This is a genomic window from Mucilaginibacter oryzae, assembly GCF_003148845.1.
Lineage (GTDB): Bacteria > Bacteroidota > Bacteroidia > Sphingobacteriales > Sphingobacteriaceae > Mucilaginibacter > Mucilaginibacter oryzae.
Genome location: NZ_QGHA01000011.1, coordinates 1 through 115,343, shown reverse-complemented (window position 1 = coordinate 115,343; position 115,343 = coordinate 1). Strand labels below are relative to the sequence as shown.

General features: G+C 48.0%; 85 protein-coding genes and 1 tRNA gene (1 of these 86 running past the window's edge). 34 read left to right on the top strand and 52 right to left on the bottom strand.

Annotated features, from left to right (window positions below):
* The 4 genes from LX99_RS21265 to LX99_RS21250 form a co-directional block, all read right to left on the bottom strand.
* Positions 1-2,205 carry the 5' portion of an ABC transporter permease gene (locus LX99_RS21265; RefSeq protein WP_109609657.1) on the bottom strand. The gene continues 156 nt to the left of window position 1, outside the view, so 2,205 of the gene's 2,361 nt are visible here — the first part of the coding sequence; the start codon lies at positions 2,203-2,205; the stop codon falls past the left edge of the window.
* A 139-nt stretch (positions 2,206-2,344) separates the two neighbouring features.
* A complete protein-coding gene (locus LX99_RS21260) occupies positions 2,345-2,617 on the bottom strand; it encodes a hypothetical protein (protein ID WP_109609656.1) in 273 nt (90 codons plus the stop codon).
* 3 nt (positions 2,618-2,620) lie between these two features.
* Positions 2,621-3,412, bottom strand: a complete 792-nt coding sequence (locus LX99_RS21255) for an SDR family NAD(P)-dependent oxidoreductase (RefSeq protein ID WP_146203188.1) — start codon at positions 3,410-3,412, stop codon at positions 2,621-2,623.
* A 4-nt stretch (positions 3,413-3,416) separates the two neighbouring features.
* On the bottom strand, positions 3,417-4,397 hold the full coding sequence (locus LX99_RS21250; RefSeq protein ID WP_109609654.1) for an NAD-dependent epimerase/dehydratase family protein: 981 nt from the start codon (positions 4,395-4,397) through the stop codon (positions 3,417-3,419).
* Between the two features lie 130 nt (positions 4,398-4,527).
* On the opposite strand from LX99_RS21250, the gene LX99_RS21245 reads away from it, so the two are divergent.
* Positions 4,528-4,890 carry a TM2 domain-containing protein gene (locus LX99_RS21245; RefSeq protein ID WP_109609653.1) on the top strand — a complete coding sequence of 121 codons (363 nt, stop codon included), beginning with the start codon at positions 4,528-4,530 and terminating at the stop codon, positions 4,888-4,890.
* An 11-nt stretch (positions 4,891-4,901) separates the two neighbouring features.
* Here LX99_RS21245 and LX99_RS21240 read toward each other — a convergent pair whose 3' ends face one another.
* Positions 4,902-5,165 carry a Txe/YoeB family addiction module toxin gene (locus tag LX99_RS21240; RefSeq protein ID WP_109609652.1) on the bottom strand — a complete coding sequence of 88 codons (264 nt, stop codon included), beginning with the start codon at positions 5,163-5,165 and terminating at the stop codon, positions 4,902-4,904.
* Entirely contained in the window at positions 5,156-5,353 is a 198-nt protein-coding gene (locus LX99_RS21235; RefSeq protein ID WP_109609651.1) for a DUF2683 family protein, read from the bottom strand. Before LX99_RS21235 ends, LX99_RS21240 begins: the two co-directional genes overlap by 10 nt.
* Positions 5,354-5,416: 63 nt before the next feature.
* On the opposite strand from LX99_RS21235, the gene LX99_RS21230 reads away from it, so the two are divergent.
* The 3 genes from LX99_RS21230 to LX99_RS21220 all read left to right on the top strand — a co-directional run bounded on the left by LX99_RS21230 (position 5,417) and on the right by LX99_RS21220 (position 9,312).
* Complete coding sequence (locus tag LX99_RS21230) at positions 5,417-6,514, top strand: Nif3-like dinuclear metal center hexameric protein (protein WP_109609650.1); 1,098 nt, start codon at positions 5,417-5,419, stop codon at positions 6,512-6,514.
* Positions 6,514-7,260, top strand: a complete 747-nt coding sequence (locus tag LX99_RS21225; protein WP_022829677.1) for a zinc ribbon domain-containing protein — start codon at positions 6,514-6,516, stop codon at positions 7,258-7,260. The genes LX99_RS21230 and LX99_RS21225 overlap by 1 nt, the downstream gene beginning before the upstream one ends.
* A 375-nt stretch (positions 7,261-7,635) precedes the next feature.
* A complete protein-coding gene (locus tag LX99_RS21220) occupies positions 7,636-9,312 on the top strand; it encodes an FKBP-type peptidyl-prolyl cis-trans isomerase N-terminal domain-containing protein (protein ID WP_022831354.1) in 1,677 nt (558 codons plus the stop codon).
* Between the two features lie 60 nt (positions 9,313-9,372).
* On the opposite strand, the gene LX99_RS21215 is transcribed toward LX99_RS21220, so the two are convergent.
* The 4 genes from LX99_RS21215 to LX99_RS21200 form a co-directional block, all read right to left on the bottom strand.
* Positions 9,373-10,122: a LytR/AlgR family response regulator transcription factor gene (locus LX99_RS21215; RefSeq protein ID WP_109609649.1), complete on the bottom strand. Its 750-nt coding sequence runs from the start codon at positions 10,120-10,122 to the stop codon at positions 9,373-9,375.
* A gap of 2 nt (positions 10,123-10,124) precedes the next feature.
* Positions 10,125-11,918, bottom strand: a complete 1,794-nt coding sequence (locus tag LX99_RS21210) for a sensor histidine kinase (RefSeq protein ID WP_109609648.1) — start codon at positions 11,916-11,918, stop codon at positions 10,125-10,127.
* 191 nt (positions 11,919-12,109) lie between these two features.
* The gene (locus LX99_RS21205) at positions 12,110-13,636 is read right to left on the bottom strand and encodes an FAD-dependent monooxygenase (protein WP_109609647.1); all 1,527 of its coding nucleotides are present in this window, start codon (positions 13,634-13,636) and stop codon (positions 12,110-12,112) included.
* A gap of 42 nt (positions 13,637-13,678) precedes the next feature.
* The gene (locus tag LX99_RS21200) at positions 13,679-14,497 is read right to left on the bottom strand and encodes a helix-turn-helix domain-containing protein (RefSeq protein WP_109609646.1); all 819 of its coding nucleotides are present in this window, start codon (positions 14,495-14,497) and stop codon (positions 13,679-13,681) included.
* A 514-nt stretch (positions 14,498-15,011) separates the two neighbouring features.
* Here LX99_RS21200 and LX99_RS21195 point away from each other — a divergent pair.
* A complete protein-coding gene (locus tag LX99_RS21195) occupies positions 15,012-15,302 on the top strand; it encodes an RNA recognition motif domain-containing protein (protein WP_109609645.1) in 291 nt (96 codons plus the stop codon).
* 12 nt (positions 15,303-15,314) lie between these two features.
* Here LX99_RS21195 and treY read toward each other — a convergent pair whose 3' ends face one another.
* The 4 genes from treY to LX99_RS21175 all read right to left on the bottom strand — a co-directional run bounded on the left by treY (position 15,315) and on the right by LX99_RS21175 (position 26,315).
* Positions 15,315-19,295: a malto-oligosyltrehalose synthase gene (gene treY / locus LX99_RS21190; RefSeq protein WP_245927979.1), complete on the bottom strand. Its 3,981-nt coding sequence runs from the start codon at positions 19,293-19,295 to the stop codon at positions 15,315-15,317.
* Positions 19,276-21,081, bottom strand: coding sequence for a malto-oligosyltrehalose trehalohydrolase (gene treZ / locus LX99_RS21185; protein ID WP_109609644.1), 1,806 nt, complete (start codon positions 21,079-21,081; stop codon positions 19,276-19,278). The genes treY and treZ overlap by 20 nt, the downstream gene beginning before the upstream one ends.
* Positions 21,074-23,206 carry a glycogen debranching protein GlgX gene (gene glgX, locus LX99_RS21180; RefSeq protein ID WP_109609643.1) on the bottom strand — a complete coding sequence of 711 codons (2,133 nt, stop codon included), beginning with the start codon at positions 23,204-23,206 and terminating at the stop codon, positions 21,074-21,076. The genes treZ and glgX overlap by 8 nt, the downstream gene beginning before the upstream one ends.
* Before the next feature lie 214 nt (positions 23,207-23,420).
* Positions 23,421-26,315, bottom strand: coding sequence for a DEAD/DEAH box helicase (locus tag LX99_RS21175; protein ID WP_109609642.1), 2,895 nt, complete (start codon positions 26,313-26,315; stop codon positions 23,421-23,423).
* A 426-nt stretch (positions 26,316-26,741) separates the two neighbouring features.
* On the opposite strand from LX99_RS21175, the gene LX99_RS21170 reads away from it, so the two are divergent.
* The 11 genes from LX99_RS21170 to LX99_RS21120 all read left to right on the top strand — a co-directional run bounded on the left by LX99_RS21170 (position 26,742) and on the right by LX99_RS21120 (position 37,210).
* Entirely contained in the window at positions 26,742-27,671 is a 930-nt protein-coding gene (locus LX99_RS21170) for an FAD:protein FMN transferase (RefSeq protein ID WP_109609641.1), read from the top strand.
* 184 nt (positions 27,672-27,855) lie between these two features.
* Entirely contained in the window at positions 27,856-28,200 is a 345-nt protein-coding gene (locus tag LX99_RS21165) for a hypothetical protein (RefSeq protein ID WP_109609640.1), read from the top strand.
* Positions 28,190-29,089, top strand: a complete 900-nt coding sequence (locus LX99_RS21160) for a hypothetical protein (RefSeq protein ID WP_170122760.1) — start codon at positions 28,190-28,192, stop codon at positions 29,087-29,089. Before LX99_RS21165 ends, LX99_RS21160 begins: the two co-directional genes overlap by 11 nt.
* A gap of 2 nt (positions 29,090-29,091) precedes the next feature.
* Entirely contained in the window at positions 29,092-29,775 is a 684-nt protein-coding gene (locus tag LX99_RS21155) for a response regulator transcription factor (protein ID WP_109609638.1), read from the top strand.
* 4 nt (positions 29,776-29,779) lie between these two features.
* Positions 29,780-31,114 (top strand): sensor histidine kinase, encoded by a 1,335-nt coding sequence (locus LX99_RS21150; RefSeq protein WP_109609637.1) that lies wholly within the window; start codon positions 29,780-29,782, stop codon positions 31,112-31,114.
* A gap of 254 nt (positions 31,115-31,368) precedes the next feature.
* Positions 31,369-32,049 carry an OmpA family protein gene (locus LX99_RS21145; protein ID WP_109609636.1) on the top strand — a complete coding sequence of 227 codons (681 nt, stop codon included), beginning with the start codon at positions 31,369-31,371 and terminating at the stop codon, positions 32,047-32,049.
* Positions 32,050-32,207: 158 nt separating this feature from the next.
* Positions 32,208-32,597 (top strand): HYC_CC_PP family protein, encoded by a 390-nt coding sequence (locus LX99_RS21140; RefSeq protein ID WP_109609635.1) that lies wholly within the window; start codon positions 32,208-32,210, stop codon positions 32,595-32,597.
* A gap of 72 nt (positions 32,598-32,669) precedes the next feature.
* Entirely contained in the window at positions 32,670-33,170 is a 501-nt protein-coding gene (locus LX99_RS21135; RefSeq protein WP_022830706.1) for a heavy-metal-associated domain-containing protein, read from the top strand.
* 28 nt (positions 33,171-33,198) lie between these two features.
* Positions 33,199-33,999, top strand: a complete 801-nt coding sequence (locus LX99_RS21130; RefSeq protein ID WP_109609634.1) for a hypothetical protein — start codon at positions 33,199-33,201, stop codon at positions 33,997-33,999.
* Between the two features lie 15 nt (positions 34,000-34,014).
* Positions 34,015-35,409 carry a hypothetical protein gene (locus tag LX99_RS21125; protein ID WP_109609633.1) on the top strand — a complete coding sequence of 465 codons (1,395 nt, stop codon included), beginning with the start codon at positions 34,015-34,017 and terminating at the stop codon, positions 35,407-35,409.
* 190 nt (positions 35,410-35,599) lie between these two features.
* A complete protein-coding gene (locus LX99_RS21120) occupies positions 35,600-37,210 on the top strand; it encodes a DUF5597 domain-containing protein (protein ID WP_109609669.1) in 1,611 nt (536 codons plus the stop codon).
* A 101-nt stretch (positions 37,211-37,311) separates the two neighbouring features.
* Here the strand turns inward: LX99_RS21120 and der are convergent, their stop codons facing one another.
* Both der and era read right to left on the bottom strand, forming a co-directional pair.
* On the bottom strand, positions 37,312-38,613 hold the full coding sequence (gene der / locus LX99_RS21115; RefSeq protein WP_109609632.1) for a ribosome biogenesis GTPase Der: 1,302 nt from the start codon (positions 38,611-38,613) through the stop codon (positions 37,312-37,314).
* Positions 38,614-38,754: 141 nt separating this feature from the next.
* Positions 38,755-39,630 carry a GTPase Era gene (era, locus tag LX99_RS21110; RefSeq protein WP_022830702.1) on the bottom strand — a complete coding sequence of 292 codons (876 nt, stop codon included), beginning with the start codon at positions 39,628-39,630 and terminating at the stop codon, positions 38,755-38,757.
* 149 nt (positions 39,631-39,779) lie between these two features.
* Between era and LX99_RS21105 the strand changes: the two genes are divergently transcribed.
* Positions 39,780-39,855 (top strand) — tRNA-Met (locus LX99_RS21105).
* Here the strand turns inward: LX99_RS21105 and LX99_RS26495 are convergent.
* The 30 genes from LX99_RS26495 to LX99_RS20960 form a co-directional block, all read right to left on the bottom strand.
* The gene (locus tag LX99_RS26495; RefSeq protein ID WP_407937411.1) at positions 39,812-41,428 is read right to left on the bottom strand and encodes a recombinase family protein; all 1,617 of its coding nucleotides are present in this window, start codon (positions 41,426-41,428) and stop codon (positions 39,812-39,814) included. The genes LX99_RS21105 and LX99_RS26495 overlap by 44 nt on opposite strands.
* Positions 41,429-41,481: 53 nt before the next feature.
* Positions 41,482-41,673: a hypothetical protein gene (locus tag LX99_RS21095; RefSeq protein WP_109609631.1), complete on the bottom strand. Its 192-nt coding sequence runs from the start codon at positions 41,671-41,673 to the stop codon at positions 41,482-41,484.
* Positions 41,674-41,678: 5 nt separating this feature from the next.
* The gene (locus tag LX99_RS21090; RefSeq protein ID WP_109609630.1) at positions 41,679-41,972 is read right to left on the bottom strand and encodes a hypothetical protein; all 294 of its coding nucleotides are present in this window, start codon (positions 41,970-41,972) and stop codon (positions 41,679-41,681) included.
* 3 nt (positions 41,973-41,975) lie between these two features.
* Positions 41,976-43,706 (bottom strand): hypothetical protein, encoded by a 1,731-nt coding sequence (locus LX99_RS21085; RefSeq protein ID WP_146203187.1) that lies wholly within the window; start codon positions 43,704-43,706, stop codon positions 41,976-41,978.
* Positions 43,707-43,716: 10 nt separating this feature from the next.
* A complete protein-coding gene (locus tag LX99_RS21080; RefSeq protein WP_109609628.1) occupies positions 43,717-44,844 on the bottom strand; it encodes a conjugative transposon protein TraM in 1,128 nt (375 codons plus the stop codon).
* A gap of 12 nt (positions 44,845-44,856) precedes the next feature.
* Positions 44,857-45,462, bottom strand: a complete 606-nt coding sequence (gene traK, locus LX99_RS21075; RefSeq protein WP_245927977.1) for a conjugative transposon protein TraK — start codon at positions 45,460-45,462, stop codon at positions 44,857-44,859.
* Between the two features lie 18 nt (positions 45,463-45,480).
* The gene (traJ, locus tag LX99_RS21070) at positions 45,481-46,602 is read right to left on the bottom strand and encodes a conjugative transposon protein TraJ (RefSeq protein ID WP_109609626.1); all 1,122 of its coding nucleotides are present in this window, start codon (positions 46,600-46,602) and stop codon (positions 45,481-45,483) included.
* A gap of 3 nt (positions 46,603-46,605) precedes the next feature.
* Positions 46,606-47,253, bottom strand: a complete 648-nt coding sequence (locus LX99_RS21065; RefSeq protein ID WP_109609625.1) for a hypothetical protein — start codon at positions 47,251-47,253, stop codon at positions 46,606-46,608.
* A gap of 29 nt (positions 47,254-47,282) precedes the next feature.
* A complete protein-coding gene (locus LX99_RS21060; RefSeq protein WP_109609624.1) occupies positions 47,283-47,936 on the bottom strand; it encodes a hypothetical protein in 654 nt (217 codons plus the stop codon).
* Positions 47,937-47,960: 24 nt separating this feature from the next.
* A complete protein-coding gene (locus tag LX99_RS21055; protein ID WP_245927976.1) occupies positions 47,961-48,644 on the bottom strand; it encodes a conjugal transfer protein TraI in 684 nt (227 codons plus the stop codon).
* A 2-nt stretch (positions 48,645-48,646) separates the two neighbouring features.
* Positions 48,647-51,097, bottom strand: coding sequence for a TraG family conjugative transposon ATPase (locus LX99_RS21050; RefSeq protein WP_109609623.1), 2,451 nt, complete (start codon positions 51,095-51,097; stop codon positions 48,647-48,649).
* Between the two features lie 76 nt (positions 51,098-51,173).
* Positions 51,174-51,968, bottom strand: coding sequence for a hypothetical protein (locus tag LX99_RS21045; RefSeq protein ID WP_109609622.1), 795 nt, complete (start codon positions 51,966-51,968; stop codon positions 51,174-51,176).
* Positions 51,958-52,299, bottom strand: coding sequence for a DUF4133 domain-containing protein (locus LX99_RS21040; RefSeq protein WP_109609621.1), 342 nt, complete (start codon positions 52,297-52,299; stop codon positions 51,958-51,960). Before LX99_RS21040 ends, LX99_RS21045 begins: the two co-directional genes overlap by 11 nt.
* A gap of 48 nt (positions 52,300-52,347) precedes the next feature.
* The gene (locus tag LX99_RS21035) at positions 52,348-52,842 is read right to left on the bottom strand and encodes a hypothetical protein (protein WP_109609620.1); all 495 of its coding nucleotides are present in this window, start codon (positions 52,840-52,842) and stop codon (positions 52,348-52,350) included.
* Complete coding sequence (locus LX99_RS21030) at positions 52,839-58,448, bottom strand: helicase-related protein (protein ID WP_109609619.1); 5,610 nt, start codon at positions 58,446-58,448, stop codon at positions 52,839-52,841. Before LX99_RS21030 ends, LX99_RS21035 begins: the two co-directional genes overlap by 4 nt.
* 44 nt (positions 58,449-58,492) lie before the next feature.
* Positions 58,493-58,924 (bottom strand): hypothetical protein, encoded by a 432-nt coding sequence (locus tag LX99_RS21025; protein WP_109609618.1) that lies wholly within the window; start codon positions 58,922-58,924, stop codon positions 58,493-58,495.
* Between the two features lie 11 nt (positions 58,925-58,935).
* A complete protein-coding gene (locus LX99_RS21020; RefSeq protein WP_109609617.1) occupies positions 58,936-59,253 on the bottom strand; it encodes a DUF4134 domain-containing protein in 318 nt (105 codons plus the stop codon).
* Between the two features lie 272 nt (positions 59,254-59,525).
* A complete protein-coding gene (locus tag LX99_RS21015; RefSeq protein WP_146203186.1) occupies positions 59,526-60,044 on the bottom strand; it encodes a hypothetical protein in 519 nt (172 codons plus the stop codon).
* An 849-nt stretch (positions 60,045-60,893) separates the two neighbouring features.
* The gene (locus LX99_RS21010) at positions 60,894-62,660 is read right to left on the bottom strand and encodes a hypothetical protein (RefSeq protein WP_146203185.1); all 1,767 of its coding nucleotides are present in this window, start codon (positions 62,658-62,660) and stop codon (positions 60,894-60,896) included.
* A gap of 95 nt (positions 62,661-62,755) precedes the next feature.
* Complete coding sequence (locus LX99_RS21005; protein ID WP_109609614.1) at positions 62,756-63,181, bottom strand: hypothetical protein; 426 nt, start codon at positions 63,179-63,181, stop codon at positions 62,756-62,758.
* Complete coding sequence (locus LX99_RS26315) at positions 63,181-63,528, bottom strand: collagen-like protein (RefSeq protein ID WP_211319069.1); 348 nt, start codon at positions 63,526-63,528, stop codon at positions 63,181-63,183. The genes LX99_RS21005 and LX99_RS26315 overlap by 1 nt, the downstream gene beginning before the upstream one ends.
* 75 nt (positions 63,529-63,603) lie before the next feature.
* Positions 63,604-68,532 carry a hypothetical protein gene (locus LX99_RS20995; RefSeq protein WP_146203184.1) on the bottom strand — a complete coding sequence of 1,643 codons (4,929 nt, stop codon included), beginning with the start codon at positions 68,530-68,532 and terminating at the stop codon, positions 63,604-63,606.
* A gap of 31 nt (positions 68,533-68,563) precedes the next feature.
* Entirely contained in the window at positions 68,564-75,085 is a 6,522-nt protein-coding gene (locus LX99_RS20990) for a hypothetical protein (RefSeq protein ID WP_109609612.1), read from the bottom strand.
* A 177-nt stretch (positions 75,086-75,262) separates the two neighbouring features.
* The gene (locus LX99_RS20985) at positions 75,263-77,533 is read right to left on the bottom strand and encodes a hypothetical protein (RefSeq protein ID WP_109609611.1); all 2,271 of its coding nucleotides are present in this window, start codon (positions 77,531-77,533) and stop codon (positions 75,263-75,265) included.
* Between the two features lie 32 nt (positions 77,534-77,565).
* A complete protein-coding gene (locus tag LX99_RS20980; protein ID WP_109609610.1) occupies positions 77,566-78,891 on the bottom strand; it encodes a hypothetical protein in 1,326 nt (441 codons plus the stop codon).
* A gap of 51 nt (positions 78,892-78,942) precedes the next feature.
* Positions 78,943-80,550 carry a hypothetical protein gene (locus LX99_RS20975; RefSeq protein WP_109609609.1) on the bottom strand — a complete coding sequence of 536 codons (1,608 nt, stop codon included), beginning with the start codon at positions 80,548-80,550 and terminating at the stop codon, positions 78,943-78,945.
* Between the two features lie 897 nt (positions 80,551-81,447).
* The gene (locus tag LX99_RS20970; RefSeq protein WP_342769434.1) at positions 81,448-81,717 is read right to left on the bottom strand and encodes a class I SAM-dependent methyltransferase; all 270 of its coding nucleotides are present in this window, start codon (positions 81,715-81,717) and stop codon (positions 81,448-81,450) included.
* Positions 81,718-81,747: 30 nt separating this feature from the next.
* Entirely contained in the window at positions 81,748-81,966 is a 219-nt protein-coding gene (locus LX99_RS26145; protein WP_245927981.1) for a class I SAM-dependent methyltransferase, read from the bottom strand.
* Positions 81,948-82,397: a hypothetical protein gene (locus LX99_RS26140; RefSeq protein ID WP_245927975.1), complete on the bottom strand. Its 450-nt coding sequence runs from the start codon at positions 82,395-82,397 to the stop codon at positions 81,948-81,950. The genes LX99_RS26145 and LX99_RS26140 overlap by 19 nt, the downstream gene beginning before the upstream one ends.
* 167 nt (positions 82,398-82,564) lie before the next feature.
* Entirely contained in the window at positions 82,565-82,798 is a 234-nt protein-coding gene (locus LX99_RS20960) for a helix-turn-helix domain-containing protein (protein WP_170122759.1), read from the bottom strand.
* A 122-nt stretch (positions 82,799-82,920) separates the two neighbouring features.
* On the opposite strand from LX99_RS20960, the gene LX99_RS20955 reads away from it, so the two are divergent.
* Positions 82,921-83,169, top strand: a complete 249-nt coding sequence (locus LX99_RS20955) for a hypothetical protein (protein ID WP_109609605.1) — start codon at positions 82,921-82,923, stop codon at positions 83,167-83,169.
* Here LX99_RS20955 and LX99_RS20950 read toward each other — a convergent pair.
* Positions 83,111-84,295 (bottom strand): hypothetical protein, encoded by a 1,185-nt coding sequence (locus LX99_RS20950; protein ID WP_109609604.1) that lies wholly within the window; start codon positions 84,293-84,295, stop codon positions 83,111-83,113. The genes LX99_RS20955 and LX99_RS20950 overlap by 59 nt on opposite strands.
* A 235-nt stretch (positions 84,296-84,530) precedes the next feature.
* Between LX99_RS20950 and LX99_RS20945 the strand changes: the two genes are divergently transcribed.
* On the top strand, positions 84,531-85,637 hold the full coding sequence (locus tag LX99_RS20945) for a sensor histidine kinase (RefSeq protein ID WP_170122758.1): 1,107 nt from the start codon (positions 84,531-84,533) through the stop codon (positions 85,635-85,637).
* A complete protein-coding gene (locus tag LX99_RS20940; protein ID WP_109609602.1) occupies positions 85,634-86,362 on the top strand; it encodes a LytR/AlgR family response regulator transcription factor in 729 nt (242 codons plus the stop codon). Before LX99_RS20945 ends, LX99_RS20940 begins: the two co-directional genes overlap by 4 nt.
* Here LX99_RS20940 and LX99_RS20935 read toward each other — a convergent pair.
* Positions 86,352-89,396 carry a lantibiotic dehydratase gene (locus LX99_RS20935; protein WP_109609601.1) on the bottom strand — a complete coding sequence of 1,015 codons (3,045 nt, stop codon included), beginning with the start codon at positions 89,394-89,396 and terminating at the stop codon, positions 86,352-86,354. The genes LX99_RS20940 and LX99_RS20935 overlap by 11 nt on opposite strands.
* A gap of 93 nt (positions 89,397-89,489) precedes the next feature.
* On the opposite strand from LX99_RS20935, the gene LX99_RS20930 reads away from it, so the two are divergent.
* Together LX99_RS20930 and LX99_RS20925 are read left to right on the top strand one after the other, a co-directional pair.
* A complete protein-coding gene (locus LX99_RS20930; protein WP_109609600.1) occupies positions 89,490-89,915 on the top strand; it encodes a MauE/DoxX family redox-associated membrane protein in 426 nt (141 codons plus the stop codon).
* 105 nt (positions 89,916-90,020) lie between these two features.
* Positions 90,021-90,314 (top strand): hypothetical protein, encoded by a 294-nt coding sequence (locus LX99_RS20925; RefSeq protein ID WP_109609599.1) that lies wholly within the window; start codon positions 90,021-90,023, stop codon positions 90,312-90,314.
* A 53-nt stretch (positions 90,315-90,367) separates the two neighbouring features.
* Here LX99_RS20925 and LX99_RS20920 read toward each other — a convergent pair whose 3' ends face one another.
* Genes LX99_RS20920 through LX99_RS20905 form a run of 4 tightly spaced genes read right to left on the bottom strand, consistent with a single transcriptional unit; the run spans position 90,368 to position 96,430 of the window.
* Positions 90,368-91,726: a RagB/SusD family nutrient uptake outer membrane protein gene (locus LX99_RS20920; protein WP_245927980.1), complete on the bottom strand. Its 1,359-nt coding sequence runs from the start codon at positions 91,724-91,726 to the stop codon at positions 90,368-90,370.
* Between the two features lie 22 nt (positions 91,727-91,748).
* The gene (locus LX99_RS20915) at positions 91,749-94,976 is read right to left on the bottom strand and encodes a SusC/RagA family TonB-linked outer membrane protein (RefSeq protein ID WP_109609597.1); all 3,228 of its coding nucleotides are present in this window, start codon (positions 94,974-94,976) and stop codon (positions 91,749-91,751) included.
* A gap of 24 nt (positions 94,977-95,000) precedes the next feature.
* Entirely contained in the window at positions 95,001-95,990 is a 990-nt protein-coding gene (locus tag LX99_RS20910) for a TlpA family protein disulfide reductase (RefSeq protein ID WP_109609596.1), read from the bottom strand.
* Between the two features lie 59 nt (positions 95,991-96,049).
* Positions 96,050-96,430, bottom strand: a complete 381-nt coding sequence (locus LX99_RS20905; protein ID WP_146203183.1) for a hypothetical protein — start codon at positions 96,428-96,430, stop codon at positions 96,050-96,052.
* A gap of 643 nt (positions 96,431-97,073) precedes the next feature.
* Between LX99_RS20905 and LX99_RS20900 the strand changes: the two genes are divergently transcribed.
* From LX99_RS20900 to LX99_RS20845, 12 genes are all read left to right on the top strand, one after another.
* Entirely contained in the window at positions 97,074-97,370 is a 297-nt protein-coding gene (locus tag LX99_RS20900) for a helix-turn-helix domain-containing protein (protein ID WP_109609594.1), read from the top strand.
* 422 nt (positions 97,371-97,792) lie between these two features.
* Positions 97,793-98,374, top strand: coding sequence for a hypothetical protein (locus LX99_RS20895; protein WP_109609593.1), 582 nt, complete (start codon positions 97,793-97,795; stop codon positions 98,372-98,374).
* Positions 98,371-99,057: a hypothetical protein gene (locus tag LX99_RS20890; protein WP_109609592.1), complete on the top strand. Its 687-nt coding sequence runs from the start codon at positions 98,371-98,373 to the stop codon at positions 99,055-99,057. Before LX99_RS20895 ends, LX99_RS20890 begins: the two co-directional genes overlap by 4 nt.
* 16 nt (positions 99,058-99,073) lie before the next feature.
* Positions 99,074-99,463, top strand: a complete 390-nt coding sequence (locus LX99_RS20885) for a hypothetical protein (protein WP_109609591.1) — start codon at positions 99,074-99,076, stop codon at positions 99,461-99,463.
* A 4-nt stretch (positions 99,464-99,467) separates the two neighbouring features.
* The gene (locus LX99_RS20880) at positions 99,468-100,151 is read left to right on the top strand and encodes a hypothetical protein (protein ID WP_109609590.1); all 684 of its coding nucleotides are present in this window, start codon (positions 99,468-99,470) and stop codon (positions 100,149-100,151) included.
* Positions 100,152-100,271: 120 nt separating this feature from the next.
* Complete coding sequence (locus LX99_RS20875; protein WP_109609589.1) at positions 100,272-104,078, top strand: hypothetical protein; 3,807 nt, start codon at positions 100,272-100,274, stop codon at positions 104,076-104,078.
* 477 nt (positions 104,079-104,555) lie between these two features.
* Positions 104,556-108,476, top strand: coding sequence for an ATP-binding protein (locus tag LX99_RS20870; protein ID WP_109609588.1), 3,921 nt, complete (start codon positions 104,556-104,558; stop codon positions 108,474-108,476).
* A 628-nt stretch (positions 108,477-109,104) separates the two neighbouring features.
* Positions 109,105-110,166, top strand: a complete 1,062-nt coding sequence (locus LX99_RS20865) for a ComEC/Rec2 family competence protein (protein ID WP_109609587.1) — start codon at positions 109,105-109,107, stop codon at positions 110,164-110,166.
* The gene (locus LX99_RS20860; RefSeq protein WP_109609586.1) at positions 110,166-111,464 is read left to right on the top strand and encodes an ABC-three component system protein; all 1,299 of its coding nucleotides are present in this window, start codon (positions 110,166-110,168) and stop codon (positions 111,462-111,464) included. Before LX99_RS20865 ends, LX99_RS20860 begins: the two co-directional genes overlap by 1 nt.
* Complete coding sequence (locus tag LX99_RS26395; RefSeq protein ID WP_109609585.1) at positions 111,448-112,014, top strand: ABC-three component system middle component 1; 567 nt, start codon at positions 111,448-111,450, stop codon at positions 112,012-112,014. The genes LX99_RS20860 and LX99_RS26395 overlap by 17 nt, the downstream gene beginning before the upstream one ends.
* Entirely contained in the window at positions 111,995-115,114 is a 3,120-nt protein-coding gene (locus LX99_RS25955; protein WP_211319068.1) for a hypothetical protein, read from the top strand. The genes LX99_RS26395 and LX99_RS25955 overlap by 20 nt, the downstream gene beginning before the upstream one ends.
* Before the next feature lie 65 nt (positions 115,115-115,179).
* Positions 115,180-115,343 (top strand): helix-turn-helix domain-containing protein (locus tag LX99_RS20845; protein WP_146203086.1); only part of this gene is annotated, 164 nt, incomplete at its 3' end.

The window sequence follows — 115,343 nt, the reverse complement described above, 5'->3', positions numbered from 1 at the left end:
GTTCATCATCAGCCAGGCTATCGGGAAGGCCACCACAATAGCTACCAACACCAGCTTCATAAAATCTTTTGCCAACAGGGCCACAACATTTGTAACCGTTGCCCCTAAAACCTTACGTACGCCAATTTCGCGGGTACGCACCTGGGCAGTAAATGCGGCGAGGCCAAATAAACCGAGGCAGGATATAAAAATGGCTATCCCGGCAAAATAGTTAAACAAAGTTCCCTGGCGTTGTTCGCCCTGGTACAGGTTATTGAATGCCTCGTCTAAAAAGTTGTACGAAAAAGGGAACTCGCCGTTGTACTGTTTAAATTGTTGGGCAGCCGCTGCTATAGCAGCCCCGGCATTACTGGTGCTGGTTTTTACATACAGTGTTTGATAAACGGCGGGGCGGTAAAAGAAAATGGCGGGCGCGATCTTTTCACGCAAACTGGCGAAATGAAAATCCTTAATTATGCCGATAATGGTTCCTTCTGTTTTTTGGAAGCGGAAACGTTTGCCAACAGGGTTTTTCATCCCTATTTCTTTTATAGCGGCTTCATTGAGTATAAAATGGGTAGAGTCGGCTGCTGTGCCGCTAAAGCCGGTGCCCTGCTGCAGCTTGAGTTTAAAAAAACGGATAAAGTCCTGATCTATTCCCATGGGGTGCAGGATAAAAGTTTGCCCGGGTGCCTTACCCTCCCATGAATTATCGCCCGAAATCATACTGCTGCTGATGATGTTGCCGGTTGCATGCGTTACAGCCTCTATGCCGGGCTGCTTTAAAAGTTCGGCCCGCAAGGCATCGTAATGCTTTGAAGCATCGCGCATCCAGACACCAAAGACGCGGCTTTTATCGTACCCTAAATTTTTTGATTGAATGTATTTGAGTTGCCGGGTAATAACCAAGGTACTTACAATAAGTACCACCGAAAAAGTAAACTGTACTACCACCAGTATTTTACGGAAAAGTACATCGCCAATACCGTTGGATATTTTGCCCCTGAGCGCCTTGAGCGGATCGAAAGACGAAAGCAACAATGCCGGATAAATACTGGATAACAACAGGGTGGCAATTATAGTGGCCCCGATAACCAGCCAAATACGGAAGTCGGCAAGATTAAATACCAGTTGCTTACCTGAAATTTCATTAAAAACAGGCATCACGTTATAAATTAACGCTATTGCCAAAACCGACGAAACCACAAATAACAAAGCTGTTTCTACCACAAATTGCATAAACAACTGCGTTTTTGCCGCACCTATAATTTTACGCATACTGATCTCCTTGGCGCGCAGCATAGCCCTGGCGGTTGAAAGGTTGACGTAGTTGATGCAGGCGATCACCAGTATCACGAAGGCGATCACCATAAATATCCGCACGGTACTGATACCCCTGTCGGTGCCATCAGCATTGTAAAGGTGCATTTTGGTTACCGGCAGCAACAGGTAATCGGCATCGGTATCTTCGGGTTTACGTTTCAGATGGATCCTGTTAAGATCGGCAGAAAGTTTCTTTAGATCTGTTCCCGGCTTAAGCTGCAGGTAGGTTTGGTAAGAATAATTACTAAAATCGTGGTTCAGGTCGTTTTTGAAGTTATTCAGCATGTATTTGAACTGATAACTTATAGGCATAATCAGATCATAATGAATGCTGGAGTTAAGCGGAAAATCAGCAATAACGCCCGACACGGTAAAATTCTCTTTATTATCGGCAACAAGAACCTTACCGATGGGATTATCATTCCCGAAATACTTTTTTGCTGTTTTTTTGGTGATCACTACCGAATTATCGCTTGTAAAAGGCTTCGCCGTATTACCGGCAATCAACGGAAAATCAAAAACAGTAAACAGCGCCGGATCAGCAAACCCCACCGCCTGCTCACTAAAAACCTTATCTTGGTATTTATACAGCGAAAAAAGCCAGTTATTGCTAACACGTACCTGGTTTTGAACAGTGGGCAGTTCCTGTTTGGCCAGCGGCCCCATTGGCGCTACAGTAACCTCCCAGATCTGCTTGCTGGCGCCGGTACCGCCAAACAACTCCATGCGGTAAATATTGGATGCGTTTTGATGAAAACTATCAAAGCTGAATTCATCCTGTACCCAAAACAGGATCAGGATCCCGATGGCAAGCCCTACGGTAAGGCCGACGATATTGATCACTGAATAAAACTTATTGCGCGCCAAATTGCGCCAGGCGGTTTTGATATAGTTTTTAAACATAATACCGTTTTTTGCTGACTAACGAGCTATCAAAACAATGCCAGTATTACAAAACACTAATAACCAGACAAATAAACATAAGCGCGAATAAAATAGCGTTCGGATACGGACAATGAGGTGTACGCTTATATCATGCATGCTATTCAAAAAACGGGCTTATGATATTGTGGCTGGCCAGCACCTGCATCAGCATATCTACCGAAAAGTTGCGCGTAATGTCAATACTAATAAAATCGTGGTTACCGTTTCTTACCTCGCAGGCGTCCCGGTTAAAATAAAGCACCAGGCCGCGCATATTACCCGTAAGTACAATAATACGCTCGTTGTTAACCAGCTTAAAACCGTTATGGGTACGCTTAAAAAAGCTGCACAGGTTTTTGATATGGCTGTAGGTTAGTAATGAAGCAATCATCTTTCAGCTTTCTATAACAGAGGCCAGGCGACGCCTGATCATGATATCCTTAACACCGGCCGGCAGCAAACTGTTTAGTACAACCAGCAGCCGGTTAATCCATCCAGGAATAATCTCTTTTTTACCTTTCAGCAAACCATCTATGGCTATCCTTGCTACGTCGCCGGGCTCCATAATGGTTGCTTTGGAGATGCCTTTTAGTTTATTATTCATCACCAGCAACTCGGGTTTGGTATTGATCCCTCCCGGGCTTAGCAAACTTATTTTTACGTTCAATTCGTGTAATTCCAGCTGCAAACATTTGGTAAAATACCTGATAAATGATTTTGTAGCGCCATAAACCTGCTTTTTAGGCACCACAAACAAACCGCCTAAACTGCCCACATTTAAAATGTAAGATGTAGCATCGGCATTGGCCTGAGCCAGAAATAACCGCGTAAGCAATACGGGCGTAATTACGTTGAGCTCGATCTGCTTTTTATAAAACCCGATGTTCATATCCTCAAACCACGACCAATTGCCTACCCCGGCGTTATTAACCAGCATACCGGCGGTTATTTGCTGCACCCTAAGATACTCAAATATAGACGGATAACTTTCCGCATCGGTTAAATCAATTTCCAGAAAATTTACCTTAACCTCAAAGTTTTTGCGGATAAAAGAAGCCAGTTCTGGAAGCCCCGACAAGGGCAGCGCAACCAGCACGAGGTTTATACCCCGCGAAGCGATTTCGATAGCTAATGATTTGCCCAGCCCCTCACTGGCGCCGGTTACGATAGCGGTTTGGTTCATCATCTGTTTAATACTGTATAATATATTTAACTGTTTTATCAATCCCTTCAGCGAAAGGGGTAATATGGTAGCCCAGCCGGGTGATCGCCTTATCGCTGCTGTACTTCTGATCGTATTTTAACCGCTCCGCAAACTCGGGCAAAAAGAAAGGTCGCAGCCCGGTAAGGTGTGCTTTTAGCTTCTCGATATGGCTGTAAACCTCGATGGTTTTTAAAGGCAGATGGAACATTCGCTGCTTTCTTCCCGAAACCTGGCTTACCGTATTAAAAAAGTCATTAAAACTGATATCCTCTCCACCCAATATGTAACGCTCGCCGCTTGCTCCTTTATCCATGGCGGCCAGGTGCCCGTTAACAACATCTGTTAAAAAAGCATAGTTGGCCACCTGCTCACCGCTGCCAGGTATAAAACGCCATTTGCCCTTTAAATAAGCGGAGACCATTTTGCCAACCGTATTACTGTCGGTAACAGGCCCTTCGCCGTAAACACGCGACGGGTTTACGGTAACGATGTGCATGCCCTGTTTGGCAAATTTCCCTGCTTCCAGTTCGGCCAGGTATTTGGTGCGTTCGTAAGCTATGGGGAATCCGGCTATCCGCGGATCGTCCTCGTTCATGGGGTATTTTATGGTTGGCCCCCATACGCCGCAGGTTGAGGTATAAACTATTTTTTTTACGCCGGTATCAGCGGCAATTTCAAGTACGTTGCGTGTGCCGGTAACGTTGGTTTCGTGATAATCATCCGGGTTGCGGCACCACATTTTGGCCATGGCAGCGGTATGGTAAACCTGTTGGCATCCCTGCATGGCCCTGCCCAGGCTTTGCCGGTACAGTATATTGCCGGTAACCGGTTCAATATTTTTATGCTTTACCAGGTACGGATGATCGGTATTGCGGCATAATGCTTTTACCTCATAGCCTTGCTGCGCCAAAGCAAATGTAAGTTGCCTGCCAATAAAACCTGTGGCGCCTGTTACTAATACTTTCATACCGGTATTACAACCGTCGGCGGGCTTACCCCTATTGCTTCCGGTTAAATTTTTAGGGATGCTTAACTGTTAGGTTTAATGGCAGAAATATTTAAATTTGGATTAACTATCAAAAACAGGCCTTACCAAAATGAACATGTACCAGGATCAATATAATGCATTTGCAGGCTTTTCGCCGGAGGAGTTAGGTTTTCTGCAGTACGCCACCCCTGATCTTACCGAAAGTCAAAAAAAATATTTTTATATGGTTTACGCCAATAAGCGCAAAAACTCGCAGGATATTTTGTTGTTTACCCTGCTTGGCTTTGTTTTGGTTGCCGGTGTCCAGCGTTTTGTTTTGGGGCAAACAGGCATGGGGATCCTTTACCTGTTAACGGGGGGCTTTTGCGGCATAGGCACTATTGTTGATCTGATCAACAATAAATCGCTCACACTCGAGTACAATAAAAACATGGCTTATGAAAGCTACCAGATGGCCAAAATGAGCAGTTGAGCGAAAGCGGCTTAATAATGCCCTTTTAACGAGTGTATTTTTATCCTGTTTTCTGCTTCAAGTATTTCGTAAACTATTCGATGTTCCTGATTTATTCTCCTTGACCATAAACCGGTCAGGTCATGTTTCAATTGTTCAGGTTTACCAATTCCGCTAAACGGATCTTCGCTAATAGCATTAATCAGTTGTTGAATTTTTTTCTGGATAATTTGATTTCCCGATTTTTTCCAGTAGAGTACATCTTTTTGTGATTCTTCGGAATAAACTATTTCCATAGATCATCCGTGTTGATAGCCTTAAATTTTCCGGCTTCAAAATCATCTTTACTTTGCTTTATCTTTTTCACAAATTTTGGATCGTATGTGGATTTTTCTTCCTCAAATTGGATTTTTAAGGCTTTCATAAACGCTTTCAAAGCGTCCGACTTTTCTTTATTTTCAGGATGTGCAATTAAAATTCCCATATACCAAATTTACGTTTTTTATTTTATCAACAATTTATTTGATACATTAGCTTAATTGCGATTATGAAACTATCTGCCTTAACTACTTTCCTCGAAAGCCTTGCCCCGCTCAGCTATCAGGAAGATTACGATAACTCCGGCCTTATTGTAGGTAACCCAGACCAGGAGGTGAACCAGGCCCTGATCTCGCTGGATTGTACCGAAGCAGTGGTTGACGAGGCCATAGCCACCAACTGCCAGGTGATCATCTCGCACCACCCCATAGTTTTTAAAGGATTAAAAAAGTTTAACGGCAAAACCTATGTAGAGCGCGTGGTTGAAAAGGCTATCCGTAAAGGTATTGCCATATATGCTATCCACACCAACCTCGACAGTGTCATGACCGGCGTTAACGCCCGCATTTGCGAAACCCTCGGTTTAAAAAACACCCGCATATTGGCGCCCAAACCCAACTTGCTTAAAAAACTGGTTACTTTTGTGCCATTAAGCCACGCCGATGCCGTGCGCGACACCCTGTTTGCCGCCGGAGCGGGCAATATTGGCAATTACAGCGAAGTAAGCTTTAATGCCGAAGGCACAGGCACATTTAAAGGTAACGAGGCTGCCAATCCGTATGTTGGCGAAGTTGGGCAACGTCATAAAGAAAGCGAGATCCGCATTGAAACCATATACCCGGCCAACCTTGAAAGCAAAATATTGATGGCACTGATACTGGCCCATCCGTATGAAGAGGTTGCCTACGATCTTTATAACCTCACCAACCAGCACCAGCAGGTAGGTGCCGGTATGGTAGGCGAACTGGAAATGCCGCTTAACGAAGAAAGTTTCCTGTTCCAGGTGAAGGATAAAATGCGTACCCACGTAATAAGGCATACCAGGTTATTGGGCAAACCGATAAAAAAAGTGGCCGTTTGCGGAGGCTCGGGTGGCTTTTTACTGAAGCATGCCATAGCCGCCGGGGCTGATATTTTCATTACGGCCGACTACAAGTACCACGAGTTTTTTGATGCCGAAGGAAAGATAGTGATAGCCGATATCGGACACTTTGAAAGTGAACAATTTACGCAGCAATTATTGTATGAAATAATTAGGAAAAAATTTCCTATCTTTGCGGTCCGTTTAACAGAAGTAAATACAAACCCCGTCAAATATTTTATTTAATGGAACAAACCGTAGAACAAAAGCTTAAAGCTTTATACGAGCTACAAACTATCCACACCAAAATTGACAGGATCCGCCAGGTAAGGGGCGAATTGCCAATGGAAGTTGCCGACCTTGAGGATGACGTTGCAGGGCTTGAAACCCGCATTCAAAAAATTAAAGGTGAACTTGACGATGTGGAAGATGACATTGTTACCCGTAAAAACCTGATTAAAGAAGCTCAGGCGAACATCAAAAAATACGAAGCCCAGCTTAACGAGGTTAAAAACAACCGCGAATATGACGCGATATCGAAAGAGATCGAGATCCAGGGCTTAGATATACAGGTGAGCGAAAAAAAGATCCGCGAGTACGGTTTCGAGATCACCAACAAAACCCAGGTTTACGAAAAAGCCCTTGCCGATTTAGAAGCCCGCCAGGCCGACCTGGACGCTAAAAAAGAAGAATTAGGCACCATCACCGCCGAAACTGAAAAAGAAGAGACTGAACTTAACGCCCAGGCAGCAAAAGCCAAAGAAAACATTGAAGAGCGTTTATTAACCGCCTATACCCGTTTACGCCAAAACGCTAAAAACGGCCTTGCAGTGGTAACCATTCAGCGCGATTCATGCTCCGGCTGCTTTAACCAGATCCCGCCTCAACGCCAGTCAGACATCCGTCAGCGTAAAAAGATCATCGTTTGCGAACACTGCGGACGCATTCTGGTTGACGAGTTAATGGCTTTGGAAGTTGAAGAAGCAAAATAAGCAACCATTATAAAGTTAAATATAGGAAAGGCACCCGGCGGGTGCCTTTTTTGTTGATGGTTAATATTCCAGATAGCCTCTATTTCTGGCTCGATCCTGATTACTCTGCTGATTCTTAATCGGATCATGCGTAAAAAGTTGGGGGGGGGCCAGGAAATTTGTAATGTTTTGATGTTCTTGAAGAAGTACCGGATATGCTTGCAGGCATTACAGATAAAAAAGAAAACATAATCCACAATCGATAGTAATTGAAAACCCGGTTTGAGGCTGCCCATCAATGCCTTTCGCCTATGGCTCAATTTTGTTGCCTGATTGGCTCAGCTGAAGAACAAGATTTTTTATAACTTTAGCTAATCACAATTAACCTTTCGCATCATGATCCGCATCAGTTTCCCCCTAAAACTGCAGTCCCTGGTTTTGGCAATCGGGTTTACGTTGTTTTCCCTGCCAATGGAAGCCCAGCAAAAACCGGTAAAAAAAGCCAATACCGCTTCAAATAACGGAGTAGATATTTACATGGCGGTGAATATCTATAACCAAAAAAGCGGAAATACAACCGTTGGCTACTGGAAAAACGGAGTACTAACACCAATTTCGGAAGAGAATAACAATACCGCCGCTGTTTCGCTAAGTGTAGATGGTGAGAACATTTATACTGCAGGATATTTTGACAACCAGGCTGCCTATTGGAAAAACGACCAGTTGATACAATTAACCAATAAACCCGATATCGGGGATGCGGTTTCTGTAGCATCTGTCGGAGGGCATTTGTATGTTGCAGGTAAAGAACGAAAAATAAGACGTTACAGCACTTATAACGGCGGATTTATTGATATGCCAACCGTTTGGAAGGATGGTACGCCAACCCGGCTCACCAATCTTACACTGGAAACTATAGGTGACCACGAAAACCGGATAGCGGGAGTTATTGCCATGACGGTTGATAACAACGGCGATATTTACATGGTGGGTAACGAGCCCGGCCCCGATGCAACTATTCATTACTGGAAAAACGGGCAAAAGGTGAAGGAATTGGTAGATATTCCTGTTTCTCCGGTTAACATGTACATTATTAACGGCGATTTTTATGTGGTAGGCGTTTTAGGAAGAAACGGAAAGGCTGCTTACTGGAAATGGTCGAAAGGGAAAACGGAATTGATAACGCTTACAACGGCCGACGATTCGAAAGCGGACGCCCTGGCTGTTTCCGGCAATGATGTATACGTGGCCGGACACGAAGGCGGGGTTGGTAAATACTGGAAAAACGGAAGGCCGGTTACACTGGCAGGCGGCCCGCTTAATTTTATGGGTACTTACGGCCTTGCCGTTTTAGGATCGGATGTATACGTTACCGGACCAGACGTTGACGGCAATACCAAATGCTGGAAAAACGGGAAGGAATTTATTGTTTTGCCCGGTATGAGCGTAGCCGGAATTGTAGTTAAGAAGGCGAAAGGAAGAGGTTATGTACCGGGTACGGCTACCGTACAACATGAAATGAAAACGCCTTCGCCCGCACCCGCTCCGCCGTCGGCGCCTACCCCTTCAGTTAAAACTGCTCCGCCACCGGCTCCTGCTCCATCATTTACAACCCCACCGCCGCCCACGCCCGCCCAGCTGGAAAAGGCTGCAAAGGCTGCCGCCATTAAAGTTGAACAGGCAAACCGCTATCTGGCCGAAAATAAGTTAAAGCCCGGTGTAATTACCACAGCAAGCGGCCTCCAATACGAAATTCTTCAACCCAAACCGGGCATCAAGCCTACATTATCAGACAGGGTGAGGTATAAGGTTACGAGAACAAATATTGTGGGCAACGAAGTAAAAGGTGATGTATTGGTGGTGGGGCCGGTAGACCTCTCCATGTCTTCTTTGGTCCCGGGCCTGGCCGAGGGGGTTAAATTAATGAGCCCGGGTGCCAGGTACAGGTTTACCATACCTCCACCCATAGGCTATGATCTAAATCTCCTCAACCAACCGGCCGATCCTGATCATCCGCTTGGTGCTGTTATATTGGTTATGGAAGTTGAATTGTTAGCAATACTGAAGAATTAGCTTTTAATGATATTACCGCGAAGGCGCATTTTAATAAAGTATCAGAACTGGTTATTACGGTTAAAACCCGGCCATTAACCTTTCCTTCACCTTATCGCGGTTAAGTTTTGATACCGGTATTTTGGTGTTATCGGTGAGTAACAGAGTTCCGCCGTCTTCTTTCAACAAACTTTTGATAAACGCCAGGTTTACCAGGTGCGATTGATGCGCCCGCAGAAAACCGTGACCGGTTAGCAGATCGGCGTATTCTTTCAACGTTTTGGATACCAGCACTTGCTCGCCTCCCCGTAATACAAAGCGGGTGTATGAGCTCTCGGCCATGCAGCGCACAATATCATCAATATCAATAAAACGGGTTTCGCCAAAAAGCGGCAGAGCGATCCGGCCCGGCTTTTTGCCGCCATCCTTTAAATAGCCAAGCATATGGGCAAGGCGTTCATTGTTTTGTTTGAGGTTTATCGCTTTAGCGGCCTTATCAACAGCCGCTTTCAACTCGTCCGGATCAATAGGTTTAAGCAGGTAATCGAGGGCCGAAAATTTGATGGCCTGTATAGCATATTGATTATAGGCCGTTACAAAAATGATCTCGAAGTTGATACTCTCTAACTGCTTCAACAAATCAAATCCTGATTGCCGGTGCAGCTGGATATCTAAAAATACCAGCTGCGGTTTATATTTATTGATAGCGGCTATACCATCACTCACCTTGCCGGCGCAGGCACAAACCTCTACAGCAGGGGTATATTGCTTTAACAGCAGTTGCAGGTTTTCTATGTTGGATGGTTCATCATCAATCAGCAGCGCTTTCATCCTTACAGCCAGTTTTTTAGTTCGATAGTAATCAAGGTACCGTTGTTTTCGCGGCCTTTATGCAGCAATATAGTGGTATTTTTATACATGCTATTCAGCAGTTTTATCCTTTTTTCGCATAGCTCAATACCTATACCGGCTTTAACCGGTTGTTCAAACCCTTTTCCGTTATCCCATACCGTTAGCAGCAGCGTACTATCTGCCCTGTTAACATCTATTTTGATCATACCGCTTTGTTGCAGGGCCGATACACCATGCTTAACCGCGTTTTCGGCAAAGGGCTGCAGCAGCATGGCAGGTATTTCTATTTGCTGATCAATCAACTCATCATTGGTATTGATGCTGAACGCGAAACCAAAGCGCATTTGCTCCATCTCCAGGTAATCATTCAGCAACGCCATTTCATGTTGTATGGAAGTAAGCTCGCGGTTGCCTTCATCAAGCACATTGCGGGTAATGCGGGCAAACCGTACCAGGTACTTGTTGGCATTTTCCATTTGGTTTTTGTTAACCAGGTTTTGGATGCCGGCCAGCGCGTTAAACACAAAATGGGGGTTTAGCTGCGCCCGCACCGAGGCTAACTGCAGGTTAATGATCTCTTTACTTTGTGCCTGCTGAAACAATATGCGTTTTTGCCTGCGGCGATAAAGAATGATGATGAGTACGGCCGTTAAAACAACACCCGCCACAATACTGATTACAGCTGCTGCCGACAGGGTAAACGGCACATTGATGGCAGGCAACACCGTAAAGTTGATATTAGTGGCCAGGTTGCGTAGTAAATAAACCGGTTGGCCGCCATGCCGGTATATTTTAGGGGTAAAGGTTACCTGGTATTTGCCGGGCGTTTTCCAAAACTCTTTGTACAGGTAAAATCTTGTATTGGTTTCGCCGAGATTGATACTGTCTTTTACACCATCTGCATCCCGCTTCAATGATACTTTGTAATTATAGATCCTTTCTCCATTTTTTAAAAGAAACTGCATGCGCTGCACCGAATCGGCAAGCCTGACCCTCAAATCCCGCGGTGATGTCGATTTGATAAAATCCAGGTCTGGCGGAAACAAGGGCACTTCTTTACCATTTCGCAATCGCACTGTGAGTTTATATTTAGAATAAAGCGGTCTGGAAAAAAGTCCGTTATCAATTGGGTGAAAAGACCGGCTCCAGTAATCAACATAGGCGTCTACCCGGGGTTTTACAACTTTGCGCCAATCTATCGTTACGGCATCCTGCTCTCCGAAATTTTTAACATTGTATATTTCAACCCGTAAAACCTGGTTAGGCCGGTAATTAAATTTCCCTAACCAGGCATACACGTATCTGCCATCTGTGGTAGTTTTAAACTGATTGGGCACCGTCCAGCCAACCAGTTCGCGCATGTCATTTTGTATTACACGGAAAAGATAATTTTTAGCATTCTGCGGGGTCACATCCTGTGCTACCAATTCCACACCCGCTTCGCCGTCAATCAGTATACTTGTGAAATCGTTATCGCCTACCCGGCTACCCAACCCTTCGTACAGTTCGCTTTTTTTGTCAAAACGAACGCCGATATTTTGAACGCCCATGTTATTCAATAAAAAGTGCTCGCGCCCTAATTGTTTAATGCGTTCGGCCCGGGTAATATACGCGCGCATTTCGGGTGTTAAAACGGCTTTTGTAGTGTCAACCGGTCTGCCTTTGTAATACACAACGTTGGGGTCATTTCTCCAGGATTGCGCCCGGCCGGGCTGAGCAGTAAAAACAAGCGTGCAAAACAAGGGAACCAGCAATGATTTGATGAAGGTTTTCATGATGTTTTAAAATTATACTTTGATTGTGTTATCCGGTATAAATTTGTGCTGCTTTACATCATTAAACAATCATTAAACAGTAAACTACACCAATGGCTTAGTATCCGGCCCCAAAAACGTTAAACCGGGAAACGGGTTGTCCCGGCTAACATTGTAGAATAACAAAAACACTAATCTCTACCCTCCGGTCATCACACCCTAACAAACCATCGATCTGCTGCTTTTTGCAATTCGACACAATCGGGTTTGCCGTTTGATGACCAGGCGATAATCCCATCCGGACGAATTAACAAGGCGCTTAATCCCAACTGAACTCTGGCACGGCCCGGAACATAGTTAAGCTGATAGTTATAGTCGGCAGCCAGGGCTTTAAGAGATTCGTCTCCTTCAAAATCAAGCAATATCCCCCGGCCGTCGTGCATCAGTTCACCAACCTTTGTACCATTGGTTAGTTCAAAGTTCGGTACACTGCAGCCCAATAAAGGCTGGTTACCGCCCAGGTTATAACGGGTATGAATGCCCCAAACCCTGGCGGCAAAGTAAGTGGCCCCGTCGCGGGTGTTGATCACGTCGCTTAAAATGGCGTGAAGCGCCCGGCTCCAGGCATCCGGCTTCATGATGGCCACCTGCGCGCGCGACCAATCCAGCACCTTCATGCCAACGGGGTAACGCTCGGTAAAATAAGTATCCAGCAAACCTTTCGGGGCTGTGCCCCTGATGGTGGCGGCCAGTTTCCAGCCAAGGTTCATGGCATCGCCCAGGCCCAGGTTTAAACCCTGTCCGCCCAGGGGCGAATGGATGTGTGCGGCATCGCCGACCAGCAATACGCGGCCCATCCGGTAATGGGTAGCCTGCCGGGCGCGGTCGGTCCAGGTGGTGGCCATGTGCAGCGCGGTAAGGCTAACATCGGTACCAGAAACCCGGCGCAGTACCTCCTGTACATGCTGCAGGGTTATAGGCTGCTCTACGGAATGAAAGGCGCCGCCGTCAAAATCCTGGATCACCACAAAACCGGGCTGCGATTGCAGGTACATGCCCTGGGGCGTTACGTTGCGGCCCGATTTTAATTTCTCAGGATCGGCGATATCAACGCTGGCGGAATAACCTGTAAATTCGGGTTCGGTACCGGCAAATTCAAAGCCGGCCAACTTGCGTACCACGCTGCGGGCGCCATCGCAGCCCACCAGCCATTTGCCGTTAAACGAGTCATTTGCCCAGGATACTGTTACACCGCTATCATCCTGCTCAAACCCTTCAAGGGCCACACCGCGCCTCATTTCAACGCCAAGGCTTTCGGCGCGGCGGCTTAGTACGGTTTCCATCTCGTGCATGGTGGTGAGCATACTTACCTCCGGCGATCCCGCCAGCCGGTGTCCCCATCGCGAGGTATCTATATTGCCTTCGGTAAAGGGGATGCCGGCAAAATGCCCCACCTGGCGCTCCGCGCCCTGCCTGGCGTTTTGATGTGGATTTTTAAGTTTTTGATGTACCTCAAGCCGGCTGAGCAGGCCGCGGCGGTAAAGCGATTCGATGGATGGCGCCGAGAGGCCGCGTACGCCGAAAGGCAACTGTTTAAGGGGAGACGCGGGATCTTCGGCCTTTTCCAATATTAAAACCGAGCATTTGGCTAATGCCAATTCGCAGGCCAGGAACAGGCCGACAGGACCCGCCCCGGCAATGATTACATCATACGTATGTTGCTTTTGTGTAGTTTGCATATGGCTATGTTTTGCTGCACAAAATTGAGGAAAGCCCCTCTTTCAGGATTGTACAAACGCGACAAAATAGCCCGGCAACATCCGCCTTTCCTTTTTGGCCGCCCGCGCAAAGGCAGCCGGTGGGGCACCGCTAAAGCGCTTAAACTCCCGGCTTAAATGCGATTGATCGGTATAGCCCAGCTCATGGGCCAAACCGGCCAGGTTTACTTCGGGGCTGTGCCACAGGCGGTTGCGCACCTGTTCAAAACGCATCAGCGCCGATACATTTTTTACCGTATGGCCCGAAGAAGTTTTAAAATTTCTTTCTAACGTGCGCACGGTTGCATGGGCCGCCGCGGCCACCTCGCTTACCGGCAGGGTTCCGTTTGCCCGGCGCATGGCCTGCCCCGCTTTAAAAAGCATGCTGCCCGCGGCGATATTTTGGTGAGCGCTGATAAAATATCGCCCAAGTTCGGCCATGGCGCCCTCAATATCGCCTGTTTCTATATAAGCGCCCAATATATCCTGGAGGCCGGCTATAGGGTGCCGAAAGGTTTGAACTTCGTTTTTGCCCGAAGGGAGCCCGAGCAAATCAAACACCGCCCAGGGGTAACACCGGATGCCGATAATATCCAAAGGGTTTTCGGTGTGAAAATTAACAGGCCGGTTAAGCAGCCCCATCATCAAGGGCGACGACAGCAATTGCAGTGCGCCGTTTTCGTGTACCTTGCTCAGCTCGCCGAAATAAAAAATAATTTCGGCGTAACCATCCGGCTGCACTTCAAAGCCGGGCTGCTGTGCGCGGGCCTCCCTCCTGTTGTGCCAGAAACATTTAATGGCATCCCGAAGTTGCGGCGGGGGCAGAAATTCGTGGTGGTGCATGGTTTAAAGATAGGCATACCGAAGCGTAAGATAAATCTATAATTGTCTCTTAGTAACGTAATCTCCAAAATTAAAACATACAATAATTATAAGTTTTATCCATCGATCCCATAAACCCCGCTAATACAGGTACAAATACGTATAACAACTTTTAAGTATTTATACGCTAAAAAGGAGTGCCTTGTAAATAGTAAGTTTGTATTGTCAGTTTGAAAGAACCGGTTTAAGCAGCTAAATTTCAGCAAGCCGACAGGAAACCTGAAATGTCCTTTTAAAGATGGGAAAACAAGCTTAAAATCCTATTAGCCCCCCCATTCCACCCTTTTTATACCGTCCCTGGTTGTTTATCCGTTATAGAGGATAGATGGCCGGGGATTTTTGGCTATACATTACCCAATGTCATCACAGTGCCTGTTTTTGAGTATTATTTTGATTTTTTTAAACAAACATTTTTTTTGCGCTGTTATAAAAATCACGATGCAGCCTGTAAAGGCGGCTTTAAATACTGATCCCCATGAAAATATTTATTGCAAACTTACCGTATCATATCACCAACGAGGGAATTCGCCAGTTATTTGCCTTATTTGGCGTGGTATTATCATCTAAAATTGTAATGGAGAACGGCAAAAGCAAAGGGTTTGGCTTTTTAGAAATGGCCGATGCGCAACGCGCCCAATTGGCCATTAAAGAGCTGGATGGCGCCGCTATTGATGACCGTAACATTGTGGTTAGGCCTGCAGATAACCAGGAAAGTGAAGCGCAGCCCGCGCGTAAAAGGCCCCGTATCTCTTTCAGAATTAAATAACCGAAGCTGAAATCAGCTCCGGTTATAAAGGATGGTCCACTTTTTAAGTTTTTTTACGGGCAGATTTTCCAGGTCGGCAGAGGTGAGGCGCCAGGCCCAGTTGCCATCTGTAGTGGCAGGCAGGTTCATGCGGGCGTTTCCGCCTAAGCCAAGCAGGTCCTGGATGGGTACTATGGCTATATTGGCTACCGAGGCGAAGGCCGCTTTAATCAACAACTCGTTAACGTTTTTAGCTTTTACCTTAACATCCGCATAGCGTTCCAGTTGGTCCCTAACCTTTTGATCGGTTTCATCTTCAAACCAACCGCGTGTGGTATTATTATCATGCGTGCCCGTGTAAACCACATGGTTTGGCGTGTAGTTGTGCGGCGTGTGGGTGGATCTGGCGGTTTCGCCAAAGGCAAACTGTAATACTTTCATGCCGGGTAGTTGCCATTTATCACGCAAGGCGTAAACTGCCCCGTCAATATCGCCCAGGTCTTCGGCAATAAAAGGGAGATGGCCAAGCTGTTTCTTCAGCGCCTTAAATAAATCATCGCCCGGGCCTGTTTTCCATTGGCCGTTAACCGCGGTACTTTCAGTTGCCGGTACCGACCAGTATGAGGAGAATGCCCTGAAGTGGTCGAGCCGAACGATGTCAAACAATTGGATATTTTTTCGGATGCGTTTAACCCACCAATCGTAACCCTGCTGCTTTAGTTTTTCCCAGTTAAAAACCGGCATCCCCCAAAGTTGCCCGTCGGCATTAAAATAATCAGGCGGAACACCGGCAACATACTGCATTTCGCCGCTTTTATCCAGTTCAAAAATTTCAGGGTTGGCCCAAACATCCACCGAATCGTAGGCTACATAAAACGGCAGGTCGCCAATGATGCTGATCTCAAACTCATTGCAATACTGCTTTAATTTTTTCCATTGCCGGGCGAAGATAAATTGCTGCCATTTAACCTGCTCTATTTTCAGGCTGTTTTTGAGGCCGAAATTGTGCAGCGCCCTGGTATTACGCGTTTTGTATTTGGCGGGCCACTGGTGCCACGGCAATCCTTTATGCGCAGATTTCAGCACCGGGTACAGCGCGAAATCATTGAGCCAGTAATCCTCGTTTTTACAAAAAACCGCGAATAAATCTGTTAGCCAAACGGCATTGCCGGCAACATAATTTTTCCAGGCCTTATCAAGCAGCAATTGTTTTACCCGCGCGGTGGTAGCCAGGCTGGCCCTATCGCTGCCATCTTCGGTATAAGGATCAAGATCGGACTGGTTCAACAAACCGTCGGCAACCAATAACTCCGGGCTGATCAGCGAAATATTGCCCCCCATGGCCGACCATGAACTGTAAGGCGAAAACTGTGCTTTATCATTTACCGGGCTCAGCGGCAGGATTTGCCAGTATTTTTGTGCCGACCGGTGAAGCAGATCAGCAAAGGCTTTGGCATTGGGGCCCAGGTCTCCGGCGCCAAAGGCCGAAGGCAGCGATGTGATATGAGCCAATACACCAGAACCACGCGCATTAGGCGCGTTTTCAAACTTTAACAGGGCAACCGGCAGTTTTTTAAATATAGATGAAATCAATATTTGGCCGGTAGCGTTATCTTTCGCTTTCAACAGCACATTTTCATATCCTGCAGGCAGCCCATCCGGTAAAATGATGGCCGTATCTTCCCATTCAACAGCCGATAGGTCATCGCTGATGGCGGCCATTCCCAACGGAACAGCTACCACATAACAGGTGCCCTTATATTTACGGGCGAAGGCCAGCACGTTGGTTTTAAATTTACCCGTAGTTTGCAGCGGGATGTAATCGCCCTCTGCAAACAATAGCGGGGCTGTTTTACGCTGCTGCAATACCTGCTGAAGCAGCCGTTGTTTAATTTGCCCTGTAAATTTATTTTCCCAAAGTTCGGTTAGATCAGCCGCCTCAGCTAACCACCCGCTCCTGAGTTCATAATCAACGGGGCGGCGGTTGTCCGGGTCAACCATGCTTAAATCCCACAGTTCGCATCCCTGGTAAATATCGGGAATGCCGGGGGTGGTTAATTTTAACAGCAGTTGCGCAAGCGAGTTAACTACGCCAAAACCCGCGACCTTTTGATGGAATGCCTTAAAGCTTTGCCAAAAATCGCCCCGCTTTTTAAGCAGCTCTTTTACAAACTGCATGGTTCCGGTTTCATATTCCTCGTTGGGTTCGGCCCAGCCCGAATGCAGCTTGGCTTCCCTTAGTGTTTTTTCGAGGTATTGTTGTATCCGTTCCGGGTAATTATCCTCATCCTGCCCCGGCATAGGGTAAGTACCAAGCAAGGTTTCGTATATAAAATATTCGTCGTTGGCATCGGGCACGTTATTTTGTTTCAGATGCTGGTTAAGCTCCCGCCATTCGGTAACCTTTACTATCCATTCGTCCGGGATATCAGTTATCACATTAAGCCGTGCCCGGGCATCTTCGCCGCGTTTGGTATCGTGCGTGGATGTGCCGTTCATTGATAAGGGCCAGTCTTTCAATCGCTTTTTCATGGTTTTGTGAAAAAACTTTACCGACAGGCCGAAGGTGTCGGGCGTATCGCCAACCTCGTTATGGGCAATAAAACGGTTGTAGGTATACATCAGCGTATCTTCCACCCCCTTGGCCATCAGCGGCCCGGTAAACTGCATGCATCGCCTGAAAAACCTGGTGGCATCGGGGTTCGCCTCTTTTTGCCAGGCCTTTTTTAACAGGGTAACCGCGGGTTTCAATTCGGGGTGGTTACTGATGATCTCTTTGAAGATTGTTTTTATCGGCGGATGATCTTCATAATACCTGTAAACGGGGCAGTACACCAATAACTGCGCGATCGCTTTTTTTAGCTCATCTTGGGATATATCCGTTTTTTTGGCAAAGCCGAGCGTTTTAAACAGGCGGCTGAGGTTTTCCAGTTCGCCCGCCATTTGATGATGCAATATGTAGGCTTTTTTCCGCCTGATCTGTTCCTGTACAGGCGTGGTAATTTGTGAAAGTTTTTGATAAAAGGCGGTAAAAACCGGCTCGCTTTTGCGGTTGGTAAGCAGGTTATTAACCACGGCTAAAAAATCATACCCCGTATTTCCCTCAACAGGCCATGCAGGCATTTCTTCTCCATGCTCCAATATCTTCTCTACGATGATATAAGCATCCGGGCCGGCCAGGCCGCGCAATTGCTGCAGGTACTTTTCAGGATCATACAGCCCATCCACATGGTCGATGCGTAAACCCTGTATCACATCTTCCTGTAATAGCGAGTGGATAAGCTGATGAAAATGGTTAAAAACCTCGTTGTGCTGAATATTGATACAAATCAACCCGTTCACCGTAAAAAAACGCCTGAAGTTGATTTGCCGGTCTGTTTCTTTCCAGCTGCAAAGCCGGTAATGCTGCTGCCCGGCAATCTGCTTTAACAGCGCTTTATCCTGGTTAACAACACTTAGCGGTTTGTTTTTAGGCGGATAGGATGCCGGTTGCAGCGGCCAGTAGCTACCGGCATAATTAAAGAACAGTCTGCCTTTTTGCCTTACGATGTTCAGTTCCCCGTTATCAATAACCGCATCGGCGTCATCACCCAGAAAGGGCACCATGATAGGCCCCTCAAAAAGCTGCGGATCATCAATACTTTGTTCAAAATAGTGTTTATACGCCGATTGTGGCCCGTTTTCAAGCAGGTCCATCAGCCAGGCGTTATCGGGGTGATAGGCCAGGTGGTTAGGCACAATATCCTGGATCCAGCTGATGCCTTTGGCTTTCAGTTTAGCCGTGATTTTTTTGAGCTGCTCAAGCGTACCTATTTCCGGGTTGATCTGCAGAGGATCTGTCCCGTCGTAACCGTGGTTACTCCCGGGTACGGCTTTAAATACCGGCGAGGCGTAAATGGTATTGATACCCAGTTTTACCAGGTAGGGTATTATTTTTTCAAAATGGCGAAAAGTAAAACCTTTATGAAACTGGATGCGATATGTACTTACAGGATTAAACATTGCTGCTTTCATATATAATGATAGATTGCGGCCTGATATATCCCGCTGCTGCCCGGCCGGGGCCATTCCATTCCGTATCGGCCGAGTTGAGTACGATGCTGCAGGCCGCGTTTTCAGGGAAACTCACCGGGCGTTCCCCGTCCGAAAAATTCATCAGGCAAAACACAGATTGCCCGCCATGCCAGCGTTGCAACAACAGTGTTTTTTCGGTTTCATTAACGATGGTTTTTAAATTTTTCCGGTTGAGGGTTGCCAGCGCGGGCAATTGTTTCCGGATGCGGATCAGGGCCTGGTAAAAACCCAGCATTTGCCGGTGCCCTTCTTTGTTCAGTAAATCCCATTGCAGTTTTGAACTATTAAAGGTTTCAACCGCCTGCGGGTCGGGCGCCTCCTCTTCCGTATGAAATGAAGCGAATTCGGCCTTACGGCCTTTGCGCACGGCATCGGCCAGTTCCGGGTCGGTATGGCTTACAAAATATTGAAAGGGATTAGGCTCGGCCCATTCCTCGCCCATAAACAACATCGGGATAAAGGGACTTACCATTACGGCACCGGCCATCAGCTTCTGCATTTCAAAGCTAAACAGCTTACTGCTGCGTTCGCCGAGCATGCGGTTGCCTACATGATCATGGTTTTGCGAAAACACAATGAACTGGCTGCCCGGATTATCATTAGCCTTAGCGCCAAATGTTTTTAACCTTCCCGGCGAATAAATGCCATCGTAAACATAGGCGCTGTTATAGGATTTGGCCAGATGCGCTATGCCTTCAAAATCCGAATAATAGCCGTCGCGTTTTTCGCCCGCGGTTACCCGTAAGGCATGATGAAATTCATCAATCCATTGGGCATCCATACCGTAGCCTCGTTTTTCTGCGGGGTCGATGAATATGGGGTCGTTCAGATCAAGCTCAACAATAAGATGATGTTTACGGCCTGTTTGGGCCATCAGCTCATCCACATTTTCCCTTATTTCCTTCAAGATATGTTTGGCGCCAAAATCTTTAATGGCGTGTACGGCATCCAGCCTCAGCGCGTCGATATGGAAATCCCTGAACCACATCAGTACATTCCGGATAAAATAATGCCGCACCTCATCGCACCAGGCATCGTCAAAATTAAGGGCATCGCCCCAGGGCGTATGATATTTACCGGTAAAGTACGGGCCATAACTGCCCATATAATTACCCTCGGGCCCAAAGTGGTTATAAACCACATCCAGTATTACGGCTATGCCATGTTGATGGCAGGCATCTACCAGCTTTGCCAAACCGCGGGCGCCGCCGTAGGTATTTTGAACAGCATAGGGAAATACGCCATCGTACCCCCAGTTGCGCCCTCCCGGAAATTGTGCAACCGGCATGATCTCGATAGCAGTAACACCCAGATCTTTCAGATAGCCAAGCTTTTCGGCAACGCCATCAAATGTTCCTGCCTGGCTAAAGGTACCGGTATGGAGCTCATAAATGAGGTATTGTTCCAGATCGGGGTTTTGCCAACCGGTATCTGTCCAGTTAAACTGATGCAGGTCAACAGCCCTGGAGGCCCCATGTACGCCGTCCGGTTGCGATAGCGAAGCCGGATCGGGCAGCGGTTCGCCGCCATCCAGCTTAAAGCGATAGCCATCACCCGGGCGCAGCGCCGGGGTATTTAACACCCAGTAGCCATGATCTTTAGGGTTAAGATCAAGCATGTTACCATCGTTAAGAACTATTGCCGCCTTTTTTGCATGGGGCGCCCAAACGGCTATTTCGGCCCGGTTTTCTTTAAACCGCACACCGGGCGTTGGTTTGTTATTCATGTGTTATAATGGGGTGTTGCAATAAAACTATCGAACGGCCCTGAACCGTTATTTTTTCATCATTGTTCAATACCTGTTCTTCTACATGATCATCGGCCGTATCCAGGATCTTTTTCCAGTCGTCGCCATAAATTTTAGGCGGCATCACATAATCCAGCGCCTCATGATGGGCATTGAAAATAATATAGAAACTATCGTCAATAACGGGCTCGCCTTTAGGACCAACGTGGTGTAAACCGCGACCGTTTAAAAACACCCCTAATGATTTGGCGAAACCATGGTTCCAGTTTTCTTCGCTCATTTCACTACCCTCTGGTAAAAACCAGGCTATATCTTCCAGCCCCTTGCCTTTAATCGGCAAGCCCTGGAACCATTTGCGCCTGCGGAAAACGGGGTGTTGCTTGCGCAATTTGATCACCTTTTTGGTAAATTCCAGCAGTTCATGATCGGCTTCGGCCCAGTTAAGCCACGAAATTTCATTATCCTGGCAATAGGCGTTGTTGTTGCCGTTTTGCGTGCGGCCAAACTCATCACCCGCCACCAGCATAGGCACCCCCTGCGACAGGAACAGTGTGGCCAGCAAATTACGTTTTTGCCGTGCGCGCAGCGCGATGATCGCCGCATCGTCGGTAGGGCCTTCGGCCCCGCAATTCCACGAGCGGTTATGGCTTTCGCCATCGTTATTGTCTTCGCCGTTGGCCTCGTTATGTTTCTCGTTGTAGGATACGAGGTCGTTCAGGGTAAAACCATCGTGGGCGGTAATAAAGTTAACGCTGGCCGTAGGCTTGCGGTAGTCGTCCTGGTACAGATCAGGGCTGCCTGTAAGCCGTTGCCCAAACTCGCCAAGCATGCTGTCGGCGCCTATCCAGTAATCGCGGATCGAGTCGCGGTATTTTCCGTTCCACTCCGCCCAGCCCGGCGGAAATTTGCCTACCTGGTAGCCGCCCTCACCCACATCCCAGGGTTCGGCAATAAGTTTTACCTGCGATATTACCGGGTCCTGGTGTATGATATCAAAAAAGGCGCTCAGGCGGTTAACCTCGTGCAGTTCGCGGGCCAGCGTGGCGGCAAGGTCAAACCTGAAGCCATCCACGTGCATCTCGGTTATCCAGTAGCGCAGGCTATCCATAATAAACCTCAGCACATTAGGCAGCATGGCGTTCAGCGTATTGCCTGTACCCGTATAGTCCATATAATAGCGCTTGTTATCATCAGTAAGGCGGTAGTATGAGGAGTTATCAATGCCTTTAAATGATATTGTAGGCCCCATCTGGTTACCTTCGGCGGTATGGTTATAAACCACGTCAAGTATCACCTCTATGCCTGCTTTATGCAGGGCCTTCACCATTTCTTTAAACTCTTTCACCTGTCCGCCCAAAACGCCCGACCCTGAGTATTTAACATCAGGTGCAAAAAAACCGATGGTGTTGTAACCCCAATAATTGGTAAGCCCTTTGTCAAGTAAGCCCCTGTCGTTCACAAACTGGTGTACGGGCATCAGCTCCACGGCGGTTATGCCTAATTCCTGGAGGTATTTAATTGTTACCGGATGTGCCAGGGCGGCATAAGTGCCCCTGATCTCCTCCGGGATTTCGGTGTTTTGAATGGTAAAACCCTTAACATGGGTTTCGTAGATAATGGATTTATGATAGGGGATCCGCAGCGGCTGATCATCTTCCCAATCAAATTCAGGGTCAACAACAACCGATTTGGGGATAAATGGCGTGCTATCCAACTCGCTGAAGCTGAGATCGGCGTCAGGGTCGCCTATATTGTAGGCAAACAAGGCGTCGTGCCAGTCAATACGCCCCGCGATTGATTTGGCGTAAGGATCGATCAGTAATTTATTGTTGTTAAAGCGATGGCCGTTTTCGGGTTCAAACGGGCCTGATACTTTATAACCATACAGTAAACCGGGTTTAGCGCCGGGGATATATACGTGCCAGATCTGGTGGGTACGTTCGGTTAATTTAATTTTCTCGTATTCAACTTCGTCGGTTTCGCCTTTAAAAAGGCAAAGCTCAACGCCGGTTGCATAGTCGGCAAAAAGGGCAAAATTAACGCCTTCGCCATCCCAGCTCGCACCGAGGGGGTAGGGTTTTCCGGGGTAAGTTTTTGTTGTCATAACAACATAAATCAATATGTTGTTAAAATGTTTTGGGGCTTCCTGCTTTTAAGTTTTGACTAAAACTGCCAACAAAAAGCATATTCAATTGTAACCCGTCCAAAACTTGAAGTTGTAGTAAAGGCGCGCTTTATTTATTACGGTTTTTATAATTGCTATGATACCCAACGCCGCAAAGCAGTCTCGGCATGCTGATGAGTTAGGCCAATAAATGTTAACCCAAAATCTCCCTGATATCTTCCGCCGTGAGCGATTTGATAAAGCTTTCCTCGGTGGTGATCAATGCCCTTGATAAACTTAGCTTGCGCTGCTGCAGGGCCAGAATCTTCTCTTCAACCGAATCTTTGGTAATAAACTTATAAATGAATACGTTTTTGGTTTGGCCGATGCGGTGCGTACGGTCGATAGCCTGCTGCTCTACAGCCGGGTTCCACCATGGGTCGAGGATAAATACATAATCGGCTTCGGTAAGGTTTAAGCCTACGCCGCCTGCTTTTATCGAGATGAGGAATACACGGGTTTTTTTATCCTCCTGGAACTGCTTCACCACATCACCCCGGTTTTGGGTAGCGCCGTCAAGATACACGTAAGGGATGCCTGTACGGTCAAAATGCTCGCGATAAATGGTAAGCTGTTTTACAAACTGTGAAAATATCAGCACTTTATGGCCGCCGTCCAGCACGTTGCCCAGCGTATGCACCACATCTTCAAACTTACCGCTGTCGCCCTCGTAATCATCGTCAATCATTACCGGGTGATTGGCTATCTGGCGCAGCTTAATCAGGCCCTGTAATACCTGGATCTGTGTTTGGGCGAAGGTGCCATCCTCCAGGCTTTTCAGCAATTCGTTGCGGTAATCGGATTTTACCTGCTCATATACCGACGATTGTTCTTCCGTCATCTGGCAATAAAACAGGTTTTCCGTTTTTGGCGGCAGCTCGGTGGCTACCTGCTCTTTGGTGCGGCGCAATACAAAAGGTTTGATCAGGGCCTGCAGTTTACGGGCCTTGTCTTCATCCTTCTTTTTTTCGATAGGGGTTACAAACTCGTTTTGAAAAAACTGTTGCGAACCCAGTAAGCCGGGGTTAATGAAACTCATCTGTGTCCACAAATCGTTCACCGAATTTTCTACCGGGGTTCCGCTCAATATCAGCTTAAAGCGCGATTTAAGCTGCTTTACCGCCTGGTACGATTTAGACGACGGGTTTTTGATATTCTGGCTTTCATCCAGGATTACGTAATCAAAAAAGAAATCTTTAAATATTTCGATGTCTATTCTGCTGATGCCGTAGGTGGTGATCACAACATCGTAATTGGCAAAAACTTCGGCGCTGCGGTAACGCATGGTACCTGTATGTACCATGAGCCTTAATTGGGGGGCAAACTTGCGGGCCTCGTTAAGCCAGTTATAAATCAGCGAGGTTGGCATGATGACCAGCGATGTTGCCTTGCCGCCATTGTTTTCGGTGTCTTCCTTATGTTTTTGGATCAGCGAAAGCGTTTGTACGGTTTTGCCCAGGCCCATATCATCGGCCAGGCAGCCGCCAAAATGATATTGCTTTAAAAAATGGAACCAGTTGTAGCCCGCCTTTTGGTAAGGCCTTAAGCTGCCTGCAAAGTTGGCAGGCATGGGCGCGTCCTCAAGCTCGTCAAAATCAGTAAGCTTTTGCAGCTTGCGGTTCATGGTAACGTTGGCCATCTCGCCCTCGGCTAAATCGGTAACCATGCCAATGTGGTGGCGGCGAAGTTTCAGATCGTTGCCGCCCTCGGTAAAGTGCAGCAGGTTACCGTATTGCGAAAACCATTTTTCAGGAATTACGGCAATTTCGCCCGAAGGCAGTATAAATTCCTTTTTATGGTTAAGGATATGGTTTTTTAGCTGGATAAAGGGGATGCGGTACGGGCCGAAGGTTACCATGGCATTAATATCAAACCAGTCGTTATTTTCGGTAACTTCCAGTTCAATTTTACTGCTGCCAAATACATAGCGTTTCTGGCCTTCGGGCTGCTCAAGCACAAAGCCCTCTTTAATGAGCTGGTCGTGGTGTTGGTTAAGCCATTCAAAAATCGAAAATGAGCGGTCGTCATCATCGCTATGCCCGGCAACTTCCAGGTTTTGAAATAATGACGAAGTAACCTGCAGGCCTATCTGCTCCAACTGCTGCATCTTGCCTTTCTCCCAGGTGGTTGAGCGTTTGATGCGGTGAAACAGATAATCATCGCCTGTTTTTTCCATCCGTACCGAAATGTTCCTGCCATCGCCATAGGGGAAGGTATAACCCGCGTATTTAAACGAAAGCTGCAGCTGCGATGTGCCCCCCTCAACGTAAATAGGCTTTAATACAGGGCGGGCATCATATTTTTCGGTATTAATGGTAAAACCTTCGGCATAAACATTATGCTTTTCTATCAACGGGGTAACAAACTTTTCGAAGTACGATTGCTCAGACGATTTGGGGATGGCAATGTAACGCTTGTTTAAAAACGGCTGCAGTTTTTTACCCTCTATCTCTTTATCAAAATAATACAGGGTATCATCAAGCAGCATCCAGGCCGGGTGGTTACAGATGATTTCGGCATTTTTGAACATAAACTCAATGCGCATGCCCTGGTACTTAATGGTAGGAAAGTACCTGATCTCCTCCTCATTGCGCCTGAAATGGAACAGCACCGAAGCGGCTTCGGTAGCCAGCTGCAATTTACGCTCGGCAGGGTAGCCTTCCTTGCTCATCTGGTAAACCTGTTTGCTGCAAAGCAGGCCCAAAGCTTCGGCAATGCGCTTCTCAATTTTAGGGCGGATCATATCGAACATTTGCTCGTTGAAGATCTTTGAGAAAAACTCGAAAGGGCGGATGGGCTTTTTATAATATTTCTTAATCACGTTGCCTTGCTCCATCTCTTCCAAAAGTTTGATGAGTTTGAGATCGGTATCATCCAGGAACTCGCAAAACTCTTTGGCCGTGTTGGAGAAAAGACGCTGGTGTGTTAGGGAAAACTCACCATTGGGATTAAGTTGAACTATATGAGGCTCAATAACATACGACAGGTAGTCATGCTTGGCGATAGCATAAATAATTTGGCATGGCTTGGAACTGTCTACGCGTAACATGTGCTTCTCAGGTAAAAAATTATTTGAAGCTACATCAAGAAAAAATTCAAACGTAAACAGAATTTACTGCAATTGAAAATGTTTTATATTAAAAAAATGTTAAGACCATGAAATTGACCTGATGTTGATAACACAGATGATATTTTGGCGGTTGGGGATTACACGGATTCTTGTATGAACCGGGATTTGGGTGGGGTAGGATTAAAGGAATTTTTTAATTTTCCCCACCCCAACTATCCCTTTATCACCCAAATGTTAAAAAATGTCAAAATCAGTTAATTGCTGTAATTGAAAAGGCTTTTTCATCTCAATTTCATAAAGCGGGCCTACTTTAGTTCCTGTTAAGTAATATGTAGCGTTACCGGCTTTATTATCGTAATGCTTTTAACACTACATGGTGTAAACGGAACTTAAAAACTTGATTTTATGCTGGCTATAAAAACTTTAACCGATAATTTAACCACCTACAGGCGTTCGGTGCGTTTAATGGGGGATAAATTTGAAATTAGTGTAGTGGGTAATAACCCGCTGCTGGCCGATGAGCAAATTGACCTTGCCGTTGATGAAATAAACCGCGTTGAGAAACTTCTTTCGGCGTTTAGCGATGATAGCAGCATCAACCAGATTAACCGCAATGCAGGCATAGCGCCGGTAAAAGCCGATGGTGAAACCTTCAGGCTCATCAGCCGTGCGGTACAGATTTCAGAACTTACCTACGGTTCTTTTGATATCACTTATCTTACCGATAAAAATGAAGATCACGGCGATGTAACCGTTAAGGCAACGCAGCAAACCAAAACTTTGGCCAGCTATAAAAGCATTGTACTTGACGCGGCAAACCAAACGGTTTTTTTAAAACAAGCCAACATGCGGATTGGTTTTGGCGCCAATGGTAAAGGCTACGCTGCCGACAGGGCCAAATATGTTTTACAGATGAATGGCGTTGACAGCGGTGTAATTAATGTAGGCGGCGACCTGCTAACCTGGGGCTTACAACCAGGCGCAATGCCATGGACAGTAGCCGATGCAGACCCAGGGCAGGCTAAACAACCGTTTGCCGATCTGGAGATCAGCAACATGGCTTTCGCTACCTCGGTTAATGCCGAAAAATATGCCAGCATCAGTAACAAAAAATTTGTTAACGTGCTTAACCCTAAAAAGGGTTTCCCGGTTAGCGGAATCAGCAGCGTAAGCATGCTAAGCCCCACTGCCGAATTTGCCGACGCCATGGCGACACCCATCTTAAGCATGGGCGTTAACGCGGGCTTATACCTGATCAACCAGCTTAACCAGGTTGGCTGTATTATTATAGATGACCAGAGCCGTGTTTATACTTCAAAGGATATAAGCCTGTAAGTATAGCTCAACTCAATCAGATATTATTAAACCTACATCATAATTAAGATTTTTTTGCCTCAGTTACATGGGTACGGTTAGTGCCGGTGTAACTGATTTTTTATTTAACGCCTCTGTCAGCTTTTTGCAATAAAGTTTAATTTGGTCGAAATTTGAAAATATTTTTAAGCTTTTCTTCTCCTCAATGATAAAGTGGTTTGCGTATATTGTATTGTTATTGATATTTGCACCACGTATATCATTCGCCAGCGCAAACGTTAAAGATATTCCGTTAACCGTTTCGGCGGGTAACAAAATACCGGTTACGGCGTTGTATCCAAAAACTTTGGCCGATACCACCAACAAAACAAAAAAACAGCAGGAGGAGGAAAGGAAGAAAATTAAGGAGATAGCCAAGGCTAAAAAACAGGCCAAACCAGCCACGGTTGATGACGATGCCGCCACGCCGCCCAAACCTAAACCAAAAAGGCAGCGCCGCCCCGAAGGGATGGAGCGTCCGCCCGAAATACCGAGGAGAAATGGCAATTAAACAATCTACCATATTGATGAAATATATTTGCTTGCTTTTATTGATAGTTGTCGGCGGTACTGCTTTCAGTGCTCCTGCCAACCTGGGTTTTGTAATAGCGAAGCATCAATTAACAGCCGATTCTGATACCATTATCCGTAAACGCTCGGTATCTGCCGGGGTAAGTTACGGCAGCGATGTGCTTTTCTTTGGGCGTACCGGTCCGGTTAAATATCCTTTTGTTACTGCCGATTTGATTTACAATACCAAATCGGGCTTATTTCTGTACAGTTCGGCATTTAAGGTTTTGGGTTACGCCCCGGTTGATGAGGTTGATGTGGGCGGCGGCTATTTTTATAAGTTTTCGAAAGCGTTTTCGGGCTCGGCCAGTTATACGCGGTTCTTTTTTGCCAGGGATGCGGCAAAGGTTATCAAATCGGCCTCGTCAAACGATATCAATTTCAAAAACTCATACGATTGGAAATACCTTAAATCGAGCGTTGTACTTGATTATCTTTTCGGTAAATCGAACGATTTTTTTGTCACCGTAAGCCACTCCAAATACTGGGAAAGCAGCTGGAGTATTTTTGATGACCAGGACTATCTTTCGTTTAACCCTGCTGTCAATTTCATCTTAGGTACGCAAAACTTTGTGCAGCGTTACTCGCTCGATCATAACTTCAGGGATGAGGCCAGTAATATCGCGGCTCACTTCGACCCGAGGTATGCCGCCCGCAACCGCAGGTTTAATATGCTTAATTACAGCTTTAAAATACCTGTGGCTTATAACCGGCCGCATTACACCTTCGAGTTTTCGTACAAGTACTCTATCCCGGTTAACGTGGAGGGCGTGTTGCTTAACCGCCGCGAATCATTTTATAACCTAACCTTTTACTACGTTTTTTATTAGGTATGAATGTTTTAATAATAGAAGACGAAACCGCGCTGGCCCGCGAACTGGAAATTTTCCTCACTAACTATAATTATGTTTGCGAGGTTTGTTTCGACGGCATCTCGGCCTCCGAAAAAATTGCTACCAGCCTGTACGATTTTATATTGATAGACCTGGGCCTGCCCGATTACGACGGGCTTGACCTGCTTAGGGAAGCTAAGAAGCACGATCCAGAGGCGGCCTGCATCATCCTTACAGCGCGCGCCGAAATTAACGACCGTATAAAAGGCCTTGACCTTGGGGCGGACGATTACCTGCCCAAACCGTTTTCATTATTGGAATTGCAAAGCCGTATGCAAGCTATTGTGCGCCGTAAGTTTGGGGTTAAAAATAACATTGTTGAATTGGGCGGCTTCCTGATTGATTTAACGGCACGTACCATATCGTACTATAACAGCGTTATCAATACCATCACCAAAAAGGAATTTGACTTGATTGCCTATTTAATTTTGCATAAAAACCGTACGCTTACCCGTATGCAGCTAAGCGAACATATTTGGGGCAGCGTTGTAATTAATGATTACGATAGCAATTATATAGACGCCCATATAAAAAATATCCGCAAAAAATTAAATGCCTTTGCCCCGCCCGATTGGCTGGAAACGGTACGCGGGCTGGGCTATAAAATAAAGATCAACGCCTGAGTATTTGAAATTAGGAACAAAACTTACGCTTTTTAACGCCATATCCAAACTGGTGATCGTGATACTGTTTGTATTGCTGTTACCTGTATTGATTAAAAACATCAGCCGTAATTATGTTGACAGCCAGCTTATCAAACAAAAAAACAAGCTGCTACAAATAGTAAAAAGCCGGGGTATTGAAACCTACATTGAAAACGGTGAGGCCTATGGCAGCTACCTGCCGCTTAAGGAAGAATACATTAGTTTGGATGAGGTTGACCCTGATTATTATTTAGATACCATTAAACGCGGAAAGCGTCTTTTTAGCGAAGGAGATACCCTGGAGTACCGTATTTTAAGCCATACCTTCAAAATAAAAAACAAAAACTACCTGCTGGAAATAGGCAAAAGCGTTGATACGCTCGACGAAACCAGCGCGCCGCTGCAAAATATCGCCTTCCAGGTTTTGCTGGGCATGATTTTGCTTACCGTACTGGCCGACCAGGTTTATTCAACGTATGTGTTAAAACCGCTTCGGCTTATTATTAAAACAAAACTGGTTGGGCAAAAATTCCCGAATTTTAATTCGTACCGTAAAGTGCGCACCACCACATCCGATTTTGAGCACCTGGATATCAGCATCCATAACATGATTGAAACCATTGCTGATAAATTTCATAAAGAGCGGGAATTTATATCTAACGCCTCGCACGAACTGATGACACCGATATCCATCCTGCAATCAAAAATTGAAAACATGTTTGAGGAGGAGGATATTAATGATGATGTGAAAACGCGCCTGCTGGAAATGCAGCGGATTTTAAACCGTCTTAAAAGCATCACCAAAACCCTGCTCCTGATCTCGCAGATTGAAAACGATCAGTTTTTAAAAGAAGACACCGCATCGGTTGCCGGGTTATTGCAGGATGTTTATGATGAGATCTCCATCCGCCTGCAGGATAAAGATATCAGTTATGAAATGACGGTACCTGTTAACTGGCAATTTGTCAATATCAATAAGTTTTTGCTGTTTAACCTGTTTTTTAACCTCGTCAATAACGCTATTAAATATAACAACCAGGGAGGAAACATTAACATAACCGGCGTACAGGTACATGATAAATATGTGATCAGCGTAACCGATACAGGCATAGGCATTGAAGCGGATGTTATACCGCTCATTTTTAACCGCTTTAAAAAATTAAGGCAGGCCCTGCAGCAGGATAGTTTCGGCCTTGGCTTGCCCATTGTAAAATCGATCGCCCTGTTTCATGATATCGAAATCGACGTCATTTCCGAAAAAGGCGTGGGCACTACTTTTAAATTAATCTTACCGGGCACCCTGATCATAGTGCAATAAAACGTTGGCCCGCCTGTCAAATTGCCCTGTACCAGCAATATTACTGTTAAAACTGTACTAAAAACCGGTCGGTTAGTAGCGCAACGTAAAAATGCTTTTTACTTTATTGATATTTACTTTACTAATAATTAGCAAATTATTGCATAACATGTAAACAAGTGCATATTTATCATTGCTGATTTACAATAATGCCATACCATGGCTTTGGCATCTGCTTTGTAACGGTTGTTGTGTAAAACATTTATACAAGTACAATGAGAACGCTAAAGATAAAAATAGCTACCCTTGGTGTAGCGTTGGCTACTACAGGATTATTAGGCTCCGGATGTAATTCACTTACTAAAACTCAAAAAGGTGCGGCCATTGGCGCTGGTGCCGGTGGTACCGTAGGTGCATTTATTGGTAAAGCCGCAGGTAATACCGCTTTGGGCGCTATTATTGGTGGCGCGGTTGGCGGTAGCGCAGGTGCTTTTATCGGTCGTAATATGGACAGGCAGGCTGCCGAAATTAAACAAACCGTTCCGGGCGCTACAGTAACCCGCGAAGGCGAGGGTATTTTGGTGAAATTTGACTCGGGTATTTTGTTTGATACCAATAAATCTGACCTGAAACCAGCAGCGCAAACCAACCTGCAAAACCTGGCAGCTTCATTGCAAAAAAATCCGGAAACCAACATAACCATCATCGGCCATACTGATAACACCGGGTCAGAAAGTTATAACCAGACATTATCTGTAAAACGCGCCGAAGCTGTTAAGTCATATCTAATGGCAGGTAATGTAGCTTCATCTCGTATGACAGTAACCGGTAAAGGCGAAAGCGAACCGATTGCCGATAACAGCACCGCCGATGGCCGCGCGCAAAACCGCCGTGTGGAAATTACCATTGTGGCTAACGATAAAATGAAAGAGCAGGCCAAACAGCAGGCTCAATAAAAGATTAATAAGATCAGTTAATAGTTTTAAAAATCCCCGGCGCAAGGCCGGGGATTTTTTGTGTGAGCATATGCGATTTTAACCTTTTATTAATAACATCCTTCCGCGCCCAATAAAATCCACTTGCAATCAATAAGTTAATCGCTTACTTTTGTTATATGGTAAAAAAGACCGGCGCTATATTGCTCACTATGCTGTACATCGTTACAGTATTGGGCTTTGCGCTTAACTTTCATATCTGCGGGGATTATGTGGCTTCGGTGAAGATAGATTCGCCGGCGGTTAACTGCGGTATGGATAAAGCCGCCGGTAAAATGAAATGCTGTAAAGACAAGCAGTTGGAAGTAAAGGTAAAAGACGCTCACCAGGCCGAAGCTACCTCTTTCCTCGCTAAAGTATTTGGCTTTGAGTTACCCCATTTATCCTTAAGCAGTCTTTTCCCGGCATTGCCAATATCGGTTTCGGATAGGTTTTATGACCGGGGCCCGCCGGATCCGCCGGTGCAGCGCATTGCCACCTTCATTAAAAATTGCATCTTTCGTATCTGATCTTTTAATTGTTTTAACACAGTAAACCCTATCAGCAGTTTATTTTCAAACAATTAATTCAAAAAGATCAACATGAAAACCCTTAAAATATTCATCATCATATTCGCGCTGTCGGTAACAGCGGCAAAAGCGCAATTCACCAAAGCCGAATTACAGGTTAGCGGTTTAACCTGTGCCCTTTGCGCTAAATCAACCGAAAAAGCGCTGCGTACGCTTCCTTTTATCGGCGAAATTAAAACCGATTTAATCCGCAATACTTATATCCTCACTTTTAAAAATGACGTTCCGGTAAATTTTGAGCAGATCAGTAAAAAAGTGCAGGGATCAGGCTTTTCGGTTAACAGTTTAAAGGCCACTTACAATTTTGCCAATACCAAAGTAGCCGAAAGCAAGTTTACCTACGGGGGCGATACCTATCACCTGCTTAACGCGGGCGATAAATCATTTACCGGCGATGTTAATGTTACGGTGGTTGATAATGGTTTCGCGCCAAAATCGGTATCTAAAAAATATCTCGGCCAGGTTACCGATGCCGCGCCAGCAAGCGGCAGGGTTTATCACTTAGCTATTTAAGGGCTCTTCATCTTAAACTTTAATTTTTATGAAGAGCATATTACTGGCTGTTTGCCTTACGGCAATGGCCTGCCCCTTGTTTGCGCAGGAGTTATATGTAAATACCGAGCCTGCCAGCAACATGGCAACCAACTCGTTAGGTCTGCGCCTTGAAAACCAGGGCTACTTTAAACCCGATTTTAAAAACCGCAGCACTTTTGAGGGCATGTACGGCCTTAGCCGCTCGGTGATGGTACATGGTTCGTTGTACACATCCAACTACTACAGCAGCGGGCAGCATTTTGAAGGGGGCAGCGTGTATGCAAAACTCCGTTTTTTATCTGTCGATACCGTGCAGCAGCACTTTAGGGGGGCCGTGTTTGCCAAATTTTCAAGTATCGATAACCCTATAGTTAATCAGGAGATTACCCTTGAAGGTGATAACAGCGGTTTGCAAAGCGGTTTGGTGTTTACACAGCTTTTGCATAAGCTGGCCCTTTCGGGTTCGGTAAGTTATTTACGTGCCTTTGCTAACCGGGGAGGATACGATTTGCCGGTTGGCCAGGCGCGTAACGCGGCGGCCTACACCTTATCAGGCGGGTATTTATTGCTGCCACGCAAATACCGCGACTACAGCCAAACCAATCTTAACCTGTATGTGGAGTTGCTGGGTAAAGCCAATCCGGGCAAAGGCCAAAGCTACCTTGACGTTGCTCCCGCCATACAGTTTATATTCAACAGTACTTTCCGGCTCGATTTTTCGTACCGTACCCCTATTTATAATGATATGGAACGCAATACTCAAAACATGTATCTCATCAGGCTGGAGTACAATTTATTTAATCTTTAACGCTACCAACTACTCATGAAAAAACATATTTTACTGGTCGCCCTGTTTTTGATAAGCACGGCGGCCCTGGCCCAGCATCATCATGAAATGAACATGACTGATAGCGCGAAGAAAAAGATGAACATGAAAAGCACCAAACCCATGATGATGGATGGTATGGATATGGGCGATATGAAAATGGATACCACCACGCACCATCACCTAATGATGACCAGCCAATTTTCGCGTGATTTACCCATGAACCGCGATGGCTCCGGAACATCATGGGTGCCCGACGAAACGCCGATATACGGTTATATGATTCATGGCAAAAAATGGATGAGTATGGTGCATGGCAGTTTCTTTGCCCGCTATAATAACCAGGACTTATTTAACAGCGGCAAACGCGGCGGAAAAAGTAAGTTTGACGCGCCCAACTGGCTCATGTTCATGACACAGCACAAGGTGGGCAGCAACGGCTTGTTTTCTGTCAATACCATGTTCTCGTTCGATCCTTTTTTGGTGGGAGCAGGTGGTTACCCCCTGCTGTACCAAACCGGCGAATCGTACCAGGGGCATAAACTGGTTGATAAACAGCATCCGCATGATTTGTTTGCCGAATTAAGCGTAGCTTACACACAACGCGTGGCGAAGGATGCCGATATTTCGCTTTCGGTTGGTTACCCGGGCGAACCGGCTTTAGGGCCGCCGGTATTTATGCACCGGTTATCGGCTATGAATAACCCCGACGCGCCCCTAAGCCATCATTACCAGGATGCAACCCATATCACTTTTGGTGTGGCTACGCTGGGTTTCCGTGTAAAGAATGTAAAACTGGAAGGCTCGGTATTTACCGGCCGCGAACCGGATGAGTACCGTTATGATTTTGATAAAGCGAGGTTTGATTCGTATTCGGTACGCTTATCGTACAACCCATCCAAAGAATGGGCCATGCAAATATCCAACGGTTGGATCCACAGCCCGGAAGAAGCCGAACCGCAGCAAAATGTAAACAGGTTTACCGCTTCGGTTATCCACACCAAAATGTTGGGTATCAACAGCTATGTGGCAACTACCTTGGTTTACGGCCAAAACCATTATTCAGGCAATAAGCGTACACAGCCTTCTGTTTTATTTGAAAATACCTTGCAGCTCAACAAAACCGCTATTTACGAACGGTATGAGTTTGTACAAAAAGACGCTCATGAACTCGACCTGGAACAGCAGTTCCCGCTCAATCCTGATTTAAACATCAATGCCTTAACCCTTGGCGTTAACCGTATTTTGGGCAGTTTTAAAAGTACTAACATAACCGGTGGCGTACAGGGAACGCTTAACGTTTCGCCATCGGCGTTAAAACCGCTATATGGCAGCGCGCCGGTAGGTTTTGAAGTTTATTTGAGGATAACGCCCGGTATGATGAATATGTGATTTTTGCCGGCATGTTTAATTGAACCCTCCCGGAGGAAAGGGCGGATTTGCAGAACAGGAGTATATAAATACCAACCAAGGATGCGCTTACATGAGCCGCCTGCAAATTTCGGCTTATAAACTGTTGGTTTAGTATTTATTGCTAATGCCGCTAAATATTAATTTTATCGGCAGGCATATTGTTAAAACAATGGGTAAAATAAAAAATGCATTCATCGGTGTTATATTGGTTTGCGCAGCGGTTAAAACTGTTGCACAAACCAATCCTATTCCTGCACTCATCGAAAAAAATGGCAGGCATGCGTTATTGGTTGATGGCAAACCTTTTTTAATTTTAGGGGGCCAGGTCCATAACTCCAGCGGATGGCCCGCTATGCTGCCGCAGGTATGGCAATATGCCGCGGCAATGCACCTCAATACGCTCGAGATTCCGCTTTATTGGGAACAGGTGGAACCGCAGCCTAACAAATTTAATTTCTCGTTAATTGATACTTTGCTTACCCAGGCGCGGCAACACCAGGTACGTTTGGTATTACTGTGGTTCGGCACCTGGAAAAACGGGAGCAACCATTATATGCCCGGATGGATGAAACAGGACGCCGTAAAATACCCCAATATAACCGGCCCGGCCGGTAAAGAGGTAGACTCACCTTCGCCGCATTCGAAAGCTACTTTAGATGCCGATATTAACGCTTTTACCGCGGTAATGCATTATTTAAAGCAGGCCGACCAGCAGCATACGGTAATTATGGTACAGGTAGAAAATGAGCCCGGATCATGGGGCGCGGTGAGGGATTATTCTGCAAAGGCGCAAAAATTGTTTGAGGCCGACGTTCCGGCCGGGCTATTAAAACCATCGGTACTTAAAGCGCTAAGCATACCCGGTAATGCTAAAGGCACATGGAAAAGTGTTTTTGGGGACAGGGCCGACGAATATTTCCAGGCCTGGTGGATAGCCCGCTTTATTGACCAGGTTGCCGCTGCAGGTAAGGCCGAATATCCACTACCTTTGTATGTAAACGTAGCCCTGCGCGATCCGCTTACCAATCCGCCTGCTACGCGTTACGAAAGTGGGGGCGCTACAGATAACGTTATTCCCATCTGGAAGGTAGCCGCGCCACACATCGACCTGCTTGCACCTGATATTTATTTAGAAGGCAGCGAGCGGGTGCAAAAAGTGATTGATCTGTACACCCGGGCAGACAATGCCCTTTTTGTGCCCGAAGCAGGATTTACCACCGAAAATGCCCGTTATTTTTATGATGTACTGGCCCATGGCGGCATCGGCTTTTCGCCATTTGGCATTGATGACAATGGCGAAAGCTACAGCGGCGATGAAAAGGCAGAGCGGCTTGCAACGTATGCCCGGGAATACGAGGCGGCAAAACCCATGATGCCCCAACTTGCGCAATGGGCTTTTGAAGGAAAGATCAAAGCGGTGGTGGAGCATGAGGACCACGCCGGGCAAATCATTAAGTTTGATGCCTGGGATGCCATCATTAGTTTCGGAACAGGACCGGGAAATGCGCTTAAAACCAATCAGCTTCTGTTGGGCAAGGCGATGATGATTGCCCTTGCCGAAAACAAATTTGTGTTGATTGGTTCACATTGCCATTTAACTTTTAAACCAACCGGCAGCAATGCCGGTAAGCCATGGCAATACCTTAAGGTTGAAGAAGGCACTTACCTGAATGGCGAATTTAAACCCCTCCGTATACTGAATGGCGATGAAACAGACTGGGGAGGGCCGGGCACAGGCGCAAAAACAACAGTATTACAGATTTCTTTAGTTGTGCGATAAAACTGCCTCATTCGGTGCGAAAATACAAAGAAGCGGTTCGATAAGTTGAAACAAGAGCATCCCATTTCAACTCACAGAAACGCAAAATCCTAACCATCAGGTTACTTCTGCCTAAACCAAACCTGTACCGGTGCGCCCGAAAAATCAAAATGCTCGCGGAGTTTATTTTCAATAAAGCGGTAGTACGGTTCCTTTACATACTGGGGCAGATTACAGAAAAACGCGAACATGGGTGACGTTCCTGCTATTTGGGTAATGTATTTTATTTTAACGTATTTGCCTTTTATTGCAGGCGGAGGATAGTTTTCGATAATGGGCAGCATCACCTCGTTCAGTTTCGAGGTCGGGATTTTACGGGCACGGTTTTCATAAACCTGGTTAGCCACATCAATCACTTTTAAAACCCTTTGTTTTTCGGTTACCGAAGTAAATACAATAGGCACATCGGTAAACGGAGCGATTTTGTCGCGAATCTGCTCTTCAAATACTTTAATGGTTTTGCTGTTCTTCTCAATCAAATCCCATTTGTTCACCACGATAACAATACCTTTTTTATTTTTTTCGGCCAGGTGAAAGATACTGATATCCTGCGATTCAAAGCCTTCAACAGCATCTATCATCAAGATCACTACATCTGCCTCTTCCAGTGCTTTGATGGTACGCATTACCGAGTAGAACTCGATATTTTCCTTCACCTTGGTTTTTTTACGCAAACCGGCAGTATCAACCAGCATAAAGTCATGACCGTACTGGTTGTAATGGATATGGATAGAATCGCGGGTGGTACCGGCTATCGGGGTAACAATATTGCGGTCCTTCCCCAGTAGCGCGTTGATAATAGATGATTTACCCACGTTAGGGCGGCCAACAATGGCGTATTTAGGGCGCGTATTTTCTTCAGGGTCTTCATCTTCAAAGTGTTTAACCACTTCGTCAAGCAACTCGCCGGTACCGGAGCCTGTCATTGATGAGATCGTAAAGATCTCGCCAAGGCCGAGGCTGTAAAACACCATGGCATCGGCAACCTGGTTGTTGTTATCCAGCTTGTTTACCACTACAAAAACAGGCTTTTTGCTCTTGCGCAACCGGCTTGCTATTTCATCATCCAGATCGGTGATGCCTGTGGTTACATCAACCACAAACAGCACTACGGTAGCCTCTTCAATAGCGATATCTACCTGCTCACGAATGGCTGCCTCAAAAACATCGTCGGAGTTGGCCACATAGCCGCCGGTATCAATAACGGTAAAGTTGTGGTTAAGCCATTCGGCCAGGCCGTAATGCCTGTCGCGTGTTACACCGCTAAAATCGTCTACAATAGCTTTACGGCTTTCGGTTAAGCGGTTATATAATGTTGATTTGCCTACGTTGGGCCTGCCCACAATGGCTACTATGTTACTCATGTTGTTTAGATTTGAGATGTGAGATGTGAGATATGAGACAATGGTTCATACTCATCTAAAATCAACATCAAAATTAATGCTTTAAAAACAGAGCGTGTTATTTTATTCTCAAATCTCACGTCTCAATTCTCATATCTGTATTTATTCGTACCCGAATTGTTTCAGGTAATTCTTCTTGTCGCGCCAATCGGGAATTACCTTTACAAAAGTTTCGAGGAAAACTTTGCGTTGAAAAAAGTCTTCCATCGAACGGCGGGCGTAAGTGCCTACAATTTTCAGCATCTCGCCGTTTTTGCCGATGAGGATATTTTTTTGCGATTCGCGCTCCACAATGATCTCGGCACTGATGCGGTAAAGTTTCTCACCCTCGATGAAAGCCGTAACAATAACCTCGGTGCTATACGGAATTTCCTTTTTGTACTGCTTAAACACCTGCTCGCGGATCATCTCCGAAGCGAAGAAACGGTCGTTCCTGTCGGTCAGGGCATCCTTTTCGTAATAGGGCGGATGTTCTGGCAGGTTCTCAATTACGAAATCCATAATGGCTTTGATATTGTGCCCGTGCAAAGCCGAGATAGCGAAAATGGCTTTCGGGTTTAGTTTCTCCTGCCAAAACTCAACTTTCTTTTTTACGGTTTCCTCATCGCTTTGGTCAATTTTGTTGATCAGGATGGCGAGGGGCGCGTCAGATTTTTCAAGTTTTCTCAATACGTCGGCTTCATCGTATTCTTCGTAAATGTCGGTAACCAGCAAAATCAGGTCGGCATCAACAATGGAGCCGTCTACCTGGTGCATCATGCTTTCGTGCAGGGCGTAGTGTGGTTTGATCACGCCAGGGGTATCCGAAAATACAATCTGGTAGTTTTCATCATTCACAATACCCAAAATACGGTGACGCGTAGTTTGCGCCTTTGGGGTGATGATTGACATTTTTTCGCCCACCAGCGCGTTCATAAGGGTTGATTTCCCCGCGTTGGGCTTACCTATTATACTTACAAAACCTGCCTGATGAGCCATAAAAATAATTAAAAATATATTTGGACTGCAAAGAAACGAATTATATCTTTGCAGTCCAATTAAAACGGAGTGCAAATTTGCATTTTGATAATTGGAAGGAACTTTCCGGGGTTATGACCGGATCTCAAATATATAGCACATTAATACAGTGCGGGATGGAGCAGTTGGTAGCTCGTCGGGCTCATAACCCGAAGGTCGTAGGTTCGAGTCCTGCTCCCGCTACCAAAGAGGACAAAGAGGCATAATCGAGGTTTAACTCGGGTATGCCTCTTCTTTTTTTGCTTATAATCTGCTGTAAATAAGCGATATACAAAAACACAGAATTTATTTGCGTGGTTCGACACTTGTCAGTGGACCGATCATAAGAAATGCCCTTAGGGAATAGCAAAAACTGGATATTCTGCTTCAATGTATAGTCCCCATTTACCCAAGAAAAACGCAGTTTTGAAGCGAAATTAATAGCTAAACCCATATACTTCTCCAGGTTCGACTTTTGTCCTGTCGCCATGTTCAGCGCTTTTTCGATCTCCTGCTTTTCGGCCACTAGTTTTTCACCGAACTTTTTATATTGTTCTTTAGTGATCTCCTCATCCATAAAGCGCTCTTCATAACGGTCTAATTTTTTATCGATCTCATCCAAACGCTTTCTCGCCAGCTGGCGCTCATCCGTATTATCGCGGGTCATTTGGTTGTAGGTGGCATCCATCTGGTCAATAAAACGCTCCATCACGTCACTGGTATAGTCAAGGTTAAAATAATCTAAGACCGAAGCGAACCTATCATTTAGTTGGTTAGCGTTTTTATTATTGTTACAGCCTTGTGTGCAGCATTTGTAATAATGTATACCTTTCTTTTTGACCTCGTAGCCACGCAGCATTTTGCCACAGTTTGCGCAATGCAGGAACCGCTTCAAGGGTAAAGCGTCGTTTTCCTCAACCACACGATAACCTTGCGTATGTTTTGCGATCAGATCATTGACCTGCAAGAAAAGCGTTTTGGAGATCATCTTTTCATGTTTGCCCTCTACCACCTGTCCGTCGAGCATATTGTGTGTCAGTAAACCGCAATAGAAGGGATTACGGAAGATCTCGGTGAGGCGCTGTTTGTGAATGCGTAACCCCATCCGGCCCAGGCGCATGCGGATCTGTTCATTTGATAGCCCTTCATGGGCTTTCCAGTGAAAGGCTTGCCTAATCAATTGGCCTTTCTCATTGATGAAGATCTTCTGTTCGCCGTGCGACCGCATCGTATCATAACCCATAGGCGGATGTGCAGGCCAATAACCACGCAGCAACATCTCTTTCATACCGGCGACACATTTTTGCTTGCGAAGCTGATTGTCGAACTCGCCAAAAAGGAACAGCATTTTCTGCTGCAACTGCCCGGAAGGATTGGACGTATCAATCGGCTGGGTGACTGAAACGATCTCGATACCTAATGCGCGCAACTGATTGGTCAGCCATATCGAGTTATCGTTCCTTGAAAAACGTTCAAGGCTATAAACAAGAATATAGGAAACTTTAGACTTTGACCGCTTTACATAGGAGATCATCGCGGTGAATTCCTTGCGCTCATCGGTCTGGGCGCTTTCATAAGTGCCGCCAAAGTGTTCAAGGATATTATAGCCGTGCTTTTGCGCGTATAAGTTACACGCTTTTTGCTGGGTTTCTAAACTGAGGTTCTTATCTGCCTGCTCTTTACTGCTGACGCGCGTATAGATCACACAGTTGGTACCCTTCGTGGTCAGGGCCGGATCTGTGCCTTTGGCAAAAGTTCTGAAAAGTGAGCTTCCGGACATAATCGTATCAAAATGCTTTATTTTATACTATACAAAATAGGCATTTTCAGTGTTTATTCCAAGCGTTTTCGCAAGTTCCTGCGATAATAATTGAAAACGATCAGGCTGAATTCCTTGAAGTTAGCAATTACTTGCAACGCCTGTTCGTCTGTAAAATGTTCAAACCCTTTGCAACTCCTTATCTCATCGATCGTCAGGTCAGCATCACGGAAAGACCGCTTATAATTTTTCGCTTCGTCTGCCATTAGTATCAATTGTCCAACTGCCGCAATAATATCTTGCTTCGCAGCTTTTTGTTAAATGAAGGTTCATATTGTAGATAACCAAAGTCATGCAGGTCACGGATGCAGTTATGGTAAGTGGACCGCGAAGATATCCGGGCAAGCGGCATAAGTTCATGGCTGTACACTTCAATATGGTTAGGAAAACCACGTTGCTGCCATACCTGGAGCAACGTGGCATACAGGCCGATATGGGCGCTGCAAATCCGGCCATCTTTTTGAATGGCGGAAAAGAATGCTGCTAAAAGCCTGCCTGTTTCCATAATTTAAACACGAACACCCTGTCTGCGACGCTGCTCTTGTTTTTGCTCCGTAGCACCTTCACTTTGCTTTTGTTCCGCCGCACGGGCGATAGCCGCTTTTTGCACTTCCTGCGGGGTCAACTCCTTTTGTTGGGTTTGTTCGACCGCCTGCTTTTCTACTTTGCGGACGATCAGAATCTGCCCATTACTGTCGTAAAAATCCAAACGCCCCATTTTTGGATTGGCCACCATTTTGGCAGGCATCTCCTGCCCATCCCTCAACAGGATCACATCTACCTTATTACCTTTTTCCAGTTTGGCGATCAGCCTTTGCTTATCATAGTTCTCTTCGATCCCTTTGATCGGATATTTGCCTATTTCCTTTTGATGGTTCCAAAACATATTTTTAGGAAAAAAATTCCCGTACTTGTCCGCGTTCTTGAAATCCAGCGCGCGCCAAGCGAAATAAGTTTCGCCGGTCGGCTTCATCCTCGTTTCGCCGTTCTCCTCTTTTGGTGCTACTTTGGGCTGCTCCCGGTAAACAGCCCGGCCATCCATCATGTTATAGCGCTCCTGCAGCGTATAGTTATAATCCTTTCCGTAATAGAAATTCTGCATCAGATCCTCCTTGCCGGGTTGTTTCAGGGTCACCTCGGCACGGTTAAAGAAAGTCATATCCTTATCCATTTGATCCCCTTTTGAGAAATGTAATACCGAATGGGTTTCATCCTGCCCGAACTTGCGCACATGCGTCAGTTCAAATTCCGCCAGGTTCTTCTCCATTTTCTCGCGCAGCGGTTTGGCGATCTCTTCGCCGAAGCCCAGGTAAAACAATTGTGTCTTTACATAATCAAAACTTTGCTCATTCATATTGCTGAAATTTTTAGTGGTTAAATAATCGTGTTTATAATAAGCGGGATAAAACGGCTGATGAGGCTGACCAATGGTGGCAGGCTCCAGTTTGTCATTGAAAAGCGCCAGCCGGCCGTCATGTAACCCCGCGAAGAAATACTGTGTGACCGTAGCGGGTTGAAATAAGGATTGCACTTCGTGGTAATCGTAGCCGTGTTCATGGTTATGTACCGCTGTTAAAAGCGTCAGGCCGGTATGCGGCAGGGCATGACCCTCCATATCCACCTCTAACTGCCGGTTGTGGAAACGGCCGACCAGTACATAATCCAAACCTTTATCGGACAATTCACTATAGAATACCGCACTATCCAAAAAGGTCTGCGCATCCTTGTAAGTGTCAAACGTTTTCATGATCACTACGGCGTGGCCGATCTCGTAAACCTGTCCACCGGTGTGCTTATGGCTGACTACCGTATAGTCGGCGATCGCCATTAACGGATCGATCTGCCGCTGGTAGCAAACGGGGTGGTACTGTCCTGCTACTAAATCGCTTTCGAGGTCATCTGTACGTTTACCGGGCAAGAGGTACAGGTTTTGTGCCGCCAGGTCATGGACGATGGCCTCGATATTCACCTGCTTATCCAGACGCAAATCAAGGTCAGCCCGCAAGCCCGCTATGGACATATAGTGAAAGTTTTTAAAATTGAACATCTGCTCCACAAAGTCCCATTCGCCATTAGCTTCATCGCAGAACTTTTCCGCAGCGCTTGCTGAAGCGAAAAAATGCAGGTCATCTATATGCAGTTCCTTTTCCGGCTGTTCATCAAAAGCAACCCAGGGTGTACCTTCCGTCAAGGCTGCGTCTAAAGCTTCTTTGAATTGTTCTCTCTCTGTGAGCGACATAGCTGCCATTTTAGTGTACTGTTTTAACTTCCAGGTTATCCCGCAACAGCAAAAGGTGGCCGTCCCTGATCTTGGCTTTCACCCGTTTGACCTTCTTACTGAAAAGCCCTTTCGCTGTATTGATACCGGCCGTGGTCAGCTGCGCTGTCATCGATGGATCGAAACTCATGATGTCCATATTCTGCAGCCCGCTTATCGCCCCATCGCGTAAAACGTCACCGGTTACCGCCTCCGGCACGCTGATGCCTTCCAGGCCATCCGTCTGGTCGAATACCGTCAGGTCAACGGGATAAAAGTTATAGCCTACATGGATGCTTTTGATATTGAGCGTGTAGCGCTGGTTGGACAGATTGCCGCTCCCATAGATGCGCTGCCCTTTGGCATACAACTGTCCGCCGAGCGTCACCGTATCCGTTAATTTCAGACGGACCACCGTACCCTGTACGATTTTTTGTGTGCCGTCCACAACCGCCGGTATCGCACGGAATTTTTTAACCGGAGCTGCAGCGCCCGATCTTTCCGCCGAAGCCTTCACCCGTTCCGGGTGCTGGATATCCAGTATCTTTTCCAGCAGGCCATTCATCTGCTTCAATTCAGGATCTTCTGCACCCACGCTTGGTTTCAGTATGGAATCCGGTAAAGCGTTCATCGGCTTTTTAACCGGTTGATCAAGGGGCGAGGGCTGCGGCTTATTGATCAACGCCTGCAATTGGCTCAGCCGCTGACTTATCCTGGCTTCGTTTTCCGCAGGGCTATTATTCCGGCTGCCATATTCGTTTATGTCAAAGCCGGGCTGGTGAGCGGAAAAAGCACCACCGGTGTAAGCGCCGGTTAAGCGGTTGAGGCTGTCGCTTTGGTTTTGTGCGAAAGGGTCGGCCCTGCGGAGTTGTTGCTTTTTTAAAGAGTCAGCACGTGCCTGATCGTAAAAGCTCATTTTGTCGCCAGTCTGATCTTCCGCGATAATGGCCGATGGCAACTTCATGCTCAACCCCTTGTTGGGTGCAGCTTTCGCCTGTTCGCCCTGGCCGCCGCCAAAGGCCATGAATAAGATGGTCGTAAAGCAAAAGACGATGGGTGGCATAGCCAGCAGGATCTTTCTTTTGCGCTGGTCTTTTAAACTGATGATGTTCGTTTTCATAATGATTATGGATTAATGATTGCTCACGGTTAATACTTTGTTTTCGATGGTATTCCAATGCTCGATCAGAAAGCCGAGCAGGTTATTATCGCTGCGGCTGACCTCCCGCAGGTCGCCTTCAGTGATCAGGCTTTGGCTGACATTGCTGGTCGAACGGATCAGATGCAGCGTAGCATAGCAGCGGAAATGGTAGGGTGAAACGCGGGTATCGACCTGCACACTGTCCACATTGATGCGCTGGCTGATATTCCCGGCGATGATGCCGGAATAATAGCCGCTGACCGATAAGCTGTCATATACTTTCTTGGCGGAGCCATCGGCGAGGTAAAGCGCTTTGCTCAGGTTCTGCCTGATGACTTTTTCATCCGGATCAAGCGTAAAGAAGGCTTCGTGGAAGGCCCGTACATGGCCGCGGATCTCCATCGGCAGGTAAGCGCTTTTATCTACCGCCACTGCTGACCAGGCGGTGTTGCCGGAGATGATATAGACCTTGTTTTGCAGGGCGAGGGATCTTTGTTTGTCCTGCCAGGCCGTAAAGCCAATGGTCACAAATGCGCCGATCACAATGGCGATGGTAAAACCACGTACATGCTGAAAGGCTGTTTCTAAATTTTTCATTTTCTTAAACATGGTTCGCTATTTTTTTGGCGGACTGCCGGAGAGCTTGCTTTTGTTGAAACTCTGCGTGTTGCCCTGTTGGTTATTGGTAGTTTGCTGATTGTTTTGGGTATTGCTGCCGCGGTTAAAACTTTGCATGACGGAGCCGCTGAAGTAACTGACAGCCATTGAAGCCAATGCGCTGGTTTTGCTGAAAAGTGCATGGCCACCGACGTTCATGATATAGTTGGCCACACTTGGTACGGTGAAATAGCCGACAATGCCGATCAGTAAAAAGATCAGGTAGGCCGTGTTCTGATCGCCGAGATCAGGCGCGCCGTTTTGGATACCTATGATCATGTTCTCCTCGATCTTGGCGATGATCGCCCCGAAGATGTTGGCGACTGGCAGCCACATAAAGACATTGACGTAGCGCGCCAGCCACTGCTTCAGGCTATGCTGAAAACCCTCGAAAATGCTGAGACCAAAACAAAGCGGGCCGAGAATGGCCAGCACGATCAGCTTGAACGTGCGGATGGTATCCAGACATAACGCCGCTGCCTGAAAAAGCACCTTAAGCACCTCTGCGATAAATTTTCGTGCCCAGTTCTTGATACTCCAGCCAGAAAAAGCATCGGAGATCGGGTTGCTACTCCCGGCATCGGTGGCGGTGCCATCGGGATGGCTGTACTGGTACCATTTATCGGGATCTGAATTGGTATCATTGGGCGATACATCGGCCGCATCAGGTTTACCGTCTGCCAGCAAACGGGCGATGGCCTGATTGGTATTGGTCACCATGCTTTCAGTAGCGGTTACCACCGGTTGCAGTACGCCGTTAATGAGGTTAAGCACCAGCGGGAAAGCGGCGATGCAAAAACCGATGGCGAACGGACGCAGCAAGGGGTAAACATCGATCGGTTCAGCCGCTGCCAGGTGTTTCCAGATCCGGGCACCGATATACCACAGCGCGGCGAAACCGGCGATACCGCGGGATACGCCGATCATCCCCTGGCACAAAGGCATCATCTGATCATAAAGCCGAGCGAGTACGCCCTGCAAACCGTGGAGGTCATCGGCTATCCCTGCCGCATGGGAAAATAAAGGCATGAGTATGGCCAGGATGGCTGCGAAGGCCATCTTTAAGATCTTTCTTTTCATGAGTTACTGGGTTATACCGTAAACATCTCTGACACTTTGTTTATCCGCGGCTCCCTGCGAACGCTGCCAGCTAATGCGCGCGGCCTGGTCATTGAATTTGCGCAGGTAAACCAATTGATTGTGGCTTTCGAGATAAATGCCGTCGATGGCCGTGAGCCGTTCGGCATCGCTCATCCGCAGTTGACTGTCCGTGACGATCAACGACAGGGCATCCAAATTTTTCAAGCTTTGGCTCACGAGATTATTATAGACCGTCATCATGTAGGCGAGTTCATCGGGATCGAATTTTCCGCTACGGTTAAAATTGCCAGAGGCACTTTTATACTCCCAGACCAGTTGCGCCTGGTCATTGATGATATCCGTAAGGCGGGGATATTTTCGTACCGCCGGGCTAACAAGGTACAAGCCATCGAGGAAAGCTTCATGCAAGCTAAAGTTGCCCTGCGCTACCGCTTTGACTGCCCCGTAACCTTTGCTCAGCACGGTATAACCGGTGTACATCTGACCGAGGATATTTTTGAGACTGGCCAGCTTTCGATAGTCCAGCACCAGTTGCTGGATCACGTCCGCAACGGACTGCGCCCGGCTGCTAAGCGGTGTGGCTACCGCCAGGCTAAGGCTTACTAAAAGGGTTATTGCTATTTTCTTCATCACTGATCTCCTTCACTTTTTGATCGTTATTACTGGATACCGTACAACTTTTTAAGTTGGTCCTTGTCCTGCCGACTGTTTTTGCGTCCGGTCGCCAGCTTACGACATTTACCCGTGAATGAACCGGCAAATGCAAATTTGTCCTTCATTCGCTCATAGATCTTATCCAGCCGGCCCAACCGCTGCGCATCGGTCAGTTGCAGTCTACCCGGTGTCAGCACATCCGTTAATTCATTTATATCCAGCTGGCATTTTGCGGCGATATTGGCCTGCACTTTCTGGAAATAAGACAGTTCGCTCGTCGTTAATTGCTTCTGTTGCTGCTGCCAGGTCCATTCATCTGAAAAGCGTTTCAGCGTTTGCGCGTTCAGATCGGCTATGGTCTTGCCTTTGGGATCGCTTTGGATCAGCGGGTTGACCTGTTCCAGGGAATTGAAATAGGCCTCATGTAAATTAAATGTGCCGTTCTTTAACTCCTGGACAGCGTTCAGCCCCGTTTCGGCAACGTGATAGCCGGTTTTAATGGCACTTAAATAAAGCTCATATTGGGCGATCTGCTCGGCCATGAGCTTGCGCTGCTGTTTTTGCTGGCTGAAAAAGCCACCGAGGAATTGCGCCTGTGCCTGAGTGAAGCCCAGGCTGGCGAGGGAAAAAATTAAAAGGTTTATTACTGCTATTTTCATATCTATGGTGTTTAATGTTTCTGATCACTGGATGCCATAAAGCTGTTTTACATTTTGCCGGTCCTGCGCATCATTGGCGCGCATCAGGCTCAGGCCGGCGTTCTGCCGGTTGAACTGGCGCAGGTGGTCGAGGTTGGTTTGCATGGCTTTGGCTGCCTGTCCGATCTTTTGGAGGCGCTCGGCATCATCCATCTGCGTGCTGAAGTCGCTGACGGCCATCAGCAGTTGATCGAGGTTGCGCAGGCTTTCCTGTAAAATGCCGTTATAGATATTACCCATGTAGCTAAGCTCACCAGACGAGAAATGCGCGTCACGTTTGAACAGCGAGCTGGCCTGCCGGTATTCGCTGACCAGTTGCTTTTGCTGGCGTATCACGCTTTTGACAGCATCGTAGCCGGCGATCAGGCCGCGCACTTTGTTGAGTTCCTGGTAATAGCCGGCATACAGGTCTTTTTCTTTGCCCAGCCAGCCGGAAATATTGTTCAGGCTGTTGAGGTGCAACGAGTTTTCCAACTGCTGTTCGGCGTTTTGCAGGGCGATGGTCTGGTTCTGCAATTGCTGCACTTTCAGGTCAATAGCGACGATCACTTTTTTGATCACGCCGGTGACCAGGCTAACGCCGGGTATCTGCGCTTCCACGGTCGTTCCGGAGAGGGAAAAAATAAGGGCGGCGGTGATGATGGTCTGTATTTTTATTTTTCTTTTCATGGTTAAGCAGCTTTTGTGTTTTGTTTTTCAGCGACGAGGGCTTTGATGCCCGCTTCGATGCTGCCGTACTTTTCGGCATATTCCAGCACTTTCACCCGTTCGCGCCCTTCGGTAGTAAAGGCGTAATATTCTTCCGGGCAGAGTTCATTTTTATAAACTTTCATCACCTGCCCGCCGATATCGATGAAGATCTCGCGGTTGTCCTTGTTGACCGAGAGCAGGATGGTTTTGCCTTTATCGGAAAGGCCCAGCGCGTCCTGCAGCTTGCCGAACTTGCCCTGGAACTTGCGCATGTCCATCAGGATCTTGATATCTGCATTATTGATAATGGCATCCTTGATGACCGGGGAGTTAACGAGATCATCCAGTTCTTGGGTGATCACGATAGGGATACCGTTAAACTTGCGGATGGTCTTAAAAGCGTAGCGCAGGAATTCGGCCATCCCGGATTTAGCGATGGCTTTCCAGGCCTCATCGATCGTCAGCACTTTGCGTAATCCCGGCAACTTGCGCATTTTAGAAATAAACAACTCGGTGATGATAAGCGTGCAGACCGGGAAAAGGATCGGATGATCTTTGATCTGGTCCAGTTCAAAAACGACGAAGGGCTGGCTGAGCAGTTCGAGATTTTCCGTGGCATTCAGCAGGAAGTCGAACTCACCTCCTTTGTAATAAGGCCGCAACACATACAGGAAATTATCCATATCAAAGTCCCTTTCCTTGACCCGGTGGCTTTGCAGCACCTGGCGGTAGTCCGTTTCGAGGTAGTCGTAGAAAGAATTGAAGCCGGGGAATAAGCGGTCATTTTTTGCCAGAAGCTCATAATATCCCTGCAAGGCATTGGATAGCGCCACATACTCCGCCCGGTTAAAGGTTTCATTTTCCCCTTTCCATAAGGACACCAGTAAGGCTTTCAGGCTTTCCTTCTTCTCGGTATCCAGCACATCGCCTTTGCCCAAATAGAAAGGATTGAATTTGATCGGGTTGTTTTCCTCATAGGTGAAATAGTAGCCACCGACCAAACCGCAAAGTCCCTTATAACTACCGCCGATATCAACGGTCACGCAATGCGCGCCCTGGTCATAAAGCGAGCGCAGGATATGGTTGACGGTCATGGATTTGCCGCCGCCGGATGTACCGCAAACCAGCGTGCCCATATTGCTGGTGATGCCATTGTGGCGCGGCGCATCATAAAGATCAGCATATACAGGTCTCGCATTCAGGCGGTCGCAAAAACGGATACCCTCGGCGGACGGGTCGCTGCGGTAATTACTTTCCAGGTTAAAGAAGCAGGCCGCCTGCTCAGCGAACGTGTCAAATGTATCATTGAGCGGAAAGTCACCGCCATTGCCGGGGATGCCTGCCCACCAGATCTGCGCGGCACCATCGGTTTCGGTTTTACCGGCAGCATCCATTGCGGCCAAAGCTGATACGACTTTATTGCCGTTCTCTTTGAGTTTGTTTTCATCGGCCGACCAGATCATCACATTGCAATGCGCTTTGACCGGCAGGCGCTGCTGGCTGATGGCTTCGTTCAGGAAATCGTTGGTGGCCTCCAGGGAGATGGCGTTCTCGCGGGAATAAGCGGACAGCGATTGCAGGCGCAGACGCTTTTTCTCCAGCTGGCGTAAAGTAGCCTGCGCGTCGCCGACCAGCACATACTGGTTATAGATATGGCTGCAATCCAATAATAAGCCCAAACCTGCCGCAAAACTTACCGGGAAGCGGGTCTGGTCGGTAGAATACTCATCATAGGTCAGCCGCGAGCCGCATTGCGAGGGCAATTGTTCGGCATCGCCCAGGGAGTAAACGGCCATTTGCTGGCTGCCGATACGAACGCTGTCCGACAGGCTGATATCCTTGATGAGCAACTGGCTATCATCTTCGGAGAGGAAACAATAGCGTTCGATCAAACCGGTCTTTTTCAGCTGGCTTTGCAGGTCGGGGGAAGTTAGCCGGATTAAAGTGATCAAACGGGTATCTTCCAGCAGCCGTTTGAATTGCGTGCAGGTATTTAGAAATTCCTGGCGTGCCTGCGCCTGCAGGGTTTCCTTCGGCACTAAAGTCGGTCGCAGCAGGGTCGAGAACAATGAACTGCTTTTGGGCCGGCCCTGCGGTTTTTTGCTCAGGTACAGCAGGCAGTCATGCTGTAAATAAGGCCGACCCTCGAAATAATTTTGGGCAGCCGCTGACAGGAAGTTTTGGTTTTTTTCCTCACCAGCGGTAACTTTTCGTTGGGTAAACCAATCCTGTTTATGCAGCACGCTGTCTTTAGGCAACACCCGGACCGCCTTGACCCAGGCCTGGTGCATATTTTCATAATCCTCGTTGGACAGCGTAAATATTTCCGGTAGTTGTACCCGGTAAGCCACCGTGTATTCGCCTTGTTTGGACAGGATACAGTCATGCTCGATGCCCATGATGGGCAATATATTTTTTAATTCTTTTTCCATTTGCACTGATCTATTTCAATTGAATCTTTGACACTTCTAAGCCCTCTCTACGGGAGAGGGGTTTGGGGTGAGGCTATTAAAACCGTGGCCGGTGGCGCGGCTTGGTCTTTTGGGCGTTTTCCTGATGGGCCTGCCGCAGGGCTTCTTTATTCCGCTGGATCAGCGCGGGGATATGGGTTTCGCTGAGCGGTATGACCTCAGCTTTTAGTCCTTTTTGGATGGGGTAACGGCGCAAAACCTCGCGCTCATCCATGCCATACATGCGGGCAGTGGCAACCGGGTCCAAACCCAATTCATTCGGGATCTTCAGTTTGACGACGCCTTCCGGAAACTCCAGCAGTTTGGGATCGAGTTCCACCACCTGTTTTATCACCGGATGATAATAAGCTTCGTAATTCCAGCCATCGTTGGTCAGCTCAAAGCTTTTCAGGCTGATGACCGGGAAGAAATATTTAGCGTGCCTTAACTCATGCAGTTGCAGATCGACGATAAATCGTTCACCGGCCAGGTCGATCTCGGGCAGGATGCCCTCCCGTCGCTGTCTTAAAGCTTCCTGATCCACAATGACCTCGAAGTCGCGCATGTTTTGCAGCTTTTCTACAGGGATACCGTATTTCGCGCACATGCCCTCCGGGTCAAGCCGAACCAATTGATCGATGACGATCGGTTCGGCTTTATCAGGATCATGACTGACGGTCAGTTTTTCCGTATCCCAGGACAGCAGGTAATGGTCGCCCATATCGGCCATATCCGTGATAAAGGAGATCTCATGTTCAGGTTTATTGGTTTGCCTTAACACCTGCTTGTCGACATCAATCTCAAAGCTGATCTGCTCAAAACGGATGATCCGGGGTTCCAGTTTATTTTTCATGGCGTTGATGGTTAAAGGTGAATTGCTGGAAGAAACGGCGGCTGTAGGATTTCAACACCCTGGGCAGGCGTTTCTTTGCGGCGGCTTTCATCAAGCCGTGTTTGCCGTACTTACGGCTCAGGCCGAAGATCTTGAGGCTTCCGTACGTGGCGCCGCTGCCGGTAACGCTGATACCAATGATCGTTCCGGCACCGAGGATATAGAGGGTGGCAAATACGATCAGCAGGCCCATGACCAGTCCGGCGAAATACCAGATGTATTGCGCCCGGAGGCCGCGAAACTCGATGCTTTTGTTAATGCCTTTGTTGATGGTATAGATGCTGTTGTTCATGTTTCTTAATATTAAAAATGGCTGGTGAGAAAAAACAAAAGCGCCTTTTTAAGGTGGTGTGAACCGCTCCGCGCTGGCAATGGTATCATGTATCGCGCCGCCATGACTGAATAAAGCCAGCCGCTCCAGGCAGAAGCCGCGCTTGCGGCCCATGACAATGGAATGGTAGCCGAAGGTGATGACCAGTCCGCCTGGTGCCAGGCAGTTCGGTATCGTATCCTTCAATTGGCGGAAAGGGCTGCACACCATCCGCTGGTAAAGTTCCATGGATTTGCGGTAAGCATAGGGCGGGTCCAGCAGTATGGTATTAAATTGCTCACCTTTCCATTCACGCAAGAAGACTAAAGCATCCAGGTGGTGGTCGGCGGGCATGGCCTGGTTAAGGTCGTTGCGGGTTTCGTCCAGCGCCAGTTTGGTTTCGCCGGCAAAGAGGTTAAACACCCGGCCTTCACAGGTGCGTTCGGCCCATTCCCTGATGGCTTTCAGCGAAAAGGTATAGCGGTGCAGTGGGCAACGGATATGATCGAAATACAGTGTTTTCATATCCGCACCCCCTTAGTTCTTTTAAGTGTTTCGTTAACCCCTTCACCGAGTTCCTGTCTATGCGCGAGGATAGCGGCCGTCCTTCCTTCCAAAGGTTTTTGACTGGCTGCGGCAGGCATTTCCAGCACTTTGGCTTCAGGCGCGGAGATCCTATGTTTTTCCTCGCCATGCGGTGTTGGGGTTTGCCCTTCATCGCTTCCATTTTGCGCGTGTTGTTTGGCTTTGATCTGCTGCGCGATCTCGCGTTCCAGCCTGGTAAGTTCGGTTTTCATATCCCGTAGTTCGGCATCCCGCTCAAAGGGTTTTCCGACAAGCGCTTCCAGTTGCGGGATCTGCACGTTCAATTCGGCCAAGGTGGTTTTCAGTCTTTCTTCCTGTCCTTCGGCTTTATCCAGTGCGTTGAGGTAATAGCGGGCGGCTGTTTTGGCGTTATCGACATTGGGCACACCGGAGCTGTAGAGGTATTTGCCGCCGGTTTCGGGCCGCGTCGCGTACAGCACATTATAATAGCTGGCGGGTTTATCAAAGTCGAAACTGCCGGCATGACGCTCGATCATGAGATCGAAGCCATATAAAGTGCCGAGCTTTGTGGTGCCGGTCATCCCTTTTTCCGGGAGCCAGTTGCGGTATTTGGAAACCAGGAATTTGCCGATCGCCACCGGGTCAGCGCTGTTGAGTTTGTCCAGGCGGATGGGATTAGCCTTAGTGCCGTCCTTTTCCATTTTCAGGTTCGCCCGGTAGACTTTGAGGTCAGCCTGCAGGACCTCCAGTTCACGACCGGTTTGGGTTTGTTCTTTGCGTTTGTCTTCCAGGGCATAGCGCGAACGGCTGCTTTCCCGGTAGTGCGCGGTCTTTAAGCTTTCCAGGGCCGCTATCTTTTTCTCCAGCTTGGATTTTTCCAGCAGGCTGGTATCGCCGGAAAGGATGGCGATATATTCAGAAAAGTTCATCCCGCTGTTTTCATCCACCGAGCCCTCGTCGATACTGCGCACATTGAGTTCGCAGTTCTTCATCTGGCTGATGAACGTTTGTTTGTTTTTCAGCAGGTTGAACTTATAGTTGTCCAGCGACTGTTCCACGGCGTAGATAAAATTCAGCACTTTGTTGCCATAATGCTGTTTGGCCAGGGTATTGCCTTGTCTCGCGCCACGGCCGTTGCGTTGTTCCAGTTCCGAGGGTTTCCAGGGGATATCGAGGTGGTGCATGGCGATCACGCGCTGCTGTACATTGAGGCCGGTACCCGCTTTTTCGGTACTACCAATGAGCACGCGGATCTCACCCCGGTTCATTTTTTTGAACAGGTCAGGTTTCTGCTTATCCGTCCAGTGATGGATAAAGGTAATTTCACCTGCTTTGACATTCAGGTCATTGACCAGCTTATCCTTCAGCGCGTCATACAGGTTGAACTCGCGCGGTTTCGGTGTACCGATATCGCAAAAGACGATCTGCGTACCGCGGTGCGGCGTGCTCTCATGGTAAAGTTCGGCCAGCTGGCGTGCGCAGGTGTTCACCTTGTTATCCGGGTGGTCGCCGTAAGCCGGGTCGATCAGGCGCATATCCGCCGCCATTTTTTTGGCATAATTGGTGGCGATCAGCATGCGCCCTTTATCTTCTTCCTCGGATAAGGGCGGCCTGCCGATCAAAGTGGCATCGCCGCTTTCGGCGAAGCGCATCAGGCGCATGATAAAATCGCTTTGCTGCTCGCTGGGCTTGATATGGATCAGGCGCTCATCGAGTTCCGGTTTGTCCAGCGCGATATGCTTCGCCGTTTTATAGTCCGTGATCTCATTATAGAACAGCGCCAGTTCTGGCACCTTGATAAAATGCCGGAAGCGTTCCTTGCTGATGATCTGGTTGGTCACCGAGAACTCGAAGTCTGTGGTCTTTTTGGCGAATACCGCTGCCCAGCCATCAAAATTGGCAATGGACTGGCGCTCCATTTCCTTCGGGCGCAGGTATTTAAAGATCAGGAACATCTCGGTCAGCGAATTGGAGATGGGCGTGCCGCTCAGAAAGGTCACGCACAGGTCGCTGTCGAAACGCTCCTGCAAGGTGCGGATGGCAAAGGACATGTTCAGCGCCTTTTGGCTGCCCAGGGTATTGCCCAAACCGGCCACTCGGTCATGCCGGGTGGAAAAGGTCAGGTTCTTGAATTTATGCGATTCATCGATAAACAGGTGGTCGACGCCCATCTCTTTGAAGTTGATGCCGCTGTCCTTTTTCTCATTGATCTCCTGCTGCAGCGTTTGCAGTTTCACTTCCAGGTTGGTTTTGCGCAATTCCAGCCCTTTAAGCACGCGGCGGGTCACTTCGCCGCCTTCCAGAATCAGCGTATTTAAGTTTTCGGTGACATCGGCCAGCTCGCGGGCGAAGATCTGCGCCTGTACTTCCGGCGATTGCAGGATGCGGCCGAACTGGTCATGTGTCAGGATGATACAGTCCCAGTTATTGTTTTTGATCTCATGGAAAATGCGTAGGCGTTTGTCCGGTGTAAAATCGTTCTGGCCGGGAAAAAGGATACGGGCATCGGGATAAGCCTTGCGGTAAGTTTCCGCGATCTGGTTGACATTGGCCTTCAGCGCCAGGATCATGGGTTTTTGGACGATACCTAAACGCTTCATTTCATGGCCGGCCACGATCATGGTCAGGGTTTTACCCAACCCTACTTCATGATCGATCAGCGCGCCCCGGTTTTGCAGGATACGCCAAACCGCGTTCTTTTGCGAACTGTACAGGTCATCGATACCCAGGGCTTTTTTATCCAGGCCCGGGAAACGCAGGTGATCGCCGCTAAACTCGCGAAGTACGTAACAGTTGAACGTGCGGTTATACAGGTCGGTGATTTCCTTTTTTTCAATATCCGGCAACTCATACAGCCAGTTGGTAAAGCCGTTGCGGATCTGCTCGATCTTTTCGTGCGCCAGCTGGATGGCCTCGTTATCGGGATAGCGCTTGGTACTGTCGCCCATTTTAACCTCGTAGCTGAAATAGGGCGTGGTATTTTCCAGCGCGTGCTCCAGCAGCGTGTAGCCATAAGTAGTGCGGGTGGCCTGTGCCGGCCTGATCGCGAACTCTTTGGTGATCTTCAGGTTGGTCCCATCGACCGCTACTTTGAACTGGTCGCTGGACGGCAGGTAGGTAATACTTACCGGCAGACCAAAAAAGCTGCTGGCGAACCGCTCATAATAACGGTTCGGGAACCAGCGTTCGCCCAAGTTAAAGTCCAATAGTTCAAACGGGATCGGTTCCGGCTGTGCTTTTTCCAAAGCGTTCAGGCTGCGTTTGATCTCCGGATCGTCGGGATGGGCAGCGGCTATGTTACGCGCGGTGTCCAGCTTCTCTACCACGTTACCGCTCAAATAAGCATCGCGGGTTTCCCATGCCCGGTTAGCCGGGTTCATAAAAATATGGCTGTGCAGGCTAATGATCGCTTCTTCTGCGCTCAGGCCGGTCGCTTCACTGATAAACCCGATGTCGACCTTTCCATGATCGTTCAGGCTGCGGGCCAGGGCGGATACGGGGTCATCTGTTTTAAATACTTCCGTTCTTTGAAAGACCGGACCGTTTAAAATATCGGCGGCGCGGTAATCGGTACCCTCGCGGGTTTCCAGCGAGGCCAGCATTTTGAAGCCGTCCTTTTCATCGGCCAGGATCAGGCGGCGATTCGCTGGGCGGTTCAGTTCCCCGTATCGTTGCTCGAAATCGCTATAAGCCCGGTTCAGTTGCTCCCGCAGTACAGGGAGCTCCCGTAAGGCTTCCGCTTCTTTCGCGTATAGTTCATAATAGCCGTCGCGCAGCCGCAGGTAGGCGCGGTAAAACAGCGCGTGCTTTTGATCGGCCAGCGGCTCAAAGACCGCGCGGTTACGGTCGGGCTCCAGGTTGCTGATGTTGCCGACTCTTAATCCTTCGATGACCAGGCTGCCTTCCTGGTGATGGGGCAAAAGCCCCCGGAACCAAACGGTTGCCTGCTTTTCAAATTGGAATAAGCCCTTTAAGCTTTGGTCGCCCTCGAAAAAGAATTCATGACCGTATTGGCCCAGTTTTTCACGGAGCGCCGCAACTTCACGGCTGAACTGGTTACCGTTGAGCCAGGCTAAGGGAACTTGGATCTCCTGTACAGTGGAAAACAGCTTGTAAGCATATTGCCTGCCTTGCTGCAATTTGGCGGTGACCAGCAGGACACATTCCTGTTGGTCATTATCACGGGTCTTGACCACCCCGATGGAGCGGACGGTTTCCATAATGACCGCTGCACGGTCCATATCGGTCAGGTGATCCATCGCCCGGTTAACCGTTTCGGCAGGCTGGCTGTCGAACAGGCCAAGCTGCACGGAAACGGCTACCGCTCTGGCTTCCGGCATGGGCAGGTAAGTCAACTGTGGCTTTTCCGTTTCCTCTTCGGTGCTGTTGCCGACCGGTAGTTGTTGCACTGATTTTTGCGCCCGGTCAAAGGCCTCGCGGTCGAACCAGTTGCTTAGCCCGTCGCTGATGGTTTCTTCGATCTTTTCAGCGATGCCGCTAAGTTCACCGCTTTGCCAGTGCGCTTCATGCGCCTGCCCGTACTGATCTTTGCCGGCACGTACCGTATCGGCCGCGATAGCGTAAGCCTTTACGGTTTGCAAATATTCGTTGATGTGGTACTCGCCGAATTCATTGCGCTGCAAAGCGGTATTGAGCAGCATTTGCTCGTCCACGGTCAGCTCCGTTTTGGCGGTATGCTTTTGCACGATCAGCAGGTGGCTGGGCGCATAGGTGTTGGCATTATCCAGCATCAGGTTATCGGGCAATACGGTCAGGCTGATGAAATTAGCCCGGTTGAACAGATGCTCGCGGGCAGCCCTGTTCGTCGGCGCGTTCAGGAAAGCATCGCTGGTCATAAAAGCCAGGATGCCGCCTTCGGCGAGTTTGTCCAGCCCTTTGGCAAAAAAATAACTATGGATCTTGCTATTCAGGCTTTTCTCCGGGTAGGCCGGGTCAAAGACGGCGATATTGCCGAAAGGCACATTGCTGGCGATCAGATCATACCGGCCATTTTCACTGTTATCGGTTTTCTCCAGCGCTTTGATTTGCACTTCAACGGGCACCGAGAAAGTGGAGGCCAGCGCGATGAGCACCTTGCCAGTCAGGATATCTTTTTCTATAGCGGTGACCTGCTGTAGATCCGGGAAAGCTTGGGCGGCTTCGCTGATAAAGATACCCGCGCCGCTGCTGGGTTCGTACATCCGCTGTGGGCGGATGCCGTGGGCTTCCAGCACGCGGTAGAGCGTCCGGGGCACAAAAGCCGGTGTATAAAAGGCGGTATTCACGCTGTTGCGGATGGAATCAACGGCAGCCTGGTGATCGATAGCGCCGAGTTCCTTTCGGAGCAGGCCATGCAATTCCATCATGGACGGGTACAGGCGCAGGTCATTCTTTGAGGCATTCTGCTTCTTCCATTCTTCCACGGGTGCTTCCGGGAACAATACGGCTTTCAAACCACCGAAGCCGGCATAGGCGCCCAGCGTCTCCGCCTGCTTTTCGTCCAGCTGGTCGCCGGGACGGAAAGCGAGCGCGATGCGGATCGCCTCGATATTGCTGCGGAGTTGCTGTAGCGCGTTAAATGCCATGAGTTGTTTTCGCTGATGTAGTTTTCTTGCTTTCTGCTTTTTGCTTATCTGTCCAGGTATTCGGCGATCATGCCCATGATCGCGTGTTTCAGATCAGCGCTGTCTTCGTTCTCCTCACCAAAGGCGAAGACCTCGAAAATGGGTTCGCAGGCACCGATCAGGTTGATGAGTTCGTAGGTGAGGATACCGCTGCTGAGCATGCGCTTGTAGTCCGTCTCAAACTCGGCCTCCAGCAGTTCACGCATATAGTTGAAGCGCGAGGGCCGCAGGTCGCGGGTGAGTTCTTCGAGGCAAAGCGCTTCAATGACGTAGGCAGGGCGCTTTTCTTCCTGTAGCTGTGCCAACAGGTCGTTAACCGATTCCACTTTTTGCTTCAGGTAATGCTCCAGCCGGTGTTCTTCCTGCAAAGCGATGAGCAGGTCGGTATGGTTATGCAGCAGGTAATGATGCAGCTGTTTAATGAGTTGTGTTTTCATAGCTACCGAGTTTAGATGCCGAAGAATGATTTGATAATGGTGGCCACGACCACGAGGAAGATGCAGGAGCCGAACCAGGCGGCGGCAACCTTGGAGGTGTCCTGATCGCCGGCATTCCATTTTTGGTACACTTTCACGGCGCCGATCAGGCCGACGATGGCACCGATGGCATACATGAGGTTAGTCCCGCTTTCAAAATAGCTCCTGACCTGGGTGTTGGCCTGCTGGATGCCGGCATTGCCGTCCTGTGCCCTGGCAATAAGGGTCTGAGTAATGAGCAGACCGCAGACGGCGGCTGCCTTGACGATGTTTCTCTTGCACTTTTTCATTTTCACTTATCGTTTTCTATTTATTTTCAGCTGATTGACTTCTGCTTTGCGCTTTAAGCTTTTGGTCTTCTCGGTCATGGTTCTCCCTTACCCGCTCCCGGATTGTCCGGGAGGGGCAGGAAAGGTGCTGCCGTCGTTTCCCCGTGGGTCGGCTCAGCCTGGTTGGCGCTTGGCGCCGGGGCGTGCGGTCAGCAATTCGGTTTGTGGTTGGATTATCTTCCGTTGCCCCGTCCCGGCCTTAAGCGGGGAGCGGGACGGAAGAGCGGCGCCTGCTAACGCTCCCACCACTGATCGACTTCTTCTTTGGTTAGCAGACCGGTGCCGGTATCTTCACATTGGGCGACGATGAGGTGGCTGATAGCTGCCTTTTCCGCGTCGCTGAAGGTGTGGGGTTCCTGTAAGAGTTGCTTTAGTTGGGGTATCAAGACGGCCGGGGCATAGGGTTTGCCGGCCGCGCGCCCGATGATGGCTTTAAGTCTTTCACCGAGGATGTCGGACGGCGCGGGTTCCTGATTGTGGTGATCGTTCGCCTGTGGTGTCCCGGCTTCATGAGGCTGGTCGCTTGACTTATCCGAACAGCTGGTTACGATGTCAGCCGTCTCCCCTTCCTCGGGGTAGTTCAGATCCTGGAACGGATCATCATGAGCGCCGTGGGAATTCAGGCGTTCTTTCAGTTTTTGCAGTTCAGGCCGGTAGCAGCGCAGGAAGACGAACAGGTAGTAAATGATGGAGGCAATCAGGGCGGCGGTCAGGTATTGGTTCCAGGTGACATGGTGAAATAGCTGGTTCATGGCTTTGCTTTTTAATTCGTTTTGTTGAGACAAAGTTGCGGGAATAGGCAAAGCGAATAAACTTCAACTTGATGTTGCAGTCTTAGTGCAACTTTTGAAGTCTATTGAAAATGAATTAGTTATAAAATAAAAAAACAAGCGGAGAACTTTAGAGAAACTTTGGTTATGATGAAATCAGGGCAACTTAATACGTTCACGATGCAACGCAATTTCCGAATCCAAACCCGCCGCGTTTAATGATTTTTAATGGCTTGTCCTCGTCCGCCCGGGATATCATTACTGGTAACTAGGCAGATCGATCTTCCATATGCCGACGGCCCTGCTGGCGCCGAAGCTTACATTGATCCGTAATACTAACTTCTGCTGTCCCCGCCGCATGGATATGAGATTGTTCTAATGTGTACGTTCTAGCCAACCAAGGCGATTACCGGGTAGTTATCCGGGTGATGTTCAAGAAATCCAGCGCCGTGTATGGTGTACATACAGATCTAAAGACACCTACAGAAAGAATGAATCATATGACGGTGCTGTCGCTAATTTGGGAAAGGATTTTACAAAAGACCTAATTGATCGAGGTTATGGCGGTTAATCTGCGAACTTAAGAAAAGGATCAAAAAAAGATCGGGCTATGGATAACGAAAGGCGTTATCCATAGCCCGATACAGCAATAAACAATGTTTTTTGATCAGGCTATTGTAAGCTTTTTTAGGTTGATGCGCGGGATAACCGGCCGGTTGAAGGTTAAATCAAAACAAGCCCATACCGGGACTTAGCTCTCGTATGTGCTCTTAAACTCCGTTCTTGTTATTAAGCGAAAGCATAAAATGATCTTTTGGGCTTTTACACATCTCAGGGGTGCGTGAGCGTGAAGCCGTTGTTGTCAAGGGTTGCCGGAGACGAAAGGGTATAGCTAGTCTGTACATTGACGTTGCCGAGCAGTTTCTTGATTCCGCTCCCCTTCAATGTCAGCGTCCGATAGTTGCCGGCCTTAATATCCTGCGCACCGGATTTGCCATAAATAAAAGTATTGGCGACCGTATTGCAGATAAGCCCCCCGCCTGACATCGGCTCCTGGGCATAATCATATTCGATCAGTTTTTGGTTTTCCAGCGTCGCAGTCGCATCTTCCGCCACCAGCGCTCCGTTAAGGGTCAGGTTGGCCAGGTTGGTAAGCTTTACGCCGGAGGCTACCCGGACATTTCCGTTGATGACCGTCAGGTTAGTCCAGACACTGGTCATGTTCCAGGTTTGGTCCCGGGTGCTGATCAGCAGGTTACCGAGGTTCCAGGTATAGGTATCCTGTACGCCCGGTGTGGTCAGGCCGTTTTGCAACTCGAGGGTATTATTCCCCAGCAGGATCGCCGCTGCTGCGGAATAGGTTAACAGTCCTTTGATAACCGTATTCCCGCTACCGTTCCTGCTGAGCTGGAAACCGGATAGGGCGGCAGCTCCGTTCACGACGAGGTTATAGCTGGAAAGTTCCAGGTTCGATTTCCAGAAATTGACCGAAGCGGCGGTAATGTCCGTTCCTGCCGTATAAGTGCATTGAGCGGAATCATAAATATTCAACTCGACATAAGTGGGTTTTTTGATGGTAAAGCTCCCGCTGCCAAAGCTATAGTAGACAGAGCCTGCGGCTTGCCATACGCCGGTAACCATGGGATCTGTGGGAGCGCCTTTCAATATAAGGTAAGATGTAGGGTTACAATTGAGGATGCTGGTCGAATCCGTGCCGTTGATGGTCGATAGCAGGGTCAGCCAGGTATTCGTATTCGTGCCGTCCAGGGTAAGTGTCACGCCGCTGCCGATGATGATCGGCGTTGTGGCGGTTGTGCTGAGTATCCCTTTAAAAGTCTGATTGTTTGTGGTGAAACGTATTTCAGAAGCATTGATTACCGCGGCCACCCCGGCGGTGATGCCGCCCCGGAATTCCAGGGGATTATTACCAACATCGATATAACTGATACCGCTGCAAAGGCCCTTGATGACCGTGGTTCCTGTCCCTTTTCTGCTTAATGCGGCCGTAACCGTCCCGGATGAGTTTCCAAAGCTACAGGCGTTGAATTCAACATTATGGTCACCGATCTCCAGGCTGGTGAGGTATACGGTGACCATGGCAACATCCTTGATATCATACATCAGGTATTTTGTGGTTATCGGGCTGCCGTTTACATAAGCTCCGTTGGTGATATACAGGAAATTATAATCACCATTCACCGGCTTACTGATATACTGGGTACAGTTGCCCCAGTAGCCTACATAAGAAGCCGTACCCGGGATGAGCGTACCAAAGTTGGTTACCGGGCCCCAGAGATTAAAGGAAGCGGAGGACCCGCTCAGGTCGATGGTACCGGTATCGGCGTATAAATTGCCGCGGATGCTGACGGTTGTACCGGCTCCTTTGACGGTCAGTTTCCCGGTCACGGTCAGGTCGTTGATACTGTACGCATAATTAATGTACACCGGATTATCCAGTATAACGTTGTGGCTGATTACGACATTGTCGCCTGCCTGTGGGAAATTGTGGGCATGACGGCCGTTGCTGCTCCAGGTGTTCGGGTCGCTCCAGTTGCCATCCCGGAGCGTGTACCAGGTGTTTTTTTTTCGAAGGTACATAATATGTACGGGAGCTGAATTCACTGCTGAAATCATTTGATTGCGTTTTAAATTCGGCCCGGGGCAAGAGCTTTCTCCGGCCCCGGGCAAAACAATTAGAAATTCCTGCGTTTCGCGCGGACATACATATCCGCGCTGAGCGCAGTCTTGTTAACTACGTAAACCTGCATGCCGCTTTCCAGGGTGATTACGCGGTTCCCGGCAAGGTCGAGGTCAAAGATCGCAGGCACGAGCCCGGCCAGTGAACAAATAGAAGTTACCCCGTTGTTGCCGGAGTTGGCGGGTACGCTGATCTGAACGATATTATTTTCGGGCGTTGTGTTTACACCGATATAGATATCAAAAAGACGCGCATTCGATGTATCCAGGCTTCTGAAGAGCAGGTCAAGGAGTACGCTGGCATTCGATGCGCCCTGGGTGATCAGGGTCGCTGTATTGGCCGCTGTACCGGATGGAATCCTTACTGCGGGATAATCGGCAGTAAGCGTCGTAAAGGATAATTGATTGGATGATGTATTCATTAGATTATAGTTTGATAAAAGTTAAACGATGCTTTACTTGTGCCGCCCGGACCTGCCGGACCCTGAGCGCCGGTGTCCCCTTTCGGTCCGGCGGGACCCTGAGCGCCGGCATCTCCTTTGGGCCCGGCCGGTCCCTGAGCGCCGGTCTCCCCTTGTGGTCCTTGCGGGCCTTCCGGCCCGGCGGGGCCCGGCGTCCCGGCGTGGTTATTGATCTCCGCTGTTATGTTGTCCCGGAAATCTTTTAGGAGCTGTCTGAGTTTGGCGCCCTGCGTTTTGTTCAGCGCAGGGTTGAAAGGCCCTGAGGATATGATCGCCTCGTCGATTTGTTCATCTGTTAATAGTGCCATGGCATCATTGTTTTAGGTATAAATGATAGATTGATTTCTTCTTTTAAACTGGTTTCAAAACATATAAAAGGCTGATCAAACGGTCAGTTCCTTGTCCGTCAGGCTGAACAGGCCCGAAGCGTTCTGCGCTTTTACTTTGAACCGGCTGTAGACCGGGTTTCCTTCAGCGTCGGGTCCGGGTAAAATAACCGGAAAAGACATGTCTCCGTTATCGGCATTATCAATGCGGCTGATGACCTGCCAGTTCCCCCTGCTGTTTTGCTGATAAAGGTAATAGGTGCCTTTGTTCGCTGTAGGCTGCCAGTGCAGGCTTCCGTCCGACTCGTCATAGCTCAGCTCAGGTGTTTCCGGGTTAAACGAATCGATCAGCCGGATTTCCTGTACCTCTGATCCAAGAGAAAGGATCTCCTCGGCCTGGTTTGCTTCGTTGATGATCTGCCGGATGAAGGCCAGGCGGTAATAGATGGTCTCGCCCAGCGGAAGGGGGCTCAGGCCGGCAAAGTTGTCGGTGACCGTCAGTCCCCCTGTTTGCGGGTCCCTGATGAGCGTGGCATCAAGGGCACTGCCCATCGCCGCGAGGGTCCAGGTTTTAGAAGGATCAGTCGTCCGGAATAACCGTACCCCGGTTACCGTATCATAGGCCGGATGAGGTGAAAGCCTGAACGTAACCTTAACCGGGCTGTCTCCCTCGCCGTCGTTCAGACCAGTACTGTAGGAACGGACTACCGGTGCCTCACCGGGGATCGTGTTCAGCACGGTTACAGGGCCGGTGAAGCCGCCAAGCGGGCCGATTTCCAGCCGGTTGGTTACCTCGGCCGCTACATAAAAATAGAGGAAGCGTGCCGAACCGCGAAGCGTATAGTCCGTAAAACGGATAAAATAGCTTCCTGAAGCTCCCTGGTACTGCCTGATCATCGGAAAAGCGTCAAATCCGGGATCACCGAAATTCATCAGTTTGTTGTCCGCGGTCCTGATCGCCGGCGGGTGGTTTTCAGTCTGCTTACCGGTCTTGATATAAGCTAATATCGGTGTCTGCTCCGTCAGCGGCATCAGTGTTTTATGGATGGCGCGTTCATACCGGGCTATTCTTTCCGCTGAGTCCGGTGATAGCACGTTCCCGTTTCCGTCCAGCTGCAGTTCCGGCAGGTCGGGTACAGGGAAGCCATATACCGCTTCCGAACCATCGGCGGCGGTGACCGGGTATTGCTTAAATACCCCCGAGGCCGACGGATCGAACTGCTGTTCCAGCAGGCTGATATAGCGGTCAGCAAAGAACGGATCGCTGGTAAAACTTCCGAGTGCGCTCAGGATGTCGTTTACGGTGCCCGGCTGGTACAGGCTGCGGAGCACCAGTTCGTGATGGGTACGGTAAAAAGTCCAGCCGAATGGCTCGTGTTTTTGCTCGCCGTTTTCCGGAAGCACCGGAAGGTCGAAGGTAAAGGCCGCTCTTCCGGTTGCGTCCGGGCGGACTTTCAGGGTAGCTGCCTGTGGTCTTTCCGGCGGCAGCGGCACCTGGATCCGCAGTGCCAGCAATACCGCGGGGAGGGACACGGACGAACTATAGGTCGGTTGCCCGGTCTCCCGGCGAAGGGTTTGTACGGCCAGCATCGATTTTTTGTCATTCGCGCCCGGCGCCGGCAACAGGTTTCCCGCGTTCAGTTGATCCGGGGCCGGTTCGGTCATCAGGTAGGCACGGTATCCGGGATGGTAATTGACGGTCATTGACCTTTGCGGGTCGTTCTCCGTTAAAACGGGACGGTCCCCGGTTTGAAAGCCCGGATCATAGGCATATAAAGTAAGTGGGGCGATGTTTTTGATGCCCACAACATCTACGGCTTTCTTTTCACCGCTGTTGCCCGGCAGCGGCAGGAAAATCCGGCCATTATACCATTCCACGTAGGGTGTATGCGGTTCCTGCGGGCTCAGGGCCGCGGGATCGAAAGATGTTCCCTGTGGGTGCGGCGGTAATACCGTGCCCTGGGCACAGGTGATAAGGTAATACCCCGGCAACACCTGGTCATCATTGTCCCGGGCCAGGCTTACCGTGGCCTGTGCATGGATGCCGCCGATCCAGAATCTCGAAGCTTTGCCCTGTTCGTCATAGATCGTATCGATGACAGGCGCGGCGGGATCGCTGTGATCGATAAGCGGGATCTCTGCGCGGACCTGCTGCCAGTTGGTGGCTTCGGAAAGGTTTTCCATGAGGGTAAACCGGCCTCCTGCCGAAGGAGCTACGTAATAATATCGCGTTGCGGTCGAACCCGGGTTTTCCGGATCTTCGTCAGCCATTTCAGTTACCTTATTTTTCGCTAAGGTCAGTACCAGTCCTGCTGAACTGCCGGTCCCGCCGGGCTGCCTGGTGACGGAGAGCACCTCATACGGGCCCTTATCCGTCAGCAGCAGGCTGCCGGTAAAGCGGCCGAAGTCGGTATCCCCGATTGCCGGTTGTTGCGTGCTGCCGTCCAGTAAAGTGTAGGCGGCCGTGGTAACCTGAACGCTCGTCTCCGTAAGCTCCGTCACGTTCCGGACCAGGCCGGACAACTGCAGCGGAGCTGTCGGGCGGTAAAGTATACCGGCCCGGTTTCCTTTGATCACCTCGCTGAGATAATCCGGCACGGCGGGATCAAGACCGCTGACATCCTTGATATCCACCCAGTTGAAGGTCAGCCGGGTAAAAGCGGTATCCTGGCCGGGGAATGCGGCGTCGCGGGCGGCCAGCCAGGTCTGTTCCCGTTCCGCAGTGAATACCGGCGTGTTTTCCTTTTGAATATATTGTACGGTAAGCTCTGTTGGCGGGCGAAGCTGGTTGTCCGGAGGGAAAACGGTTTCATCGGTCTGTACGGCTTCGCTGAGTTCGGAAGCCCTCGAGAAAAGATCCACGCCGTAAATCGCGTATTCGTGTATGCCCGCATTTTTTTCGAGGTGGAGGAAAAGGCTGTCTTCATTGTCCTGCAAAAGCACCGTTTCGGGGGCATCTGTTCCGTGTGCCGCGTGATAGGCGCTGTTGTAAGCGGTGTAAACACGACCTTCTCCGGCCTGGTCGTCCGTGATATAGGGCAGTACATAGGCGGTGTCGCCTGCGGTACGGTATTCCAGACCGAACCAGACCGCCGAGGTATTTGCGCCATGGTCGAAAAGCGCGTTGGGAACATCGCTGCTGAAAAAATCCTCGTCCGGGATCTCCGACTCCATAGCGGCGCGCCCGATGTTGACCAGCCGTACCCGGTTCCTCACGTTATAGCCTTGGGCGTCGAACTGTCCTGCGTCTGGTCTCCCCTCTACCGATAAATGGTAATTTACCGGCCGCATCAGGGGCTTTGCCGGCAGACGGAGGTCGTTTTTGGCGACGGGCAGGCTGAGGTAAACAAGATCTTTAATCTCAGCGGAAAGGGAAGTCCTGTTGCGGTAGGTCATCCGGTAAACGAATCGGTCGTTCAGCGCGGCCTCGGGTGTATCGATGTGACCGAGGCCCAGCATCCGGGCAAAATGATAATCAGCCGCCTGCAGGTTCAGCAGATCGATGTAGCGCAGCGAAAAGCCATCGCCGCCGAAGGGGTTGACGTTCAGCACGGGGTCAATGCCGGACTGGCTCTGCGAGAGGTACGAGGACAGGACGGTTTTTACGGAAGGTTCCTCACCGGTCGAGCGCGACCATTTGTCCTGATAGTTCGTTACCCGCAACGTAGTTCCATCCCGGTATTGCGGCCAGGACTGATCGATCTCCACGCGCCCGTGTTCCTCGAGCCTGCTGAAGACCGTCGCGTCGTCCAGGGAAAGCCCGAAGCCCGAACCGACCGTCGTCCAGGCGTTAGCGGCCCTGCTTTTCAGGAAGTCGTCATAGGTCTCGAAGCTGAGTACGGCCGGGTAGGCATTGCCGTCGGTCTGCAGCCTGATGATACGGATATTTTCCACGGTATAGTTTTTTACCGTTTCTGTTTCCTGGATTTCCAGCCGGTCCCGCAATACAGTCACATCTCCCGTGATTCCCGCATCCGGCCTTGCAAGCGCAGCCAGTTTCAGTATGGCGGCGCTCTGGCCGCTTTTCCTGAGCGTTAAGCCGAAACGGAAGGCGGTTTTGTCGCGGAACCGGATATCCAGCTGCCCGGCGTAGCCTTTCAGGAACCCAGCCGGGTCCTGCAAGGGGTTAACCTGTAGGTGTTGCGCACGGTATGCCGCGGCGTCCCTGAATTCCAGGATGACGGTATTGCTGTATTTACGTCCGTCCCGGGTCAGGTTAAGGATATACGTCCAGCGCGGTTCCGACGCGCTGATGGCCGGGCGCAGTGCCGAAAAATCGAGGTTGAAAACGACCGGGGCCGTATAGGGCGTGCGCGAAATCCGGACGTAATCATCGGGCAGGTTGAAGCCCGAACCCTGGCTGCTGGCATAATCACCCTGGGGCAGGTGGCGGTCACCCAACTGGCCGTTCAGCAGCCAGCGCAGCAGGATGCCTTCGGCAATCCCTGTGCTGCCGTCTGATCCGGCCGCCTGCAGCCGGATCTCCGGCGCGTTATTAAAATAAGCGACCGGGGTATCCCGGCAGGGCTCGAAACCGGCCGCCGCGAGGGCTTCCTCCAGTTCCCCGAATGCTTCCAGCACGGGGATGAAAACCGTGGCGATGCTGTCGATAATATCCTGGCTCAGTTCGTCTTCCCTGCTGCACAGCAGGGCAAAAATATTGAGCACGGTCTGGAATTGCGAGCTGAAGCCGCTCCCGGTCTCCTGGTACCCGGTCAGGAAATCGAGGCTGTAAAAATCCCCGGCGTAAAAATCGCCCGACTGTAAAATATCGGGATCGGCTGCTCCCTCGATGACCCCGAGGACGGTGATGACGCGTTGATATAATTTCTTCAGCAGGTCATTTTCAAAGGTGTTGAGCTTATCCAGCAGGGCCTGGTCCGCCTGGTAAAGCCCGGCTGTTTTGTCGGCGTAGATCGCGGCCAGGCAGGAGGCCATGCTGCTGTAATCTGCGCAGAAGACGTATTGGTTATTTTGATCCGGCATAGGTTTATTTTTTTGTAGTGGATTGAGTTTTTTAACTGTTCAGATAAGCGCTGAGGTCGATATCGCCTGTTGACACCGGTGTCTGGTCATAGCTTTCGCCATTGAAGACCCTGGCGGTAAAGGTGATGTTGGCTTTGCCCGCCGGGATGTCCATCGCGGTATTGGTGATGAATACAGAGGAGGTGTCCCGTGACAGGAAGTAGCGCAGGCTGAGCGGATCCAACAGGCCGCCGGCGGTTTTGGTGTAGGCCAGGCTGACGGTACCTTCCAGGTCTGCATCGCTGAGTTTCGGGTCGTTGAACGGCTCCGGTCCGGTGACGAGTAGGCCAAGCATGCGTGGTGGACCTCCCTCCAGCCGGTTGATCACCGGCCATACGGTCGTACCCTCCACGGGTTCCAGGCCTTTTAGCCCGAGGCCGCCGAAAACGATCCGCTCGAACGGTACGGCGTAGCGCAGGACATCCGAGGCGCCGTTGTCCGGATCGCTGTCGACCAGTTTTTTGAGGCGCCGCTCGATATCCTGGGCGCTGAAAGCCATTTCCAGGGGATGGACGGCGTAACGGGGCGGCGAAGTCGTATTGTCCAGCAGGACACTTCCGACCTGTTCGGCAAAGCTGCCGAAACGGGAAGTGAGGAAGCTGAAGCGGTGCAGTTCGAAGCGCTGCTCGCCTTTTTCGGGTGTTGTATATACAGAATGGAATATCGCTGTATAGAATTTGCCCGGGATCAGGTCGGGGAACACATGAACGGCCTGCCTGAGTTTCTTATAAAGCGGAGCCGCGAGGTGGTTGCAGTCGTTACCGGCTGCGGCCTGGTTGAACAGGAACACCAACTGCTGGCTGAGCGGAAGGCTCTGGTAATTCGCCCAGGTGACTTCCGTTGTGGTCTCTTCCCAGCTCAGGCTTTGCTGCAATACGTTCTGGTACGGATCGATGAGCGTCGTTTCCAGCAGGGTGCCGATGGCGGGCAGGCCAAGGTAGTTATTCCAGCCGGAGAACATGGCATTGATGGCATCTTCGCTGAAGTGCAGGCGGATCGACGGGGTTTTCCAGTACAGGGGCTTGCTCAGCTCGTAACGGCCGAGGGCATCAGGGCTCGAGCGGTTAAAATCGATATAAGGTTTGAGGCTGGCGAGCTTGAATTCACCGGCACAGTCTTCGGCCTCCAGCTGGCGGTAAGGCCGGTAGTGCTGCTGGAAGTGACCCAGCGGCCCGGCTGTCCGGAAACCGAAGGTCCGGGTGCTCCCGTGTACCTGGGCGGCGAAGCCCGGGTAAGATACGGTGTCGCTGACGGACAGGCGGACGGCGAATATGGAGTCTGGGCGCCAGACGGGCTGAATGGTGTTGTTGAGCGTGTTGCTGAGCACCTGTGTTTCCTCGATGAACTGCGCTTCGGGCGGCATGATGTCGGTCCTTGCTTTCAGCCCCGGGGTGAGGTAGGACAGGTTGTCCAGGAAGGTGCTTGCTTCCTGCGGTTCGTATACGGCAAGTTCCGCGGGGATGTCCTGTTCGGCTTTCAGCTGCCGGTCGAGGTAGATCCTTACTTTACCGGCTGAGCGGTCCACGACGAGGGCAAGGTGCTTGGTCTGGTTGCGGCTGATGGTGCCGGTCAGGCAATCGATCGTATACCGGCCCCTGGCTTCCATGCCCCAGTCGGACGTTCCGTTATAACAGGTCAGCCAGAGGCTGTACTCCGGGATGTCCGGATCGGCGGTATAGACGGTACCCGGATCGGCACCCTGATGGCTGAGGTGCAGGGCGAATCCCCTGCGCAGGCTGTCGCCGGTATCCGGGCTGATCCTGGACAACAGGGTGCATACACCGGGCTCCAGCGGATCGAACATGACGGTCGCTTCTATGCTGAAGCTGCCGTTCTCGATCTTGAGCGCGGGGGTGGCCGGTACGATGACGGCGTCATTGGCCGAGGTGTAGCGGTATGGGCTTAGCGGCTGCAGTTCGTCTGACGATGTGCGGTACCAGGCCTGGGGTACCAGGTCGGGGCTGCCGGTGGTCCAGCCGCCGAAAAGTGCTTCTGCTTCATTAGGGGTGTCGAGCTGCCACAGGCCGATGCGGCCTGCGGTGGTACCGGCGGCGATAACCTCCTGCGGGCTGAGACTTTTGTTGTAGAGGGCCAGGCCGGTGAGGCTGCGCGCGGTTTCCAGGTCCCTTTGCCGGGCATTTAGCGTAGCAGCGCCGTAGGTTTCCGGCAGGCGGACGTGTCCGCCGATGCACAGGTCGCCGTCATAATCGGAGGCACTGCGGCCGTCGAAGGTGATCAGGACATGGTCTATGGGCCATTCTCCCGTGTAGGAGACGGTTCTACGGCCGGTACCGGGTTCGAGTACGACGGTATCGCGGGTAACCGGTATGAATTTGTTCCGGAAGAAGAACGGGAAGTAGAAGGCGGTCTGGAAGCTGACGGTGATACGGTGTTCATTCCCGGCGAACTCCAGGCCGATCTCGCTGACTTTTTCGGGGAGCGTGATCTGCAGGCTGCCATGGTGCCCGCGCAGGCGGAGGCTGGTGGCTGTCTGTCCTTCTGCAGGTTGCACATCTGCGTTCAGGCCGCTGAACAGGAAGCTCAGGCCTTCATGGAAAACGGATTGACCGGCGGGGTAGGCCGTGCCCGCGGTTACGGGCGTCCAGTCAACGAGGTTCCGGTTCATGATATGCTCATAGCAGAAGATATCCTTGCGGCCGAAGCCAAGGGCGTCCATATCGGGGAGTGTCTCGTCAATCTTCCCGAGGTAGCTGAACATGTCCCTGGACATGAGCCTGACCTTATTGAACTTGTTCGGGTCGCTGAACTGCCAGTAACCGGGTTTCAGTTCGCTGAGGGCGATGCCGCCGGTTACTTCGTAACTGTCCACAATGGCGGGTACGCCTTCGTAAATATTATAGGGCAGCCACTGGCCGCCGCCGGGTCCGGCCTTCCAGATAAAAATCTCGGCGTTGTCGAGCGCGTATTCGTGGGTCACCTGCTGGTTGACGCCTTTCTGGGGCGGCAGCAGTTCGCTGAAGCCGTCGGGGAGCTGGCTGGTGTAGCCGCCGAAGATGGTCCCGGGTTTCACGGGTTTCAGGAACTCGATATCGATATAGCTGTCGAGCGGGATGGTGACGGGGTTGGTGCCTTCGCTGTTGTCGGTGAAGGCGTATTTCCAGGCGGGGTCGCCGGGGGCGGGCAAGGTATTACCGCTTCCCTGTACGTAGTTGACCTGGAAAACTTCGCCGGTGAGCATGTGCACGGCGGCTGCGGGCGAATAACCGGTGGCGGCATCCGGCAGGCCGATGATATCGATGGGCTGCAATAAAGGGCCCATATCGTCGCTGCGGGGGCCGAGGCGGAGTTCGACGCGGACACGGATACGTTTGAAAATGATCTTGACGCTGACCTCGAAATAGCCGACAATGTTCACGGGGTGCGGCGCTTCGACGGCCAGGCCGACGTTGAGGCCCATGCTGAGTTTGACGAACAGCACCTTGAGGTAGGCGGAACCGCCCATCTCGATGAAGCCGCCGACCTGGAATGGTTTGAAGCTGAGGTGCCCGCCAAGGTTGAGGTGCGCTTCGATGCCGCCGCTGACGATGCCGAGGTTGAGGCGTGCGGAGAAGGCGGCGCCGGCGCCGGCACGGATGCCCTGGGAGGAGATCATCAGGTAGGCGTAGCCCTGCAGGATCGACAGGATTTTGGCCTGTATCCGCGCGTTGTCGGGTTGGTCCTTGCCCAGGTTGATGTACCAGCCGGAGGCGTTGTTGAGGAAGAAGGCGATGTCGAGCTGGCCGTTCAGCGAGAAGATGGAACCGCTGTCGGGGATCCGGTAATCCACGGCGAGGTTGGCCATGAAGGACTGGTCGCCGATGGCGATAAGGGCGCTGAACGGCGGGTCTTTTTCGTCGTCGAGGTTGAGGCGGGGGCGCAGGACGCCGGCCTGTCCCTGGAGCAGGAATACATCGGGGAGGCCGAGCATGATGAACAGCTTGCTGGTGAAAACGAACCCGTCATCGAAGGTGGTGCCGATGGTGGCGCCTGCACCGATGGAAAAGCCGGAGGTGTCGGCGAATTTGCCGATCTGGATGCCTTTCTTCTTGCTGAAAGGGTCCGGGGCTTTGTAATAATCCCACCAGGTGGCGTCGTCGCCAAGTCCGGCGGCTTTTTTGGACGGGATGTAATGCTGGCCGATCAGGCCGCGGAAGCCGTAAATACCGAGCCCGGCGAAAATAGGGATCGGGGCGGGCAGTTCGAGGCCGATGTCCACGAGGAAGGACGGGATATCGGGGTCGAGGCGCATGCCGGCGCTGCCGCTGATGTGCAGTTTGGGCATGCTGAAGGATACGGCGCCGGCATACTCGGTATGGGCGGAGGAATCTTCCGAGGTCGGCTGTTGTACGTTGAGCAGGCCGTGCAAAATAAACGCGGCTTTGTCTTTCGGTACGTTGCCGGGGATGGTCATGTCGATGACGATGCCTTCGATGCTGAAGAACTGGTCGAAGGGGCCATCGTCAATGGAAAAATAATATTTGATGCCGTTACCGCCGACGCCTACGCCGGCGCGGCCGGTGTTGAGCATGCCGTCGAAGCCGACGCAGAGGTAACTGCGTTCTTCGCCGTTATGGGTGCGTTTGTAAGGCGTGATGGTCAGGTGGTCGACTTCGAGCTTGATGGGGCCGAGCTTCATGGTAAAGGATACGTCGAGGCGCTGTATGCCGCCGGCGAACTCGAGGTGGCCGTTCTCCCAGATGCGTAGTTTGGTGATCTCGATGTTCTTGGGAAGGAAGTCGCCGAGGAGGTCGCTGACGGCGGTGAAGCTGAGCAGGCCGGCTACCTCGAAGAAAAACAGGCCGTTTTCCTCGCCGAGTTTGAGGGTGCGGACGTTGAGCTCGAAAACATCGGGCCAGGTGATTTTGGAGAGTTCCCCGGTAGGTTTGGCGGTGATGGAAAAATTACCGCTGTCCTTGAACATGACTTCGATGCCGATGGTGGCGATGCTGCCGTCGCTGTTTTTGAGTTTGGGGAAGCTGAGTTCGCCCTGTACGTCGCAGTTGGTGATGGCGTTCTGGAGGAAGGTCAGCTCAAATGTATCGAGTTTGACGGCGAAGTCCCCGAATTTGCGGTGCAGGCGTCCGTTATCCTGGAGTTTGATGGTGCCGCTGACGCCGCCGGTGCCGATCAGGAGGTTGTCGGCGGTCAGGGTAGCGCTGGGGTGGTCGGGGTCGTCTTTGCCGAAGCGGCCGAAGGTGAGTTGTGCTTGCTTTACATACACTCCAACAAAATCAACAGGGTAGCCAGCCGTTGACGCTTCTGGAATATTTGAAGTAGAGCTTAGATCTAATTTAGCATCCGTAAAAGATAAAACGAATCCAGTGTGTCCAATTTCAGATTTATCAAAGAGAAAGCTGCTTTCTTGATTAAACTCAAATCCTTCTGTCGACGAAAATCCAACGTTACCTACATTGAATCTCAACATCGACAGGACATTTAGATCTTCGTACGGCAAATTAGTTCCAGGATTAATAGGATTCAACACAGATCGCGGAAATTGAAATGCTAAAGCAATATCGTTGATTGAAGCCTGCACAAATGGATCGAATAATCCATAAAATTCAATTCCCGAAGAATGATTTCTTAATAATGCAAATAAATCAATTAACGCACCCTCTATCTTATTTAATGAATCGCTTGAATCGACTACATATTTGATAATCAGGTCTAATAAATTTAAGTTGGCTTGGTTTAAGGCCGAAATAATATCGCTGTAACTCGATTCGGGATTAGCAACATAGATAATTTCATTTTGTGTCCCTGTTAAAGAAAAATCTGTGTTTAATCTTTCTATAATTTCCGGAATAGTAAAAGGGGTCGTATCTTTTTCGATGTTTAATCGTGAGTAAACATCTCCGATAGTGTCGTCACCAACAGGAAAATCTGTAGATATACCAAATTCGTTAATGATGTCACTTGCACTGATTCCCGCGTCCGCCAATCCGCTTTCAATTTCTTCAAAGGAAGTACCTTCAGTGTATACTAATTCGTGTATTGTACCTGTTAAATCATAGTAAGAGTTAAAGACTGTTATTAATTCTTCAATTGAATAAGTTATAAAACCCAAATCGATGTTTTTCGGGTTTTTCATATAGGAAGTAACTGCCTCAAAAACATCTATAGGCTGAACACCGGAGATTTTAAGTAACAGTTTTATCAAATCCTCTGTGCTAAAAGAAAAATTAGCAAGAGAAAAGTCATTAATAAAACGCAAAATACCCAACCTATACGATAAGGTAACATTAAAGGACGTCTGGCTTATATCATCTTCAATACTAGGAGGATTTAGAAGTAAGGCAATCCCTGTTCCGGGAATTTCAACACCGATTTTTTTATTCAGTATAATATCGAGATTATACTTCCTTTCCTCGCCAAACCTGCTACTAACAACCTTATAATGGTCGAAATAAACATCGTCGAAAATGTTAACTACAGCATTTTGCAAAAAACCTAAGCCGTCAGGTAGATTATCTAATGAAATCAGAGTTGATAAACTCGGTAAATATCTTGGCATGATTAAAATTTTTAGTTTGTCCGTCGATAAAGCAAGTGGCTCTCCGTTATTTTAACGATTATGCTTCTACCATAATTTTCAGTTATGACAATACACTAAGCCATGTCATTCAACTGGCTATTTTCAATGACGGATATCGATAAAGTGAATTATGATTAAAACAAATAAGTTATTTATTTATAATGAAGTTTGAGTAAAGTCGTAATGGTCGTACGCCGTTTTGTGATCAACCAACCGTCTTAATTGCTCTCTTCTCCACATCGTCGTGACTGGATTATTCTTTCTAAGAAATTCTTTCATCCATCTAATGTCGTGCGTGTTGACTGCATGTGTAAAATACATAGCCGCCTTTAAGAAACTATGAACTCCTTTTTTATTAATAAACCCAGCGTTGAATCCTCCTGCTCCGACATTATACAATTGTGTGCCGTAAACGTATTTTTCTATTTCATTGAAATATTGGATACCTCCGGCTTCGTAGAATGGAATTCCTCCTGATGTTTCTGGGTAGACTTGTAGATAATTATAACTGGGCTTTCTAAGACCACTTTTTGTGCCTATTCCAACTGCCAGATACTTTTTATTCATTAATGGCTGAGCATGCCCTACTGCATAGTCATAATCCAATTTCATTACACTAAAAACGTTTTCGAAATAGGTATAAAATAATGCAACTGCTTGCTCCTTATGTAGGCCAAAGCCCGCTTTAATCACAGCCTCCTGAAAATTTGAAATTTGAGTTTGTCCTGTGGTTGGGGAATCGACGGTAAATCCTGTTATATACTGTAGCGAGGTATCAGTCGTTATGGGACCGTAATCGCTTTTCCCTTTACCCCCCATGTCATAGCCAAAGGCAACCGTCAAGCCAGAGTTACCCTGATAATAATTAGAATTTATTTTATCATAAATATAGAACTTGTTATCGGTTGCAGATTTAAAAACATAGTATCCATTACTTGCTGAGGCTTTTGTTTTGACTATAGGCTCAGCAACGAAGACGTTAGCGGCAGATTGTATAAGATTATTGTAGGATTGTTCGGTGATATACCCATGTGTTTTTAAACTCAAGATATCCGCTTCGGACTTTTCGGTTCTCGCTTTAGTTCTTGCAGTATCATTTTCCCTTAAGTGCACTTTAAACCCTGATGGAACAGTAAAATAGGCGTCAAAATTGGTATGCGTATTTTCATCATTCATCAAAGCAGCAATATAAGCAGGTATATGATATCTTGTTAAAGACGGGTTTCTAACGAGATTCACAATAACGCCCGCTTCGTCATTGGTGAAAGCCGAATATAGATTTAAATGGTCCGGAGTTGATGAAATTAAATCTGTGAAAGATTGCATGTGCCCGGCTCTACTCAGTTTTTTGTCGGTCGATCTTAAACTATTGGCATATCCAAACCAGGCAGAAAACTTAGTATAATAAGGGTTGTTAGCACGTGTATCGGTGCCAATAATTACATTTTGATAAGGCGTATTCATTGGCCGTTCGATAAAAAAAGGCAATCGAAACGCCATTTCAAAGGATAGCTTATCAAGATTACCCTGGTATATGTAATCTCTTATTGCAGCGTGGGGAGTTGTCAACAATCGAGCTCCCTTATTATCAATACTGTTTGCATCCGATATAATTAGGCTCAGTTTGTTCTTTATATTTGTCCAATTTCCGCTAAACGGCTGATCTATACCAACAGGATTGGGTATAATTTGGTTATCCCAGGTGAAGCCTGGAATTTTTGCAAATGCCGCATTTGCATAATTATTTGATACCCAATTAACTCTATCAAGGCTATAAACGTTAATACCTGTTAAAATCGAAGAAGAAATAGATTTTGTACTGCCTGCGACAGAACCCAAAACTCCTAACTCTGATTTGAAATATGATCTATATCCTGGGTTACTAATCGATTCAGGAGAGTTAAAGTATATATATAAATTCGTCTTTTGAAAATTGTTGCTCGTAACTTTTCCCGTGATACTTTCTACTTCATCCTTAGTTATTGCTATGGATTCGAGAATATCAAAAGGAGCGACATCTATCCCCTTTACTGAAAAAGGGTCGTTATTTCGTATTTCAAGCGTTGAAATTGTATCTGAAAGCTTAATTTTATAGATATTTAGTGTAGGTCCAGTAACTGACCTTTTCGAGCTTTTTACTCCATTTGGAATGGTTTCCGAATAAACTGAAGCATCTGAAATTGTTTTATAAAAGCAATCAATTGTGTTGGGAGTCCATGCGCTAATATCGATTACAATGTCATTCTTTGGAACTAACAAGCTTCCATTCTGGGTATCCGTATTATTTTCCAGAAATATTTTAGGATCTAATTTTGCAGTATAAAAGACTTTTCCAATGGAATCGTTCACAACATGCCTGCCTGCTGAATATGCTCGGCCCAAAGAGACGCCATAATGAGGCTTAGGTTTGCCATTCTTTTTTGCCATATTATTATTAATTTATTTGAGAATATTTACAATTATTGTATATCATTCATGTGAAAAGGAAAAAATACTTTTACATCGGACTCGCCGTCAAATACAACACCCGTATTTTCATCATTTTCTTCTACATCAATAGAGACCTGATCTTCAATAGGTCCTATATTTTGATAATTAGCTAATTGAAGCCTCAAATAGGAAGCAATAGGGGCGTTGATACCTTCCTCCTCTTTATTGAAAATAACAAATGCTTTGTCATCGCTCCAATCAGAATCATCCGTATTACATATCGAAAAAATCATATTCTCGGTTATCTCCGAAACAGATTTCAACCAATAACCTGCATGTAATATCAATAAGGGAGCGGAATTTCCGGAAACTGGGACCGAAAGTTTCAATACATAATACGTTTGCCCGGTATCATTTATCGAAAAGTTGGAAAAAGTACCCGTTAAAATTTTCAAAGGGAAGCCATCGCTACGATATGGAGTTTCTTCAGCATTTATGGCAGGTGCACCGTTTATTGTGAGTTTTATATTTTGAGGACTATCTTCAAACCAATCCATCGGATATTCATGCACATCTCGGATATCGATGTAAACGGTACTTCGAGTATTAAACCGTTTAATAAAATTATAAATCCCCTCTTTAGTTTGTGATTTAGGAGCAGAGAGGTTATTTGTACCTACAGAATATGCATTATGTACGTATAATCCATAATATGCTGCCGGATCAATATAATTTAATATTTGCAATTTCGAAACTTCAGCTCCTTCGGCAGATATTTCAATAATATTTGCAAATGTCCTTGCAATTTCCAAATTCGGATAATAGAAAGTTTCCTCTAATAAGATCTCAAAACCAAAATCTAGTTCAGAATCAAACCTGCCTATGCTATCCCCCTGTTTTACAAGGCCAAACTGATACTCGTCAGAAGAAAAAATATCATCAATCAGATAACTGCCTGCCAAGTCCTCGTAAAGAAATAACGCACTTTCGCCATGTTGACCTTTTCTCAATTTTTTTATAAAATCACTATCATCTGTACTCATAGGACGTATTCCGTTATATGAGTTATTTTGGTCTAAAAAGTCAGATTTTAAGAGTCCTCTGTATATGAAATATCTAACCGGTATTCCAAAAGGCAAACTACTGGGTTTCAAAATCAGATTAACTCTGTTTTCCTGATCATCTTGCTCAACAATAAAAACTTCTCCATCGGTAACAGCATAAGCCATCAAATCCTCGCTTCCACTGAAAAGAGATGTGACTCTATATGCTGTAGAAGAGATTGGTCCGTATGATTGTTCGCTGTTTTGCTCCGGGAGGTCAGTCTCCGCAATAAAATAATTAATTGTGTTCATGCGATTATTTCAATAATAAGTCCACCTTAATTTAAGAAGTAACAATTCTTATTAGTTAATGTCAATCAGGGCACTGAGCGTCGCTTTGTTGTATTTCAGTACGCCTACCTTGTAGGCACTGGCTGGTGAGTGCAGGTTATTGTTGATCTGCGTACTGACCGGGTAGGTGTCGGAGAATACCGCGTTGCCGCCGGTATAGACGAAATCGTTGCCGGACTGGGTGATCTGGCCGCCTTTGTAGGTGTTGAGCTGGACGGTGAAGTTGCCGGTTCCGGGCGGATGGTACCAGACGGCGTAGATGCCGACTTCGATGGTCCCCGGAGCGGCGGGGAAATCTTCGACGAACTTCTTCATGCCGATCAGGGCGGCTTCGTAGCCCGAATCGCCGCGGTTGTCGAGCGCCCACCAGAGGTAGGCCTGGTCCTGAGGGTCCGCGTTGGCGGGTATGGTGATGCTGTCCTGTCCGAAACCTACATAGTGGTTGTCAATTGTCGTACCGTTGTTTTCGAAGCCGACGAGGATATCGAGGTCGGTGCCTGCACCCTGGTCCCAATGGTAACGGACGGTCATATAGTCGAAATCCTGGAGCTGTACGGGGCCGCGTGTGGTATAGGATACTGTCCGGGTGGCGACGTCGTACACGAGCCTGATGATGGTGGTCAGGTCGGCTTCGTTATGGCTGCCGTTGGCGCCGGCGACCAGTTCGCTGCTGAAGTTGACGGTGCTGCTGAATGCTGCACCGCCGGTGACGCCGGGGATATAGCTTCCGGCGCTGCCGGACAGGACCATCTCGGAAGCGGCATTTTTGAGGGAAAAAGCGCCGGTAAGGGTTTGGGCCGCGGTACTTCTGCCTTTGATGTAAAAGGTGAAGGACGGGCTTGCCGGGTGATCGGCGAGCAGTTTTTCAATATTGAACTCGAAGCGCCAGTTCAGGGTCTCCTGATCGATCAGGTCGGAGGCGAGAACAAGGGCGTTAGCCGGGTTTGAGGCGGCAGGTACGATATTATTGCCGGTATAGGCGGCGACGTGGTTGCCGCTGACTTCGGCGTTGTCTACCAGGCCGATGACGTTGAGCCCGGTATTGCTGAACAGGTCGACGACGAGTACGCCGGGTACGAGCACCGGATCAAGGATGGTGATGCTTTTATGCAGTGTTCCGGACGGTCCTGTGGCCGTGATGGTATCGGGGCGGCTGGCAAGGCCGGTATCGTTGAAGCCGGGGGTATAGGTCGCGCCGTTAAACGTGCCGTCGGTTGCTGTAAATGTGTAATCGGCGGTAAGATCTACCGTACTGTCATCGTACAAAGTGGCGATGATATGGTATTCGGCGCTGCCGCCCCCGGTAACGGTGGCGGGACCGGTGATGGTCATGGAAGCCGCCTGGCAGGTACTGAAGGACAGGTATTTGATACCGCTCCAGCCGGCTTCGGTCAGGATCCTTGCGCCTACGGTATGGTTGCCGCAGCTGATTTTTCCTTCGAGGGAAGCCGCTTCGGCACCGGTAACGATTTGACCGTCGAGGTACCATTCATAGGCAAGGACGGTTTGCTGGTCTTCTGCGCTGTCGAAAGACAATGCAAAGCTGGTGGAACGGGAGGGGAACGAAGCATTTCCGGTGAGGGAAAAGGCCGGCCCCTGGAGGCAGATGGTATTTGGCATGGTTTGTAAGTTTAGGTTTATCCGTGATAAGGTTTAGGTTAAAGTTATTTATTATGCAATCACTTTATATTTCCATAACGTGAAGTCTTCATATTATTGTATACACAGCAGTTGATTTTTTGTTCCGGGAATTTCTTTTGCGAGATGTCCGGAATCCAGTATTTTATAAACAGTTGTGTATAAGGCTCAGATCAGTGTTTTTGAAATGAAACAGTATCATTTTAAAAACACGAATTAATTCAAAGAATAATATTTATATAACTAATTTAATTATATATCTCATATTTCTTTCGGCATCGCTTGCCTTTGCGGCTATTTCCGTGCCGTTGATCCGATGTCATGAACAAATGTACGGACTCTTTTTTTAAATTGCTAATAAAATTAGCAATTTATTTTTAAGATAAGAGGTTTTATTTGCTTGGTGTCATGTATTTATTTGATTAACAGTGGCTTGCTTGTTAGTAAATTTATTACAGGATGCTTTTGTTGATGAGTTATGTTTTTAGCATTCCCATAACCATGCAGTTTAATGACCGGGTTTTAGAGCCTGAGGTTGATAACAGGATTGTTTAGTGAATAAGATCTGCTCCGGAACTATCTCCGGTGGGATGATAGGGTTGATGGTTTGAGGGCGAAGCCGGATGGAGGATATGGTGCCAAGGGGCCAAAAAAGGCTGGTGAGGGAAAAAAATAAAAGGGCTGCCGAAGGAAAGAGCGGTGTCCGGGCCGTAGCGGGTTTGGTTTTGGCGGGAGGGGCAGGAAAATGCCTGCGGGCGTTACAGCATTTCGCGAAGCGTGGAGTCTGCGTGTAGCATGGGTTAATTATGGGGATACCGGTAAGAAGAGGCAAGTCAAATTGTACTACAGCGTGAGGGGTGGCTTAGGTGCTTCTTTCTGCTACAAAATTATACAGGGGGTGATGGGTATCTCATTCCTGGTTAAAATGCTGATTTTATCAAAGCCATGCTGTTTCAATAAGATCGCTATGCCGTTGGTAGGCGGTTCATCGGTCAAGTCCGGCCCGGCTTCGAACAATATCTTTTTCAGTGCCAGGTTAGCCAGCTTTTTTACCAGGCCTTTCAGTACGCCGAGTTCGGCGCCTTCGGTATCAAGTTTCATAACCGTGGAAACCGGGAAGCCATTTTCAATCAGTGCGTCACCGGTTATGGTCAGGCATTTGGTTTGATAGCTGGATCTTTAGCCATCCCAGGCCTCCAGGGTTGACATGCCGGAGTTCCCGTCGACGATGCTGAGGGTCATGATATCCGCTTGCTCATATATGGCGAAGGCGCAGATCTGGATATCCAAAGCGTTAAGCCGGGCATTGTTATAGAGCAGGCTTAAGACCTTGGGGTTGGGTTCGAAGCACAAAACGTTTACCAGGGGCTTCCTGTTCTTTACGGCGAGGCTGTGAATCCCGATATTGGCACCGATATCCCAGAAAGTATCCCCGCCGCCAGGCTGCCGAGTATGGCTTCGGTAACTTCCGACTCGTAGAAATCTTCTTTCAGGATTACGCTGTCGATATACTCGTAGGGGTCGAGGTTGAGACTGATCCCGTATTTCGCATTGAAAACGAGGAGCGATCTGAAGCCCAGTTTCGAAAGCAACCCGAACAGTCTGTCCTTGCCCCTGATGCCATACCGGTTAAGATAAGTTAATGCCCGATCGTATAATGCCCTGTTGATTTTGCTTTTATGGGAGGGGAAAGATACATCTTTTCTGATATCGGGTCTATGCTGATGGGTATTGATTTTGAAAAAGTGAGGCCCGCGACCAATACAGTACCCGGTATTGCCGGAATATCGATAAGGGTGATCCCGGAATCGTTTTATGTACGCGGCCATAGGCATTCATATCCTGATTTCACTGCTACCGGCGTTCGATCATGAGCCTGGATTTGGCAGCGAAAAGTGAAAGCTGATCCGCTATCGCAAGGATACTATGTTTCAAAAAGTACGCTGTGCTTCCGTCAGCCGAAGTTTTCAGGCCTCAGGCGCTATCAGCTAATTAGTTAACCGGCGGCCCGCTCCTCTTTATACCTGGACATGGGCATCAGGTCGTTAAGATCGACATCGAGTGCGAAAGCCAGGTCAACAAGGCTGTCGAGTGTTGGATTTGCTGTTCCACGTTCAAATTTGCCGATCTGGGAACGGTTGACGTTGGAGATTGTCGCCAAACTATGTTGGGTCAGGTTTCTCTTTTCACGCACCAACCTCAGTTGCTCGCTAAAGATTTTTTCTGCCAAATGGTTTCGCCCGTTCTTCACAAAAACGAAAATGCGGCATAAATTTTAGTTTGACGGACTCATATATGATACAAAATGGTTATTTTTATAGCTGAAGAAAGGTCATTATAAGCTATACGAATATGACAATAACTGTAGCACCGGCTATCCTTGCAGTGGATATCAACGAGCTGGAAATGAGTGAAGAATTTAAGGCCGCGAGCCGGCAGATGGGGTTTGGTACCCTGCAGGAAATCATCGCTACCGATGCAGCCGAACTGTTCAGGAAGGACGGTTTTAATTATAACTGGTTCGGGGAATTGATCCGGTATCTTACCGAAAAAGGATTAGCAAACCTGCTGCAGCCACTGCCGGGAAGAAATCCCGATTGATACGGGCGACCATCCTGAGCAGGAGGTCCCTTAGCTCTGCAGCCGTCACCTGGCTGATGCTGTAATATTCTTTGATAAAATTGCCCTGGGAAAAGACTTCCTGGCGTTTGCTGGAAAAACTGTTTGTAAAAAATGCAAATACATGATTAACAGCCTGGTCCCCGAAAACCTTCTCTTTAACAAAATACTTTGCCAACCCTGCTAGCTGAGAGACGGATAACGTTACGTGGATCCTGTTGTTTTTACACGCCGTCAAAAGCGGCTGGCTTTCTTTTTCCAGCTTCTTCTGTTCCTCCAGCAACCAATCCGTCAACATGTCTCCGAGGCGTGGCCACCGGTAATCGTAACGGAGTCCTCCCTGGTCACCATCGTAAGCCAAAAGACGAAGCTCGGTATCAATACTACTTTTTTTCTTTTCCGGAGACTTTCCTTTCAACCGTTGTCTGATCACTGATTGAAAATACTCGAAAACAGCATAATGGTTAAATCCAAGTTTGAGCAGTTGGTCCGCGAAAAAGCTACCTATATCTGCGTCCGTACATGCCTGAAGAGCATGATGAAGCCGATTGACGAATTTGACAAAGAATAACAGTTCACCGAAATTAAAAACAGTTTGTTTACCGCTCGATTCAAAATACTGCAGGTACGATAGGACCGCCGCTGCCATAGATTTCTGAGCCCCCGCTACCTTATCCGACCAGGCATAGATCGAATGGATTTTAGACGAAACCTCCCTTACTAATCGTTCCTTGAAAGCGTATGGAGCATCAATATTGATATCGACATAAGCCTCAAAATAATTGACCAAATGATCGAGCAGCAGCAACAATTCTTTATGTAAAGCAAGCAATAGTTTTTTGCCATCGTCGGTTTTCGCACGTTGCTGATCAACTAAATCAAAAATAGCCGTAATAGATTTTGCCTGGTAGGAAAAATAACGGCACAGCGCCTCCGCTTTAATGTCTGAAAAAGCAGTGGAAGCCCAGGTATTCCGGGCTTCGCTGCACAACACCTGAATTTTTTCAGACCGCGACTGAGATTGCGACACAACACTGTCATGGCACCTGGTCATTTCGGCCAGCTGTACATAAATTCCGGTTGATGTTATTAATCCCTCAGTCTCCAAAGTGACTACAATACTATTTAAATAAAATGAGTCGTCGTTAAAATAGTAGTACAGGTGTTTGTCGGGTCGCCTTGTGAAGTCGTTGTGGTTATGGTGTCACTGCCTTTTCGCGATTTCGCTACCATCGAATAAATTTTACTTACGTTTTTTTTGGGAAGGGCTAATTTTTGGTTATTCATATTATTTGTTTTTTTACTATATTAATATTTTCATAAATATCGTTATGGGAAATTACATGAACCACGGAGAAAATTACACCAAACACAGTTATATACAACGCATGAAGCCTGCGCACTTTAACTTACGTGTCATTACTCAGCACGCTGCATGGTGGTTGTTTTTCATTATTTATGAGCTATCTATATATTTTCTCACCGACGGACATATCACTCATCTATTGAGAACAGCAATTTATTACTTGTGTAATATTTCCCTTTTTTATTCTCAAAAAGTTTTACTCGATCACTACCTTGGCTCCTCGAGGAAATACTATCGCTTAATACTTCCCATTGCGATTGAATTAATCGTTTACATGTTAGCCAAACTTACTGCAGATTACCTCCTAACCGATTTTGAGAAATCTTCAGAGCCAAAAATTCAGGTTTTAAAAGGTATGGCCGCGCTCGACTTCTACCGTTGCATCTTTTTTACGGCGCTTGCTTCGCTCTATTGGACGGCATTAAATATCTCGCGCTACCAAAGGCAAACTGCCGAGGCAAAAATCAAACAATTGACAGCTGAAAGAGACAACCTCTACTTAGAAACGGATCTCGCGAAAGCCCGGAATGCTTATCTTCAGCAACAAATGAATCCACACCTGCTATTCAATTCGCTCAACTTCATACACAACGACGTTTACAGGTACTCTGAAGCGGCAGCCGAAAATGTACTTTTATTAGCCGACATCATGCGCTACACCGTCGAAGGAGCAGAGCCCGACGGCAAGATATCGCTGGTTAAGGAGGCTGAACAATTGAATAACCTGATTCATATCAACCGATCCCGGTTCGATTATCCCTTAAATCTCGATTATACCGTCTCCGGTGACATATCGGCTTGTCGCATCATCCCCCTCGTCCTGATGACCTTGCTGGAAAATATTTTCAAGCACGCCGATTTACGAGGCCGGCCTGCGTTTGCAAGACTTATGGTATCCGACCGCCAAAAGCTGACCTTCGAAACCGGCAACTATAAAAGTTCAGTTTCGCCAAACGCCCGCGTCCAAAGCCTTGGTCTCAAAAACATTTGCCTGCGCCTTGATTATGCTTACGGAAATAATTACCGGCTGGACATTAAAGACGGTGATGATTATTATCAATCCACTTTAACCATTCAACTATGACATTAACCACTTATATAGTCGACGATGAAGCCCATGCCATTGACTACCTGGCTGCCTTTATTAGGAAAACGCCTGACCTGGTATTAGCCGGATCGGATACGGATCCGGTTAAGGCGCTGCATGACCTGAAGGCCAATCCGCCTATGCTGGTTTTCCTCGATGTGGAAATGCCGGCTTTATCCGGCCTGGACCTGGCTTCCCTGATCGGCGGCGACATCAAGGTCGTCCTGGTTACGTCATTCCGCCAATACGGCCCGGAAGCTTTTGCGCTGAAAATCTGCGATTACCTGATGAAGCCGTTTTCCTATGCCAGGTTCCTGGAATGTATTCAGAAAGTAAGGGATCTGTATGAACTCAAAGAAACGGAAATCAAAGAACGGGAGCATCTTTTTGTCAAGGGCGGACAGAAAGATGTTTATATCAAAGTACCTGTCAATGCCATTTTGTACGCCCGGTCGGCTATCAACTATGTCGAAATCCAACTCGCCGATGAAAGGATCATCACCTACCTGACCTTAACGGAACTGATGGAAAATCTCCCGGCCGGGCAGTTCAGCCGGGTTCAGCGTTCCCATATCGTCAACAGGGACAGGATCCGGGCGATTGAGCAAAGCGATATCAGGATGGAAAATGGTGAGCTAATACCGATCGGTGAAAGTTACCGGGAAGAATTTATGAGCACCATCAGCCCCTCCCTATTGATCAGTAAACGCATCAGGGGCTGACACCCACGTTCTTCAAACGCGCGATCCGCTCCGCACAAGCTTTGTGCAGGCCATAAAACAGCAGCGCTTCATGTTCACGCTGGCGGATATTGAACATCCTGTTGACCTGCATGTGCAGTAAATCCGCGAGCAGCGCATAGCGCCTGGCAGGGCCCCATTCCCGGGACGCCTCCGACAGGCCCGCGATGAGCTCCACAATTTCTGCCGCTTCATCATGGCCTGCCGCTACTGTTTGCTGCCGCAACGCATCCCCCAGGATCTTTTGCAGCTCGCGGCTGTACCCGCGGTATTTTCCATCCAGGCTGACCCGTAACTTTTTGTCGCCGCCGAACTCGCGTAAAAAGCTTTCCGACCGCCATTTAAAAAATTCCGGAAGTTCGCTTTCCCGCAAAAAAGCGACAGCCATACGGCAGACCAGGTCAAAAGCGGCAAGATCGCTGCGCTGCAGGTCGCCGTTCGCTTTTTCCTGTAATTTGCGCAATACCCATTCACTGCCGGCTTTAAACAGCAATTCAACCTGTTCGATCAGTTCAGGACTGTACCGTTCGAGCTCACGCCGGTAGACCTCATATTTAACATCTTTCACCGACGATCCCTGCTCCGCCAATTTTTCTTTCAGTGCCCCGAGCAGTCTGCCTGTTTGCTCAGCCGTCGACCTGACCCTCAGCCGGAGGTGCGGTTCCGGGTCCTGGTACCGGATAAAGAACCACACCCTGATCTGTTCAGGGAATAGTTGTAAAAACGGATGTACAACCGAAACCAGCAGCCGATCTGCGGCCTCCGGTGTAGCATAAATTTTAAGATAAAGCCATTCACTCCCGGGGAGGAATTCCCGCTGAACCTGGTCATTTTGCGGGAAACGCTGTACGGCATTCCCGTAAACAGTAGTGGACCGCTTTAACAAAGCGAGCATCTGTGCCGCAAGCGGCTTGCCATCGGCTTCGACTGTCCTGTCGGGTAACAGGTACTCCCGGATAACCGCCGGCAGCGAGTCTTTTAAGCAATCGAGGAAAAACACAGCCTCCTCATCGTTCCCCAGGTCAAAGACCAGTTGCTGGTCGCTCAGGCCCAGGCTGACCAGGCGGGGAATTCCACGTTCCGCCCGGAACAGGTGCAGCCGCCCGATGGATAAAGGGAGGGCCGTTAATTCCTTCAGCTCCGCATCATTCAGCCGCCACCTGGCAAGGCTCAGGACGACCTTGCCCGTAACGACCCTTGGGTAAAAGTCAAGACCGGGAAAAAGCTTTTCCAGGTCGAAAGTGAGATTCGCCTGCAGGCCCCTGTATTGCAGGTCGCAGAGAAACTGGAATACCGCCAGGGGATTATGCTGAAAGTTATAGGCCGTAGGCAGCCTCGGTATAATCCGTTTGCCAAGGGCCGTTGACTCCAGCAGCAGTTCCCCGCCCTCCAGCCGCAGGGTCAGGTCATGCAAAGGGATTCGGAGATGGCCGGTATTACCGGGAAAAGTATTGATATCGATCACGGCGTCATAAAGCGGCATCCGCCGGTTGATATTATCGACATGCGTGTCGGACAACTGGTGCAGTTCGGCAAACAGGACATCCGGGTTTGCTTCGCGCTCATCCGCCGCAAGCTCTTGGCACAGCCGCTCGACTTCCCGGCTGAAGACCGAAAACCGCCCGGTCAGCGAAGTCGCGGACGCGCCTCCGGTGTTATCCAGTACGATCCTGTCTTCTGCACAGGTAAACATGACTGCCAGCGTCGGGGGGAGCCGGTAATCTTCGCCGGGGGATTCGAGAACCTCGACATCTTCGGGCCGTATGTCCACAGGATCAGCCTGCCGCCTGTGCGTATTTTGCAGCCAGAGGCGCAGGAACAGCCGATGCACCGCCGTCCATTCCACCTGCCTTACAGTGGTGCCTTTTTCAGAAAAGGCGATATCGTCCAGTATCCCGCACGATTGCGCCAGGTCATAGAGCTCTCCATAGCCAATGCCTGCATCCGGGTCCATCGCCTGCAGGAGCGGGATCCGCCGGTCTTCGAAGCGCGCCCTGAAGTCCGTCATAAATTTTTTCAGGGCCGGGGTAGGATAAGGTAGGACGATCTTCCGCAGGACCGATATGGCAGCAAGCAGGTTTACCTGTAGCTCCGTACTTATGCCGCCCGCGACAGCCATCCGTTCCAGGCCGCCGTAAAAAGGGTTTCCCCTGAAATCAATGTTACTTTCCGCGTTGATGGCAGACAGTTCCAGTTCAAAGCGAGGGAGTGATATTTCCCCGTTGGGCGGGAAAGCCGTCAGCGTTTTCCAGAAAGCTGACATCCTGCCCGAAAGCGGAACGGTACCGGGCAAGATCCTCCCATCCGGTAAGCGGCTGGCAAATAAACCGTGGTCAGGTCCGGTCAGCAGCACCTGTTCACCGATCAGAAAGTTCAGGTATTCAAGAGCTTCGCCATCCGAAGAGTCCGTCCGTTCTGCCACATATTTGGCAAGGTCGGGCAGCGATAGCGCGCTGTCTCGGCATAGTTGTATCACCTCTTCGTTCAGCGGCTCGGCAGGAAGTTCATTGACCGAAAATCCCGCTTTGCCGGATTCGTTCCAGGAAGTCCGGACATAACGAAAAAAGGAGGAAAGCCGGTATAAGGTAGGGTTTGCAGCTAAGAGAACCTCCGGAGAAGCGCTCATGGCATTATGATCAGCGGCAACGATCCATTCCCTCGAGGGAAGCACATGCAGTAAGGCGTCGCCGGCGCCGGCGAGTTTGATTCCCCGCCGTCCGGACGTCCAGGATGCCAGGCCAAAGGACGAAAAGGCACCGAAGGGTGTCGGCCGGAATGACATCCGGTTGAAGTATTTTTTTAAAGTCGCCTGCTGCCTGGGGTTCAGCGCGCCCCGGTCAAAATTCAGTTTTTCGAGCTCCCGGTAGAACACGGGGCTTGCCAGGAACAGGGCATTTAAAAAAACACGGTCCGACAGTAACCGGCCGATAGCCGCCGGGCTGTAATCCTCAAAACTGTAAAACGGAGCGCGTAGGAACAGCTGCTCTTTAAACTGATAAATCTCTTCGTCCTTCATGCGATTACTTCTTATCAAAAGGGTATATACCTAATTCTTACTGTTTTGCCGCAGACCGGCGCCCGTACTTTGCTTTCGTCAAACACCAATGCCATGAAAACGATCAGCAAAACCGATATGCCCGCAGCCCTGCTGGTGCTCCTGTTCAGCTATGCCGCTGCCAGCAAGCTCGCCGATACCGGAAAATTCCGCGGGCAGCTGTACCTCCAGCCTTTTCCACACGCCCTGAGTGACGCGCTGGTCTACGCCCTCCCGGTCATTGAACTGGCCGTCGTCGCGCTGCTGCTCGCCGACCGTACCAGGAAAGCCGGGCTCATTGCAGCGCTGGCCCTGCTCACCGCATTCACGGTCTATATCTCGATGGGCCTGCTCCATGTCTGGAAGCGTGTCCCCTGTTCCTGCGGCGGTATCCTCGAGCATATGGGCTGGGGGCAGCACCTCGCCTTCAACTGGGTTTTTATGATCATCAATATCCTGGGGCTCTGTTTTGGGCGCCGGGAACAAACAGCACTGACCTGACCTCACCGCAAAAACGGGGGAAAGCCGAAAACCCGTGAACAGAGTAGGCACCATACCATAGCTAAAGTTTTTCGTTTGTTTTTTAGCAAAAAAGCATTCATCGTTATGAAAAATTTAAAGTCGTTCCTATTGGGCATGGCCCTGATCGCGGGCCTTGGCGGCGCGCTGGCCACTACAGCCCATCCGGTTAAAAGCAGCAAACCGGCCAATGTTTTCTGGACCTATAATGGCGACCAGACCCCAACCCAGCTGGCTGATCCAAGCAAGTACACGTTCAGCGCCGTAGATCCGAATTGCGGTACCAGCGGCGACCGTTGTGCCATACAGGCGCCCCGCAGTACGACGAATACCAATCAGCCGGACCTCTCAGCGATCAGCAAAGAGGAACTGCACAATTAATACCCCTTTGCCCAGTGTTGCGGGACGGCCGAAAAGCCGTCCCGCTTTTTTTGTCAGGGATTTTGCGGAATGCCGGTTTCCGCGATCACTGTCAATGGTATAGGCCACAGGTACCGCGGATCGCCGGGTGCCAGTTCATAGCGTATCCCGCCGGCCACCCGCACCAGCGTTTTTTGGTAATCCGGTTCCATGTTCAGCCTCCTCAGGTCCGACCATCGCAGTCCCCGAAGCAGCAGCTCCTTCCGTCTTTCTTCCAGTATCCAGCGCAATACTGTTTTCCCCTCAGCGGATGCGAGATCGCTGTAGGAGGCTTTGAGATACCTGTTTTTCCTTAACAGGTTCAGGTCCGCCAATGCCCCGCCTAAATCCCCGACCCTCGCCCGGCATTCGGCGCGGATCAGGTAGAGCTCATCGGTGGCCAGGCCGCTGAACAATTTAGAACTCCCGTCATAGCTTCCCCTGAAGTTCTGGTATTTATTCGCGGTAGCAGCGCTGAAGAAAAGCGGTTTCCGCAGGTCCGCAGCATCGTAGGAAGCATACAGGACAGTATCCACCAAATATTTCGGTGACTGCAGGTTGCTGTAAGATGTGGGGCCTGCATGAAATATCACCTCGTCATTGAAGCGTTGGAAGGGCGGACCTGATGCTGAGCTTATGCCATTATAATCTATCAGCGTGCTGTTCAGCGCCAGGGCCGAATCGGCGTATGCCGCCGAACGTTTATAATCCCGCATGCTCAGGTAAGTCCGGGCGAACATGGCGTAGGCTGCTGCCTTTCCCGGCCGGGTTTTGGCGATGACGTTTACCGGCAAAAGTTTGACGGCTGATTGCAGGTCAGCCGTGATCTGGGCGTAGGCCACCGCTACCGTGCTGCGCAGGGAAGGCGCGTTCAGGTCAGCGCTTGCCCGGATCACCAGGCCAGGATCAGCTGCGGCTGTAGCCGGATCGTAAGGCTTACAGAACTCCTGTGCCAGCTGCCAGTAGGCATAGGCCCTGAAGAAAGCCGCCTGCCCCCTGATATTGTTCCAGCCGGTGCTGCCGGAACCACCGTATTTCGCTGCGCCTTCCAGCACGATATTGGCATAAAATATGGCCGTGTAAGGCAGCGACCAGTCGTTCTTGACATTTTCGTTAAATACGTCCCGGCTCCAGACATAGCCGTTTCGGACAGTCAGCGGCGCAGATGCCAGGGTGGCATCCAGGATAAACCCGTCGTCCGCCCCCGCGATCCCGGCCATAGGCCAGGAAGCATTAAAAATGTCGGTATTGTCCAGCAAGGCCTGGAAGTCAGCTGCCGAGGAGGGCACCTGCAGGCTGGAGGAAGGTTTGATATCCAGCTGTTTTTTGCAGGCAGCCGGCAGCAGGAGGCAGCAAAGCAGTGCTGCCCTCCGGCGTAGTTTTTTTATGTTCATGGTATTGCTCATCGTTAATCGGTTAAAAAGTACCTGTAAATCCCAAAGCGACAGTCTTCGGCAGTTTGAGGGAATATGGGTGATCCGGGTCGAGGCCTGTTTTCGTCGCTTTCCACAGCAGGCCCAGATTGGCGGCGTAGAGGTAGACCTGCAATCGTTTCAGGCCGATCCGCTCCGGCAATTTCCCGCCGGCGTCGTAGCTGAGCCGCAGGTCCTGCAGGCGGATATTATCCGCTTTTTCCGCGTAGACGGCCGACTGGCTGTAAAACTGGTCCCGCCTGGCGTTTACGGGATAGACGAAGGATGGCACACGGGTACGCGTTTCGTCACCGGGCTTCTGCCAGCGGAGCGCGTAGTCAGCTGTCGATACATCCCTGTTATTGAGCAGTGCGGAATAGGAAATCGCCTGGCGCATAAAATAGTACCCGAAGCGGTAGGCGATATTAGCCGACAGGGCGATGCCCTGATAGCTGAAGGTATTGCGAAAATTCCCAAAATACGTGGGGACGCCCGAACCCACATATTGCAGGTCGCCGACTTTGGTCTGGGCCAGTAGCGCGTTATAATCTTTACTGACCTGTCCGTTCAGGTAGCCCTGCGGGTCGCCGGTCTGCGGATCGAGCCCGGCCCATTTATAGGTGAGGATGGCGTAAACAGGTTTGCCCACCAGCGGGGAAACGGTAATTCCGTTGGCCGCGTAGGTAGCGGCCAGGTCACTTGACTGGTAGTATCGGGTGACATGGTTAGCTGCATAGCTGAGGAGCAGGTCGGTTTGCCAGCGCAAAGCTAAGGCGCCCAGGTTATTGCTGTGCAGGTTAAGTTCCCAGCCGTGCCCCGCCATTTCGGCTACATTGCCTTTGAACTGGTATTGGTTCGTCGCCGGGTTCAGGACACCTGTTGTCTGGTCCAGCGGCCGGAAGCCGATGAGGTCTTTAGCCTTTTTGCGGTAATACTCCACCGATCCGGAGAGCACATCCCCGAAGGCCGAAAAATCAACGGCGAGATTGAGGATGCCCGTTTTCTCCCAGCCCAGCGATGGGTTCGGCGGGTTCTGGACGGAAGCATAGAACTGGCCGCTGAGCGGGTTGAGCGCATTGTAGCGGATGGTGGTCTGCGCCGCCAGCGTGTTGTCCACGTTCCCGCTGTAGCCGTAGGTTGCCCTCAGCTTCAGCCGTGGCATCCATCCCGCACGGTAAAAATGCTCTTTGCTGATCGTCCATGTCAGGCCCACGGAATAGAGCGGCACCCCTTTCTGGTTGGCATTGACGCCGAAGAGGTTGGATTCGTCACGGCGGATGCTGCCGGACAGGCTGTACCGGTCGTCGAAGCTGTAGCCGGCGTCCCCGAACCAGGACAGGTTATAATTGTCGAGGTCGCCGGAAGCGTTCAGGTACGGGATGGTGCTGTCAATGAAATAGGAGTAATTGGACAGCAGGTAGCTGGTCTGGTAATCCACCGGCGATGCCTGTTCAATGGCCGGATTATAGCCATAATCCCGGAAACTGCGCGAACGCGTATGGTCGTTGCGGTACTCATAACCGCCCAGCATGGACAGCCGGTGCCTGCCCCAGGCCTGTTTAAAATTCAGCTGGGCACGGAAACTATTGGACAGCAGTTTGCTGTCCGAGGCGTCCATGATCCCCCCGGCAGGCACCGGCCTGGACAAGGTGCCGTCACCGGCCGTCTGCGTATACTGGTTGACCGTGTTCCGGGCATAGTAGCTGTCCGGGCCATACAGCCAGCTGCCCTGGGTCTGGCCGCTTTCCAGCTGGTAGCGCAGTTCGGCATCGAAGCCATAGCCGATATGGTATTTCAGCGCCGTGTTCAGCAACAGGTCAAGCTGATCGCTGCGGTTGTCTACGTTTTTGTAGTCATCCAGCGGCTGGTAGTTCCAGTCCAGGAAGCCCTGCGCCTCCGAATCTTTAATAAACGATTCCCGGTAGTCGAGGTTCAGGGGCAGGGCATTTCCATGGTCGTCCGCGATCCGGGCATAGGGCCATGGCTTTTTGCCGTCGATGCTGATGAGCGAGGAAGGTTCGTTCCTGCCGGCCAGCGTTTTGCTGCTGGTCAGCAATACACCGGCATCCAGCTGCAGGCGCTTGCCCCAATAAAAGCTGTTGTCCGCGCGCAGGTTCAGCCGCTGGAAGCGGCCATCCAGGCTGCTGAGGTTGCGGTCATAGCCCGCGGAAAAGAAATAAGTATTTTTATCCGATCCCCCGCTCAGGCTGAGGCCATATTGTTGGCTGACCGCCTTGCGGTACCAGTATTTCCGGAGGTCATTGCGGATATCCTGCCCTGCCAACGCCCCGATCTGCCGGTCCGCCGCGACGGGATCGATGGTGCCGTCGCGTTTGGCGATCAGCAGCTCCACCAGCGGTGACAGTGCCGTATGCGCGTAGGATTGCTCGTCGTCGCTGTAAAAACCTTTGGCAAACAGGTCTTTTTCCAAACCGGCGAAATCGGATGATGACATGCGGGGCAGGTAAAACACATCCGGCTTTTGCGCGATGTTCACGTTCGCGTTGAAATTCACGGTCATGGGTTTGTTCTTCGCGCCTTTCCTGGTGGTGATCACGATCACGCCGTTGCTTGCCCGCACGCCCCAGATCGCGGCGGCGGAAGCATCTTTAAGGATGGAGATGCTTTCCACGTCGTTGGGGTTGATATTGTTGATATCGCCGTTATAGGGGAAATTGTCCAGCACGATCAATGGCGACGCCCCGGCGAACAGGGTGCTGCGCCCCCGGATGCTGAGGTTTCCCTGTTGGCCAACCCGGGTATCGAACTGCACCGTGCTGACGCCGTTCAGGCGGTCGAGTACGCCGGTGCTGACTGAACGGTTGATCAGCGCTTTGTCCAGCTGCTCGAAGGAGCCTGTGGTTTTTTCCAGGGCCTGCGTACGGTAGCCTGTGGAAACGACTTTCACTTCGTCGATCTCTTCCACTTCCCTGCGCAGGGTGACTTTTAAAAAACTGTTGTCGAACACCACGATGTCCCTGTCCAGGAAACCGTTTTTGTGCAGCATGAGGGTATCCAGGCGGCCGGCAGTCAGCACGAAGCGGCCGTCTTCACCGGTGAGGGCTACGCTCACAGCTCCCTTGTTTATTTTTCCCCGCACCCGGACGCTTACACCGGCCAGCGGCCTGCCGGCCATGTCCTGTACCAGGCCGGGCAGTTCCTGCGCGAAGGATCCTGTGGCCAGCAAAAGGAGGCAGGCCAGTCCTATACTTTTTTGGTAGAATTGTTTCATTATTTTGAGGTTAAAGGTTAAGAATCACAGTGACAAAGGCTCATGAGCGCTGTCATCCTCAGGCAGGGGGACAAGCCGGAAACCTGCGCTGTCGAGCACGGCGTGTACCCCGAGGAATCGGTCAAGGTCATGATGTACGGCTTCGCGCACCATAGCGGCGGGTGCCAGGGGCATCGTCATCTCGTAACAGAACAGTCCCGGCCGCAGGCTGATATCCACCTGTGACCGCGGAACGAAGCGCAGTTGCTTAAAAGCGAGGATGTACAGGTACCGCGCATCCACATTGGTCGCCCGTACGTGCACGACATGGTTGAGGGTATCCTTTTCCAGCTCCAGTCCTGAGTTGATGCCGCGGATCTCCCCGCTGAAAATACTGCGGTAAGAAAAAGCCGAATCCGGTGCGCCGTTGCCGTTCACCATCAGTAATTTACTTTTGTCATAGTCGAGCACATCCCGCTTTTCCGGCACGGGCAATGGACCGCCTGCCAGGACTTTCCGGATGTTCGCCGCGGTCACGTCGGTCCCGTCGGTAAAACCGAGCACCACGCCATCTTTACTGATCCATGCCTCATGCGGCAGCAGCCGGTGCGGGAAGAGCTGGTGCAATACTTTATCTTCTACCACGGTCCGGAATGTTGATACGCCCGCTTTTTTTAAGAAAGCATTACTGGCCTGAAAGCGTGTAACTGCTTCGGCTTTTTCATAGGTTACGGGGATAATGGCGACCTCGTGACCGAACACTTTTTGCAGTGAATCAATACGGGGCATGCCCTGGATGCAGCCGCTGCAGGAGGTGGCCCAGAAATCAATGATCAGGAGTTTGCCTTGGAAGGCGTCGAGGTGCAGGGCTTTGCCGCCGTTGTTCAGGGCTTTGAACGCTGCCGTTTGGGGCAGTTTGTCGCCTGATTGGAGGGCGGCGGGTGGGGTTTTGCCCTGAGGGGTTATTTTTTTATCCTGTGCGCCTGCGCCGGAAAAAAGGCAAAGCAGGGCCAGGAAGCTGAAAAATCGCTTCATTTTCAATGGGATTAAGTTTGAATTATTGAACCAGAACTAACCGGCAACTGCCGGGAGTGTCAACCTGCTCTATCGGTGCTGCCGTTGGTGTCCGGATAGTTTTCAGGGGTGTTAACCGGGCTGCTTTCGCCGGTTCTGCCGCAGATGACGCAGCGTCCTTCGGTTTGCTGCCGCAGGTCATGGACGGCGTTCACCAGGCTGAGCAGGGCATCGAACAATTGTGCCGCTTCTTTCAGTTCCGGCAGTTCCCCGGCGTTAGCCAGCCTGCGGCCGTTTGCAAAGCCGCACAGTGCGGCCAGCAGTCCTGATCTCACGGACTCAGGGTCGTAGCTGAGGTAAAATACGCGCAAGGCCTGTTCGGGGGTCCTGAGCCCGGTATCTTTTATATCGATAACAATAGCGGCCATGTTAAAAAATGCTAAACCATAACACAAAATCATAATAACTTATGCCCCATAACGGCGGATAAGCGGAAAAATGGGGCACGGCACAGCCCAGCCGGTGAAAAACCAAGAGTTTCACGGTTAGCTGAAAACAGGAAAACGGCAGCCGGAATTTTAATTAACTATTAACCGCGGCTGCCGTTTTCGGAATTTATGTGGGGGATTTTATGATGTTTTTGATAGGGTTTTGGAGGGGGTAGGAACTAAACAGGGTTGAAATGCCGCAACTGTGCAATAAAATGTGAAAGGTGCTCTTAAATTGGCCTAACTGAAATAAAAATGATTTACCGCGCATCTTTTGCAATTTTTATTGTTAATGTATTCCAATTACAAAAAGATGAAAATATGGCGTGGAACTCATCTTAATGTAACTGGGTACCTAGGAGAACCCTGACCACAATAAGTGAGCCCACGCCAATAGCGTGAGCACTGCACTTATCATCTCGTGGTCAATGAAATTTCCTAGGTTTCAGTTACGAGAATCAAGCGAATGCTTCAAAATATTATGAAGTGTCGCAAATTTATAATTTATACACAAATACCTATGCTTCGTCTTAAAAATCAAATATATAAAAAGTATTTTAAATTAGGGCATATATGTCCTAATTATTTTTTATTTCTTGTTCCATATTGCTTTTAATTGAAAAAGCACTATAAGAATACCGTACTTGCAGAGAAAGTAGGCTCTAAAATAGAAGAAATCAGGATAGCAAAGGGGGTTACTCAAGAGAGGCTCGAAGAGCTAACTGGCTTAGACCTACGTCAAATCGGCCGAATTCTTCGAGGCGAAAGCAATCCAACGATAAGCACACTTGAAATTTTCGCGACAATCTTAGATTCAGAAATAGTCGATTTTTTCAATTTCAAATTATCTGAATCCGAAAAGTTTAATCTAACAAAATTTAAAGAGGCACAAAAAGCCCAGGAAAAAAAATAACTCCAAAAAGCATTCTACTTTTTTGGTTAAGTATGATTTAAGCAGCAATGCCAACCTTAATCGGCCTTCCGCTTTTGTAGCTTAAGATAATAATTTTTTAAAGGGAAACGTCTTAATTAAAATGCATAAGCAATATCTGATAATGTTCAGTTATCGGTTGTTGATAGTAGAGAATTTATAATTTGATATTTCAGGGATATCCAATTATTTTTTAATAATTGACTCAGCTGGCCTATTTTAAAATTTAATTTGAGAAAATTGTCGGGACGAAGTACAATATTCATTCTGCTTTAAGGTTGCCGAAATAATAGGCTCGTATTGACCTTGTACTAAATGCAATTCCTCATTTTTATATCTTAATGAACAACGTTTTTAGAATTAACATAAAATTTTGTATGCTCAGGATTGTTTAATTTTATCGTATGATACGTAAACCTCACAATTTAGTAACTGCCTATTGGGATGATTTAATTTATTTTTTGAATGAGGCCGAAAATACCCCGAAAAGAGTTGTTGAAGGCAACCTGACGGTTTCATTCCCATCCGATAAACGCGGTATTCGCTATACCATTCTTTCTGCCTTCCTTTTCCTGGAAGCTTTTATCAATGCGGAATTTTTAGATCAAATGGGGCTCTCCGCCAAAACTTCTGAAATTTCAGAATTTCAAAAGCACATCCTGGATCAACAATTAATCGAGACGTTATTCGAAGATAAGTGGTCAAAGTGGCTTAATTTAATTTCGCCTATGAATAAGGAAAAACTTAAAGGTGATAAACCGTTCCAGGACCTGATGAAATTAAAAGACTGGCGGAACCATTTAACACACTATAAACTTCATCAGCTATTTCTGGTTGCAAAGGAAATTGAAACCATTGAAAATGCGAGGGAAGCCTGCGCAATTGCCATTCAAGCCATTTCATTCTATTACCAAGTGACCGGGCTTGCGCCATCTGAATGGGTGAGCCGTGATATTTTGAACCGGTTAAAAAGCAAAAAGAAATGAATAAACTTATTGACAAAGACCTGGTTGACCGGGTGTTGGTTGAAATAGATGAACTGGAAAAAGAATATCAGGCATGCCAGGGATTGATCCTTACGGAGACCGATTTACAAGCTAATCTTTTCTCGAGGCTGAAGCGACTATTTAATGACTCCTATGAAACGATAAATAGAGGTACATTCGGGAGTCCATTGCACACAGAGGTGAAGTTTTTTGACCAAATTGGTAAACTTACGATGGTACCGGATATTTGTATCATAGCTCCTGAACACCTAAGTATATATCATTCTGTCGAATTTCAATTAGAGTTCTTCTCTTACCGGAAATATTCAAGCAAACGCTTTGAAATCGGTGGAGATGCCATCATTATCGAGCTCAAATTTTGCCGGGAACAAAGTGGCATTTCGGAAAAGCATATCGCGTCCTTCCAGCGTGATATCAACAAAATACTCAAATTGCAGGAATTAGTTCGCACCCGAAGCCAGGGATGGGACCGTCTCTATGGTATTTTTGCTGTATTTAATAAAACCAACTCGGGTAAGGACAATTTCGATAATTTTCATAAACGCAACTATAAATATCACCAGATAGAAACTGTCTATAAAACTGGGAATGCTGACTTCAGCAAGCCGGAAAATCAGCGCGAACAACATGGATTTATTTTGACCTCCCATACAGCCTGCTAATAATCAAAACTCAATCATGACACCAGAACAAGCAACTGAGATTTATGAACATCTTATCGAAGAGATGGAGAAAAATGGTTTTGGAGATATTACCCGGCAAGTTTTTACGCGGCAGCAAGAGCGCTACGAGTCTCCCGACGGCAGGCAAGAACGATTCAGCCCGCGAAGGATATTATTTGACTATATGGACGACTCCATTAATATTTTGGAACAGATGTCCGGGCACCATTATCAAAAGGTACTAAGCCGATTGAATGAAAATTTGGTTGAAGGTTATATTTCTGAAATAGAGGTTGAGCTGAATGACGAAAGCATTTATCCTTTGCAAGAATTACCGTCTTACGTCGAACTCATAAATGAACTGAAATCAATAAGATCAGAGTTAAGCGAATCTCGCAATAACTAGAAACATGGCATTAACCCCTGCAGACGTAAGTTGGATAAAAACCCGTATTACAAGTATAATTTCAGCCAATAGTACGGCAGCCCCGGCAAGCATCAGAAGAATACTTCCTTTAAAAGATTTACAAGGCAAACTTTATGAGGCCTGGGTGCTTGGCGAGATGATTCAACAATTGAGCGTCAATGAGAAATATTCGATCCATTTGATTAACTCGGGCACATACCGGTTAAAGCAAAAGGGAACTGAGATAAAGCGAAACTATCCTTATTTCAAAGTCTTTGATAGTAAAAACACGCTGATCGGAGAAATTTTCACTGACACAGAATTCAGCTCACTCAGCCACGTTCGTCTACGAGGTGCGCCTTGGTTGGGCCCGAGCTTTCATGAATTGGACATCGTGCTTTTTAGTCCTGGAAAATCCGGACGACCTTCATTTCGCAATGTTTTAATAGCTGTAGAGTGCAAGGCTACCACGATACATAAAAGTACTTTCCGGGAGGTACTCGGTTTTCGCCGCGAATTGGGGCTGCTTAGTCATTTGAATCCGACTGGATTCACATCGTGGCCGGCATCAACGATTGCATCTGATCCACCTTCTGTTCACCTTTTCTACAGTACTGATCGTGGAATATTAAAATACACGGCCAATGCTGCCCATTTTGGAATTATCGTTAATCATTTGCCAATGTAGGACCATTATCCTTCAGGACATATTTTAAATCAATATTAAGAAAGCTTGTATCTTCATTCATCACCAAATATTTTTATTATTTTTCATATTATTTATTTGTGCTAAAATCCTAACCGTTACATGTTAATTAATTCAGTTCAAAGCAGGGAAATAGAAGAACTCAATGCAGATCAACTGACCAGGTTGCTACAGATGCTCTTAGGTCTGGAGGTTCAAAAAAGAGACTTACACGGGTTTTATTATGTTTCCAGAAAGATTACGACAGGAGACGGCGGCGAAGATGCACGAATCACGGTCGACGATACTAAATCTTCAAATTGGGTTACAAACAAGCTTACCTTGTTTCAGTGTAAGGCGACGAGCTTAATCCCATCACAGGTAGAAGCTGAGCTTCTGGTAACCGATCCTGCTACTAAAGAAAAAAAGCTCAAGCCAGTATTGAAGGAAGTACTCGACAATGGCGGGCATTATATTCTATTTATGTCGGTCGACGCCAGCACCCGAAATGGTATAGCCAAAAGAACGGAAAAGATGATGGAGGCTTGTCAAAGTGTCGGATTAACCTATCAAGAGAATCAATTTGATGTTTTTGATGCAAACAAAATAGCAGAATGGGCATCGGAGTATATCTCAACTATAGCATACGTCCTTGAATGCAATGGACGGACAAGGCTTGCAGTTTTTAGAACCTGGCACCAATGGAGCCTGGACTACCAGGAACATTTAAATTTCAAGTTTGAGGATGCCTATCTTCAGACACAGATTTCTGAGATTAAAACGCTTTTAAAAACAGAGAATGCTATAAGGGTAATTGGTCATTCGGGCATTGGTAAAACCAGGCTAGTGCACGAAATATTCAAACCTGATCCCCAAAATTCAGATACAGAACAAAATCAATTGAATGCAGCTGTAGTTTACTACGACGCGGCACTTGTTCAGGACAGTGAGCTGGAAAAATATATCGTAAATTTTAAGGAAACCACCGTAGGGATAATTGTAATTGATAATTGTCCTAACGAAAGGCATATCGTGCTTGCCGGGCTAGTTAGAAATAATTCGAGAATAAAAATTGTAAGTATCGATTTTTCACTGGAAACTGATGAGAAAAATGTCATTAAACTCAGCCGAAAGATTCAGGAAAATACTGTAAAATCCATGTTAAAAACACGGTATCCGGCTTTTACAGAATCAGAAATCGAACATTTGGCACAGCTAGCCGAAGGATATCCCAAAATGGTAGAGCTGCTGGAGGATGCGGTTACTAAAAATGGGCCAAATACGATTAATACCCAATTACCTAAAGACTTTATCCAGAAACTTGTATTTGGTCGCAGGGATCCTAACGACGGCGATTACGATGTCATTAAGTCGTGTGCCATTTTCAGTGAGTTTAATTTTATTGACGACGAGAATAATGATCTGATCCAGAACCAGGCAAGACTCCAAGAATTGGGAAAACACCGGAATTTCATTGCCACGTCGGTATGCAATCCTGCTATCAACGAAAGAACTTTTTTTCAAACGTGCAAGAAGTTTAAGGACGAGCGAAATATATTGGAACGCCGCGGGTATACGTTAACTGTAGTTCCTACGCCATTAGCTGCTAACCTTGCTGCTGACTGGATACTAAATTATCCACCGGAGAAATTTCAGGAATTTTGTACCAGCCTGGTTGATGCCGGTTTAATAGAAGCTTTTTGTAAGAGGTTGCGTTCCCTCGATCAGATCGAAAGAGCGAAATCTCTTGTTGAGCAATTGTGGGGGCCACAAGGCCCTTTTGCGTCTGCGGAAGTGCTTAATACAGAATTGGGGTCACGCCTCTTCCGCTCTGTAGTTGAAGTGAACCCCGAAGCAACCGTGAATGCGCTTGCTACTCTATATTCAAATTATACGGTACCTGAAATTAAAGCTATCGACAAAGGACGTCGAAACCTGATATGGTCATTAGAAAAACTCGTTTTCAGAAAAGAGACCTATGAAGAAGCTAGCGCAATCCTTGCCAAATTTGCTGCGGGGGAAACTGAGAATTTAGGAAACAATGCGACAGACCAGTTTCTCCAGACTTTCCATGTTTTTATTCCTGGAACAGAAGCCTCATTGATGCAAAGGTTATCGGTACTTGATTACTGTCTCGAAGAAAGCGAACCTGAATATCTTGATCTTGCTTTGAATGCCATTAATGAATCACTAAAGAGCCATTCTTTTCAAAGGATGGGGGGCGCGGAAAGTCAGGGCTTTGGAACCAAGCTTATTGATTATGTACCGGAAACCTGGGATGAAATTTATTCTTATTGGGAAGAAACCTGCGATAGACTTTTAACTGCCGTGCAGCAGCATCCGCAGTTAATTCCCCGCGCTAAAAATATCATTGCGTCTAATCTGCGGGGAATATTCGGAAGGAACCAGGGCAGCTTGTTACTTCCAATTATTAATTACATCAGACATGTTGATAGCACGCTGTGGGAAAGCGTAATGAAGTCGCTGCGCTCCGCTTTGAAATACGAACAACTTGATGATGCGAATCGGGATTTGGCGAACCAATTGATCATTTCCTTTGAACCGAAAGATTGGTCAAATAAGATAAGGTTTTTGGTTAGCGTTCCTGAATGGGATTATTCCGACCCCGATATGTATAGAAACCAGGAAAGAGTCCTGGGCATTTTACGGAACCTACTGACCGAACTTGCCGAACAGGGCGTCACGGCTGAACAATATTTACCTCAGCTATTAACAGGTGAACAACGACGGGGAGTTCTTTTCGGTAGGACTCTAGCAGAGAAGGTTGATGGTCAGCTACAGACTGGCGAACAGATAATTGATCAATTACGACAGATTGACAAAGATAAGAGGTCTGCCGAGGTACTTGCGGGCTTTATGTCTGCTGTAACGAGGGAAACCAAAAAACAGTTAGTTGATGAATTAATCGCAGATCGCGACTTAAACTATTTACTCTTTTCGCTGCTACGGTTTGGACAAACCGAGACAGCAGATATTGTCAAACTATTCCCGCTGCTTGATGATCATGTGGCGCACATTTCTGCGCTTATTGACGTTATCGTTTATGTAGGTAATGGTGGGTTATCTGTACCTGATGTAATCGGCTTGTGTAGACGTATCGAAGGCTATGGTGAGGAGGGCAAGTGGACTGCATTTACCATTTATCATCAACTGAGTTATTCCAACGAGGAGCTGTGGGCACAATTCAAGCCGTACATCCGCAATCTGATCATTCAAAACAATTTCATCTCGATGTCGGAAAGACATAATACCATGGACGACTTTGTTTTCACAAATGCGTGCGAACGAATTCTCGACGAACAGCAGGATGATGAATTTGCCATTGCCATATCTGATCAATTAGCAGAAGGCCTCAAATCCAATGATTTCCGGGGGGGCAATTCTGAACTTCAAGATTTGGTACAGCACCTAATGTCAAAGTATTTCCTGATCATATTTGAAAGATTGTCTCCGGCCCTCATTTCTAAATCCATGGAATACTGGAACGTTAAACAGTTGTTAGGATCAAGAAACGGCAGCTTTGGACATTCGGGAATATTATTCTCTGGCGATACAACAAAGATCATCGAATGGTGTGAAAAAAATAAGCCGATGGGCCCTGAACGAATTGCCTATATGATGCCGGTTTTCGCTACAGAGGGAGACGGGTTATGGCATCCGTTTGCACGCCTGATGATAGACCGTTTCTACCAGGTGCCAGGGCTATTGAATGAGATCGGAGCAAATCTGGGCAGTTTCGGATGGATGGGTTCTGCAGTCCCGTATTATGAAAAGTTGAGCCGAATGATGCAGGAATTATTTGATCATAAATCCCTTAAAGTGCGTAAGTGGGCGAAAGCCGGTTATAATAGCTATCAAAAGCAAATAAGACTGGAGAGGCTAAATGATGAGCAAGATCGCATTGAGTAAAATTAAGGGAGGCGTTCTTTCGATGTTTTTGTTGCAAAAGTTATGGCGTTGTCGCGATTCAGGAAATCCCCAATTGGATGAAGGGTATAAATTGTATAACAATTGGGTTTAAGATTTCAATAGATTCTCACTTGCATTGATCGCAAAAAATTAATGGAAACAAGGTTGGCAGTGGCATCCTGTGCAAGCAAACACAGCGGATAGCTTAGACCGTCAGGTGTTGCCTTGGACTTTTTGAATAATATTTCATTAGTAATTGTTCATCATTTTCCATTAAGGGTTCATATACAGGCATACTTGACCATGCTGTTCCGTGCTTACTGAAGCTCTGGGTAGTATAAATGAATTTTATTGCAGGTGTAAATGGAGGGTTGCGTCGTAAGGAAAAATTGGTGTTACCTGCTAACCGGATTAATTATATTTGTTGTAAAGGCTTCTGCTTATTCAGGGATAAGTTACGACCTTATTGATTAAACTATGCCGAATAAAGAAAAGGACTTAAAAGATATTTACCGGTTGCTAGGATCTTGGATAACGGAGATCAGGTTGGAAAAAGCGGTCAAATATTTAGATATTAATAAGGTATCCGAGGGCTTTGCGATGAAGCTGCTCAATCTTATCTATGATTACAATTTAGTTGACCTAAACGACATAAAGGAGGATTTTCCGGGACTTGATCTTGGAGAATTGGATCAAAGTAAAATTGCCTTCCAGGTTACCTCAAGGACAGATACGGCTAAAGTTATTTCGTCTTTAAAGACAGTGATCGCTGAAAAGCATCATGAGACCTTTTCCGGTGGTATAAAATTTCTGATCCTCGCTGAAGGCGAGAAAATAAAGTTTCCAAAAACTTCAGATCCTACCATTTACCTGCAGAGTTTTGATACTAGTAGCGACATTCTTTATCCTGAAGATCTTTCCAAAGCGATTGAAGGGATATATGATAAAGATGACTTTGCTAAATTTTTGAAGATCAAAACGCTAGTTGAAAGGGAATTGCAATTTATCACTACAGTTCGGCCTGAATTTGTGGCTGAACTGATTTCTGAATCAGAAGGCAGGATCCAGGAAACCATTGCAAAACAGTTTGCTGACCTATCGGGCGTAACTGCTGCTAATCAACAGCAGTTTTCATACGGTTCAATTGAATTAGCTGAGTTTCCATCAATGGAATTGCCAGGTCAGCGAGTAGCTTTAGTCAAGGCTTACATTGACAATTTTACGAAAAAACCTATTTTATGGCTCACTGGTATGTCCGGGAGCGGTAAGTCAAGTTTAGCTTACCTTGTCGGGCAAGCGTTCAGTGGCGTAAAATTATGGGTTGACCTGCGCGATGTATTAGTGACTGAACTACCAAATACAGTCATCGAGCCACTTTCCAATTCAGTGCATGCATTAAACGGCGTTATTCCTAAGGATTTGGAGAATTTGATGGTTGCTGTAGGCAAATCAGCCGTTATAGTATTAAATGACCTACCAGACCTGGCAGCTAATGATAAAAGCGTGCGTTTTCTAACCGGATTTGTGTCTACTGCGATCAAGCACGGGATTGCGGTTATTCTAACAAGTAATTTCCAGCCGCCATTGAATTTTAAGAGCAGGTTCTCCAGACATCTTGTAGTGGATCAGATCCCTTTATTTACCGAACAGGATACCAGTGAAGTTTTAAAGTTTATGAATATCCCGGATGAAGTATTGGAAAGTCATGTTAAAACTGTGCAGGTCCTGTCGGAAGGTTATCCTGTTGTAGTTAATAGTATCGCTGACTATTTAAAAGATAATGAATGGGCGACAGATGAGGCTGTTATTAACCGGATCTTTAAGAACGATTATAATGATCAGCTTAATCATGAAATTTATAGTAAAATAATTTCTTCTACGGAGGATGAGGCAACATTGGAGCTGCTTTATAGGTGTCAGTTGATCATAGGAACGTTTGGCAGTAAAGAAGTAGAAGCGCTCGGAAATGTAGGACCGGCAATCAATCATTTTCGCCAAAAGTTTGAGCGGTTGAAAGGAGTCTGGATACAAACGAGTCAGCCCGGTAAGTTTCAACTTTCCCCTTTAATTCGGAGATTAGAAACTAATGTAAGTCAGGAAACGGCAAAAGCCGTCAATATCTCCCTGGCAAAATTGCTGATCAAAAAGGGAACGCTTGATCAATTCGATGTTAGTAAAGCCTTTCACTATTTCGTTAATGCTGGTGTTTATACGGACGCTTCCTTCCTGTTGATCTCTATACTTCGGGAATCAATGAAGAAGCCTTCTTTGTTTTTCGAATGGGGTTTTACACTTCATTGGTTTTATAGCCCGATCCCTGTTGAAGTTAATGTAACCACGCGGATTTTTATACGTTTCTTGCAGGTAAATATTTGTATGGCGGCAAAAGAGCCATATGATTTCCTGCTTGATGATATTAAGCAGATTTTAGCTACCGAAGAAGTAAGTGAGAGGGTGGTTGGAATGACGCACATGTCGTTTTTCCAAGCATTGGTCAACAGCGAGCCCCTTGACGCCATGCGTCATCTGGTATTGGCCATTCAGAATGTGCCTTTAAAGGAGCTTTTTGCAGACGCGCAGGGAGAACTCGATCAGAAAGAACTCCAAAATGCTATTTGGTTGCCCTTTAGCAATTGCCGCACGCGAGCTGATTTTGAAAGCTGGTTTGATGAGGTAGATAAACTGTATCTAAGCAGCTTTCCTGTTGATATCGAGGATAATCATGCTTACGTTGCAGCAGGTCTTTCACTTTATTTCAACTTAATTGGTGGGCGCCAGATAGCACAGGTCAATGAGCTTCAGCAGCTCCTTTTCTATATACTGGATAGATCAGTTAAGTCTGGGCTTGGTTTGATAACGGCTTACTGCCTGCGCAATCTGGTCGTAATAATAGGTGAGGATTTGAATAGAATGAACCAGACGGAAGAACTGGTTGGTATTTATCATTCCTTTATTAATTCTGATCCAGTTTATAAAGTTTTGGTATATGATGAGTTAGGGCGGCAGTTCTTCGCAGCAGGAAATAAAGAAAAGGCGATATTTTATTTAGAACAGGTTGTTGAGCTAAAGCTGTCTGAATTTTTCACGGAACAGGTAGTTAGCTTTAGGGTTTATGCTCAACTTGTCGGAGACGAAAACCCATCACTGGCATTGAGGTTTACTCAGAGAGCTTTAGACTCCATACTTTCAAATTCTTTTTTCCCACCTATAGAAATTGTCAGAAATTATGGAGAAGTTGCTATAGCGAAGTGGCTGGCTGGAGATATTAATGGTTCTGTAGCGTCATTTGAAACAGGTTATGACCTTCTGAATAAAATATTTGACGATAGCCCGGAGCATCGGGCGCAAGTTGTTCGTTTTGGTAGTTCTGCCAATTATGTGGCGCAGATACTTACCAAAGGCGTAGCGCCAACAGAGTCGGAGTTTGGTGCTTACTCAGTACCCAAACGAGGTTCGTTCTATTTTTTGGATGACAAGATCCATGAATCAGGTATCTACAACCCGGAGCGGCGATTCATGTCTGCGAATATGTTCCAGGTCACTTATCAGACATTAGGAGACTATGACACTGCCCGTAAATGGGCATTGATCTGTATTCAGATCATGCTGGACGTAGAGGAGCCGAGGTTCGCGATCCTGTTACATTGCAGTCTTGTTTATTTAATTATTGACCGGGATTATGGTAAAGCGCTCAATGTGTTCAATTATATCCGGCAGCATTACCGTCCGCAGTCGATAAAGCCGGGAGAGAGTGGGTTTGACGAGGAAGTCAGAAAAACTTCGGAGCGAATTAACAACAATGATGGTTTGTTTTACGATTATCTTTTCGCGCCTATCATCATCCGAGTCATACCCGATATCATGGAAGGGAAAATTGCTATTGATGAAATCGATCAGCTAACAGCAGACCTTTTTGATAACCCTGCATTATCCATTACTGATCCGATTACGTTGAACTTTATCCGTGAGATATTTGCAGTAGCTATGAAAGGCCGATTTGATGTTTGGGATTTCCATCAAAGGATGAACAGCTACGAAGGCGATTATATGGTTGAAGTTCAGATGATCAGTTACCTTTTGGTGAGTTTACATGCCAGTGCGAAAGAAGCTGCGAATCTTCATCTGAGCATTGTTAACCGGATGGAAAGCCATTACGCCGGTATCTTTTCTCAGATTTGGGACCTGATCATAGCCCCATTTTTTGAGAGGTTCTGGAGGATCAAAGCGGACCAGCACCAATCTGAATTTTACGATTTTGGTATATGGGCAACCGAAAGTGTTCCGAGATTTAGCCAGGAATCTGGTAAAAAAAGAGCGAAAGTTCTTTTTAAAACGCTAGTTTACCACCTTGATCTGGAACCCCCTGCCAACGTAACGAAATGGATAAGAAGCAGGTAGCGACGCCTCGCTTTATGTTATTAAATCAATAGTGTCCGGTATGGCGCAAAAAAGAGAACCGGCCCAACCGGTTCTTTTTATTTTAAGTCTTATAGGCAATAGCAGTTTTAAGTGTTTGGCTATTTTTTCTTGAAAGGTTTTTCCAATAAATAAACTATAATCTAAGGAAAGGCTATACACAAGTTTTCAAAACAGGGAGGCCCACAGAGGAATTTCAATTTTAGTTATCTAATTCGAGTACATATCATGGTCAAAGTGTAACGTAACATTGCGAACTCATTTCGGAGTGCATTGGTCAATGGCTCCGAATATCCACTGATCCAGAAAAGCCCTTTTTCTTATTAGGTCGCCGAGTAGTAGTTGAATCATAAACTGTGATGTTCGAATAGTACACATTCAGGGGGATCGTTAAAAGTGTTCTAGTTCACTTAAATACGCGATTGTTCTAATAGTCGGTTCGAGTTTTGCCCAGTTAGGAACTTTTTGTTATTAGTATACGCGAAATTATACTGTGTCTTTAACAACTTTTTAGTTTGCATGCATATTAGTTTTATTGAATGATTTTTATTCCGTCATTTGAATTGCCAATCAACATCAAAAAGTTATATTTACAATAAACCTTATTACAATGCGCATTGAATTTTTACCGGCATACAATGGAGACGCCATCTTCATCACTTATGTGTATGGAAATGCCACCGTCAACATTCTGATCGATGGCGGAACAAGACAGACCTACCAGACCAAAGGAAAAAAGAATACTATCATAAGCGGTCCCCTGAAATTACTCGTGGAAGGCATCAGGCAACGAAAAGAAAAGATCGACCTTTTGATTCTTACGCACATCGACGATGATCATATCGGTGGTATACTCAAATGGTTCGAAATTGATGAGGACGCCCTTGGCTTAATTGGCGAAGTTTGGTTTAATAGCGGTAAGACCATCGCCGGCTACCTGAACGAGCCCGAGGTCAAGATACCAGAGTTGCCCCTGGTTCCACAAGACACGACAAATACAGGCGTCAACCAGGGAGTTACCTTCGAGAAGCTTATACGTGAAGCCCAAATATGGGACGAAGTAGTTGTTGTACAAGGGCAATGTCTGGACTTCAAAGGTTCGATTTTTAAGATCCTTTCCCCGTCCAGGCCCGGCCTGAAGGAGTTGCACGACAAATGGTTCAGGGAAGCATCAGATTCAATGACCTCGGTAGCGACCGACTATGACCAAAGTTTAGAACACTATCTAGCCGGCCTGGTCTCAGATCCCGACGGGAGCATACATAACGGCAGCTCCATAGCTTTCATCTGGGTGTACAACAAGAGAAATTACCTTTTCCTTGCCGACGCCCACGCTGACACTCTTATTAACGGATTCAAGATCTTTGAATATGATAAAAAAAATCCTGTTCCGGCCGAGGCCGTTAAGCTCAGCCACCATGGTAGTAACCGCAATATCAGTTTGGAGCTTTTGGAAATGATAGATACCGACCAGTTCGTGGTCACCACTAACGGCAATAAACATGGCCATCCGGACAAAAAAGGCCTTGCCAAAATCTTGAAAAGTAAAACGAATCCGCTGATCAGGTTCAACTATCCAAACCGTATCGACGATATCTTTACAGCAGAAGATCGCAAATTTATAGAGTTCAGGACAAATAGCGCTGTGGACGGAATTGTTATTGAAGAATAATGAAACACGACTATATTGATTTTTCGCTAATCGTCTGTGGGGGAAGTGGCTGCACTTTTAAAGTGCACGGGGTCGACTATATGTATGTACTGACAGCGAAACATTTGGTCGAAGGTCAAAATATAACTGTTAAGAGGCGTTTCATAGATGGGGATGGAAACCCAAAGGAAGTACCGCTCAAAGTACTTGCCGGCCCGTTCCTGAATGACAATATTCACAAAGACGCCGCGATATTGAAGGTGGAGAACTCCCTTCAGATCGAATCTCTTGCGAGGTGGGAAACCCCATTGACCATCGAAACAGAAATAACGCTCGCCGGTTTCCCCAATAGTCGGTCAAAAAAACCATATGGCTTCAGGATGGATAAATTGACCTCCCGGAACACAAAGGAATACAACTATGTTGAATGCAAGCTCAGCACACCGTCCACATACGGCGAGATCGTCGGGCTTTCAGGAGGCGGTATCTTCTATTCTGCTAATGGCCAACATTATCTTGCGGGTATCCAGTCGAAAATGGCCGCTGACGATAATGATGAGATGTTGAATAACGTCGATATCATGCCCTTAGCGTTCTTTGACGAGATCATAGCAAAGCACGATGAACTCGTACCATTAGTTTCCGAACACCTGCTTTGCTTTTCGTCCTTAAAAAGCTATGCGTTGAAGCTAGAAGGTTGCTATGGCGGATCGCAAATGGATTTTACCCGAGCATTCTTGCAGGATATTACCGATGAGATTATCGAAAACCAGCTTACTCCGACGGTGATAAGGGACTTTTTTACCGATAAACTGTTGGTACACGAGGAAGCTAAGACAGTCCTTGGCAGCCGCGGCCTTTGGATCGCATGGCTGGAGTTCCTTGTGATCCTTCGCATCATTAAGGAAGAGCAGATCAGCGACCAAAACATCGAAAGCCTTTTTAATGAGTTTCGTCTGATCTATTCGGATACAGATGGTGATTGGACAAACGAATTACCCCAAATATTCCGCTCGAACTTTTACGGTATGGCACCGAACGCAAAGGTAATCGTTGCCACCCAGGCGACGCCAGTAAAATGGTTCATTGCCAATAAAATGATCCCAAACATCATCAGCGCGAATCCGGTGACGAAGAAACAGATGCAGATCGACATCGGCCTCACGCACCCACTGCAAAATTTCAAACTGATGCATTTATATGCCTTCCAGCGCATGGGGATCATCGATAAAGAAGACGAATACTTTAACTTCTCTGCACTGAATGAGACTGAACTTTTAGAAAAACTTAAAACCGAATTCAATGCTATCTTCACATAATCACGATATCACTCAATTCTTTCGGGATCGTTATCCAAACGAGTTCGTCACATTCAAGCTGATCGAATACAAAGGGAATGTCAGCGTTTTTGTCTTCTATTTTGAAGAAGAGAAGCACCTTGGAAAGACATGGAACAATGTCTCCGGAAATGTTGCCGGGCTTTACCAGGCAGAGCTGACCGAAGATTTCGATGTGTGGAACATATACATGTTCTATCTATGCAAGTCGGAAGTCTCACTCGCCCTAAAGTATAAAATAGAGAATGACCGGTTCTCCAGCAGAAAGATCATATTAGATAATTACGATGAAGAGATCTCTGACATCGGCGTTAACGATATCATCAATGAACACATAACGAACGTTGATATTATTTACGACCCGGAAGAGACAAAGAAAATCACGCTTTCTCTCGATACCGGTACAGACTCGGCGATCTGGGACCTGATCAAAGATATGGCCCTCAAACCCGGCAAACAGTCTATAACCGAATCAGAACAGATCCTTTCACAGATAGCTCAGAACATTAAAAATGAAGATCAGCAAAGTTGAGATACAGGCCTTCAGGGCCTATGACGAATTAAAAGATTGTACTTTTGACTTTACATTGCCAGATGGCAAGACAGCCGACTTTGTATCGCTGTACGCGCCGAATGGATTTGGAAAGACGTCGTTTTACGATGCTGTCGAATGGGGCATCACCGCTAACATCTACCGTTTCATCAGGCAAAGCCGCATCAAAAGCTATGCAAGTGATGAAAAGCACCTCAATTATGAATTAGCTAACAAAAAGTCTCCGCAATTTATCCTACGCAATAAGAACAGTCCGGCCGACCGTGAGAGTTTCGTGCGACTTCATCTACTTGATCAGCCTCTGCCAAAATTCCGCTCCCTGAAAAAGGGAAGGGTCGATAGTTCTGATTATCATTTCGATGAAAAGATAACGGAGGCAATCAAGTTCCGTGATGTCATCCTGACGCAGGATAACATCGATGCATTTTTGCGTGAGGATGATCCCGGTGAACGTTACGATAAGTTCATGAAGCTTTTCGGGGACGCTGATCTGAATAGGATCTATACGAACATCCTCTGCTTGATAAAGGTCAATGAGAACGAGATTGAACAGCTTCGTAAAGAGGTAGAAAAGCTTGAGCTCGAGCTTCCAAAAGATGTGGACGACCAAGTCCTTGAAAAGATCAACCTGCGCATAGCTGAACTGATCAAACAAGGCGAAACGATAGAAAAAATAACACCCGAATTCTCCGAGACCGATTTCCTTCAATTCTCAGATACGATCGCCGAAAGGTTAGTGGAGTTGCAAAATCACCTCACTTCGACCACGACCGATCTCGACCAGATCAGGGAGCAACAATTCAAAAAGGACGAATATGGCATGCTCCGGAAAAAAAAGGACAGCGACGAGGAAAGGTTAAAGGTACTGAAGGCAGCACAGGCTCGGTTCCAGGAACTTAGCAAAGCAAGGAATAGGCTTGCGCATATCGTGATGTTACTTAATCAGACCGCTGCAGATCATAAAGAAGCGGAAGACATATCAAGACAATTTCCGCTTTATCTGAACAGCACCCAAAGGATCAACGAGCAATCAGTTGAGATGGACAGCCAAAAGCGCAAAGTTTTGGACGCGGAGAACGAACTTACCCGGATCAATACGCTGCTGACTAATGCCCAGGCGGAGTTAAAGGCGATCAATGCTGTCCTGTTCGATCTTACCCAGCGGCAATCCGACCTACCAAATATCGAGCATTCGATCAACGAGTTGACTGCTGAGATAGAACAGATCAACGAACAGTTGAAAACGCTCGTTCAAAATATCGATACTAACGACAAGGAGACCCAGCTAAATACCGAACAGCAAAGGAGGAGTTCAGTCTTTCTTGACCTGATCTCAAAAAATGACTTCGAGGCCAGGACGGATCACACACCGGAGATCGCCCAACGCCTTTCGGTGATCAACACACTTGAGGAAGACCTCAAAAAATTGAATGCTGACCTGAAGCGGATAGAAGGCAAGATCGCCAGCCAGACAGACCTTAATAACGAACTTAAACAACTGGTTGTCCTTTCCTCAGCATTTGTCAATAAAAGCAACACCGATACCTGCCCCGTCTGCCTGCACCAATACGAAAGTTTTGAAATACTTTCCGAGCGGATATTGAAGAACCCATTACTCAATGATGCGGTACAGGAAAAGATAGTCTTAAAAAACGAACTGAACACTGCTATATCGGGTAAGGTTAACGGCATCAGCGAAGCAAAGAGGGAAATATTGGATATCTTGAATAAGGAACTCGCTGCTTTGAAAAACAATGCCACCCGCCTCAATCTTCAGAAAGGACAATGGATAGCCCAAAGGGAACAGATCAGGACACGCCTAGCTGCATCAGAGGCGAAACAGAAAGACCTGTTCGTAAGGATCAATGGCGTAACGATAACGGATTATTCGGCATTGCTCGAACAGCAGCTCAGCGAGCAACAGAAATCATCCAAATCTAAATTGGATGCTATCGCGGAATTGCAGAAGAAATTGGATGACCAAAAGACCTTCATAGAATCGTGGCGAAAGACGATCCAGAACATCGAGAACGGCATGCGGGCCTTCCGCCTTACCGAGGAATTCATTCACGTTGACCAGTTCCTTCGTAAAAAAGGATATACTGATTATGGCGCTGAAGAGATCGCCTCCTTGCTGGCCGCGCTCAATAAAGACCTGGAGACCGTCATACTCGATGAGAAACAAGTATCTGACGAGATCCGTACACTTTCTGAAGGATTAAAAGAGTACAATGAGCTAAAGCTTAGTACCGATATAACGACGTTGGAAGAGCAGTTGCGTCAGAGCAGCGAATTCGTGAATGGGTTTGAAACCTTCCTCTCCCGATACTTATCGCCCCAATTTGATCAGGTGGCCGGCAACGAAACAGATATATTAAGCCAGGCCGAGAATAACACCAAAGAAAGCGCAGAACGCACAAAGATATTGATCGAAGAACTGGAGAAAATAGAAGGGTTTAAGAACAACGTAATGCCATTACTCCGTTATACTGCGGGGCGGGACAAGATCGAAAAGGTCAACGAACGACTTTCGTTCTTAACTGAAAAGTTGAACGAACGCCTTTACATTGAGAAAAATCGCTTAGCTGCGATCATCGACGAACAGATCCAATCCTTCTTTTACGAGGATCTCATCAATCAGTTGTACCAAAAAATTGATCCGCATCCGAATTATAAACGCATAAAATTCAAATGCGATTTTAACGATAATAAACCGAAATTGAATGTCTTCGTTACCGGATCGGAAGATGAACACATCATTCCCAACTTATATTTCAGTACGGCACAGACCAACATCCTTAGCTTAAGCATCTTTTTGGCGAAAGCACTGAATGCGCACGATGACGATGGGGAACAGATCAATTGTATATTCATCGACGACCCGATCCAGTCACTTGATAGCATCAATATTTTGTCGACAATAGACCTCATTCGTAGCCTGGTCGTGAACTTTGGTAAACAGATTATATTGTCGACCCATGATGAAAACTTCCATAATCTGTTGCAAAAAAAAATACCATCAGGAGTGTTTAATTCAAAATTTTTAGAACTTGAAACTTTTGGAAAAGTGAGGAATTAACTGAGATAGTCACAATTTAATCTGACAGTTACGATTAATTAACGCACGTAACAGAGATTAGCATTATGACAACCCAAGCAAAGATCATCAAAAACAAGATGGGCATATTGGAGCTTGCCGAGCATTTAGGTAACGTATCACAGGCCTGTAAAGTGATGGGCTATTCCCGTGATAGTTTCTACAGGTTCAAGGAACTTTACGAACAAGGTGGCGAACTGGCCTTACAAGA

Bases quoted from the DNA above. Each gene is read 5' to 3' on its own strand.
- LX99_RS20915 (WP_109609597.1), bottom strand. From the start codon at position 94,976: ATGAAACAATTCTACCAAAAAAGTATAGGACTGGCCTGCCTCCTTTTG.
- LX99_RS21255 (WP_146203188.1), bottom strand. From the start codon at position 3,412: ATGATGAACCAAACCGCTATCGTAACCGGCGCCAGTGAGGGGCTGGGC.
- LX99_RS21125 (WP_109609633.1), top strand. From the start codon at position 34,015: ATGAAAAAACATATTTTACTGGTCGCCCTGTTTTTGATAAGCACGGCG.
- LX99_RS21210 (WP_109609648.1), bottom strand. From the start codon at position 11,918: ATGAAAACCTTCATCAAATCATTGCTGGTTCCCTTGTTTTGCACGCTT.
- LX99_RS26140 (WP_245927975.1), bottom strand. From the start codon at position 82,397: ATGGCCGCGTACATAAAACGATTCCGGGATCACCCTTATCGATATTCC.
- LX99_RS26395 (WP_109609585.1), top strand. From the start codon at position 111,448: ATGCTATCTTCACATAATCACGATATCACTCAATTCTTTCGGGATCGT.
- LX99_RS21240 (WP_109609652.1), bottom strand. From the start codon at position 5,165: ATGGAAATAGTTTATTCCGAAGAATCACAAAAAGATGTACTCTACTGG.
- traK (WP_245927977.1), bottom strand. From the start codon at position 45,462: ATGAAAAATTTAGAAACAGCCTTTCAGCATGTACGTGGTTTTACCATC.
- LX99_RS21030 (WP_109609619.1), bottom strand. From the start codon at position 58,448: ATGGCATTTAACGCGCTACAGCAACTCCGCAGCAATATCGAGGCGATC.
- LX99_RS20925 (WP_109609599.1), top strand. From the start codon at position 90,021: ATGAAAAATTTAAAGTCGTTCCTATTGGGCATGGCCCTGATCGCGGGC.
- LX99_RS20975 (WP_109609609.1), bottom strand. From the start codon at position 80,550: ATGCCAAATACCATCTGCCTCCAGGGGCCGGCCTTTTCCCTCACCGGA.
- LX99_RS21145 (WP_109609636.1), top strand. From the start codon at position 31,369: ATGAGAACGCTAAAGATAAAAATAGCTACCCTTGGTGTAGCGTTGGCT.
- LX99_RS20865 (WP_109609587.1), top strand. From the start codon at position 109,105: ATGCGCATTGAATTTTTACCGGCATACAATGGAGACGCCATCTTCATC.
- LX99_RS21250 (WP_109609654.1), bottom strand. From the start codon at position 4,397: ATGAAAGTATTAGTAACAGGCGCCACAGGTTTTATTGGCAGGCAACTT.
- LX99_RS21025 (WP_109609618.1), bottom strand. From the start codon at position 58,924: ATGAAAACACAACTCATTAAACAGCTGCATCATTACCTGCTGCATAAC.
- LX99_RS21170 (WP_109609641.1), top strand. From the start codon at position 26,742: ATGCTGGCTATAAAAACTTTAACCGATAATTTAACCACCTACAGGCGT.
- LX99_RS21195 (WP_109609645.1), top strand. From the start codon at position 15,012: ATGAAAATATTTATTGCAAACTTACCGTATCATATCACCAACGAGGGA.
- LX99_RS21205 (WP_109609647.1), bottom strand. From the start codon at position 13,636: ATGCAAACTACACAAAAGCAACATACGTATGATGTAATCATTGCCGGG.
- LX99_RS20990 (WP_109609612.1), bottom strand. From the start codon at position 75,085: ATGCCAAGATATTTACCGAGTTTATCAACTCTGATTTCATTAGATAAT.
- LX99_RS25955 (WP_211319068.1), top strand. From the start codon at position 111,995: ATGAAGATCAGCAAAGTTGAGATACAGGCCTTCAGGGCCTATGACGAA.
- LX99_RS21065 (WP_109609625.1), bottom strand. From the start codon at position 47,253: ATGAAGAAAATAGCAATAACCCTTTTAGTAAGCCTTAGCCTGGCGGTA.
- LX99_RS21135 (WP_022830706.1), top strand. From the start codon at position 32,670: ATGAAAACCCTTAAAATATTCATCATCATATTCGCGCTGTCGGTAACA.
- LX99_RS20985 (WP_109609611.1), bottom strand. From the start codon at position 77,533: ATGGCAAAAAAGAATGGCAAACCTAAGCCTCATTATGGCGTCTCTTTG.
- LX99_RS26495 (WP_407937411.1), bottom strand. From the start codon at position 41,428: ATGTCCGGAAGCTCACTTTTCAGAACTTTTGCCAAAGGCACAGATCCG.
- LX99_RS21160 (WP_170122760.1), top strand. From the start codon at position 28,190: ATGGCAATTAAACAATCTACCATATTGATGAAATATATTTGCTTGCTT.
- LX99_RS21140 (WP_109609635.1), top strand. From the start codon at position 32,208: ATGGTAAAAAAGACCGGCGCTATATTGCTCACTATGCTGTACATCGTT.
- LX99_RS21015 (WP_146203186.1), bottom strand. From the start codon at position 60,044: ATGAACCAGCTATTTCACCATGTCACCTGGAACCAATACCTGACCGCC.
- LX99_RS21085 (WP_146203187.1), bottom strand. From the start codon at position 43,706: ATGTCGCTCACAGAGAGAGAACAATTCAAAGAAGCTTTAGACGCAGCC.
- glgX (WP_109609643.1), bottom strand. From the start codon at position 23,206: ATGACAACAAAAACTTACCCCGGAAAACCCTACCCCCTCGGTGCGAGC.
- era (WP_022830702.1), bottom strand. From the start codon at position 39,630: ATGGCTCATCAGGCAGGTTTTGTAAGTATAATAGGTAAGCCCAACGCG.
- LX99_RS21040 (WP_109609621.1), bottom strand. From the start codon at position 52,299: ATGAACAACAGCATCTATACCATCAACAAAGGCATTAACAAAAGCATC.
- LX99_RS21175 (WP_109609642.1), bottom strand. From the start codon at position 26,315: ATGTTACGCGTAGACAGTTCCAAGCCATGCCAAATTATTTATGCTATC.
- LX99_RS21200 (WP_109609646.1), bottom strand. From the start codon at position 14,497: ATGCACCACCACGAATTTCTGCCCCCGCCGCAACTTCGGGATGCCATT.
- LX99_RS20995 (WP_146203184.1), bottom strand. From the start codon at position 68,532: ATGCCGGATCAAAATAACCAATACGTCTTCTGCGCAGATTACAGCAGC.
- LX99_RS20980 (WP_109609610.1), bottom strand. From the start codon at position 78,891: ATGAACACAATTAATTATTTTATTGCGGAGACTGACCTCCCGGAGCAA.
- LX99_RS21080 (WP_109609628.1), bottom strand. From the start codon at position 44,844: ATGAAAACGAACATCATCAGTTTAAAAGACCAGCGCAAAAGAAAGATC.
- LX99_RS21095 (WP_109609631.1), bottom strand. From the start codon at position 41,673: ATGGCAGACGAAGCGAAAAATTATAAGCGGTCTTTCCGTGATGCTGAC.
- treY (WP_245927979.1), bottom strand. From the start codon at position 19,295: ATGAAAGCAGCAATGTTTAATCCTGTAAGTACATATCGCATCCAGTTT.
- LX99_RS20860 (WP_109609586.1), top strand. From the start codon at position 110,166: ATGAAACACGACTATATTGATTTTTCGCTAATCGTCTGTGGGGGAAGT.
- LX99_RS21235 (WP_109609651.1), bottom strand. From the start codon at position 5,353: ATGGGAATTTTAATTGCACATCCTGAAAATAAAGAAAAGTCGGACGCT.
- LX99_RS20885 (WP_109609591.1), top strand. From the start codon at position 99,074: ATGACACCAGAACAAGCAACTGAGATTTATGAACATCTTATCGAAGAG.
- LX99_RS21245 (WP_109609653.1), top strand. From the start codon at position 4,528: ATGAACATGTACCAGGATCAATATAATGCATTTGCAGGCTTTTCGCCG.
- LX99_RS26315 (WP_211319069.1), bottom strand. From the start codon at position 63,528: ATGGCACTATTAACAGATGAACAAATCGACGAGGCGATCATATCCTCA.
- der (WP_109609632.1), bottom strand. From the start codon at position 38,613: ATGAGTAACATAGTAGCCATTGTGGGCAGGCCCAACGTAGGCAAATCA.
- LX99_RS20875 (WP_109609589.1), top strand. From the start codon at position 100,272: ATGTTAATTAATTCAGTTCAAAGCAGGGAAATAGAAGAACTCAATGCA.
- LX99_RS21165 (WP_109609640.1), top strand. From the start codon at position 27,856: ATGATAAAGTGGTTTGCGTATATTGTATTGTTATTGATATTTGCACCA.
- LX99_RS21020 (WP_109609617.1), bottom strand. From the start codon at position 59,253: ATGAAAAAGTGCAAGAGAAACATCGTCAAGGCAGCCGCCGTCTGCGGT.
- LX99_RS21220 (WP_022831354.1), top strand. From the start codon at position 7,636: ATGATCCGCATCAGTTTCCCCCTAAAACTGCAGTCCCTGGTTTTGGCA.
- LX99_RS21005 (WP_109609614.1), bottom strand. From the start codon at position 63,181: ATGAATACATCATCCAATCAATTATCCTTTACGACGCTTACTGCCGAT.
- LX99_RS20945 (WP_170122758.1), top strand. From the start codon at position 84,531: ATGAACCACGGAGAAAATTACACCAAACACAGTTATATACAACGCATG.
- LX99_RS21045 (WP_109609622.1), bottom strand. From the start codon at position 51,968: ATGAAAAATAAACTGGAACCCCGGATCATCCGTTTTGAGCAGATCAGC.
- LX99_RS21055 (WP_245927976.1), bottom strand. From the start codon at position 48,644: ATGAAAAGAAAAATAAAAATACAGACCATCATCACCGCCGCCCTTATT.
- LX99_RS21230 (WP_109609650.1), top strand. From the start codon at position 5,417: ATGAAACTATCTGCCTTAACTACTTTCCTCGAAAGCCTTGCCCCGCTC.
- LX99_RS20880 (WP_109609590.1), top strand. From the start codon at position 99,468: ATGGCATTAACCCCTGCAGACGTAAGTTGGATAAAAACCCGTATTACA.
- LX99_RS21035 (WP_109609620.1), bottom strand. From the start codon at position 52,842: ATGAAAACACTGTATTTCGATCATATCCGTTGCCCACTGCACCGCTAT.
- traJ (WP_109609626.1), bottom strand. From the start codon at position 46,602: ATGAAAAGAAAGATCTTAAAGATGGCCTTCGCAGCCATCCTGGCCATA.
- LX99_RS21050 (WP_109609623.1), bottom strand. From the start codon at position 51,097: ATGGAAAAAGAATTAAAAAATATATTGCCCATCATGGGCATCGAGCAT.
- LX99_RS20905 (WP_146203183.1), bottom strand. From the start codon at position 96,430: ATGATTTTGTGTTATGGTTTAGCATTTTTTAACATGGCCGCTATTGTT.
- LX99_RS21155 (WP_109609638.1), top strand. From the start codon at position 29,092: ATGAATGTTTTAATAATAGAAGACGAAACCGCGCTGGCCCGCGAACTG.
- LX99_RS21120 (WP_109609669.1), top strand. From the start codon at position 35,600: ATGGGTAAAATAAAAAATGCATTCATCGGTGTTATATTGGTTTGCGCA.
- LX99_RS21130 (WP_109609634.1), top strand. From the start codon at position 33,199: ATGAAGAGCATATTACTGGCTGTTTGCCTTACGGCAATGGCCTGCCCC.
- LX99_RS20940 (WP_109609602.1), top strand. From the start codon at position 85,634: ATGACATTAACCACTTATATAGTCGACGATGAAGCCCATGCCATTGAC.
- LX99_RS21260 (WP_109609656.1), bottom strand. From the start codon at position 2,617: ATGATTGCTTCATTACTAACCTACAGCCATATCAAAAACCTGTGCAGC.
- LX99_RS21225 (WP_022829677.1), top strand. From the start codon at position 6,514: ATGGAACAAACCGTAGAACAAAAGCTTAAAGCTTTATACGAGCTACAA.
- LX99_RS21010 (WP_146203185.1), bottom strand. From the start codon at position 62,660: ATGTACCTTCGAAAAAAAAACACCTGGTACACGCTCCGGGATGGCAAC.
- LX99_RS21060 (WP_109609624.1), bottom strand. From the start codon at position 47,936: ATGAAAATAGCAGTAATAAACCTTTTAATTTTTTCCCTCGCCAGCCTG.
- LX99_RS21215 (WP_109609649.1), bottom strand. From the start codon at position 10,122: ATGAAAGCGCTGCTGATTGATGATGAACCATCCAACATAGAAAACCTG.
- LX99_RS20920 (WP_245927980.1), bottom strand. From the start codon at position 91,726: ATGAACATAAAAAAACTACGCCGGAGGGCAGCACTGCTTTGCTGCCTC.
- LX99_RS20930 (WP_109609600.1), top strand. From the start codon at position 89,490: ATGAAAACGATCAGCAAAACCGATATGCCCGCAGCCCTGCTGGTGCTC.
- LX99_RS20890 (WP_109609592.1), top strand. From the start codon at position 98,371: ATGAATAAACTTATTGACAAAGACCTGGTTGACCGGGTGTTGGTTGAA.
- LX99_RS20895 (WP_109609593.1), top strand. From the start codon at position 97,793: ATGATACGTAAACCTCACAATTTAGTAACTGCCTATTGGGATGATTTA.
- treZ (WP_109609644.1), bottom strand. From the start codon at position 21,081: ATGAATAACAAACCAACGCCCGGTGTGCGGTTTAAAGAAAACCGGGCC.
- LX99_RS21090 (WP_109609630.1), bottom strand. From the start codon at position 41,972: ATGGAAACAGGCAGGCTTTTAGCAGCATTCTTTTCCGCCATTCAAAAA.
- LX99_RS20870 (WP_109609588.1), top strand. From the start codon at position 104,556: ATGCCGAATAAAGAAAAGGACTTAAAAGATATTTACCGGTTGCTAGGA.
- LX99_RS20935 (WP_109609601.1), bottom strand. From the start codon at position 89,396: ATGAAGGACGAAGAGATTTATCAGTTTAAAGAGCAGCTGTTCCTACGC.
- LX99_RS20955 (WP_109609605.1), top strand. From the start codon at position 82,921: ATGACAATAACTGTAGCACCGGCTATCCTTGCAGTGGATATCAACGAG.
- LX99_RS20910 (WP_109609596.1), bottom strand. From the start codon at position 95,990: ATGAAGCGATTTTTCAGCTTCCTGGCCCTGCTTTGCCTTTTTTCCGGC.